Source organism: Paenibacillus qinlingensis (assembly GCF_031455095.1).
GTDB lineage: Bacteria > Bacillota > Bacilli > Paenibacillales > NBRC-103111 > Paenibacillus_E > Paenibacillus_E qinlingensis_A.
The window spans coordinates 1-115,343 of sequence record NZ_JAVDSB010000013.1 but is presented as its reverse complement, the minus strand read 5'-3'; the positions used below and the strand labels follow the sequence as shown (position 1 = coordinate 115,343).

Below are 115,343 nucleotides of genomic sequence, written 5' to 3'. Positions count from 1 at the left end.
TTATCCATATTAAGTCCGTTTCATTCAAACATATAATCAATCAATTATATGTTTGAATAATTATTGCATTTAGTGTCTATAGTTAGAATATTGAAAAATATGGAAATTTCCACGCGAGAAGAAAGGGAAGTTAAGGAGGATTGTTTTGAAGAAGGCTTTAGAAGGAAAAAAATTAAAACTCCGTTCGTTGACATTTGTACATGATCCTGATGCTGCTCAAAAATGGTTCGCACTTTATGTGGAAATTCTTACGGACCGAATCATTGATAAATCAGCAATACTAAAGGCGGACGAACATATAAATGATTTAAATTCTTTTATTGAGGGTGAACCTGTTTGACCTTAACCGTGGCTTATTACCGTAGTTCATCAGAATTACAAGAAGATTCTGTGGGGACACAGCAATTTTATGCCATGCAATACTGTTCCAATAATATGATTCTTATTGATAATGAAGTTCAGGATGAATTCGTCTCTGCCAGTCTGGTTCCGCTCATCAAGCGTAATTTATCAAAAGTTATTGAAGGAATAAAAAAAGGAGAAGTAAACACGCTCATTCTCTATAAACGAGACCGATTAGCTCGCGATGTTGTCGAGTACATGGACATTTACTCTGTGCTAAGAAAATATAATGTCCAAGTTCATTTCACAGCCTCACATGAAGCCCCCATGCGTTACGATGAGATGGGAGAATTCTACGAACTCATCATGGCAGGATTAGGTCAGCATGAAGGGGAGCAGATTAAGCGTCGTATTAGTGAAGCAAGATCCGCTACCTTTCAAAAAGGAAAACATAAAGGCAATTTACCTTACGGTTACGTAGTCAATAAAAAAACAGGGAAAATTGAAGCTTCTTCTTTTGCAAAAAAGGATATTGAACTTATTTTTTCGGAACTTCTAAGTGAGAAATACACATCACTACATAAATTAAGTTTGTTTTTAAAAAATAACAATATTTTAAAATTGCAATTAAAAGAATCAAAAAAATTTAACCCCCATTGGCATGCCAAAGCTATTGAAGATCTCGTTTCAAACCCCATGTATATGGGAATGAGGCAAATGAATTTCAACGGAAAGCTAGAACATTACACCGACAAAGATTATGTAATTATTAATGTTGAAGATTGGCTCCAAGCTCAAGATATATTACAAAAGATGAGAGAAGGCAATTTAAGAACTAAAAGACCAAAGGGATCTTTTTTATTTGATGGGATTATTATTTGTGGCGTGTGTAAAAAGCCGCTTAAAACATTAATGCGCCAACGAGTAGATGTCTGGGTAGGCGTGTATGAATGTAAAGAACATAAGATCAAATTACTCAGTGATGAAACCGATTCAGATATTTTTAATGTTTGCTGTGACTACTTCCCTACAATTCTTACAAAAGATGGCGAAGAACTTTTTAAACGCTATTTCGCCAAACAAACAGATTCAATAAAAAATGAAATTAAGTTATAGGATCAAACGATTGATCGATTAACCAGTCGAATTATTACAGGGGTAAAGCGATTATTAGGAATTGGAAATGTGAAGGAAAGAGCCGAACTAGAGAATAAACTTGTATTATTGGAGCATCATCATAAAGATATTCGTGAAAAAAAAGAACAACTACTCATTCAGACTGAAAAGCTCAAGGAGCTTCCCAACAAAATAAAAACATTTAAAGATAAAACAAAATTTGAGGCTATTTTAAAAAATTTAGAGCCTCATGAGCGACTACTGCTATTAAACGACATCATCATAAGCGCGAGTATAACAAAAGAAGGGATGGATATTAAAATGAAACATCCGTATTTAGATTCTAACGAGGTAAAGAAATGAATTCGATTCATGATGTATTATTACCAGGAAAAAAAGGTGTCTTCTACGGTCGCCACTCAACCGATGAACAAACGATTGAGACACAAATTTATGTTGCTACGAGCTTAGTCCAAGAATTTAATTGTGAAATTATCAAGCAATTCAAAGATGAAAATATTTCCGCGGCGAAGAAGAATATGGCAAAACGCCCCGGACTTGTCGATTTATTAGCTTACATCGAGGCAAATAAGGTTGATTTTGTTGTGATTTATGATCATACTCGCCTTGCAAGAAATGCAATGGAGCACCAAAAAATCAGAGGCTTTATGAATGCCAAAAAAATCCCAGTAGTCCTGAGTTCCACCCGGGACTTATACAATTCTGGTGATCTTCTTGGTCAGCTTCTGAAAGATGGATACAGTAAATATGAAGCTGATGCTATTAGGCAGCGAACTGAAGATAACCATTATAAGTTCATTAAACAAGGTGTCTATCGAGGGGGCAAGCTTCCTTACGGATACGAATTTTCGCAAGATCAATATAAATTCATGGTAATTGAAGATCAAAGAATGATTGTTAAAGAGATTTTCCAAAAATATAGCGAAGGAGAGGGACTCCATTCTATAGCAGTTTCGTTACCTGAAAAAAGTTTCCATGGACGTAACTGGAAAAAGAATGATGTAAAAATGATAATCACAAACCCATTTTATGTTGGTTATTTAACTGCAAAACGTTATCGTCAGGATTATCACAGGCAAGTTACAGATAAAGAACAGTGGATTATGGGGCTTTGTGACAGAATCGAGCCCTTTATTCAACTAGAAGAATGGGAAAATTGTTATGAATTGTATCGATCAAAAAAAGGAGGTAATGTGTCACCAAAAAAATTTAAGACCTCGTTCTTTCTACGCGATATCCTATATTGCATGAAATGTCATAAAGCGCTTAAATGCAAAAATCAAACTTACAAATATCACAACAACAAACACCACGGCAGCTCCATTTACTATTGCGAAAGTGAATCATGCAGCCTAAGGTTAATCAAAAGCGAAGTTCACATGAAATTTATCGAAGAAGAATTAACAGCCATATTTTTAAAGTATAAATCTACGTCAGCTAAGGATCTCCATTTGGAAATTCTAGAAAAACTTCAGCAGAATATTTTAAAGTTAAAAAAGCAAATTGAGTCTCTGGAGCTGCAAGTTGAAAAATATATTCTGCAAATACATCGAGCTGAAGTTGAATTTCAATCCTTAGTTTCTGATGAAAGAAAACCACAGGAATTAAAAAACAGCTTTCTTAGGTTCCGGATTCAACTGAAAGAGAAAATTACCCAGGTTAAACAGCAGATTGATGAAAAGGAGCGCAAGGCCCGTTTTATCGAGAATGTTGAATCCGATTTTAATCTAATGAAGGATACATTTAAAAAATCAATATCTTTCGAATACGATGGAGAAGACGACCCCCGCCTTCGAAGGCTAGCGCTTTATATCTTTGAACGAATTGAGATTGATCATAATTTAAATTATACAATCCAAGCACGGGTTGATTTAGACAATTTCGGACCTGTAACGCTAGGCGGCTATCTATGATAAGCCGTCTTTTTCTTTGCATTTTTATGTACTGACTTCTAGGTAATTGGGATAATCAATAAAAAAATCTAGGTCAGAGGGTAAGGAAAGGGATCCCTTTCCTTACCCTCTGACCTAGACGAAATCCTCAAAAAGGCTTGTACACTGAGGATTTGCAGAATTGTCCTAGAATAAAAAACAGTTGAAAAGCTTGTCTCGGTAATTAGGGTACAAAATAAAACAACTTATCAGGTAATCTAGGTAATTGGGTATTTGTGTAAATATTAACACACAATTACTTATCCTATTGCTGCTTGTCTGCTATAATTAATTATACGAACATATATACTGGGGTGATACTTTATGTTGCTTGATTTGTTCTCAAAAAGGAATAGGAAACCTTCAAAAAGCATTTTCACCTATGATGTGATTCCTCAAGAATTCCGAATTCAAATCATTCATATCTGGAATGACGCAATCGGAGCGTTTTCTTTAAATTATTACGATGCCAGCCCATCAAATGAAGTGTGGAACTTCATCCACAAACAGCTATCCAAAGAATATGGTTTGTTAGAATTAACTGCAAATGGTAATGACCCATTTAAGAAATGTCAAATTTATATTCAAGAAACTTCAACTGAAAGAGTCCTAGATATCGTTGAACTTAGTTTTAAGTACATTGACTTATCTATTCGTAGATGGAATCACTACGTATGTCAAAATGCAGGAATAAGTCAGAAACCTGATGATGCAATATTTGAATTAAACCAACGATTTCGAGAACACGGACTCGGCTACCAATACATTGGTGAACAGATTGTTAGAGTCGATTCCGATTTTATTTATAGAGAAGCAGTCGAACCTGCTCTTAAAGCATTATTTGAGGAAGAATTTCAAGGGGCTTCAGAGGAATTTCTTTCAGCTCACGAACATTTTCGAAAAGGAAGAAATAAAGAAGCCATTACTGATGCACTAAAAGCATTTGAGAGCGTTATGAAGACAATTTGCAAGCGAATGAAGTGGGAAGTTGCAGACAATGCGACGGCCAAACCCTTAATAAACACGCTTCTAAAGAACGAACTTATACCCATGAGTCTTCAAACACAGTTTAGTTCCTTACGAGACACATTGGAAAGCGGACTTCCTACTGTTCGAAACAAAAACAGCGGCCACGGCCAAGGTGATAAAGCGATTGATCTCCCTCCGCATCTGGTTGCTTACGCTCTCCATTTGGCCGCGACAAACATTTTATTCCTAATTGAATCTTACAAGCTTATGAAGCCTAAATAATTCCTGTATTTGGATTCATGCAAAATTCTATTAGGAACTATCTCTCTGTACGAAACAAAACTTATGAATTTGGGGATAAGAACTCGTGAAAATTAAATCAATTCAGATAGAAAACAATAAAATATTAGGCACTATTTTTCTCAACTTTTGCCATGAGAATGGGAAAGTTGCTGATACGGTAATTATTGCTGGAGAAAATGGTTGTGGGAAAAGTACACTGTTAAATATTTTGTTCGATTTCACAATTAATCAAGGTATAAATCCTGTATCACGTTCTGAAAAAAGAGTAATAACAATTGAGTTAAACGAGTCGGAACAATCGATCATAAAAAGTATTAGTCATATTGCTAATTACTGTCCAATTCATAAAAAAATTACCGAAATGGTATTATCGTTCGATTTTTCAATTATTAATGAGTGGGAATATCTCCAATTACATTTGAATTTTGAAGATCAGATTGAGAAAATACCTTCGCATGTGGTTTTTAATGATATGCAAGCGAAGACAATATTCAAATCGATTTTCTCTGATGTGGATATTAACTATAACCCTGGGAATATAAGCTACGTTACTTCAAAGAACATAGATGAAATGGTAAATTCAAGTTTTAGGTCAAACAATAACCTTGCAAACGATATTAAACAATTATTAATTGACGTCCAAGCCCTTGATGATGCAGACCATGGAAATTGGTACCGTGAAAACATCGGAAATACCGTCACAATTGAAAAATCCACATTAAGAATGCAAAGATTTGAAGAAGCTTTTCATTCAATGTTTAAGAACAAAAAATACAAATGTATTAGAAATGTGGATGGTGTTAAAAAGGTATTATTTGAAGAAAACGGCAATGAAATTGCTATCGAAGATCTGAGTTCTGGTGAAAAGCAAATCGTATTTAGAGGCAGCTTTTTATTAAAGGATAAAAAAAGTACAGATGGTGCACTAATATTGATCGATGAGCCAGAGATAAGTTTGCATCCCTCTTGGCAAAAAAGAATTATGGAATTTTACAGGAATTTATTTATAAACGAAATTGGTGAACAAACGTCTCAAATTTTTATTACTACACATTCACCCTTTATTATTCATAACAAAAATAGATTAAATGATAAGGTAATTGTGCTTCAAAGAAATCAAGACGATGTTTTATTAATACCGGATACTCCAACATTTATCGGCTGGTCGTCAGAAGAGGAGATCCAACAAGCATTCAAACTAGACATCTCCTTTGAGCGGACGAAACCATTAATAATAACTGAGGGTAAAACGGATTGGAAGCATTTAAGCAAAGCATTTTCCAAATTAGTTGAATCTAATCATCTTGAAGAATTGAACATCAATTTTCTTGAATATGGCGATGAAATAAAAATGGGATCAGACGAGCTAAAGAAAATGTGTATTCAATATTCAAAAGTCCCGCAAAATAACAAAATTATCTTTATATTTGACAGGGATGAGGATCAAATAATTAGAGACATGTGTAACATTGGTAAAAGCTATAAAAATTGGGGGAATAATGTATATTCATTAGTTATTCCAGTCCCTGCACATAGGACTGATACACCTCAAGTTTGTATCGAGTTGTATTATCACAATTATGATTTATACAAAGTTGATAAAAATGACAGAAGGTTGTTTTTAAGTAATGAGTTTAACCCACTGAGCTCAAGGCACAATGAATTGGACTTGAATTGTACTGATTCAAAAATTCGAGGTACGAAAATTTCTATCATTGACGATAAGGTTTTTGATAACAAGCACTCAAATGTAGCGCTTACAAAGAGTGACTTTTCAGATTGCATTTATAATGACGATACTTATTTTTCAGAGATTGATTTTGAACCATTTTTGGAAATTTACAGTCTAGTCAAGGAAATCATTCAAGATAAATAATGCTTTTCAAAACACATTGCAAATGAGCACTAACTTGAATATTTGTTAAACTATCCTACTCAAAAGTTGAACAGGCTGCCAATTTTGTCGGCAGCCTGTTGTCGTTGTGCTATCGTGTCCGGTTATCTAAATTGCCAAAAAAATTCAAGTTGTTAATTCTCGAAGTATGTCATCGTAATAATGTTCAATTAACTTTTCTTGAAAAGCGGATTTCCGATGTTCAAGCATTACTTGAATAAGTGATTGAAGCTGTGGCTCTTTAATGTTGGTCAGCATTGTTTCGGAATCAAACAACTCATCCGATAAACTCAGCAGATAACTTTCCGTTTCAAATCGCCAGAATTTTACTTTTGATTTCAAACGCTTCGCAAGGCTCTCCGCAATAGATAGACCTTGTGGGTCGTGGTCGCCGGAATAATAAATGACATTACCGCTTTCTGCTATTTTGTCGAGCAACATTAGTGCAGACAGTTTCATTTGACCATGCGTACAAACGATGCTTGGCATGAATGGTTTGTCTTGGAATTCCTCGATAAGACTTGAATAAAGCGATGAATTTTCAACAACGAATACTTTTTGCCTGTAAGTCTCTATTCTCTTAATTCGAAACATGTCACGTAAGAGCAGATTGCAAATCGAGTTTTCCTCAATTGCGCCATCAAGCACTTTGAACGTTTCTCCGTTATCTTTGTACCCACGAATGCCGTAACAGGACACAAAATTGAGCACATCATCACGCCATATGCCGTGACTACTTAATATATCAGTGATTTCCTCTGCATTGACGTTAGTTTTATAAATTCTACCTTCAATTTCGAGCAGAAGCTGCAAAAATGAAATTAGCAACCGACCAGCTTCCGTTTTGATATCAAAATAGTGCGGATTGTTTGTCACATCCGAAGCAAAGAGTGCAAGCCTTTTGGGCTGTTGTAACGGGAGTTTGTTTACAGCTTTAAGAGTGGCGCTTAAAACGGATCTAAGTGCCTTTTTATCTTGTTGGTACAACGCATGAACTTGAAGAGTGCCTGGTGACTTCTCCCTTATTTTTTCTAAAATAAAATCAGCATTTGAGCCGGGATGAGCCTGATGGATTTCAGTTAAGAAACATTCCTTCTCCTGTTCAAAGGTGAGTTGTTTTTCTTTATTCGTTACAATTTTTCTACCGAAATAAGTCTCCAAAAGCGTTAAGAGCGTAATGCCGGCAAATTTTGTACTTTGGAGCTTTTCTTCAAAAAGAAGCAGAGGGACGGACAACCTGTCTCCTTTTCTTTTTAATTTATCTCCGATTACACCTCGGATGGTATTGAACTCTTCATCGGTAACAGGTTCCAGGATGGCGTTGCCTCCTATGCGTTCTAAGCCTTTGTACCGTCTTTCAAACTCAATAAAAAGACGGTCGAAGCCCTTCTTTTCTCTAAAGTATTTCGCAGCCTCGTTGGCAATGCTCATAACGTGTTCCCCACCTAGTTAAAATAATGCAATTTGCGAGTTGAATGATTCGCTGTCGTCTTCCAACAATTCTTGAGATTCATCAACGGGCAGCTTTCGAATGCCGTTCCAGGTATAGGCTGTTGACATGACCACGTTCGCGTTGCCTAAACGGCTTAGAACCGCAATGTAGAGGTCCGGCACTTCTTCGTAGCAAGCCCATATCGCCTGTGAATTAAGCGTGTAGTCAAAATCGTACGATTCAATGACTTTAAATGCTTCTCTGATGTTTTTTTCATCAACGCCGGCAAAGGCTTCATCAAGCGCAAATATGCGCGGTGCATTAGGTCTCGCACTTTGAAGCCTAGCATCAACAGCCGCAAGAAGAGGAGTGTACATTGCCATTGCCCGCTCGCCGCCTGAGAAGGTGTTGAAGTTACTCTTTTTCATTTCTTTGCGCATTTCGCCCGTCTTCGTGTAATAAATGATGAACTGGTACCAATCGCGGTAATCAAGCACCTTCTTGATGTCTTCAATAAATGAAGACGTGCCACTGAGTTCGGATTTGCGTTTTGCCTCATCCACTTTGGAACGGAAGTGCTGTGCCACTTTCTTCCTGTCGGTATCTGATAACAGAATAGGGTCTTTTTCGAGAATACGCATTAAATCCACGGTATCCAATTCCTCTTCGTTCGGGTTGCTCCTTGGCGACCACACCATATCAAACTTCAAACCACTTGAAATTTGAGTGCGTTCCATAATTTCATTAATGTGAAGTACCCATTCTTTCGCGTTGCGAATTTTGCTTTTGATAATTTCCCCGACATGGTTAATAAGAATATCTTCATAAATCTCTTTGTCCTTCTCTGCCATGACATCAGCAAGGATTTTATCTTGTTCTTCGAGCTTGGTTTTTGAATAGTTAGGTGATACTCGGCGAGCCTGATATTCGAGAGTCACCTTATCCCGCTTCGCAACCATCATCAAAATATCCAGCATGCTGCTTTGGTCCGCGCTTAATTCCGGAACGTCAAGTTCAAACTCTACGGGTTCCATACTGAGGTTGTATTCTGGGAGTCCTTTATCGGCATTACCAAAGATGGTGCCCATATCACTTTTGATTTTGATTCTGTCCTTTCTCGGAAGCAAATGACCAAACTTTTGCAAAACTATGGGTGCCAGTGTATCAGGCTCCGCATCCACAGGTAAACCTAACCTTTCACCGAATTCTTTCACGTCTAGCATAAGTGCTTTTTCCCAGCATGCAATAAACCAAGTTAAGAAGCGTTGTTTTTTTTCACCGTGAGGCAGGCTGTCTTTTAACGTTATCAAAGCATTTTTTAATTCTCCGAAGGAACGGTTAATGGCAGAGAGGTCATTAGGCAATTGCTCCAACTTGTTTGAAATCAACTGTGCCAGTTCACGTATCTCATCGGCATCCATCTCTTTCAATGATGATTCATAGCTTTCAATCCTTACTGTTAGAGTTTTCATTTGACCATCGAGCGTAAGTACTGCCCCTCTAGCCTCTCCGATAGAATCTTCAATTTCCTGTATCTTTTCATCTTGGTTTTTTAGCAAAGATTGCTTATTGTCGTAAGAACGGGAGGAAATTTTCAAATTGGTCATGGCAGTTTTAAAATTTCCAAGGTTTTGGCATTCTTGATAAATAGACTGTTCGTTTCTATCGACAGATAAGGACTCGAAATCCGCATTAATTTTAGCAAGCAGTCTGTCGAGCAAGCGTTTTTGTTCCTTGAAGTTTTCGTTCGAACGCGCGAGATCTGGCTCTATAATGTCAGTGATGTAACTAATGATAGTCTCCAGTTTCCGCTTGGCTTCTTTAAGTGTGGAAAATTTGGGGAAACGCTTGAATTCTTCTTCCACTTGAATGATGACGGCTTTGCTTTCTTCAATAGCCGTTTGAAGTGCTATCAATTCGTTATCTAACCCTGCGATTGTTTGAGCCAGCAATGCAATTTTGCGCAACCGTTCTTGCTCTCTCGCGTGTTTACCAATATATTTAGCCACCCCGTAGTGCGGAGCCATACCGGAAATAAAGGAACCTTGGAATGCGCCATTATCCAAAATAAAATGTGCGTCAGCGTCCGAAACCGAAATGCCGCGCAGTACCGCTAGAACATCCGATTCCGACACCTCTTCATCACTCGCAACATCGAAATATTGCGTGAGGTTGTTTGTGGCGGTTGGGTTATTGCTGCTTAAAACGGACTGAGAACGCGCCTCGTCTTGCTGGGAAACGGGTACAATAATCGAGGTTAAAATCCCTACTTCCGTAAGCACAGACTCCAGACGAGCTTTTTGTTCTTCTGTGAGGCTTCCCTTGAACTCAACTGCAGTATAAAAAGGAACAAAAGGAATGCCTTTTGCTTTAAGTTCTGCGATTTGATTTTGTTTAGGTTCAGATAGTTCGGGTTCAATTTCTTGGTTCGTTTCCAATGCCGCCTTTTCTTGCTCCACACGGAACTTTTCTTCCGTTTTAGCTTGTTTTTGCGAAGCTAAAAATGCCTGATTAACCTGAAGAACGGACAACTGCTCATCTCGCTCCCGCAAAATCGGGGAAAGCAACTCTTCCTCGGAAACTGATTCCAAGTAGCCATTCATCATCCGTTTAACTGATGTAGTGCAATTGGAGCTGAGCCTAAGGGCATTGAGTTCCTTTATCCAGTTTTCAACTTCCATGTAGCTATCATTGCATTCTCGGTCGTATTGGTCTGCTTGGTTACTTCTAAGTTGACGCTGTGCATCCAAAACGGTTTGCTTTTCTTCAATTTGCCCACGTAATTCCGTAAGATTTCGTTTCTTTTGCTCATATTCTGACCACTGCTTATAAAGCGCATCAAGTATTTGTAGCCGAATCCGCGTCTGCGACTCCCAAAGAGAGAAATCATAACCAACTTCACTTGTGTGACGCTTGTAATGGTCGATGAAGGTATCATAAATATCCGCAAATGAAGTTTCATAAGCGATTTCTTCTAGGTTTTCTAGGGTGACTTTCATTTCTTTTTCAATTTCCCATAGCTCGTTTTCGATTTTGCGATGGGCATCCTTTTCAGAAGACAAGTTTTGTTTCTTGCTCTCAAGACGCGACGATTTTTCCTTTTTGTCAACCGTAAGTCTTTGGAGTGCATTCTTCGCGGAACTAAGTGCTTCTTCCAAATTGCTCACTTCATCGTACCTAAGCTCTGACCTTGCCTGTTTGAGTCCTTCGATTTCACTTTCAATGGCTTTAATTTGTGAATCAGCTTGGTTAAATGCTTCTGATTTAGCGTTTATTTCCTTAATAACAGCCTCATATTCGACGTTCACGCGTTGCAGTTCTTGCGCATAATCAATGTAGTGTTTTGCTTTATCCGCAAAAACATAAGAAACATAAGCGTCGTATCCTTTATCGAGCTCCTTAACGAACAATAGGTCGGCTTTTGTTTTGTCGATTTCTCGTTGCGTTTGGTCTTGAGCTTGTACGGTTGTGGTCAAAGCCGATAATTCTTGCTCGGTGAGCGCCGGCAAAGAATGATTAAGGGTATCCTTCAAATCATCAGGTCCGCCACCTTTTGTAAGTTTCGGGCTTTTCAGGCGAACAAGCACATCGGTGAACAGTTTGAGTCCGGATTCATCAGGGAAACCAAATAGCTTTTCATTGATGAGTTTGGCATAATGGTTTAAATCCACCACCTGACCGGATTCTCCAATTTCGTTTACAAATTGTTTTCTATCGAACGGAATGTTTTCGAGGGAACCGTCCAGCATCTCGGTTTTATAAAGTGACAGCGAATTTTTCCCTTTTTTAATCCGGCGATTCGGAATAACAAAGCCCCAGGCATCCTCCATCTTCCGGTTTTTTCGTTTGGCATACATGCCGATGCCGGTTGTCATATACTCTTCCTTGTCGCCAAGTTTGTACTCAACAACAACGTAACCAATACGCTCTGTAATGTCTTTGTTGAGCGATTCTTCGCCAAGTAAGATATCATAAAACTTGCGGTCGCTCGATTCAAAAGGGTCCAGGCGTTTAGGGTCCTTGTTGCCGTCTATAAGGAAGGTGAAGACCGAATTCATGGCAATGGACTTTCCTGCACCGTTGTGACCTTTAATCAGGAGTCTGCCATTTTTGAATTTATATTCTTCATTCGGGAAGTACCAATAGTTAAAAAAGATAATGCGATTTGGTTTCCAGCGTTCAATATTTTTCATGTTTACGCTCCATTCGAGTTCACATCTTTCGTTTTTTCAAAAAAACGACCGATAACGTCATAAAGTTTGAGTTCACCTTCCAGAGTAAATTCGGCGAGTTTCCAATCCATTAATGAATTAATAATGCTCTTTTTGATTTCCGTGATACTCATACCCTTCAAGCTACTTGTCCACGTATGGCTATGCTCACCAACCAAGTGTCGGCACATCATATCTATATCCGTTGGTGTCAAAACGACGGTGCCGTCTTTTTGTTCGGCAAGTGCATCGTCATTATCTATGATTTTTAACCGCAGCAAGCTGGCGAACTGGATAACCAAATTAGCTTCCGAGTTGCTTGCAGGGAAAAATTTGTGGAATGTACCAACGCTATCTCTTACCAAGAAGGCACTTGAGTCGTAAACGTCTAGATTCATTTCATAATATGTTTCGGCATGGTCATTCAGATGGCGTCCATACTGCTGAAGGTACTCAAAATCCGCTTGCGGCACCTCGTGTTTATATAGAGCAGGTTCCAAAAACAGTTTGCGGTACAGGACGTGTTTTCTCTCGATGCCAAGTTCACGTTCTTGCATCTCTTGCATCGAAACGACATCTTGAAGGGTCATTTGTGCTTCCAGTCCAAAGTTAATATTACGCATAAAGTATTTCACAAGACCGGTTGAGCGAAGCAAGGCATCTCCCGTTTCTTTGTCTATGAAGTCTTCAATATTTCTATCTACTACCTCGATTAAACACCGGCGAACCGCCTCTTTTAAAGCATGATAAAGCGATAAGCGGTTGCGATACCCCTCTTTACCTTTCCAAGTCAGTGATGGAGAATCGACTATGGCATTATGTATCCCGCTCCGGGGGTAGTAAGAAACAACAGCTTGGCAAACATCCGAAAGCGTAAATTGCTTGGAAGTTTTTCCATCGAGGAACGCAAGCACGCAGTAAAACATAACATAATCTTTTGTTTCTCTAAATTCGGAGATGCCGGTCGAAGCTTGCGGCGTAATTTGGTATTTTTCGAGCTTAGCGAAATCAGCACCCAAAACCATTTTAAAGCGGAAATAATCTTTAAAATAATCACGTAAAATACCTTCGTTTTTCTTTATTTCATAAAACAATTCCGGATTATCTTTTCGTACAATCCAAAAATTATCTAGAAGTTGATGGATGCACTCAAGAAACTCCTGTGAGGGCTTTTTCACGCACATTCACCTCTGTAAATGTTAGTTGGAAATCAGGTAACGAAAGGGTGCCATCAGTGCATTGCATTTCAATATTTTCTTTGCCGAGTATATGGAGCTTAAATTTTACGCCAAGCTCTGTAGAACCTTGATAGATGCCGAAGCCAATTTCGTTAAGCAGAGCCGCATCAATCCAATCGAGTAGTGCCCTGCGAACAAAGGGCTCGACCATATTCATTTCTCTGATTACAAGATAAGGCTGACTGACGAGTTCCAGAAGCACGCTTTCTTCGTAAGCTAAACGTTCTTTCATTAAACGTTGCTCTTCGAGTTGTTCCTGCGTAACTTTGGTTACTTTTAAATTTCGCTTCTTTTGCGTTTCTCCAGTCGGTCTGACCCGGTACGTCACATCCACTTCATCGGGCTCAAAATCCCACACCGTTCCGTCTTTTCTATCCGATGGTTTTTGGGCAACCTTAAAGTGCTGGATGCCTTCAAATCCGAACAGGTAAGAAAAGACTTTGTGTGCTTCGTCTAGTGTTGAAGCATGTGCCATGTCAGCAAGTCGTAAAAACTCGGTCACGCGGCTCTTTTTTACAAACTGGCGCTCCGCATGAAAATGAGCGAGCTTGGACATTTTGCTGATGGCGTCACGAGTACGCACTTCCATTTGATAGGCTTTGCTCGGCTTTGTTCCGTTTGCTATAAACCAGTTGCGGATGCCCGTCCAAACATCAAAGAAGGTCTCAGTATATTCTAGGTCCGATACTACGGCAGTTGTTGGAATGGTTTTTTTGTAACGAATGAGCTGCGTAATAATCGACTCGATTTTTTTCTCCGAGATGCGGGTAATGATATTGATAATAGATGGAGAATTTCGATTGAGTTCAACAATGAAGTCCGTTAAGTAAGAACGGAATTGATTTTTAAACACAATAAAAGCTTCAGTCTCCATTTTGCTGTCGAGTTTATCGCCACTAATGTGATTTAAATAATCGGAGGCATCATTATCCAGTTTCGTGAAACGGTCATACAGTTCGTCCCATGCAGCATAAAGGTCTTCAAGATCCTTGGAATCCAAATCCGTTGCGACAGAAAAACCGTTTACGCGGATAAGGGCATTGTACAAACGTTCTGTTAAATTTTTGTCGAGTGAACCGCCGCGAATTCGATTGAGTTTTTTTTCCAAGAAAATAAGTGTTTTTTCAAACTCGATGGTGTACTCCGTCAATGAATACGTTTTTCTGTTCTTTATGAGTTCTTCAAGTGTCGCAGCGTCTGTATTGTCTTGATTTATAATTAGATTTTTATTGCCTACGAGGACGGATAAATCGCCGTCAAGCTTCTCCATGGTGTAATCCCCAAACTCCGGGATTTGCTGAAGATAGGTAAGGATTTCAACTGGCAGAACATCGTTGTTAAAAACACGGTGCTGTTCATACATGTATCTTAATATTGAGCGATAGTATTTCGTATCATGTGTAGAGAGATAAATAGCCTCGGGCACTTGGCGCATAACTGATATATCCATTACAACTTAGCTCTCCCTTCTTATTTCCCTAATTTAATATTAAGTAATTTAATTTCGATATCGTACATACCATCGAACCCCCATAGTACTTACATACCGTCATTCCAGCAAATACATTCACTTTATTCTGACACCACCACGTTTTCCACCGCCACTCTTTAATCTAATTTTTTGGGCCAATTGAAACGTTTCTTCATCTATAATTGCAATGTGCGTGGCTTGTTCACAAAGAATTTAGGATTTGTCTAATAATAAAAAAAAATCAGTAAAAAACTTATCTCAATAATTAGGGTGAAAAATAACTATAAATCCTGCTATTCGATATTGATTCACGGTATTGAATGGAAAACGGCAACGAATTGAAACTTCCAGATCGTTGCCGTTCAATTATGCTTTTTTATCGTTAGAAGATATTAAGTACTATTCTTGGCCACTATTCTGTCTTCTCAAATTTTGAACGGCCAGAGCAAGATTTTGTTGTTTGGCGGCTTTGCTCCATTCGTCCCAAAATTTTACTGAACCAGAATTAGGCTGATATTCTGGCTTCTGGATTTTTATTCTGCTTGGCAATAAACACGAATCCCCAACAACAATTGCTTCTCCTACTCCAAGTGTCGGAAGCTGATCTTGAATGCCGCCAAGGTTTTCTGGAAGCAAGTTCGCTACTGCACTTTTATCTGCTTGATTTGATAATCGAAGTGCAACGACATTATTACATTGACTCATTACTGTAGTGTTTAGCTCAGAAGGGCGCTGACTAATAATGAGTAAACTTACTCCATACTTACGACCTTCCTTTGCAATCCGCTCAAAATGAGCCAATGCACGTGCTTCAGCTGCATCAGCAGCCATACGGTTCGGCAAATACAAGTGTGCTTCATCGCAGACAAGCGCGATCGGGTGTCTCAAGCTACTAGCTGACCATTGTTGTACTTGAAAGACTAGACGAGCTACTAAACTAAGTACAATTGGCAAAATATCCGATGGAACTTCGCTAAAATCTATTATTTTCACACCAGGAGTACGATCATCATTTGCCTTCATTAATTTTTCAACCAAATAGTCAAGGTAATTCACTGCAAGCTGTTCTTGTTTTAGAGCGAACAAAAAACCGTGTCGCCGATCACTTCGCTTTGATTGAAGCCGCGGTAAAAACCGATTAAACTTTCCATTAAAAGGGCCATTGACTGGTCCAGTTTTACCTTGAACTTTTTGTTCATTTAATTCAGTGATTGCATTCACTACATCATCTAAGCTATATGGTACTGGACTGTCGATGGTAAAGGTATCAAGTTCTTTTACCATACCTTCGTTTTCTAATACAGTTTTTTTAGCGCTTATAACTGCGTTGCTGAATGCCATCGACTGATTTGGAGCATTTTCATCACTTCTATCTAGAATAAGAGCGAGCATATCTTCATAACCCAGCAGCCAGTAAGGAAGAAATAGCACGTCCTCATTCGGATTTTCCAAATCTCCTGGTCCGGCAATTCGATAACGAGTAATATTTGGGTGAGCAGCTAAAGGTTCATATTCCCCGTGCAAATCAAAAACAATCATATTGGAATCGTTTAGACCCGCTACCTGCTCAATGATTCTGGCGACTGTCCATGATTTTCCCGAACCTGTAGAGCCAACGACCATAGCGTGTCTTTGAAAGAATGCGTTGCCGTCCAAAAGAGCATGAGCATTTGCCGCCATTGTATATGTGCCCAATGATAATGGGGTTTTCGATTTGGCAGTTTCATCAGCGATTAAACCAGTAAATAGTGTCAGATACTCGCCATATAACAAAAAGCAATCTGCACCGATTTCTGGGAGGTTCTCAACCGACCGCGTAAATGACGGACTTTCTTTGCCTGATCGAGGTCCTTTGAGCGTACCTAGAGCATTGATGGTTATATCATTGTTGACACCGCTATCGTCTGTGGAAGTAGTCTCATCGCGATCATATTCTAGACGAATTACTCGATCAATACGACCCACCAAACGAGTATTTGGATCGGAGGTGTTCATAATAACATAGCCATTTACATTTACTTTTCGAAGTTGATCATCATTTGAACTTGAAACATTCACGCGGTAGCTATCAACTTTATTGACATATCCGACAAAATGCTCACTGCTAATGTTAAATAGATCTAGGCGTTGCTGCATAGGATTCAGCTCCCCAAGCTTGATTTAAAAGTTCGATAAATGTCCAATGATTCGATTCTTCCAGAATAAATGATTCAAATTTATCGCTGATGATCTCGCTGTAATCGCCTTTTTTTTGAACAGCAATGAAATTCTTAATTGCTGTTCCTTCAATTAACGCTTTCGCAGCATTAGATAGATCCATAGCTAAGATAATTTTCGGAATAGAATCATTTCGTAATAACGGTTCAAAACTGCCCTGAATATGCAAGTCGTTAAACCCAAATCCTAAGAACAATAGAGCTTTGCATCCAGTCAAAACCTGTTTCATTTCTGAAAGCACCGTATAATATGGCTCCATGTGTGTCTCAAGATATTTTCCTGTTCCAGGGGTAACAATGGTCGGCGTTAGTTGAACCCGCTCTAGAAACGATACTAAATGAGTACCGACTCCAGGCACTTTAATTACATCACCATTAGGAATTTTAAACCAACTTAGAGAACCATGTGGTTTATAAATTCGTAAATGAGGATGAGTAATAATATTAAAGCTTTTGGTCTTGCCATTGCCAATTCTTATAGTTCGATTCATTTGTTCATTCAACTTGCTTACTGAAAGTGGATAACCAATTGAACCTTCGTTAAATCCGTCCCAGATTTTCCAACCTGCTTTTGAAGCAGACCATTCGATCAAGTGATCATAATTTGTCGTTACTATGTGAAGGGTTTTCGTACTGGAAGTAATGAATTTTGAAAAGTATCGAACAAAACCTGTTGGATCAATATTAATTGAAATATCTAGAAGCAACTTCTGCTCATCTGTTGAAATGCAACACCAAGAGTGTTGAATGATTTCTTGCAAAAGCGTATTGCTCACAGCCTCTCCCGAATTCTGAAGCACTTCTTCGAGACCCATTCCATTTGTTAATTTAGACTTGATTTCATCCCATATGAGTATTTCATGGGCATCCAATTTTTCCACATTTACATTCTCCGATAAATAAGTTGCTAGTTTCCCCATACCAGAGATTCCAGCGCCCGCAGATATACCGCTTCCAACGATAAGTACAGGGTTTAATTTGAACGTTTGTTCAATAAAATCAGAATATTTATCTCGCATAACTTTTCCCCTTGAGCTTGGCGACAAAAAACACCCGTAATTATTAAGTTCAAAGTTCGACATTTCTCCCGAAAAACCTGCTAAGATTTTACAAACAATAAAATTCTAAAAAATGCTCGTCCAACTAAATCTGAGGCGTTCAACTAACTAGTCATAGATGTATTTCATTGTTCTTCAAAACACATTGCGAACGTCATGCAAAAGCTGAACGTAAAGGGTCGTTCACAAGCGGTTGTAGAACTGATTAAGCTTGGGGAATTAAAGATCTGATTCCGTCAGCGAAGGGATCCATGCAAGCCACCCACCCTCTATTTGAGGGGAATGGGGGCTTTTATGTTTGTTGTAGGCTTACCCACGCAAATTAACTGGATTTTGTACATCTAAATTCACCCAAAACAAGCTGATATTGAAATTAGATGGATTTTATGTAGTTATATTTGCTCATTTCAGTAATATCAAGGTAATTTGGTAAAATTAACTACATTCTTTCCATCTAATTAGAATATCCGGCATAATTCCGTCGAAATAACTGTATAAATCCAGTTAAAATTTAAAAGGAAGTTTGTGGTGGAGAGTTCTGTGTCAGAGGTTGCAAGATAAGGTTGACTGAGTGCTTCGTGCTGCAATTGAGGTTGGCTGAGTGCTTCGCGCTTGGGCTAGGTGGCGGGGGCGGATCTTGGTTCCAATCTTGTTTCGAATCTTGCTTAATTTCTTGCCTCGAATCTTGCTTCGCACCTAGGTTCGGGTTGTAGCACTCGAAAAAAACAAACAACCTAGTTGGCATCCCAACTAGGCCGTTACTATCTAATCAACTCGCTCAACCTTCACCGCACAAATTTTAAACTCCGGCATACGGCTTGTCGGGTCCAACGCATCATTCGTCAACACGTTGATTGAATGCTCGTCGCCCCAATGGAAAGGAACGAAAACGGTACGCGGTTGAATCCCCTCGGTGACCTTGACTTGAAAAACAAGTGAGCCACGCCGGCTGGTGATCCGGATTTTTTGTTCTAAGCTCAGGCCGATTCGTTTGGCCAATGAGGGATGAATTTCGGCAACCGGCACGGGTGCCTTCTTATTCAGTGCTTCGGTTCGGCGCGTCTGAGCACCGCTGAGGTAGTGATTGGCCAGACGGCCCGTTGTCAGCACGAAAGGAAAGTCGGAATCAATGGGCTCTGCTGGCATTTTCGGTTGAATACCGAATAATTTGGCTTTGCCATCCGCATGATGGAAACGATCTTGGAATAAATGCGGTGTACCTGGATGGTCTGCCGATCCGCAGGGCCAGAAGATTCCCTTTTCCTTTCGCAAGCGCTCGTAGGTGATGCCGCTATAATCAGCTTTGCCGCCTGCTGTAGCTGCGGCTAGTTCACGGAACACGTCTTCAATACCCGCATATTGAAAGTAAGCTCCCCGTCCTAGCGCGTCAGCCAGCTCACTGATAATGTGATAATCGAGCTTGCAATTCCCCGGCAGTTCCATTGCCTGCCTCCGATGGAACACGCGCCCCTCGAGATTGGTCATGGTACCTTCTGCTTCCGCAAAGGAGGACGCAGGCAGAATATAATGGGCATACCGTGCAGTTTCGGTCTCGAACATATCGGCGACCACAAGCAACTCTAGCTTTTGCAGGGCACGTTCTACCATTTTATTATTCGGACTTGAAACCAATGGATTGGAGCCGAGCACGATTAATGCCTTAATTTCACCTTCATCAATCTTCTGCAACAGCTCATAGGCAGAAACGCCTTTGCCCGGCAGCTCACTTGGATCGATGCCCCACACTTTGGCGACATGCTCACGAGCTGCAGGATCTTCGATCAAGCGGTAGCCTGGGAGTTGATCGGCTTTTTGTCCGTGCTCGCGGCCTCCTTGACCATTCGCTTGACCGGTCACAGCCCCGTAGCCGCAGCCTGAACGCCCTATTTTACCCGTAAGCAGCGCCAAGTTAATGTAATTAAGTGTGTTCTCTACCCCATTCACTTGCTGCTCCAAACCTCTCGCTGTAAGCACGATCCCCGTCTCCGCCTTGGCGAAGCCACGTGCGATGGTACGAGTCACAGCTTCAAGTACACCTGTTAAATACTCCACACGAGCCGGCGTGAACGATTGGACCGCTTCTTTCACTTGTTCGAAGCCAGATGTCCGTGCATCAATGAACTTCTGATCAAGGAGGTTTTCTGCAATCATCACATGAATGAGCCCATTAATGAAGACAGAGTCGAAGCCTGGTTGAAGCCGCACATGAATATCCGCTGTTTTGGATGTCATGGTATTGCGGGGATCGATGGTTACGATCAAGGCGCCTTTTTTCTTTGCCTCTAATAAATAGGGCATCATCGTAGGTTGGCACTCCGCAATATTCGTGCCTGCTAGAATGATGTATTTCGCATTGGGAATTTCCGATAAGGGCATCGTCATGCCACGATCGATACCAAAAGCTTGATTACTCGCTGCAGCCGCCGATGACATACAATAGCGACCGTTGTAATCGATATATTTGGACCTCAAAGCCACACGCGTAAACTTCCCAAGTAAGTAACTTACTTCGTTCGTTAAAGACCCTCCACCATACACACCAATGGCGTCTCGCCCATGTTCAGCCTGTAGCGCTTTAATTCTCTCCGCAATATCTGCATAGGCATGATTCCAAGACACTGGCTGCCACGATCCTACGCTTGCTGTCTCCCTATGAAGCGGCTCTAGGATACGTTCCGAGTGAACGACGTGATCCAAGGCATTCAAGCCTTTCTGACACAGACGACCTGTTGCAACTGGGAACTTCGCACTCGGTTTTATCGTGAGACCTTCGGTCTTCTCACTAGGTGCTATCTCCAATCCACATTGCATACTGCAAAAGCAACAATGGGAGGAGGGTTGTTCATCTGATAATGTGACCAGTGCTGATTTCACGCACCCCACCCCCGCTGATCAATCTTCTTTATATAGTAGAAAAAGAATTAACTCGCCATTTCCTTCGCATTAGGAAACCCAATATAAACTGTTCCATCATCCACTTTGGTGAGGTACGTTTTCACGCAGCCCGTATCCGGCGCTTGCACGAGTCCCGAGGGCAAATGAATTTTGCGATCATGCATAGGGCAGAACACGTGGTCATCACAGACAATACCTTCGGCAAGAACGCCTTCTTTGTGCGGACAACGATTCTGAATTGCTTGCAGCTTCCCGCTTTTCAATTTGAACAGGGCAACTTCTTCTCCTTGATAACGAATCGTTTTCCCCGTATTAAAGGCTAATTCCTCATAAGAAACGGCTTGCACCCAAATCATTTGCTCATTTTGTGTAATCATATTTCTCTGCTCCTCCCGTTATAGCTCTCTATTTCTACTTCAGTTCAACAACCTCATAGAGATCACGTTGGATTTTCTTGCTATCAATGGCTTGCTTCCAAGGATCCTTGGTCACGGAAAGTGCTAGATCCATACGCTCACACAATTGTTTACGTTCAGCTTCATTCTCAACAACTTCGCGAATATGATCAATGCCAAGTCGGTGTACCCATTCGCTTGTACGCTCGCCGTATTTCCCTGTTTCACGGTAATATTGCAGATAAGCTTCTGTATATTCGATGATTTCAGCTTCGGTCTTAACGGTGCTCATCAAATCACCCACACGAACCTTGACGCCACCATTACCTCCAGCATACAGCTCCCAGCCACCATCGACGGATACGACACCTAAATCTTTAATCCCTGATTCCGCACAATTTCGTGGGCATCCCGATACAGCAAGCTTCACTTTGGCTGGCGTATTCAGACGCTCGAAGCGTTTCTCTAACTCGATTCCGACACCCATCGCATCCCCCGTACCAAAGCGGCAGAAGGTTTCGCCGACACAGGTTTTGACAGTTCGCAGTGCTTTCCCGTAGGCGTACCCGGATGGCATATCCAGCGCTTCCCACATCGCGGTCAGATCTTCTTTTTTCACACCAAGCAAGTCGAGCCGTTGTCCTCCTGTAAATTTCACAGTTGGCACGTTGAATTGTTCAGCAACCTCTGCAATGCGCTTAAGCTCCGTTGGATTCGTAACACCCCCATAGATCCGTGGAACAACCGAGTACGTACCATCCTTTTGAATATTGGCATGCATACGCTCGTTGACGAATCGAGAAGTGCTGTCATCTTTATAGGTTTCAGGACTGATCATGCCCAAATAGTAATTCAATGCTGGACGGCATTTGGAGCAGCCCTCTTCATTTTTCCATTGGAGAACGTTCATCACTTCACGCACATGAGATAAACCTTTTTCTCTGATCGCCGTAACGACTTCATCACGTGTATGTGTGGTACACCCACAGATGGTTTCTTTTGCCGCATTTTTATCATAAGAAGCCCCTAGGGTAAAGGCCAAAAGATCACTAACTAACGGCTTACAGCCACCACAGGAACGCGATGCCGTTGTACAGTTCTTCACTTCATCTACAGTCGTTAAGCCCTGATCCTTAATGGCCGAACAAATTGTCCCTTTCGTTACCCCGTTACAACCGCAGATAATCGCGTCATCCTTCATCTCTGCAACCCCAGAAGCCGCACCACCACCGCCACTGGAACCATCCGTTAGAATCGCCGTTTTCCCCATACCGCTAATATCTGTTTCTTCCCGAATCATTTGCATGAGTCTCGTGCCGTCAGCCGTATCTCCAAAGAGTACTGCACCGATAATTTTGTTGTCTTTAATGACTACTTTCTTATAGACACCGGAGAATTCATCGTGAATACGAATCGCTTTGGTTCCTTCGGCTTCAACGAATTGACCGCCTGAGAACACATCAACACCGGATACTTTGAGCTTCGTGTACAAAATAGAGCCTTCATACGGGCCAGTTTCCACGCCGGCCAAATGCTTCGCCAGTACGGCACCTTGCTCATAGAGCGGTGCCACCAAACCATAGGCGATCCCTCTATGCATCGCACATTCGCCGACAGCGTACACATTCGGAACACTCGTTTGCAAGTAATCATTAACGATAATACCGGGATTGCATTCGATGCCGGATTCTTTCGCAAGCGCTACGTTTGGCCTGATTCCCACAGCCATTACAATAAGGTCGGCTTCAGCAACGGTGCCATCCTTGAATTTGAGTCCTGTCACGCGTTTGCCGCCAATAATTTCTACCGATTGTTTCTCCAACAGGAAGTTGATGCCTTGTTCTTCAAGAGCCCCTTGCAGCATTTTGGAAGCAGTACGATCCAGCTGACGATCCATGATCGTATCCACAATATGAACGACATCCACTTTCATGCCGAGGTTGAGGAATCCGCGTGCCGCTTCCAGACCTAGCAAGCCGCCGCCGATGACAATTGCTTTTTTATACTTTTTTGCCGACTCAATCATGATTTCACAATCACGGATCGTTCTGTAAGCCATGACGCCTTCTTTGTCTGCACCAGGCATAGGAATCATGAACGGATTAGAACCCGTTGCCAATATTAATTTATCGTAGGACACGGTTAATCCCATATCGCTCGTTACGGTTTGTGTCAGTGTATCCACACTCGTAATAGTCTGATTCGTGTATAAGGTAATGTTGTTATTCGCATACCATTCGTAGGGATGAATGACGATATCCTCGACTTTAGATTCACCGGAAAGCACATAGGACAACAAGATTCGGTTGTAATTGGGATGCGGTTCACTGCCAAAAATCGTAACCTCATATTTATCAGGTGTCAGCTTTAGTAAATGTTCAACGACGTTTACGCCCGCCATTCCGTTTCCGACCAGGACTAACTTCTCTTTTTTGACTGTCATTGTGATCATCCTTCCATCCATTTACTAGGGCATTCATTTAATTGTAGGAGTTGTAAAAAGGTGTCATCCAGGAGCTAAGCCCCTAAATGACGAATATGGGATATGGAGCTTAAGCAGTTTGATTAACTGCAAAGACGCTAGTCGTAACGTCTTTGCCCATACAGCCTGATAAGCAGGCTGCATGAGCAAAAACTTTACTGGTAGTGCCGCTGACCAAGTGGAATCAGCGGCATGCCATGCCTGCTTTATGCCTGAACGGTATCCATGTTGGCTGGTGTGACTTTCACTTTCCCGCCTTCACCAATCCATGTACGTTTCCATTGCCCTTGAACAACCGCAATAATCACGATACAGGAAAGAGCAATTCCACTTAAAATCAGAAAACCTGGTGTAAATGAGCCCGTCGATAACTTCAGGTTGCCGAGAATTTTAGGTAAGAAGTATCCGCCTAGTCCTCCTGCGGCTCCTACGATTCCTGTCATCACCCCAATTTCCGTACGGAAACGTTGCGGCACTAGCTGGAATACCGAGCCATTCCCCATCCCGAAGGCCATCATAGCAACGAAAAGCATGACCGTTGTTAATGAAAGTGATGGAAGTGTAGAGATACCCGCCATCATGATGCCAACTACACCGTAGAGTACCATCAACATGCGAATGCCACCGATTTTATCTGCAAGCCAACCACCGACTGGACGGAAGAAGCTGCCTCCAATGACGCATAATGTTGTAAAATCTGCTGCACGTACGGGAGATAGTCCATACTGTGAATTGAAGAAAATAGTCAGATACGAGGCCATCCCTACGAAACCACCGAAAGTGACACTATAGAAGAGACAGAACAACCAAGAATCTCTTTGCTTCAGTACTTTGCCATATTCTTTTAATGTCTTAGGCGCTGGCTTATTGGGACTGTCCTTCGCCAAAACACTGAATATGATTAAGGTTATTAGAATGGGAATTAATGCAATACCGAACACCACATGCCAATCTCCGTAATGCTGAGCTAGACGATTCGCGAATAAGGTAGCAAAGATCGTTCCACTGTTCCCTGCTCCAGCAATCCCCATGGCTAAACCTTGATATTGCGGCGGGTACCAGCTGCTTGCGAGCGGCAACGCAGCGGCAAAGCTTGCACCTGCGATACCTAGCATCAGGGCTACAAAATACATTTCTCCCATTGTATTAGCGAACAACCATCCCCACAGCAAGGGAATTAGGGTTAAGGACAGCCCAATCTGCCCAGTCCGTTTAGGACCGATCTTATCTGTCAGTACGCCGAGCACAAGGCGAAGTACTGCGCCTCCTAACGTCGGCAAGGCAACAAGGTTGGCTTTCTCCGCAGCATTCAGATTGAAATCATTGGAGAGAATGACAGCCAGTGGTCCCAATAAAACCCATACCATGAAGCTCATGTCGAAATACAAGAATGAACTGAACAATGACCCTTTGTGCCCCACTTGCATAAAACTTTTCCGATCAACCATGTATTCCCTCTCCTTTTTCGAGGCTTTTCGCCTTCTTTTATTCCTACCCTACGTTATGACTGTACATGAACAGGAAAGGCCGACAAACATGCCCATCAAGCGTGGGATGTTCATCGGCCTCATTGCCACTGCCGCCACTTCATCGTGATCAGCATGATCAATTAGTTAATTCCTTGCGTAAGAGAGAACATAAAAAGCCTATCCATTTACGTACTTGTAAGGGGATAGGCGCCATTGCCTTCGTTAGGTGGGTGGCACATCATTGTGCCGATTTCTTAAGTTGATTATACGATGCACATGACAATATGTCAATAAACATAACACAAAAAAATTGAAAACAGGAACACGAACAGCATATCGATAAATTTTAGGTGCATATGCTATAGTATTGCCGTATAATAATACCAATCAGCATTTAAACCTAACATGAACTTGTCATGAAAAAGTTATTCAAGATGGAGGTATTCCCATGTTACAATCATTCATATTGGTCGACGAGTTGATGTCAACTCGCTCAGCTGCCTCCTCTGAGCGCGCGCATACAGTTCGAACGGAACCTATTTCTGGAAATGAATTTTTGCCTGCAGAAATTATGAAAGATTTAGGATTTCGCGTTTATTCTACATCTAATATGAAAGAAATTTCCTTTATCCTCCCCAAGGTCGATGCGGTATTATTATCGGTAGAACCTGAACAAGTAACGGATTGGCGTATACGGCTGCTCGCACAGCGGAGCCTTCCATTGTTCTGGTGGTGTGATACTCATACATTTCCTTCTAATGAATGCAAAATGGATGCAGGCATTGATGGCTTAATCGGATCCAGAATGAGCCCACTGGAAATTCATTGTGCATTGATACTAGGTGTGAACCATTATTTCCAACGAACCGAGTGGCAGCAAGAACGCGAACAGCTTCTTTCCAAGCTCGAAGAGCGCAAGTGGGTTGATCAAGCGAAGCGTATCTTATGCGAAATCAAGGGCATCTCTGAGGCTGAAGCTTATGATTTTCTCCGTAAACAAGCTATGAATGAACGTAAGCGTATGGTCGACGTTGCAACCTCCATCGTCAAGGTATATCAGATACTACAGGATCAGAACAAAGGGGGCCGCAAAAGATGATATCTTTATTAAAAGAAGTGGGTCGCGGTAAACGCGGAGCTAGAGACTTATCCTATGAAGAAGCTGCACAAGCAGCCGAACTTATTTTGACCGGTAAAGCCACGCAAGCCCAAATTGGCGCTTTTCTTGTAGCAGAACGAATTAAAATGGAATCTCCTGATGAGATCAAAGCCTTCATTCATGCGCTGCGCCAACGAGTAAGCACATATCCCATAGCAGGAAGTATGGACTGCGCTGGCCCGTATGATGGCCGCTCGCGTACATTCATCGCGACATTGCCAACCGCCTTCGTGCTCGCAGCCTGCGGATTGCCAACAACTTTGCACAGCAGCCCGAGTATGCCGCCCAAATGGGGTATCACCATATCCGATGTGCTTGCAGCCTTGGGTGTCCATGCGCTGGAAGCATCGCGAGAAGCTTTGATCTCCGCTGCAGCGCGGACAGGATTCCTGTTCACCCCTACTGAGAGCTGGTGTCAACCGCTCGGTGAACTGCGCGAGTTGCGCAAAGAACTTGGTTTGAGAACGGTGTTCAATACCGCAGAGAAATTGCTGCGCTTCACAGAAGCTCCTTACATGGCTGTCGGCGTGTTTCATGGTACTGTTTTTGAAAAGATCACGAATTTGCTCATTGAATTGGGTGTTTCTCGTGGTATTGTCGTGCAAGGCATGGAAGGCTCCGAAGACTTGAGCGTTGAAAAACGGACTAGAACTTATCTCATTCAAAATGGGGCTAGCGAGCTATTCATCGTTGACCCTGAAATTTATGAGCTTATGGTTGAAGTGCCAGAAGTAGAATGGACGGCTGAACTTCAAGCAGAGACCACATTATCTGTCCTTCGCGGTGATGCTGCACTTCCTTACTTAAATATGGTGCTGCTCAATAGTGCTGTCCGGTTGTGGGTCTCGCAGAAAGCAGGCTCTATCGAGGAAGGTATCTATATGGCACGTCATGCAATTGAACAAGGAGCTGCACTTCAGAAGTATAACGAATGGACAGAAGCCATCAAACCTGTATCAACGACATAATGTATATACGCCTAGTCGTGTGAGGGTGCTCCAACGCCATGTTTGTGGTGGGGCACCCTCTTTTTATTATCATGGAGCACTCTTTACTCCTTGAGCCAAACTAGAAATTGCAACGAAATGGCATCCTGAAATAGCTGCGGGTCATATCCCGTCAATTCCTTTACTTGCGTCAGCCGGTAAACTAATGAATTGCGATGAATCTCCAGGCGCTCGGCTGTTCTGGCGATGTTCAAGTTGCATTCGAGGAATACGCGCAGCGTCACAAGCAGCTTCTCTGGAAGCTTCGGCAGATGCCGACCCATGAACCTTTCCTTGGACTCCGTCGGCACTTCACTAAGAAGCGCTTGGGTTTCCACCTCGAGATACCCCGTAATCACCCTTCCCTGCTTCAATCCAAGCTTAAGCGCCGCACACGCTTCTTGATAAGCATAGGCGATATCCTCGAATGAGCACACGGAGGAGCTCATGCCAGACTGCGCTTCAATTCCCTGATTGCGTAACAGATCCTGAAGTCGCTCCAAATCTCTCCGCACTCGTGCCTCCGCTCTATCATAAAAGACAATAACCCACGTATGGACATTGAGAAAGCTGCTAACCAGTCTGACATTCCCCATTATGGATTCAGCCATGCGCAGTACAGACTGCGAATATGAGGTTCGATTTGGCAAATAGACGACAGCCAGCTGATACGGCGGTTTCATGGTCATTTTTAACGTATCAAGCCGATGAAGTGCTCCTTGAAGATTTTGGTTTTCCGCACGAATGAGTTCCTCCACTACGATATCCATCGTAATTTGCTGCCATTCGGTTTGAAGCTTCAAATAGTTTTGCTTCAGCATCATTTCCGTCGTCATTTTCACCAATTCCCCATAAGGTAAAATTTCCTCTGGAGCCCCTGTGACGCCGATTACGCCAACCGTTCGGTTCTGGAACATAATGGGGAGATTAACCCCGACATTTGCGCCTCGCCAAAGCCCTTGGTTATCAGGCGATATCACCAGTGTCTGCCCTGTGCGGATGACCTCAGCTGCTGCCTCATGATACGTGTCGAGCCGCACCGCATCCCCGCTTGCGATAATACTGCCGTTTTCATCCATGATGTTTATATTTCGGTCTAAACGTCTCATCGTCTCTTCTACGATTTCTTGCGCCAAATCGCGTGTCAACATACGTGGTCACCTCATTCATTTTTCTGCACAATAACCAAAAACAAAAGGATTTCTTGCCCTCATTTTGTATGCCATCTATAAAGACTTTGCTTTCTAGTGCGAGCTATAATTTAGTTATAAATCAAATGAAAGGAGTCACCTACATGAACATTGTGATTGCGCCGGACTCCTTCAAAGGCAGTCTCACCTCCTTGGAGGCGGGGACTATTATGAAGCAAGCCATTCTACAGGAAGTCCGAGACGCCGTCGTAACTGTCATTCCAATCGCCGACGGTGGCGAAGGCACGGTAGATACGTTGGTGGCTGCCACGGGCGGTACACTTTTCCCCTTAATGGCAACGGGACCGCTGGGAGAAAGCGTCGAAGTCCAATTCGGCCAACTGCCAGGGGGTATGGCCGTGCTGGAAGCAGCAAGCATATGTGGCTTGGTCATGATTACTCCCATTCAGAGGAATCCAATGAGAACCACTTCGCGCGGTATCGGCGAGGTACTTCTGGCAGCTATGGATCAAGGGCACCGAAGCTTCATCCTAGGACTTGGAGGGAGCGCAACGAACGATGGCGGAATTGGAATGCTCCAAGCGCTTGGCGGCCTCTTCCTTGATGCCAACGGGAACCCCGTCGACGGATTTGGCGATTCACTGACAAACATTCGATCAATCGACTTATCAGGACTAGATGCCCGCTTGAAGGACTGCGACATCCAAGTGGCCTGCGATGTCAAGAATCCCCTTTGCGGCGATACTGGAGCGACCCATGTATTTGGTCCGCAGAAGGGGGGGACTCCGGAGCAGCTTCAAACGCTTGAAGCTGCCATGCAAGCCTATGCAGTTAGGGTTGAAGAACAGCTGGGACAATCAGGGCTTAGCCAACTGCCAGGAGCCGGGGCAGCTGGAGGACTTGGCTTCGCTATGCTCGTGCTAGGCGCAAAGTTGACGCCCGGCGCAGAGGTGCTTGCCGCAGCTGTCAAACTGCCAGAGCACATTGCGGCGGCGGACTGGGTCATCACCGGAGAGGGCCGAAGCGATTCTCAAACACTCTACGGCAAGCTTCCGATTCACGTTGCCGCATTGGCCCAAGCTGCCAAGGTCCCCGCGCTGCTCGTCTCAGGCAGTCTTGGCTCTGGAGCGGAACAGCTGCTGGACCATTTTCATGCTACTTTTTCCATCGTTCCTGAGCCTGTGACACTCGACGCTTGTATGGAGAACGCCGGGACGTATTTGTACCAACGGGTACGCAATATTGCCAGATTATTAAAATAGTGATAGGAGGCTGAGACCATGACTAAAGTAGGTTTTATCGGACTAGGCAATATGGGCTTGCCAATGGCAACCAATTTATTCAAAGCTGGCTTCGAGGTATACGGCTTGAATCGAAGTCCTGGAGCGGAGCAGCGTTTCGCCGAAGCCGGAGGCCAGACAGGTCTTTCTTTGCAAACACTCAGTAAGGAAATGGACGTATTGATGACCTGTCTCCCCTTGCCACAAGATGTGGAACATGTGTATCTTGGAGAAAACGGCATCTTATCTAATGGACGTACCGGACTCATTCTTCTCGATTTTAGTACCGTTTCCCCGGAACTAAACAAAAAAATTGCGGCTGCGGCTGAGGCCAAAGGTATGGCGTTTCTAGATGCCCCGGTCAGCGGAGGAACAGCAGGCGCGATCTCGGCTACGCTCAGCATCATGGTCGGCGGCAAGGCAGAAGTGTTCGAGTCCACAAAGCCCCTGCTTGACGCTCTCGGCAAAAATATCTACCATGTCGGCGAGGTAGGCAGCGGTACGGTTGTGAAGCTGATTAACCAGCTCATGGTGGGCATCCACACCCAAGCCGCCAGTGAAGCGTTAGTTCTAGGACAGCAGTTGGGGGCAAACTTGAGTACCCTGGTGCAAATCTTAAGCAACAGCTTTGCCCAAAGCCGAATCCTTGACCGGCACTACAACAGCTTCATCGCCAAAGAACAATTCGAGGCTGGCTTTGCCCTGAAGTTGCTACATAAAGATGTCGCTTTGGTTCAGCAAGTGGCAGACGAGCTCAATTTGGAACTGCCGATGGGAGCCAAAGCACTACAGTTGCTAAGCGAAGTTAAACAGACCGAGCTCGCAGAAAAGGACATGTCCGCGATGTATTTATTTCAACAAAACAAAACGAACGGAGGAAATTATCAATGAAATACTATGCATGCTTTCTACCCATGCTAGATGCACAAAAGAGTCAGACATTCCGCCCCCAACACCTCGACTACCTGGAGCAAAAGCGTAGTGAAGGCAATATCTTTGCTAACGGCCGCTTCGTTGACGGCAGTGGAGGTCTAGTCATTTATATGGCCGAATCCGAGGAAGCAGCCAAATCTCTAGCCGAGAATGATCCATTCGTCATCGAAGGCGCCAGAGGCTATGAAATCCACGAGTGGGATATTGTGATTACTGGGAAGTAAGCAAGCTGTGAAAGCAAGCCTTTGGCGATCTGCCAAGGGCTTGTTTCTACATGAGTGATACGTCGATAACAAGCAATAGGAGGCTCCAGCCGTAGGTCATGCAGGGCCTCCCTTTGGTCCAGCTTACACGCGAATTACAATGGATGCAAAATCCTTCAGCTCCGCTATCCGAAGGGTAACCGACTGATCCGTATTCCTATAGTCAACCTTGGATTTGGTCACCAAATTTTCAGCACTCTGACATTCCCCTAATTCGCGAAGTGAAAGCTCAATCCCGTACACCGGAATCGGCTCGTGATACGTTATGCCATTGAAGCCTGATAGATTAAGCAAATGAAGCAAGTACGTGCCTTGATCAAGCCGATGAAAAAATACCTCCACACAAGAAGGAACATTCGTAGCCAGCTTCCAACACTGATCCGCCGCATGCTCCAGAAGGTCAAGCACCACGTTCTTATGATCAGCAAAGCCATGTTGATAATACAGTGTGCCGGCTTGCCATGGAATGACGATGGCCCTTCCCTTTGAATTCGCTGCAATTAGCGCCCCTGCTGTCTGTTCGATGATGCGGTGTCCGAACGCCCGCTCCGGCGGACCGTAGGTCGAGGGCTCTACTAGCGGAAGCTCACGTAGCGCTCTTGCCCCCGGCTGCAGACGATACAACGGCCCATCTAGGAATACCCAATCCCGCTGAGGAAAACGCGAGAATAGTTGCTTGTCTTCCGTCCATAGGTAGGCCGCCTCCTGCCTGTAATGATGAACCCCCTCCACACTTGCATCGAATACGTGCCGCAGAAACTCCTGCTCCTTCACCCCCTCAGTAAAAGCTCCTCCGGAAGCAAGCAGGCTGACGCCCATCTCATAAGCCCGCTCCAGCACCTCCAGCTCCTCGTCGGTGAAACCCGACGTATCTGGGATGAGGATTACCTTGTAGCCCTTAAGGCGCTCCGCATGGACCGCAAGCGTGCTTTGGTGAATGACATCAAAGAGGATGTGTTCCTCCTTTAGCATTTTGTACAAGCCGAAATATTCCTTCAGATGTTTCTGAACCGGTCTTCCCGGCTTTATCAGTGCTACATCCGCCATCGAGTGAAACTGTCCGTAATAACGCTCATTCTCTTTGTGATAGTTGAAAATCTCAGCTACGGTTGGGAGATTTTCCCTATCTGGGTAATCTTTGAACACACCGATGATGCAGAAGTCTAATCCCGATCCACTGGCCAGCCCTTCCTTCAGACGAATGTTAATTTCATGGTTCGAGACACCTGTAAATCGGTGAACTAGATCAATTGCGTTGATGCTGCAGTTGCTGACGAGTTTATCATCCCAGCTATCCTCCAGCGACTGTACGTTCTCTGAAGCGGAGTACAGCCACACAGGCTGCGGCCGGTGAATGTCCGTATTGGACTCCTTGCGGACGATATCAACCTTGTACTCGTTATAGGTGGAGATGGCGATCTCTCTGCCCTTGCTTTTCACAAGCTCATGAATACGGTCCAGAATTTGTTTCGTCGTCACTTCCTGAAACGTCTTATACTGCCGGTACACTGGATCTTCCAGACTTTCCGTCTCCGGAAGCTCTTGACCGCCGCTGAACTCCCGGAATCCGGCCTGACAGCTGTCACAGAAACAGATGCCATAATGCTTGCCGCTGTAGTCCTTCGTTTGATACCCGAACATATTGAAGAAGATGCCGTCCACCTCATACCGGGTAAGCACCTCATCGATGACCTGGAGAGAATACTCCTGTTGGTAAAAGCTATTCACACAGGTATGTACGATACCGTGATAATTAACCTCCTTACCCTCCTTGGTCCGGTAGAACCATTCCGGCCGCTTATGAAAAATCGATTCGTGTGCCTTGCTGAAATCGAACCGTGCAATAAACCTCATCCCGTTCGCATGCGTTTTCTCCACGGCCTCTTGAAGTAAATCCTTGCTTTGGCCAGCAGCACGGTAATGATACTCAAGCTCTGTCGGATAAAAGGCCACGATCCCACCGGCATTCATCATCAACACGTTCGCTGATAACTCCTTCAACTTCGACACTAAGGAGTCCACATCTAAATTCGCATCGGATTCACGCAAATTATTTTGAATCAAACGCAGTTTATTCGTCGTCCACCAAGCCATGACACTCTCTCCTCTCATTGACAGACGGTTACCAAGGAAGTCCCCTGATAACCGTTGTGGCACAGCTTTATTTATTTTTTGTGAAATTCCTTATACGCTTCAGCGTTTTCCATGAAAGCCTTCTTCATCTCAGGCAAATTGTTCAGCTTCTCGACATAAGCCTTATACTCGTCCATGGAAATTTGGCTAACGATTGCCTTGGTCACCATTGATTTGAACTCGCTCTCATACTTCGGCCAAGTGTTGTTGAAGGTTGAGGAATACACGTAGCGGAACGGATCAACCTTGCCGATCGTGTCGTACTGCTCAACTTCCTTCTTCTTCGCATCGTTGTACGTTTTGTCACCAGAAGCACTCTCAACCTTGCCCCATTTGGCATAAGCGAGCACCCCTGCGCCTTTGCTTGTCGTGTTGACTTCCTTGACGCCTTGATCCGTCAATACCTTTTGTCCTCCAACTACTTTGTGGTGAACTCCCTCTGTACCATAATAGCCAAAGTCAGTCATTTCATCAGAAGCCGTGTAATCAAAATATTTTAGCAGCTGCTTCACCTTGGCCTCCGGCACCTTCTTACTAATGTAATACCCACCAGATACCCCTGTTGAAAGAACGATAGCATTATCCTTAGGTCCCTTTAGAGTGAGGTTGATAATCTTCGGGTTCGGCTGCGTCTTGCTGATCGAATCCTCCCACTCTTTATCCCACCACACGCTTCGTGCATAGGAAGCCGCACGGCCAGTCTTATACAACTCTTCCGCCTGCGTCTTTTTCATAACCGCGAATTCCTTAGGCAGCACACCGTCGGTGTACAATCCACGGAACCATTTGACCATCTCCGTATATTGCGGGGTCAACCGCTTATCCATCATCCCGCCCTCACTATTGTAGGTCGGTTCCAGAGCCCCAAAACCGGCAGCGAATGCATCATCTCCGTCGCTAATAATGACGCCATGTCCAATCAGACCCAACGTATCTTTTTTGCCGTTGCCGTCCGGATCGCTATCGATGATCTTCTTCAAAGCAGCTGCGTACTCATCCAGCGTGGTTGGTACAGGGATATTCAGCTTATCAAGCCAATCTTTACGGATCTTGATACCGTTATCGATTCGGGAACGGGAGCGTGGAACCGCGTAAATCTTGCCGTCAACCGACAAGTACTTCTGCCAATCCGGAGCCATATTTTTCTTCAGGTTCGGATATTGGCTTAGATCCCCGAGGAAAGGAGTAAGATCCCAGAAGGCACCGTTCTTGATCGCACTGCGTAGTGTCGGCCAAGTAGAGTCAGGAGAGGCAACCACTTCGGGAAGGTCTGCGGAGGCGAACAACAGATCCGCCTTTGTCTTCAAGTCTCCGTCTGGCACCCATTCGATGTCGAGCTTGGTGTTTGTGCGCTTCTGCCACTCCGTCCAGTACGCATTGTTCATATCCGGCACTTCATTATATAAGCCAGCGAAAATTTTAATCGTAAGTGGTGCGTTATCGGTCTTAGTCCCACTCGTTGCTCCAGATTTAACGGGTTCATTCGATCCCGAGCAAGCAGCCAATAGCGATATAGCCACGAAACAAGACATGATTGCCGTATATTTCTTTAGTGCTTTCATATTGATACATCCCCCTTAAAGTTGGTTCTGCCTATCCTGCCTAATACAATGCAAAAACTTTCGTTATCCCTGATCATATCACGATTCGCCTGTTTCGATGAGTAAGCACTCCCAAATCTGCAACTCAGGCACTTCCACATGAAGCATCCCCTGACGGACGGAATACGCCAACGGCTCCCCCCCGATCAACTGCCGGACAGTCTTCACACTTCTTCCGTTCAAACGCAGCTTTACCTGGATGTCATAAAGAGGCAGCTCGGTCGAGAGCGGTCGTCTTCCCGCCCCATTAACCAAATGGACAAGCATGTCGGTCCCCTTCTCGAAAGCTGTCACCTGCAGCCCTTGATAGTGAGTCGTCTCTAGCAACTTCTCTTCTCCTAGCGCCAGATCGATTGCATTAGCGAGCAGTTGGTAATGCTCATCTAACTTAAACTCATTAATGAGATGACTCAGTGAGAATGGGAAGTACAGCGCATGGCCTTCGCCGGAGGCAGCACGCAGCGCAAGCGGAATATCGGTATGGCTGACGGCCAATGATGCCCGCTCAGGCGGTGCTCCTACGCTTTCCATCGGAGAGAACGGCGGTACCAGTGTTGCCAAAATCTGAGTCTCCGTATTGGCCGGCCGAGTATAGATGACCCTGCCACGGTGTGCGATGAGCTCCGTTTGCTCCAAGCCCTTTTGCAGCGGATTACGGTCTCCCTCAAATCTCAAATACGATGCCATCAAATATTCACTGCTGTATTGATCTTTTGATATACCAAGCAGGGACTGAAGCTCCATCCGTTCTGGAATTGATCCCTCTACCAGAATTTGGCCCCCTGCATGTACGTAGGATGTAATCGCAGCGAGAAATTCTTCGGTATAATTCATTCCCTCGGGAATCACAAGAGCCTTATACTGCTGTAACCTCTCCAGCTTCGCCTGATCCAGCAGGAGCACATCGAACAAGATTTGCCTTGCAATAAGCCCATCAGCCCAGCCCTCTGCTGTAGGGTCTGCCGTCCACATAAGAGCCACCTGCGCTACGGTTTGTGCATCCTCCATGTAGTTCTCTACTTTGGCTGCGTTCCGATTGAACTCGGACACAATATCCAGAATGCGCTTATCTGTAATGGTTTCCGGAATACCCGTGAGCGAATGCCAGATACTCCCGCCATGAGCCGGAATTTGCGACAGCCAGAAGCGGTACTCCGCTGGAGGCAGTCCCGTATGACGCCAATCCATACCTGGGCTGGAATGCACGATACCGAAAGGTGCTGGTCGCTCTGGCAGCGATCGGCCCAGCTTGATACTCAGTGCGGGCTTCCAGAACTCAGGGATGTGTCGATGCCCAAGCGACAAAATGTCTTGCGGCTCCGTACAGAGCATATCCGTCGTTTGTGCACGATCAAATAAGTTGTCCTTGTACAGATTGTAGTACAAGATCATTGGAACCTCAGGACGAGTCTGTTTAATGAAGGTATACAGATTATCCATGTTGTCTCTCATACACGTCGATGCCCAATCCGCTGCAAACTCCTTGATGTCAAGCGGCAACTCTCTTCCGTATACAGACCGGTACTTCCTCCGGCAGCCCTCGCAATGACAGGCAACATACCCTGGTGCATTAAAGAAAATGCCGTCCACGTCATAGCCTCTTAATATCTCTTCAAGCACAGGGATGGCTACCGCTTCATTGCGGTAAGCGCTGTTAATGCAAGTCGACATCAGCAGCGACCAATTTCCCGGTCTGTTAGCTCCGATAACCAGTGGTTCGCCGTTCAGCTGACGAGCGAACCATTCGGGACGGCTCAGGTAAGCCGAATCCTCTGTCTTGCTGAAATCGAGCCGGGCTATAAAACGGATATCCTGCTTGTGGCATTCCTCGATCACTGCTTGGAGCAAATCAAACGAGGCGGGCAGATGCTCATTCACCGTATGGTATGGCACTTTTGTCGGATACCAGGCATAAATGCCTCCAACATTAAAGACAATCGTATTCGCTCCCATGCTTTTCATCTGCGCTGCGAGCTGCTCCGGGTCGATTAAATCGGTATCCCGTACTTGCAAATTCGGTTGAATGACTCGCAGTGGCCTTTGCCACCATGCTTTGCTTTCTACACTCATAGCTTCCTCCTAAATATGACCCGGTCAGCGTGGCTGATTGAGTCACTGCTGTATTTTAATTTCAACGTAAACTATCCCTTCACCGAGCCTAGCATCACTCCCTTAGCGAAATGCTTTTGCAGAAATGGATACACAATCAGAATTGGACCCATCGCCAGCATAATTGAAGCCATGCGAATGGTCTCTTGCGGCACCAGTCTGTCGTCCCCCCCAGACTGCCCAACGCCAATGGTGTCTGAATCAATGACGAGCGTTTTGATAAGCACCTGCAAGGTCCACTTTTTGGAATCAGAAATATAAATAAGTGCATTGAAGTACGTATTCCAATGGGATACGGCGAAGAATAAAGTGAAAGCCGCAATTGCTGGCAGGGACAACGGAATAACAATACGCAAGAATACCCCGACATCGGAGCAACCATCGATCTTAGCTGCATCCTCCAGCTCGGCAGGAAGCGATTCCATGAAACTCTTAATGACGAGCAAACTCCACGCATTCGTAAGCGCTGGCCAGATCAGAGCCGAATAGGAATTGAGCATGCCCAACTGTTTGATCAATAAGTAGCTCGGCACGATTCCTGCACTGAACACAAGTGTGAAGATGACCCCTATGAGCATCAGTCCGCGTCCCGGCATCTGTTTTTTCGTCAACGCATAGGCAAGAGAGAACGAGACTACAAGGTTCAATACCGTACCTACGATGGTTATAAACGCCGTGCTCTTCAGTGCATTCAAGAAACTGTCAGTCGATAAAATATACTTATAGGCCGACAAGGACCATTTCTCCGGAAAAATATAAAATTCCAGCGGCACATAAGATTCTGGGTCCGTGAAGGAAACACTGAACACGTAGAGAAATGGGAATACGCATATCAGAGAGATCACGGCAAGAAGCGTGTAGTTCACATAATCAAACATTTCTATCTTTTTCTTTCGCGTAACAAAGCTCATATCAGTACCTCCTTGTTAATAGATCCCATCGTGTCCAAGTTTTTTCACGATATAGTTGGAGGTCATGACCAGCACGAAACCGACCACGCCTTTAAACATACCTACCGTAACCCCAGCGCTGATCTGCCCCTTGAGTATCCCCTGGGTGTAGGCATACGTATCGAATACCTCCGCCATGGAGATGACGAGCGGATTGATCATCAACAGGATCTGCTCGAAGCCTACGTCAGCCATCTGACCGAGCCGCAGAATAAGCAGGATCAGGATGGTCGGGCGAATAGCAGGCAGCGTGATGTGCCAAATCTGTCTCCACCGATTCGCTCCGTCGACGACGGCAGCCTCATACCGCTGCGGATCGACTCCTGCCATGGCAGCCAGGAAAATAATTGTCCCCCAACCTGCTTCCTTCCACATATTTTGCGCCGTTATGAGTCCCCAGAAATAGTTAGGGTTCGATAAGAACGCAATGCTCTCGCTTCCGGACCCCGTAATCAGCTTATTTATGATGCCAACATCCGTTGAGAGGATAAAGAACGTCATACTCGCCACGACGACCCAAGACAGAAAATGCGGCAGATACACGATCGACTGGTTAATCCGCTTAAAAGTCTCGTGACGCACCTCATTGAGCATCAGAGCCAAAAGAATAGGAAACGGAAACATAAAGACTAGCCCAAAAATATTGATCGCGAATGTGTTTCTCAACATAATATAGAAATTACTATCGCTGAAGAGCTCGGTGAAATGCTTTAAACCTACCCACTCGCTACCCCAGAAGCCGCTGTACGGATTGTAATCCTTAAAGGCAAGCAGCAGTCCCCACATGGGCACAAACTTGAATAGGATAAAATAAAGAATGCCCGGCAGTGCCAGCATGTAAATATATTTATGCTGCAGCACGCGGTGCCGAAGGCGCGACCAATAGACTTGCTTGGGGACTGTCGCCGTTGTCAGGCGGGGACGGGCTCTGGATGTCTCCATCATTTCAATGCACCTCTTTCGGTTAGTTCGGGATGAACATTATCCCCCTGTGAGCCTATTGTAGGATAGTCGAAAATGGCGGTATAGAGACAATACTTGCTTTGGACAAGCCCAAACTTGCAAGGTCAAATTCTGTCTTGTGCTTGGCAGTCAAAAAAAAAGAGACCCGACTAATGTCAGGCCTCGAAAGTTTGGCAGGATTACCTATAGGCGGAACGGAACATACTCGGTGTCATTTGTACCTTGCGCTGGAAGATACGGGTAAGATTCCGCTCTGAATATCCGATGAGTGCTGAGATCTCACTTATGCTTTGGTCCGTCTCTAGCAGCAGGAACTTGACCTCCTCCACTTTGGATTCAACGACGTAATCAAGGAAATTGATCCCCATTTCCTTTTTGAACAACCGACTGATGTACGACGGACTCATCCCGACAAGCTCAGCACACTGCACCAGCGTGAGATCTTCTCTGCAATGCTCGCGAATATACTGGCAGATCTGCCGGATAGCCGACTGTCCATTATCGTTCAGCGTCTCCTCTGTCAGTCGCTTATTCAATGGGAAAAGTACGCCAGTGAACCAATCGTTGATGTCTCTTGAGGTATGCTTGCTCTCCAACTGTCCGAACAGATTGTGCTCTAGAATATCTAGAATACTGCCGCCTTGTTTTTCCAATGAGGTGATAATAGCGGAAAGCAGAACAGAATAGCTCTGGTGAATAAAATGATACGACTTCGACTGCTGCAGCGCCTTTGTGAATTTCTCAAGTGATTGCTCCGCCAGCTGCGTTTCTCCTTTGGACAGTGCGTCAATAATCGTCCCTTCCAGTTCCCTCGGGTAACGGAATACAGAACGGGTCTTCGTGCTTTCCAAATCCTCGATGTAGAGAATTGAAGCTGTATCCTGATAGATCCGATATTGCAGCGCAACGACAGCTTCTTTGTACGAAACTGGTACATCAGCAATATGTGAGTAGCAGCGCCCGATTCCTACGGATACCTCAAAGGACAAGTAGCTCTGGAGCGAATCACTCACCGCTTGAGCGAAGGCAATCATCCGCTGCGGCAGATTGCCCTGCTCTTCCATATCGTCCCAGCGAATCAGTCCTACGCCTCTTCCTTCATATGGGAATACATAACCCTGTAGATCCGGATTTGCCCCCATCATTTCCTGAATGACATTCGTCAGCGCAAACGCAATAATCGGTTTGTCACTCGGCAGGAATCGAGTTTCTCTAATGGCATTCTCAACCTCCACCACCATGACCCCATACGTCGCCTTCACCGTCAGTCCGTACATATCGCAATCGTGAAGCAGAGAGTCACTGAGAATATAATCGCCATTTACCAGCTGCTGAAGGCATCGTTCCCGCAAGGTCGGCTGTACCTTCTCCATATACTTGCCGAGCCTCTGGGATTCCTTATTCAAATAATCGAGACAGGCCCGAATATATTCCAGTTCATTCTCGCTTCCTTGAATCCGACCAGCTCCAAGAAACCTGCTATGCTTGATCAGTTGATCGATCGGGCTATACACCCGCTTCGTGCTTAAATATGTAAACATCGCAGCAAGTGTGATGATAAAAAACAGAACCGCAATCGTCAGCACCCGGATCCACGCCAATTTGTCGGCAATGATGTCCTCTGGAATTACGGATACGTACGTGCGCCCAAAGGTGCTTTTCATGTAGGAGACATGCGCTTCACTCCCATCCTGCCGGGTCTCATAGAAGCTGCCGATGCTGTCTTGCGCTGCGGCAATGGTTTCGTAACCGGACCATGCTTCCATATGGATGGGCTTCTCCCTGTGTTTCGACTGCCCCAAAGTGCTAAGAAATACCAGTTCCTTACCCATGGGAAACACTTCAGCTTTTTCAGGAAGGAACCGAACTATCTCCCCAATGTCCACTTGCAATCCCAAGATGCCCTGTACATTGTTGCTCCCGCCTACAGGAACCTTTCGGACGAAAGTAATCAAGCCCTCCTGCGAACTCGTTGGCAAGTAGATCCACTTCGCTAGGCTTGTATCGTTCAGGAGCTGCTGAATATCTGCCTTGTATTTATAATTCTCAAGCTCCATGGAGCCATAATTGTTCGTTAGAACGACGCTTTCCAGTGTGCTGTAAAAAAAAATCTCTTTTATAAATTCATTCGCATTCTTGACCAGCGTAATCTTATTGACCAAATCCAGATGCCAGATCAGAGGCATATCCGTAATCCGCCCGGCGAACAAATCTGTCATGATCGGGTCAGCCGCCAGCTGCAGAGAGTCCTTCTCGATTCCTTGGAGCATCCGCTCCGCCCTGTCCTTGGTCAGTACGAGTGTGGAATTGCTCTCGTCAATAATCTGCTCTTTTGTCCGCTCCATTGAAATTTGGTAATACACCAGACCCGCAATCATAATCGGCAGACATACCGATAAACACCCGACCCAAATCAGCCTATTCAGATACGTGCCGCTGCGGTCGTTCCCACCCGGATAAAACCATCGTCTCCAGCTGTTCAACCAGTTCGCCATTGGTCCCCTCCTCTGCCTTCTCCATCTTGTACACGCCAGCCAGCCTTTCTTCATTGTAAAAGAAAATGCGTGATTGCAAAACCGACATTTCTTGTTTTCGGACATGGGAATACGTGAAGGCGACATGCTGCAGGAGTAGTGCAAGAAATGTCTTGTCAGATGCAGGAGATGACAAAAAGTGTCCAGTGCAAAAAAAGTCTCGGCCGGTGACCTGAAGTTCCATTACGGAACATGCAGGCACACAGGCCGAGACTTTTAATTTGCCATTTCTATTTACCAATAAACTGTTGGGTAAACATTTTGCCGCACGGTCCGCCGTCCACAATACCGATGCCAATGTGCGTATAATCTTTGCTCAGAATATTAGCCTTATGTCCTGGAGAGTTCATAAGCGCTTCATGCGCCGCCCCAACTCCTTGGTTGCAAGCAATATTCTCCCCTGCTGCATTATACGTAATTCCGAATTTCTCCATCATATCGAATGGTGAACCATACGTCGGCGAATCATGGGAGAAATATTTGTTATCCACCATATCTTGGCTTTTGAGACGAGCTGTTTTGGTTAGCTCTAGGTCCGCTGTAAGCGCTGAGAGTCCAGCTGCTGCACGTTCTTTATTCACCAGATCCAGCATTTGCTGCTCTTCCACCGTTAAGCCGGATGTCGAAGGAACCTTCGGCGCTGGCGTAGGACTCGGCGTAATCGGCGACGGCGCTGGCGTCGGTGTTGGTGTTGGCGTCACCTTCTTCGGAATCTTCAGATTCCCATATGCCCAGAGAATGGATTGTAAGGTCTGATCGTCAACATTTCCCGTTACCGGCAAACCATATCTGCTTTGAAAAGCTTTAACCCCAGCTTGTGTTTGATTGCCATAATAGCCTGTTATGGGTCCTGAATAGTAACCAAGAGACTTCAGCATCCCTTGAACCGCGTAGACATCAGGGCCTTTCGCTCCTTTGCCATATGCAAATACAGTCGTTGTAGAAGCACTGAACAAGACCACACAGATGAGGGCTATCCAGATCAACCTCTTTTTGCCTTGTAACATGCGTTACGTTCACTTCCTGTCATCTTCAGTATCTTCGCCACACTATGGACGATAAGGGTAGCATTTCCTGTGGAACATCCTTTTATCCAAATGATGAAAGAAGAACTATAGGCCCCCTTATTTACATAGAACCCCCTAAACATGGAATTCTATATTTAAGGGTAATCTCAGACGCTAGAACGAAAGGGAGCGAGACGTGTGACATGGTTTACGAAGTGGGCATTTAGTAACAAAGCAGCTGTAATTTTTTTGGTACTATTAATTTTAGGAACAGGCGTTGGCAGCTACTTTAGATTGCCGATGGAATTTCTGCCAAGTGCAGACTTCCCACAAATTAGTGTTACGGTCGTCGGTCAAGGATATGATGCCAAATCCATGCTGGATAGTGCTACTACACCTATAGAGAAAGCTGTCTCCAGTGTGCCAGGTAAGAAAGAAGTATTCTCTACATCTTCCGATGGCTTTATGAAAATTGATATGACATTTGATTCGGATATTAAAATGAAAGATGCCCAAGCGAGCGTTCAAGAAGCGCTAAACTCGGTTGTTTTGCCAGCAGGAATGTCAAAACCTTTCGTTATCCGTTTGAACACTTCGATGATTCCACTCTCTTGGGTTGCTCTCAATTTCAAAGATGGCTTAACCAAACAAAATATCGAGCTTGCGCAAGAGAAAATTTTGCCTGAGTTTCAGCAGATCAGAGGACTTGCGAGTGTAGTGCTTGGTGGCACATCCGTCTCTCAAGTGATCATTCATCCTGACAAAGATAAATTAGCCCAAGCACAATTGCCAGCACAAGTTCTTATGGGTGTCCTACAAGGACAGAATGTGACCGTCAACGTTGGAGAAAGACCCATAGACGGCAAAACGAGCGCCATCAAGGTTATAGGAAACCTAAGCGATCTAGATACGCTCGGTAATTTATCCGTAGCCCCTGGCGTCAAATTGAAGGATGTTGCTACGGTTGAAGTCGCCGCAAATAAAGACACCTTAACACGCATTAACGGTAAGGATTCGCTAACGTTGGTCGTGACGAAGGATACGAGCTCCAATGCCGTAGATATCAGTAAAGAGGTAGATAAAATCGCAGAAGAAATCGCAACGAAATATCCGAATGCGACGGCTGAAGTGATTTATTCCACCGCTGAATCTGTCGTCACTTCCGTAAACAGTATGATGAGAGAAGTATTGCTTGGCGCGTTATTTGCGACAATTGTGATTCTAATCTTCCTTAGAAATGTTCGTTCCACTTTCATTACGATTGTTTCCATTCCCCTATCACTAGGATTAACGTTGTTCCTGCTTTCCCAATCCGGTGTAACATTGAATATCTTAACGCTAGGCGGGGTCGCCGTTGCCGTAGGACGGCTCGTGGATGATAGTATCGTTGTTATCGAAAATATTTTCCGAAGAACCCAGAAGGCGGAGTTTTCCAAGGAATTAATCCTTGATGCAACGAGAGAAGTTGCCAGAGCGATTACCGCTTCTACCTTAACAACCGTTGCCGTATTCCTGCCGCTTGGACTTTTGAAAGGCTCTTTACAAGCGTTCCTGCTCCCTTTTGCCCTAACCGTCACGTATTCCCTGCTTTCCTCCTTGCTCGTTGCACTCACCGTCGTTCCTCTGATGAGCGCTTGGTTACTGCGCAAGACGAAATTAAAAGAACATAAAGAGTCGAAAGGTCTAAGAAGCATCTTATCCTGGAGCTTGAATCATAAATTCATCTCCATTCTCCTTTCGCTTATCCTGTTTGGCGGTTCCATTGCGCTTTACTTCGTGATGCCAAAAGGTGCAGTAGGCGGCTCCACCGCAAGCCAGTTAAGTGTCACACTGTCCTACACACCTGAAACTCCCATTTCAACTGTGCGGGATAAAGCCATGGAATTAGAGAAATTCATGCTCGAGCAAAGCGAACTTGATCATCTCATTCTGCAACAAGGGAACACCGAAGATAATGCCAAATGGGGTAGCGTAGCGCCTCCAACGATTGCAACCTTCCAAGTCTTCATGAAGAAAGATGTGGATACTCAGCATTTTATAGATGGGGTTCTCACTCAAAAATCCAAATATCCGGACGCTGATTTGCAAGCAGGCGGGGGCGGCTTCGATGGCAGCAGCGGTTCCGCCATTACTGTTGATCTAACAGGCGATTCCGCCAAGAGCTTAGATCAAGCTGCTGCAGATGTCATTGGGGCAATCAAAGGTATTGAAGGCGTCGAGAAAGTAACTAGTAATCAAAATGTAACGAAACCAGGCTACTCGATTACTGTTGATCCTACACGAGCTAAACCTGAAGAAATTGCAGGTACGATCCGCTCCCTCATGAATCCAACACCGATTGGTTCCATGAAGCTGGAAAACAAAGAAATTCCTGTTGTGCTTGATGCTTTAATTAATCCATCGACAGTTTCAGACCTATCGAATATTCAAATCATGACAGCAACGGGTCCAGCGGATTTAACTTCTGTTGCAAAAATCGAAAAAACAAATGAGTCCAACACGATTCTCCATAAGAATAATCAACAATTCTTGCGTGTGACGGCACTCGTAGACTCAACGAAACTGTCCAAAATCAATACTGACATTACGAAAAAGACAAAAGATCTGAAGCTTATAACTGGCGTTGCTTTGACCGTTGGCGGAGCATCGGCTGAGCAATCCAGTGATTTTGCCGACTTGTTCATGACCATGGGTATATCCATTGGTATCGTACTGTTGATCATGGTTATCACATTCAAATCGTTCCGTGCACCGATCGCGAGTATGGTATCCCTTCCTTTCGCGGCCGTTGGAGCGATTGTTGGCATGATGATCACCAAAACATCCTTCGACGTTACGTCAATCTTCGGATTCTTGATGCTGATCGGTATCGTCGTCACGAATGCCATCGTCTTGATTGATCGTGTGAAACAAAACGAAGAGCACATGACCATTCGCGAGTCCTTACTGGAAGCCGCGGCTACACGGATGCGTCCCATCTTGATGACAGCCGTTGCTACTATTTGTGCGATGGTGCCGCTTGTTCTAGCTAAAGCCGAAGAAGGCAGCATCGTTTCCCGAGGCTTAGCGGTCGTCGTTATCGGCGGTCTGACTTCAGCAACGCTCTTCACGCTGATCATGGTGCCAACGGTCTATGAACTACTCCATGCGAGAAAAGCAAGACGTCAGAGAAGACGGTTAGAAAATGCACGTTAAGTAAAAAAGGCTGATCCCGGCAGAATGATCTGCTTGGGGTCAGCCTTTTTTTGTTTCTATCCAATTTCGAACTAATTTGGCGACGTAATAACATTTTTCACTGTGCGTTTATATTCATTGGGGCTCATGCCGGTCATTTTCTTAAATATATTGGAGAAATACGAATAGTGTTGAAAACCAACCTTCTCGGACAATTCGTAATTGCGAAATTTACCTTCCGCTAAATACTGCTTAGCGAGTTCTATTCTTTGCTCCAGCACATAATCAATGACAGACATTCCCGTCTCTTTCTTGAAAATATGGCTAAAATGAGAGGTGCTGAGCCCAGACTCCCCTGCAATCGCATCTACGGTCAACTCGCCTCCCAGATGCTGACGAATGTACAAGATAGCCCGTGCAATTTCAGGACGTACTACGATTGCTTCTGCTACAATTCGATCACACTTCTGCAGCCATGCTAACACGAACTGTATGGCCTCGCTCAAGTTAATGGCAACTTCAAATTGCGGCCATTCTGGTAAATAGGCCGCGTCAGTCATACGCGACGCCAGAGATTGAAACCAATTCAGAACTTCAGCTGGTGATGGATACCATTCCAGTAGATACGCTTTTATTTTGTGTAGTATTCTTACATAAGCCGCATGGGATCTATCTACTTGCAGATTGTCCGCTAACGCATTTAACTCGGATACGTGTTGCATGCTCAGAAGCCCAAATGGACGGAGCCCATAGGTAAAAATCGTCTTAGGCTTCTCCTGATAAAAGCGATAAATGAACAAACCATTGATTTGTTTGTATATAGAACGAAGTTGGTTGAGCCTGCTGAACGGTTCACTAGCGGCCAACTTTATGGAGACATCTAAGTACTTCTCCAAAGGACCCTGAATTGTCTGCTCTAGACGCAAACAGGCGGCCATGCTTCCTTCTTTATCCAAACTCTTGTCATCCGACGCGAGAAGTACAACCACTTTTCCGAACTCCAATGGAAATAACTCACTATGGATAGGAAAAGATTCTTGAAGCGATTCTCGAATCATTTCTAACATGCTGAATTCGATAAGCATCCTATCATTGCTTGAGTAACGTTCCTTTAAACTCACTAGCCCATCAACTTCAACAACCACTAAAACGGTTGTGTCAAACGACAAATTCGCACCGATTTCTTTCCCTTTTTGATTAATCTCACCATCTTCAGCATATAGCCCCATTAGGATCTGTTGAAAATAATGCTTTCTAAGCGGATAACTGTTACTTTGGATCGTCTTATGATTGATGGAGGCAGACATGATCGTCATATCTTTCTCAGATTCTTTTGACGCTTTGTCTAATGCTTCCTTTGTTTCAATTAGGTTGATAGGTGATTTGAGTATATAACCGAGCGCACCATGCTGCATGGCTTGATTAATATAACTGAACTCTCTGTGAGCGGTTAGGATAACGCATTTCGTCTGTGAAAAACGATTATTGATATGTTTCAGGAGCGTCAAGCCGTCCATCACCGGCATCGTAATATCGATCAAAGCAACATCTGGGTTGAGAGCCTCTATCGCTGTTAACGCTTCTATACCGTTCGTTGCTTCACCGACAATGGTATACCCCCACTCCTCCCACGGAAAAGCTTCTTTGATATGCTGTCTGGCAATCTCTTCATCATCAATTAAAAGAAGACGTTTCAACGGATCCAGCCCTTTCCTTAGGAAGTTTTATCCATATTTTCGTTCCAATTTGGGGATGACTGTCAATGGTTAATTGATACTCGGATCCAAACATAAGCTGGAATCGTTCGTGCACGTTCACAATGCCAATATGCTTCACTCGATTGACTACTTTCTCACGCTGTTCCAGCTTATCTACCAATTCTTGTAACGTTTCCTTCTCCATGCCAACCCCATTATCTTCTATCAATATTTCCCAATCACCCTGATTGACCATCGTTCCGATATACACGGTTCCACCTGCGTCCTTAGGAACGATCCCGTGGAAAATGGCATTTTCAACAATTGGCTGCAAAATAAACTTAGGAAGCTTATATTCCAAGGAAAGAGGATCAATATCGAATTCAAACTCGCATTTATTCGGATAACGGATTTTCATAAGTTCTACGTAATTCTCAATCGCGATCAACTCTTCCCTCATTTTTACTGGATCCGGTGAGTTATCGAGTGCATAGTGTAGTTGATTCGATAAGGCAGAAATCAGCGTATCCATCTTCTCCATATCGCCTCGCCGTCCGAGCATGGAGATCGTATTTAACGTATTATATAAAAAATGAGGCTTAATTTGGGCATGCAAAGCACGAAAATCAGAAAGCTTTTTCTGCTCCTCGCTATATTTTAAATCGCTCAGCAACTGCCCTATTTTTTTCGTCATGACATTGAAATGCATAGCTAGGTAGCCGATCTCATCTTCCGTTTTAATGGCGAGTTGAGAATCCAAATCTCCTTCTCCTACTTTTTGCACATATTTAGTCATTCTTTTAATTGGCGAAGAAATGATTACGGTTACGAATAAGGATAAACCTAACGCCAGTAAAAAAGAGATCAGCGCAAGCTGGATCGAGTCGCTTATCGATTGCTTAAGAGGTGCCAGCAGTTCACTTTTGTTCATGATAACGACTAACTGCCATTTAAGAATGGTATTATATCCCCTCGTCATAATAAGACTATCGTCGGCTTGAGGATTCATGAACTCTTTTTGCCCCCAGCTGGAGCGAAGAATGAACGGGTCAAACCCGGTCAAATGATATATTTTTTGAACATAATCATAGTGGATATAAGGCTCTTTCCCAATAACTGGACGTAATTCTTTATCCAAAATAATAAGATTCTCAGATACATCCTGCACTTCATCAGGAAACAATGTGTAGTACAACCTTTCCAAATTCACATCAGCCAGTAAAATACCTCGAGAGCCATTCATCAAATCTACTGGTGTTACATAAGTCAATGTGTATCCTGAAACTGTGGAATGATAAGGCCCAACCCATTTCGAGTCTACAAGTGGACTCGCTAATAATTGTTGAATCACAGGATCGTCAAACAAATCCCAACTGTGCGAAGAAGAACTGGCTAGAACATCTTGATTGGAAATCAGATGGACATTACTCAAATTCGGCGATAAATAGAGCAGGTTCACCGACATCCATGTTTCTAGCTGTTTATAGTCGCCAGTTTTCAACCGGCTATCATTCACGATCGAGCTAAGCGCAGTCCGTATATTTTGCAAATTACTATCTAGGTACCGATTGGATTTCTGAACGGCTTGTCTTGCATAATCCATTTGAGATTTGATCAGTATCTCTGACGAGTGTTGATTAAATGAGTACGCCGTCACTAACGTCAGTAACTCAAAACAAAGGAATGTCAGAAGGAACACTTTTGGCGTTATTCGTAATTTCCTGAACATAGCGGATATGCGATTCATGCGTGCCTAACCCCTTCATGGAAACGTCTACATACAATTATAGAAGGTGATATTTGAATAAACAGTCATTATTACGTTAAAATTATCATTTTTCTACGAAATCGCCAAATAACTAAAGTTTTCACATGATTATTTATATCTTTATAAACCTAAATACTTTATTCTGTTTGCATAATAACCCAAAGGAGTCATCAGAATGAATTCTATTCCTGTGGTCTATGTCAACAATTTCAAAGGTTCCGACGATGCAGCAATGATTCGCGCGGCGATTCAACATGCGATAGAAACACAAGCGGAGTTCGTGATTTTCGAACCGCGACGCTATATGCTGCAAAGTGCAATAACTTTCGATACAGCAGGTTTTGAACATGATGCCGGCAGTTCCGCGCATGACAGCAAAGTATGCCATATCGTCATTCAAGGCTCTCAAAAGCTAACATTATTAGGTGCTGTAGACGAACAAGGGGATCCTGCAACCGTATTCGTTGGAATTAATGATCTTCAGATTCACGGCTACCTGCCCGCGATCCTGTGGTGCGAAGACAACGAGAGGCTTGCACTCAAAAATATCGCTTTTTCCCGTGAGCCGTTCTACGCATCAGCAGGTGTTGTTATTGCAAAAAGTGACTCTCATATCGTCGTCGACGTTTTTGAAGGCAATCCGTGCTACGACGGAATGGGCTGTTATTGTATGAATCGCTTTAATCCGGAGACAGGCGCACTGACAGGTGAAAGTGTTACTTATGGTTCTGGAGCAGGCGTGCTTTGGAAACGAATCGCCCCGAATCAATTGTCCTTAACGAATGCCGAGGTAGCTGCTAAGGTCGCTCTTGGAGAATATGTCTCTTGGCATCAAGGGGCTCAGACCGACTTTCAAACTTACTTCGCACGATGTAACCATTTAAACCTTTCTAATATAAGGACGTATAATTCAAATGGCTTCTGCATGTTAACGGAGGCTTGTAAGCATATAACAGCGGAGCGCGTGATTTTTAAACCCGATGGCAATCGCTTATTTACTGCCCCAAGGGATGCTTGGAAAATTTTCAAATGCAATGGTGATCTCAACATTGACCAGTTGATTATCGAAGGAGTTCGAATGGATGGTCAGAACATGCACAGCAACTGGCTCATTGTAAAAGAAGTGCTAAGCGATGATGAGGCATTGTTCTTTTGCCATCATACCTTTGCAAAGCTGGAGATAGGCAGTGTTATTGAATTAAATCACGAAGAAGACATCTATCGGTTAACCATTGCAGATTGGCATCACGAGGGAAAAGGCGATCGCGGGAATTATTACCGGATTCGCTTGAACGAGAAGCTTCCTGTCATCACACAGAATGGCATGTTAGGAAGCGCCGCTTGTTGGGAGCCTGACAGGTACATTTGTAAAAACTCGGAGTTTACGAACATTGCTGGGGCCGGTCATCTAGTGCGATACGACCATGTAGTGATTCTGAATTGCACCTACAAAAATACGATGAATCCTGGGATCTTACTCGGCGCAGAATTACCCGTTCACGCCGAAGGCGGACATGCAACGGATATACTAATTAAAGATTGTGAGTTCGACAATTGCGGTTTCTTCCCCAGATATGAAGCAGCCGGTTGTATTGGTGTGAAATCCGCTGGATTCAGCGGTAAATTCAATACCAACATTGTGATTTTGAACAATACGATGAAAAACTCCGAAATCGGTGTGCATGCCATTGATGCCCACAACGTTTTCATGATTGGGAATACGTTTGAAGGTATCTCCGTCCCCTTGTTAAGAGACGAAGAAGTGAATGGGACGATTTATGAGCATTTAAATCAATTTTCATAAAAACTAAGGAGCTAAGCGGTCTTTCTCGCTTAGCTCCTGCTTTTCGTGGAAGACGCGCAGCAAAACCTTTTAACACTGGGGTATTCTTCCTAGCTGCCACACGTGTTTAAATGTATAAACTACAGCTAATTTATCCGAATCTGACCTGTTTGCAGGATTAGATGGAAAAACTACAGCTAATTTCTTTGAAATTTGAAGAAACAAGCACATCGGGGAAATTTAACTACAGGAAATACAGTTAACCCTTCAGATTCGCGAAATCCGATTCAAATAGATGGAGAAAATCCAGTTAGATTGTGGGAAGCAGTGGAAGCAGGCTCATTACTCCTAGGTCATTAACGAAGAAGAGGCTGTTACAAAATTTAGACAACCTCTTTTTGCTGTTATCGCACTTAGCTAGTAACCATACCAATAACGAACCCATCATATCCTTTACTTCCAACTGTTTGAATCGCAGTGGCTGTAATTCTATTCTCATCTGCGATAAGATCATAAAATGCTCTAACACCTTGTACACGTGGATCTTCACTGTTTTTATTAATAATTTCACCTTCGCGAATGACATTATCACCTATAATCACAGTTCCCGGATGGGAGAAGTGAAGAGCCCATTTTAAATAATTCGGATTATTCGGCTTGTCAGCATCAATAAATATACAATCAAAAGGCTCGACACCCTCGTTACTCATCTGTGACAATTGCTCTAAAGCATCCCCTACTCGAAGCTCCACCTTATCTTGCACTTCAGCCAGGGAAAGATTAGCCGCTGCTACCTGTGCATGATGAGGATCAAGTTCTAGCGTGACTATTTTCCCTTCAGCAGGCAGCGCTCGTGCCATCCAGATTGTACTGTATCCTCCCAATGTACCGACCTCCAAGATACGTTTCGATCCCTGCATCTGCACAAGCAAGTTTAACAATTTCCCTTGTGAGGGTGAGACATCATAAGCCGGTAATCCGGCCTCTTGATTGGTGGACAACACTGCTTCGAGAATAGCATCATGTGGAATGAGACGCTCCGTTATATACTGATCAACCTTATCCCAGACGTTTATCTGACTCATTAAGATCACTTCTCCTCTACATTTGTTAACTTCTACTAACAGTGTAACTGAGTTATAATCATAAATATAATATATGTTTATAATGGATACATATAAATAATATATGAATTCATGAGTAGGAGAATTCGAAATGAATCTACATGCCTTACGCTTATTTCATATCGTTGCTAGTACCGGAAGTGTAACTCGTGCATCAGAATTACTTAACATCAGCCAACCAGCCATAACTGCACAGATTAAGAAATTTGAAAAAGAACTGCTCCTAACGCTGCTCAAGCCCCAAGGAAGAGGAATTGCGTTAACAGATGCAGGTGAAGAAATTGCCTTACTTGCAAAACGACTTTTTGCTGTGGAACAACAAATTGAACGGTATGCTGAAGATTACCGTAACGGCTCCGTTGGATGTATGCGTATAGCCGCGACGTATTTACCTGCTCATTTCCTGATCCCTACCTGGATAGCCCAATTCAAACAACAATTCGAACAAGTCGAAATGATCATTACAACTACGAATTCCAATGACGCTCTTAAACAACTATTGAATGTCGATGTGGATATAGCTATTTATGGGGGAATACCCGAGGAATATTCGGATATGATTCAGACAGAGGAACTATTTCAGGACGAGTTATGGTTCGTCGTTGCACCTAATCATCGGTATGCGAATCAAAATATTTCATTGACTGACATGATGAAGGAACCCTTCGTTATGCGTGAGGAAGGGAGTTCAACTCGAGAGCGATTGTTATCTTTATGTCGCACCTACAATACTTCGCCCCCTACAATCTCTTTGCAATTCAATGGGTTGCATGAAGCTATCACAGCCGTTGTTGCAGGCTATGGTGCCAATTTTGTTTCTTCGTTGGTTGTACGCGAATATGTAAGGCGTGGTGAGTTATGCCGAGTTTTTGTCGAAGGGATTCACTTAACCAACACAATTGCCATATGCACGCGCAAAAATGAACCCTTATCTGCTCCCGCAATGAACTTTATTAAAATGATTCGTCAAAATCCTGTTAGAAGTTAGAAAAAACTTAAAAAGCTGCCGTTTATTATCGGCAGCTTTTTAAGCTTTTGATCTACAGTATTAGCAACTAGCAAGTTTAAAACTCATGTTCTCCTATTGACAACGAACACTTCCATGCCTTACACTAATTTTAGTACCAGATACTAATACTTGATACTAAAAAGGAGTGTCACTCATGTCGTCCTCTATTTCTTTACAAGCGCGAATTTCAGCCATCGGCACCTATGTGCCTGCTTATATTTTAACCAACGAGGAACTCTCCCAAAGCGTGGATACGAACGATGAATGGATTGTCCAACGCACTGGCATTCGGGAGCGCAGAATAGCTGCAGCACATGAGTTCACCAGTCATTTATGTATAGCAGCTGTGCACAATTTGCTTGATCGATACCCGAATTCTCTTGACGAGGTAGACCTCGTCATCGTGTCCACACATACACCAGACTTATCGTCAACGCCTGTTGCCTGTCAGGTTCAGGCCCACTTCGGCATCCAAAACGCGGGAGCCTATGATCTCAATGCGACGTGCGCAGGCTTCGCCTATGCGCTTCATACTGCTAGTGCCTTAGTGTCTGCAGGCGTCCATCACAAAATTCTCGTGATCGGCGGCGATGCGTTGTCCAAGATCACCGATTACACAGACCGATCCACTTGCATCCTTTTCGGTGATGGTGCTGGTGCCGTGGTCGTTGAGCGTGAAGAAGTTAATCCTGCATTCCTCGCTTATCATATGGGATCAGATGGTACAGGGGCTAAGCATGTGTACCGAACAGGACTGGCTACAGAGCTGAATGGCGACCCGTTGCTAGGGGAAGGTAAGCTTGTCCAGAACGGACGCGAAGTGTACCGATTCGCTGTTTCGACCGTACCGGAGGGCATCGAAATGCTGCTGCAAAAGAGCGGCATGCCTCTCGCGGCGATCGATTGGTTCATCCCTCATAGCGCAAACCTGCGTATGATTGACTCGATCTGTGAGAAGAGCGGTATCCCGATTGACAAAGCGCTGTATAGCCTTGAATACTTCGGCAACACTTCCGCGGCGTCTATTCCGTTAGCTCTAGATTTGGGGATTAAAGAAGGAAAAGTACAAACCGGCAATACCTTGTTACTATACGGATTTGGCGGTGGATTAACACACGCCGGAATCCTTGTTCGCTGGGGTTAAGTCTACAGATGCTTCTTATTTATCCATGGCTTAGCCGGTTTACCAACGTTACCTATAACACGTGTAGGCTTGGACCGATTCGTAACTTTTAACATCAGCGCATGTTGATAGTCGCTAATCGTCTTTAAATTATCGGCGATATGGCCTGCTAACTGCTCTGAACTCTCTACATGATCTGCGACAGATTCTATGATTCGACATAGTGCTCGCTGGCTCCGCGCCAGCGAGATCAATATGTGCAGCTCAACATGCTCGCGATTCACAGCTTTCCATCCTCACCAAACGGAAGTAAACCACCAAAACCCATGGCATCATCGGACTCCAAGCCTAAGCCTAAAGCTGAACCGGATGGATGTTTCCCAAGCATCGCCTTCATCTGGTGATTTAACGCATTCTCCAGCTTCGTTATACCGTCAATAAGGTCAATGACGCTCTCATTAATTTCGCCGGTGACGTTCATCTTATGGTCATGCCCCTCCAAATTCGCCGCATTAATATGCTGACAAATCCAGTGTTGCGACTTCGAAGCTTCCACAACTCTCGCTTCCAGCATCAAACTTATTTCATATTGCAGCTTGGCTGTCGCTTCAAGCATCTGCATATAGAGTTCTGTTCTGTCCATGGCCATTCCCTCTATTCCTCATCAGGTACATGTAATTCCTTTATAACTAATTCCGTTTGCATGGCCATAGCTTCTTCTAATTCAGCGAGGCTATTTAAATAGGCCGTTACATTTTTGGTTAATTGTAAAGCCCTCTTCTGAAGCATCCCTAATCCAGCAAACCCAGGATGAGAATCAGGCAGATCTCCTGTAATTGCCGCCATTTGCTTAGACACATGCCGGTGTGTTTCCAATATTCGCCCCATTTGGCTATGTGAAGCTGCAATCTGAGAAATAATCTTCGTGACCCGCTCCTCCATGGTAACTCACTCCTACAACCTTTTTCACACTACGTTATGCAGCTTGTTAGGAATCGGTGCCTAAATAAACCGAAGGGGATCGACCCCCCACTTGTGCATAAACTTCTTGCGATTGCGTCGCAACAGTTCGCGCTTGGATCGACCCATTTTTTTCCGAAAACTAACACTACCGCGATGATACACGAAACAATCGCCTGCGATGAGAAGTCGATAGCCCGCTAGTCGGGCACGGTACGAGAAATCGTCGTCCTCGTAATATCCGGGAGCAAATCTTTCATCCAGTTCACCAATCTGATCATATAGGCTCCGCTTAAATAACAAACAGAATCCTACCAATCGCTTCGTTTCACGCCATTTTCCAGGATTCACCTGACTGTAAATGTGAACCATATTCGATATCCCCGTGAAGGGGATACGTATTTTTTGCCTACTAAAGACATAATTGGAGACAGGACCTACCATGCCGATATCTTCTCGACTGTTTAAGCAGCTAAGCATCTTCGGCAGCCAATTCGGCGTGACAATCGTATCGTTATTCAAGAGCATTAACGTGTCGCCTTCCGCCAAGCGTAAGCCGTAATTACAGGCAGCTGGAAAACCGAGATTAGCGGGCAGCGCAACGAGTTTTATATGTTCATTTCGACAATATCCCATTGTTCCGTCTTGGGAGCCATTATCAACTACGATAATTTCATAAGGCGCAAAGGTATGCTGACGGATGGAAGTGACACAAGCTTTCAACAAGGCTAGACCATTAAACGTAGGAATAATGATGCTCGTTAATTGCAAGTTCATGCCTCCTCACCAAGGTGCCATTTTCAATACCCATAGCCAAATTCCGAATGGAGGGAAGCAGCTCTTCCGCATTAACAATCTTGTCCTCTTCTATGAAAAGCAAGAAGTCCGACCGCGATATCCTCGCAGCCAGAGCTCTTGCGGCATCTCGTTCCATTCGTACGGGAATATGGATCAGAATAGCTCGTGAATGCCTCTTAACCATCTCTAATGTACCGTCTGCTGAGCCGTGAACGATGACGATAATCTCCCTAAGCGGTAAACGTTTTAATGGCTCCAACACATTTACAATCGATGCTTCTGTATTGGAAGTGATGATGACTGCACCGACAGGATGGACACTTGTCCTCATTCTTCGGCTTAGCACGCGCCTTCGTTTAGTAAATCGGGAGGTCACTTTTTTAGAAAGCTTTCGTTTGCGACTCTTCCTGGAGATGACCTGCCCACTTATTCGTTTCTTTCCCAATCGTTTTTCCAACAGGGCTTCACCTCATAACTCATAACATCACTTTAAGCAATCGTTGGATTCGTAAGCTCCCTTGTGTATCCCTCTGCGAAACCGACACCGTAACCCGCTTTATACGATTCATTGAATGCTCGATCATAGGCTAATTGAGCTCTCCTCGCTCTTGGGCTTAGGATGATACGGCGCGGAGCTTTGCGTCGACGAGCTATCATCCGACTCCCTTTGCGTTTAGGAAATCGAATGAGACGACGGACTAATCTGCGTCTCCCCTTACGCCTTGCTAAGGGTCTTAAGCGACGAATGGCACGCCCTTTTCTCCGAACAAGCGTCCTTTTTTTCAGACCTGTTTTCGGGGTCGTTCCCGCTCGCTTCTTCCGAATTTTTCTACTTACGGTCAGCTTCTTAACCTTTTTTTTCGTGATCACGTGCTACACCTCATCTTTCTAAAATGGTCCACCTACTCAGTCCTTATCTAGGCCCGAAAATGACGGAAAGCATCGTAATCAGCCGATTCGTATAGGTGTGATCGCGCATCGTACGATAGAGACCGCGCATGGCAATAAGCTTACGTTCCTCTTCATGAATTAAATAATGATTCATTTTGTGCAGCATTTCTTCTGGTGACGCATACGTCACAATGTCATAGTCTGGCGTATAGAAATTGACTAAATCATCCCGAACGTCCGTCAATTGAAAGGCACCGCAACCAGAGATTTCAAATGTCCTTGGATTAGGCGAAGCAGCGCTAATACGGCGTGAATTGTTGTTATATGCATGGTCATCGAAGGCTCTATGCAGATTTATAACGATTTTGGCACCATTGTAGAACGTGGCTGTTTGATCTGGCGGCATCCAAGTATTTAATTGTATCTGTGGTGCTAATAGCCGATAGTGTTGCAGCCGTTCCCACCAAATGCCTGAGATGATAACACTTTTCGTCGCTAAATAAGGTGCAATTTGATTAAATACACTTACACGATTCCAGTAGGCTGAACCAATAAAACAAATATCACGGTTCCCCCCTTTGGGCACTGGCAATGGACGAAACATCTCTGGTTGAAAAGCGAGTGGTAAATAATGGACCTGACTAGCCCCCATATCCCGATAGAACTGTACACAATTTACTTCCAAGGTAAAAATATAATCATAGTGCGTCGCATAAGCAGCCGTAATATCCGTGTAATAGGGATCATCCGTTAGCCATACCGCGGTGCGAATGCCCATTTGACGTACACGATCCACGATATTCATAGAGAGATTCATTCCCTCTAAGACGATCATCACGTCAGGACGGTGCCTCGCGGCAATCGTTTCGATGCTGGCTTTGGGGCTGCCGATTCGCGTCACATCATGGACTGTGTTACCTATTATTAATTCGCGAACTAAGGGGCGAAGACTGTTAATAACTGCGATATCTAAGGGCTCGTAAGGGTAACCTTTTCCCGATGTAATAAACAATACGCGTACGTCCCATACAGGACTTGGTTGACGGTCACGAACCGCCTTTTGAATAATAGCTTCACATTGTCCAAGTCTGACGCCATTAGCGTGACCTAATTGATAACCCTCGGCAAGTCCGCGTGCTCGTGCATGCGCTGGATTGTTAAATACCACAAACTTCACTCCCTTCTAGGCAAATACAATGTCTAACAACTTAACTAAACGAGAGGCAAACGTATGTTCCATACGTGTTCTTCTCATGCCATTGATGGCAATACGCATCCGATCTTCCTCGTGTATCAAATAATGACTCATTTTATGAAGAAGCTCTCCCGTATGATGGAAAGTTTCAATTTCATGTCCTGGTCGATAATACTGCTCCAGATCCTGACGGAAATCCGTAATTTGCAATGTCCCGCAACCTGCGATCTCATACGTTCGGGGATTAATCGAAAGTCCCGGTATGTTTCTACTATTCTTATTGAACGTGGTATCGTACGTGAGCCGATGGATGTTCAAAACAATTTTGGCGCCGTTATAATACTTAACGGACTCTTCAATCGGAACGAAGTACGCTTTAATCCCATGACGGAGGAGATGATAGTGGGCAAGCCGATCCCAGAGTCCCCCGGCAATAACCACTTTTTTCCCAAGTAAAAAGGGGGTTATCTCATTAAAGAGGGCAATACGGTTAGGAAAGCCCATACCTATGAAGCAAATATCACTTCGGTACGCGGGACCCACAGGTTCAGGTCTAAATACGGCCGGACTAGCTGCCAAAGGCAAGTAGTGCACTTGCCCGCAGCCGATCCCCTGATAGAACGGTACACATGACATTTCATGGGTGAAGACATAATCATAGTGAGGAGCTAAGGCGACGGTTTGATCAGTAAAATAGGGATCGTCCGCAAACCATATAGCGGTGCGTATCCCCATCTGTCTAACCAGATCGATATGATGAGCATGATCAGCTGGAAATACATGAAGACCATTCATGACGAGCACTAAATTCGGTCTAAGCTCTCTGGCCAAGCGGAGCATATCGGCTGCAACAGCTGCATGCATAACACGAACTGTTTGTTGCAAGCCCTGAATAATACCTTGGTCAATGGCATCAAATCCTTGCACAATAAATAACACACTTGCTTCTCGAAGTGGAATCGGTGGCGGGTAGCATGTGTCGAGGGCGAACTGACATCTGCCCATACGATAGCCACTTTCGCGGCCTGCCTGAAAACCTTGACTGCGCCCTTCCGCTATGCGGTTACGAGTTACCATATATCTGTCACCTTCTTAGCCTTAACAGCAGTCTCGTAGTACTCAACCTGTAGAAAGAAATCAAGGGCAGACTTCCAATCTCGCATACGTGCAAACCCACTGGATTGCATGGCTTTGTGCGCAAATGCCGTATACATCGGTCTTTCAGCCGGCGCTGGCGGAAAAGCGTGGGTAGGCACAGCATTGAGCGAAATATGGGCCATCCCAGCCGCTTCCAGGATATGCTTGGCGAATTCGTATCTGGAACATACGCCTTGATTCGAAGCATGATAAAGACCATAGTGATCTGTTTCAATAAGTGAACGAATGAAAATGGCCAGATCCAAGCAATAGGTAGGGGAGCCAAATTGGTCATCCACGATGGAAAGCGTTGCATTTGTGCGTGCTTTTTCCAATACTTTGGTTACAAAGTTTGTTCCTTTCTGGCCGTATAACCAAGAGGTTCGTACAATAAAGTGCCTTCTGCATGTCATAGCAACGAATTTCTCCCCAAGTAGCTTGGATTGCCCATAGCTATTGAGCGGATTAGGCGTATCCGTCTCATCATAGGGACTTCGCTTCGTGCCATCGAACACATAATCCGTGCTGACATAGACGAGCTTAGCTCCAACAATCAAGCAAGCATTCGCAAGATGAAGGGCACCTAAAGCATTCACATGATAGGCGGCTTCCTTCTCGCTTTCAGCTCTATCTACGTTGGTATACGCAGCAGCATGCACAACAACGTCTGGCCGTTCAGTTACTATGCGCTGCATAACTTCATGTTCTTGACTCACATCCAACTTCGCCTTATCCCAAGCGATTACCTCATGCTTAGGGCTCAGCACGCGTTTAAGGTCATACCCAAGCTGCCCGCCGGCACCCGTAATTATGATTTTCAAGTGGGATCAGCTTCTTTATCTTCACGATACGAACCGTCTGCAATACGGGCGTACCACTCGCTTTCTTCCAAATACCAGTTCAACGTCTTTTGCAAGCCGCTTTCAAATGAATAAGCTGGCGTCCACCCTAAGTCGCGACGTATCTTCGAGCTGTTGATGGCGTATCGCCGATCGTGTCCAAGTCGATCCGTAACATAGTGAATCAACGATTCTGGCTTGCCCAACAGTTTCAAAATACGCTGAACAACCTCCAGATTCGTCCGCTCATTCTGACCGCCAACGTTGTACACTTCACCAGGCACGCCAGATGCAATTACACATGCAATAGCAGAACAATGATCGTCTACATACAACCAGTCTCGTACATTTAAGCCATCCCCATAGAGGGGAATCGTTTCATTGCGCAGGGCACGGGTAATCAAAAGTGGGATTAGTTTTTCGGGAAATTGACGGGGACCATAATTGTTGGAGCAGCGTGTGATGATAGCTGGAAATCCATACGTTTCGTAGTAAGCTCTTACTAGCAAATCAGAGCCCGCTTTACTAGCAGAATACGGAGAATTCGGTGCAATTGGTGTTTCTTCACTGAAGGCTCCCTCAGCTCCAAGTGATCCATACACTTCGTCTGTGGATATATGAATAAACTTCTTAACCCCAGCTTGACGAGCGGCTTCAAGCAAGATTTGAGTCCCAACTACATTTGTCTTTACAAAACTACCGGGGTCATGAATACTCCGATCTACATGTGATTCCGCTGCAAAATGAACAACCACATCGACTCCCCGCATCAGTTTCTTCATGAGCGTCGCATCGCCAATATCACCATGAACAAACCGATAGCCGCCCTGCCCCTCTAACATTCTAGTATTGTCCCTATTTCCTGCATACGTGAGTAAATCGACATTGATGACATGATCCTCAGGGTGATGTTTCTTCCAATAATGAATAAAGTTACTTCCTATAAATCCCATGCCGCCAGTTACTAGCAACGATTGCATTAGTTGAACTCCTTCCTAACTAAAAGAGTGGCTTGAAAGAGCGATTCATGTGTCCCCGCGTCAATCCACCATCCTTTCAGAAACATATGAGAAAGTGCGCCTGAAGCTGCATACACATTGTTAACATCTGTGATTTCCATTTCGCCTCTGGCTGAAGGTGACTGTGACTTTACAATGTCAAAGACAGTAGAGTCATATAAATAAATCCCCGTCACGGCGAAAGGAGAGTTCGGATGCTTCGGCTTCTCCTCAATGTAAGCTATATGCTCGTTCTCCATCATCGCTACACCGTATCTACGAGGATCCTCTACTTCTTTCAACAGCACCATAGCTCCCTCAGCTTGTTGGTTATAGGCATGAATGATGGGCTGCAGCGGGTCTTGGAATAAGTTATCTCCTAGAATAACCACGAACTTTTCATCCTTCTCCACAAAATCCTCTGCCAAAGCCAGGGCTTGCGCAATACCTCCTGCTTGATCTTGAATCTTGTAAGTCAAATTAGCGCCGATACTGTCTCCGCTGCCCAGATAATCTACATATAAGCCAGCAGATTGTTTCCCCGTGATAATGAGAATATCCCGAACACCTGCCTGACTTAGCTTATCAATTGCATACTGAATCATGGGCAGATCCCCAACTGGAAGCAAATGTTTATTAATATATTGCGTCAAAGGGCGTAATCGACTTCCTGTTCCTCCTGCAAGTACAACGCCTTTCACAAGTCATCCCCCTTCACGGTCTGTTCATAAGTTAAATATGGTGCGTAGTCACATCCATTTCTACTATCATATGCTATGGTGATAGACGGAAATTGGACGAACATCTCTAAAACGAAAATTGGTCATCTATCTATCAAATACCAAGACAACAAAAAAAACGGTAGTCTCGCATTGGTTGCGAAACTCCGTTTTTTTCCATACTTAACCATTAGTTAATTAGTCTTACCGATGGCAATCCAATTCACTGTACCTTGTTGATCAGGTGAAAACTTGGCTCGGATAATGGACAATACCGCGCTGCCTGTAGACTTTTGACTAACGATGACATAACAGGCTGGATGATTCGTGATGGCCGTTAACACATAATCCGTATTCGCATACTCCTCATCAAATTGGAGAACCAACTCGATGGTTTCATCCTGGATCTTCATAACGAATGGCTCTAAGCCAAATTGCTGCAACACATTTCTTTGACCGGAAGAGGTCCGCACAACACTATCTGCCAACTTCTTCACGCTGATCGACGCATCTGCCACATGTTGATTCGTGATGGCTCCCACTTGCAGCTTAGCGCCATCAACGCTGCCCGCTGCGAGATGAAAATCAGTTACCGCTCCTTGTGCCAGCTTATAGCTGTCTACACTGCCATCAGCTAACTTAGCTGTAAGGATTGCACCATCACTAATTTTGTCGCTATCCACACTGTTAGCAGCTAGCTTCGATCCTGTCACAGCCTCATCCGCCAGGTGCTGCGTACTCACCGTATCCCATACGAGTTTACTGCCGTCCACACTTTGCAAAGCGAGCTTATCACCAGTAACAGCTTCGTCTTGCAGGTGCACACTTCCAATCGCTTTATCCGTAAGCTTGGAACTGTCTACGCTGCTATTTTGCAGCTTCCCTCCATCAATTGAACCTGGAGCTAGATGGCTGTTGGTCACAGAACCTAAGGATAGTTTTAAGCCATCAATGATAAAATCCGATAAATGCTCTCGTTGAATCGCGCCATATATAATTTTAGAGCTATCAACGCTGCCTGATGCCAGCTTAGAAGTATCTATCGCTTGATCAGCTAAATGTTCACTGTTTACAGCGCCTTCTGCCAACTTCGAACCATCAATGCTGCTCGGCGCCAATTTGGCCCCGTATACGGCGTGATCTGCAATATGATAGTTGTGCACAGAACCTGATATCAGTTTGCTGCTGTCTACCGAGTTTACAGCTAACTTTTCATTGTCAATAACGCCGGCCAGGAGATGTTGGTTACTCACGGAACCATGCGCTAGCTTCGTGCCGTTCACCACGCCTGGCAACAGATGTTCGTCGGTTATTGTACCAGGCAAGATTTTCGAGCCGTCTACACTTCCGTTCGCCAGCTTGGTACCAACGACGGCTCCTTCTGCCAAGTGATCGGTATTGATCGCGCGAAATGCCACCTTCGAACTGATCACTGAGCCATCAGCCAAATGCCGTGCAACAACTGTCCCAACCGCCAGCTTGCTGCCATGCACACTTTCGTTGGCTAATTTCGAAGCTGTGATCGACCCATCGATAATGTGCTCGGAATTTACCGCTTTGTTCGAAATCTTGCTACTAATTACACTGCCATTCGCCAGCTTATCCGAAGTCACCACTTCATTCTCAAGTTTTACGTTCGTTATCGCGCCATCTTCAATGGCCCTTGAAGTCACCGATTCCGTCTGCAGTTGTGAGTTGCCTACTGCACCTCTGGCAATCTTCTCTTCCGTGACTGCAGCGTCGGCTAAAATTTCTGTGGTGATTGCGTTTTCCTGCAGTTTACTCCCCACTAGACTTCGATCCTCGAAGACATCCAGGGTGATGGAGCCTTGTGCCAAGTGTTCGGAAGTTATCGACCCTGGTTTAATATGCGTACCTTCGATAATTTCATCTTGCAAATGGCGGGATTCAATGGACATCGGCGCGATTTTCGCCGTTGTTACAGCTTCCTCAGCAAGCTTACTCGTCGTAATGCTTTCTTCCTGTATATGTCTCGTTGTGATGGCTTCGTCTGCAATATGGTTGCGATGAATCGCGTGCAAGTCGATTTGTTTCTCACCAATGGCTCCTTTCGCAATGTGACCCGCAGATATGATCTCTTCCTGCAAATGAGCGGCGAGAATGGTCCTATAAGCAATTTTGCCTGAGGTGATACTCTCATCCTTTATCTTGGAATTGACGACACTTCCCTCAGCCAATTTATCAGTAATGATCGATCCTGCAGCAATCTTCGAGCTGGATACCACATTGTCATCCAGATGCTCCGTCCGTATCATGTGGGAACCAATATGTTTAGAGATGATGGCACCTTGGACAAGTTTATCCGCAGTAACTGCACCGTCTTGCAATTTGCTGCTGGAAATGATCTGATCCATCAAGTGGGCAGACTCAATAGCTTGCGGGATGATATGTTTGCTCGCTACAATCTTCTCACCTAATTTGGCAACGGTAATCGCGCCATCTTGAATGAGCTTCGAATCTATAGCGCCTTCTCCAATATGTTTAGTCCGAATTGCTTGATCAGCAATATGGTAACTAGTTACCTCTGCACCCTCAATATGAATACCTCTCACCGCGGATTGTGTGAGATGAATCGAGTCTACAGCTTGCGGAGCAAGCTTAGCACCTGTCACAGCTTGATCAGTGAGCTTGTCACTGGTAATGGAGTGAGTCTTTACATGATCTGTTTGAATACTCTCAGCTTGGATATGGATTGAACTGATACTGTCCGTCCCCAGTTTATCTTCTGTCACGGCACCTTCTCTAATTTTTGCAGTGGTGATCGCAGCGTCCATGAGCTTTGCCGTATCAATAATATAATTCGCCAAATGCTTCGTCTGTACAGCTCCGCTAAGAATTTTATCCGATGTGATGGCTTGTTGATCAATCAATTCACTAGTAATCATAAGCTCTGATAAATGTTGCGGCAAAATGGCACCGTCCGCCAATTTCGTGGCGTCTATCGATTTATCTGCAATTTTGGCGGTTGTAATGCTGCTATCGAACAGTTTTCCACCAGACAATGTGTTATCTTGGATTTTATCCCCTGCGATGCTGTTTGGTGCAACATGCTCATCATGGATAGCTTCGTTGGCAATTTTCGGGCGGGTTACGCTAGCCTGAGCTAGCTTGGAATATTCGATGGCACCATCCTTGATCGATCTGACGCCAATGCTGAACGGTTTTATCTTCGTTTCATCTATCGCGCGGCTTGCAATTTTATCCCAAGTTACTGCTTCATCGACAATGTCATCTGTATAAACAACCGGGTCAACGAATTTCCCTGTTTTACGCTCCGTTAATAACAATTCAGGTGTGATCTGCTCAGCCACTTTAGAGACATGCAAAACTTTGCCTGACTCTGTCTTGTCTGTCTTGTCTGTCTTCTCTGTCGTCGATGATGGATTGATTTTCGTTATCAGTTTGGGTTGCTCAACCACTTTGTCTTGCTTTATTGGTGCCTCATCGAGCCATTTTAATTCGTTCATATTGGAGTTCACTTTGTGCACGTTCGCTTTCGGGGTCGTGCTGCTCTTACGCTTATTCATATGACTCCTCTCCATTCGCCAAGATTTATCATTGGTAACATATTCAATCCGACCTTAATAAGTACATTAGCCCCCAAAAATGTGCGCTAACCTAGACAAGAGCCGTTGCCTTTAACATTTGACTGTACAAATCTGACCTTACCTCAGCTGCTCTTTTCCATGTAAACAGGTTATCGACCCTTTTGATGCCGTTTTCTCCCATCTTCCGCTGCAGGCTTTCATCTTTCAATAACTGTAGGATACGCGCTGGAAGTTCCGTTTCAATGGCGTCCTTCTCTACTAGATAGCCGGTTTGACCTTCCTCCACAACCTCTTGGATACCGCCTATTCGAGTTGCAACAACAGGGACACCTGTAGCCATAGCCTCTACATTCACAAGACCGAAAGCTTCGTTTCCAACAGAGGGGACAGCAAAAACATCCGCAATACGGACCCATTTCGGCATATCTTGATGCTTCACATACGGAATAAATAGCACATGTTTAGGCATCATTTTCGCCGTTTTAACTAATTTCCTAACATAGGCTGTTACTTTCTTTGATCCATAAAATGCACTCCCTACGATAACAAGCTTGGCGCTTGGTTCACTCTTTATAATCGTTTTCATCGCTTTCAGCAGATGATGCACACCTTTCTTAGGAATCAACCTACCCACATATAAAATAATTTTCCGATGCTCGCAATCTAGTCCTTTGCGCAATTCATTACGAGATTTGATGCCTTCATCCGACCATTTGGATGTGAATTGCGCAACATCAACACCTAAATAATGCGTAACCATTTTATGAGCAGCATTCGGCACTTTTTTTTGCAAAAATCGTTTAAGAAAATCGCTGTTAACAATAATGACGTCAGCATCACGCAAACAAACCGTTAATGATGATTTCGATATATATGGTTTTGTAATAAATGACGTAGAGTGGAGGACGAGACTTATTAGGGCATGAGGATTTCGTTTACGAAGAAAGGGCAGGAAGCGCGGCCGATTATCCACTTGAATAATGCCAGGACTTAAAGAAGAGATTTTTTTACCTACCTGTTTAATATAGGCGGTTTGCCCCTGATAAGGTACTCGCTGATACGAAACACCATGCCTGATATCCTTCCAAGGTTGATAGGATACTTTTCGTCCAAGTACCACGACAGGCATGCTTTTTACCAATTGCTCCCCTGTTTTCTGAACGACTTGCTCAACCGAGCTGCTTGTTCCTGATGGTATAGGAAAGGATCCTGGTGTGACAATGACGAGACGGTTTGATATAGGCTGCCGTATAGTCTTCAAATTCTAAACCTCCTGGATTCAAGGGCTAGGCTCCGCCCCTTTTCGCTGCTTCTTCTATACATATGCGGATAAAGTGGTAAAGCGTAGGCTACTGTCCCTGTTTGACAAGAAAGTATCAGCGTTTGTACAAACAAGTAGCGTTCTTTTTCCATAAACTATGAGTGATTCCGTCTTCGGCAATAAGCAAGCCCCAATGAGAGAGGGAGTGAAGTCAATGAGTAATCCCTATGTGGGTATTTTAGTAAACGATTCCTTGTACGCAGGTATTCCTCTAGGGAACACACAATACGAAGCCATTCGATTTTACGAGGATGCCTGCAACCTCTATGGCCTTACCCCCTGTTACTTCCGAATTCATGATGTTCATATGAAAACAATGAAGGTACATGCCTATGTAAAGGATGGCCAACATTTCAAAAGAAAATGGTCAGATCTCCCGAAAGTCATTCATAATCGCGCTATTTATTTGGATACTTCATCAGCCAAAATTTTGGAAGCATGGAAACAGCAGGGTGTTACCCTCTTTAATCATTGGAACCGCTATAGCAAGATGCGCATACATGAAATTTTATGGAAAAATGAGAGCATTCGCCCCCATCTGCCCTGCAGTTTTCCCGCCACAATTGGAAATGTGAAGGCCATGATGGATTCGTATGACACACTCATTATTAAACCGACTCATTCCAGCATTGGACGCGGTGTGATGAAATTAGCGCGTCAAGGTAACGTGTGGAAACTGCTCTATCCCCTTAATTTAAAACTTACTAATCGGAGCTGGCGAACACTCAAGTTCCGCCATCACTTGCCAGGCATTCTTCAAAGGCGAATTCGTAAGGGCAAATATATGGTTCAGGAATGCCTGCCGCTTGCCACCGTAGATGGCGCTCCTTTTGACCTTCGTATTTCCGTTCAGCGCGGGACCGATGGCGCTTGGGGCGTGACAGGCATCATTGCCAAAGTGGCCGCCCGTAAGCATTTCCTAACGAATGTCGCCCAAGGCGGGCGCGTGGTATCCTTATCCGAAATTCTGAACAACCACTACCCGCAGCTTGATCCAGACGCTGTCTGCCGACAGATGACGAATTTCGCGCTCCAGGTCGCGCAGCATCTAAGCACAGAATTACCGAATTTGGCTGATCTAGGACTGGACATCGCGATGAGGGATGATGGATTCCCTTTGTTTATCGAATGCAATGGGAAGGATCAACGTTACAGTTTTCGGGAAGCAAATATGCAAGAATGTTGGAGGGCCACCTATTTTAACCCTATGGCCTATGCCAAATTCATCTTAGACGGCGGCACGCCACCGTGCTAAGCACATGAATCACGCAAAAAACACCGTACCCCCGAGCATGGACTTAGGGATACGGTGTTTTTTGGCGTGGTGATGCGTGGTGGGGAGAGGGGAAACTTATGGTGCTACTTCTGAGCAGCACTTCGTGGCCTCTTCCACTATGACTACTTCTGTCGGACACTGCTGGCACTTCCACTATGACTACCTTCTACCCGACACTTGATGGCTCCCACCCTGCCACACAGGCCAAATAGCTGGAAAAAGTACAGTTATTTTCTCCATTTCTCGCAATTTTTGCTAAATAGATGGAAAATCTACAGTTAATATCCATCATTCTCCCGAGTCGAGACGAAATCCGAGAATTTAACTTCATATTTTCCAGTTATTTGATATAAATACTAGAATCGAGTGAAATTAGAAGTACATTTTCCAGTTATTCCAAGATCAAGAGACTTACAGCCCAGCCGCCTTATTTCGCGCTAAGCGGAGCCAGCACACGCTGTACCTCAGCGTTCAGCTGCTTCGGATCCGGCGCTGTCACCGGTATATCCTGAAGCTTGTACTTTTGCTTCAGCTTGTAGACTTGGGCCACACTCTGGTCGATCGTGTCCAATGGAATACGCCCCGCTTGCACAGCGGCACGCAAAGCATCAATAACCGCAATCGCTTTCTGCGGATCGTGACCGACCATTACGACATTGGATCCCGCCAGCACAGATTTCACGGCGGCTTCCCCCATTTCATAATTTTCCGCAATAGCGCCCATTGTCATATCATCGGTCATAATAAGTCCCTGGAAGCCAAGCTCCTTGCGCAAAAGATCCGTCATGATGGTCTTCGACATCGATGCTGGGTATTTCGTATCTATTTTGGGCAGCAAAATATGCGCAACCATAATGGCATCCGCCTGATGCTTAATCGCATCTGCGAAAGGGATCAGCTCAAGCTTTCGCAGACGAGCAAGGTCATTTTGAACAACAGGCAAACCAATATGTGAATCTACAGAAGTATCACCATGCCCCGGGAAATGCTTTACCACTGGAACGACCTTCATCTCTTGTATGCCATTCATCATCGGAATACCGAAGCTGCTGACGAGTGTTGCATTCGCACCAAAAGAGCGATCACCGATGACTGGATTATTAGGATTACTATTTATATCCAAATCAGGTGCAAAATCCATATTAAGCCCATAGGCATTTAGCTCTTTCCCGAGCAATTGACCGATACTCCGGGCCAGTTGCGTTTTGCCGGATTTGCCGATCGTCTGACTAGTCGGTGTTTTCTTAATTTCGTCAGGCAGACGTGTTACTCGGCCACCTTCTTCATCCACTCCAAGCCAGAGCGGGAGCTTGTTGGCCGTATTCGTCTTTTTCAACTCATTGACGAGTCCAACCAGTTGATTGGTATCCTTCACATTCGGTTTATACAAAATAATACCGCCAACATGATAGGTTGTAAGCAAGTTTCTTGCTTCCTCATTCATCGTGTAACCATCGATACCTGCAATAATCATCTGACCCAGCTTTTCCTCCAAAGACATCTTTGGAAAACTTATCGAAGCTGCAGGGGTAGGAGAAGGGGTAGCAGCAATTGTTGGTGTAGGAGAAACAGTTGGATCGACCGACGGTGAGACACTCGCCTGCGGTGTACTGGAAACAGGGGATCCACTTGGCTGAGCTCCATGTTGTGACGTACATCCCGTAATCAAAAGCATAAGTACCCCTACGCTTCCAATTCGACGCATACTATTGAATAACGCTCGTTTCATATCATCGCCTGCCTTTACATTCACAATCAATTCTATAGAGTAGACGCTCTATCCCTAGAATTCGTTGAATCAACGCTTTATTCACTGCGAAGCTCTTGCAAGAAACAATGCCACATCACATAAATGCCATAGGCTCCTAAATAAGCACCAGTAAATAGAAATAGCTTGTTTGTAAAAATAACATGGATATTCGTCATGAAAACTGTATCATCCCGAAGGATCTGGTACACGTTCACAGCGATGATTGAACCCACGACATAAGCGCTCAACACAGCTGCACCTGAGAATACAGGTTTGAAAGATTGCAGTACCCAAGAACTGCACAACATAACTAGTGGAATCAAAATAACAAATAAAACGATTATAATCGACATTGTCGCTTTCACCTCTTCAACAGCATTGACGATTTTGCTGTCGAAAATACAAAAATCTTCCGCGCTTTAGCGATGGATTTGTACAATCGGCAATTGATTCTTTTACCTTTCTGTGGCAAGATTAGCGAAGAACCGCTAATAGGAAACTTTGGGCGAAAATCCAAGTCCCTCCTAACCAACGAATGAACAGGAGTTTATGATCTATGTCTAAACCTTTTTTCCGATTACTGACCGAATTGTCTTCACGCAAATGGGTTTCTCAATTGACAGGTGCCCTTGCCCGTTCCAAAATTAGCCGGCTATTTATCCCGCGGTTTGCCCAAACCTATGGGATTCCTATTGAAGACGCTGAGAAGCATATCAAAGAGTATAAATCCTTGAACGATTTCTTTACTCGCCGATTGAAACCAGGTTTGCGCCCGATCCACGAAGATACGACCCGCGTTGTAAGTCCTGTTGATGCTATGATTACAGGTATTGGTGACATCAAAGAGGGCCTAATCGTCAATGTCAAAGGCCAAGACTATACCATTGATGAGCTGCTTAATCGTTCACCGCGCACCGTCAATTACAATAACGGTTTTTATTTCGTTTTGTACTTGAGCCCAACGGACTATCACCGGATCCATACACCAATTTCAGGTGAGATTCTGGAGAAAGAGCATGTCCTCGGGAAAGTGTATCCCGTGAATGAGTTTGGCTTACGTCATATGAAGCGCGTGCTTAGCCGCAACGAACGATTAATTACCTTCATTCAACATGCAACCGGTGAAGTAGCTGTCGTGAAAGTAGGCGCACTGAATGTAAGCTCTATTCAATATGTAACACCGCTTCCGAATAAACTTGAACGTGGTCAAGAGCTCGCCTATTTCGAGTTCGGCTCTACGGTCGTTTTGCTATTTGAAGATGGCATGTTCGAACCACGTACGGATCTTAAGTTAGGCTCCAAAGTAAAAATGGGCGAAGACATCGGACGTTTTTTAGACACCTAGTCGGGAATCAGAACCTGAGAGGAGATTACCATGGCATCCATTTCAACAACGTCTCCTAGTTCTAGCGCGAAGAGCTTGCAAGGAACAGGAGATATCAAACCTACGGTTTACCGGATTTTACTCGCAATCGGGCTCGTTCATTTGCTGAATGATTCCATTCAATCTGTTATTCCAGCTATTTTCCCCATTTTAAAAAGTGAAATGGGGCTTAGCTACACGCAAGTCGGCTGGGTACAGTTCGCCATTAACTTTACAGCCTCCATTATGCAGCCTGTTGTCGGTCTCTACACGGATCGGAAGCCATCTCCTTACATTTTGCCCATTGGGATGACATCGACCTTAATCGGAATGCTGCTGCTTGCTTTCGCTCATTCGTATTGGGTTGTGCTCTTGTCTGTCTGTTTTGTCGGACTAGGCTCGGCTGCCTTCCATCCAGAAGGATCTCGCGTGTCACACATGGCTGCTGGAAACCGTAAAGGCTTGGCCCAATCGATTTTCCAAGTCGGCGGCAACGCCGGGCAATCCTTGGCTCCGATTATGACCAAATGGATTTTCATTCCGCTGGGATTGTTTGGATCAATCTGGTTTACTGGTGTCGCGGCTATCGCCATTGCCGTACAGTTGTACATAGCGCGTTGGTATAAGGTTGTGCTTCAGGAAGCGCCTGTGAAGGCCAAAACTGTCGTAAAACGTGTGGTTAATCCGCAGCGACGTAAGCAAGTCATGTTTGCTATTAGTGTATTGATTTTCCTTGTGTTTGTTCGTTCTTGGTACGGCGCAGCAATGAGCGGCTACTTCGCTTTCTTTCTACAAGATACGTATGGCATCTCTATTGACCGCGCACAGAATTTCATTTTCTTATTCCTAGCGGCTGGAGCTGTCGGCACGTTCTTTGGCGGACCGATCGCAGATCGCTTCGGTAAGCGTAATGTTATTTTCTTTTCCATGTTAGGATCTGCGCCATTCGCTTTGTTACTGCCGCATGTGTCCGTTGCTTGGGCATACGTGCTGCTGGTTCTTATTGGTGTCATCCTGTTATCTAGCTTCTCGGTTACCGTCATTTATGCCCAAATGCTGTTCCCTGGCAAAGTAGGAACCGTATCCGGCCTAATCACTGGATTAGCCTTCGGCCTTGGCGGTATTGGCAGCGTCGTATTAGGCAACCTGTGTGATGCCATTGGAACCACACGCGTCATGGAGCTATGTGCATTCTTGCCCCTGCTTGGGATCCTTACTTTCCTGCTTCCGACAGACCGTAAGCTGAAAGAATGGACAGAAGAACATGCGTAAAGATTACCACTGATGCGACTCGCAAATTAAAATAAAAAAAGCAGTTCAGGCACCACGCTGGATCAGCGTTGTACCGAACTGCTTTTTTCTATGCATCGTGATGAGCTTCGTGGCCCTCACGTTGACTCCGACGTCGAGCTACACCAGATTCATAAGCCGCTTCCATCACAGCTTCTCTGACTTTCTCAACAACCGCATGGTTGAATACGCTCGGAATGATGTAGTACTCATTGAGCTCGTCCTCACTGACAACATCTGCAATTGCCTTAGCTGCGGCAAGCTTCATTTCTTGCGTAATCTTCGATGCACGGCAGTCCAAAACGCCGCGGAAGATACCTGGGAAACAAAGTACGTTGTTGATTTGATTAGGGTAATCCGAACGTCCTGTCGCCATGACGCGGACATAAGGCTCCGCTTCCTCTGGGGTAATCTCTGGCGTTGGATTCGCCATCGCGAACACAATCGGATCTGCAGCCATACGTTTCACATCTTCTTGTTTAAGCACGCCTGGTCCTGATAGACCGATGAAAATATCGGCACCTGAGATAACATCCGATAACGTTCCACGTTCTTCTTTCGGATTCGTGTTCGCCGCATACCAATCCCAAGCAGAATTCGTATACGTCTCTCCACGCACAATCGCTCCCTGACGATCTACACCAATGACATTCGTAACACCAGCTGAAATCAGCATTTTGGTACATGCAATACCAGCGGCCCCGATACCAGTGACTACAACCTTACAAGATTCCAACTGCTTGCCTACCAGCTTAACCGCATTGAGCAACCCAGCTAGAATGACAACGGCCGTTCCATGCTGATCATCGTGGAAAACAGGGATATCAAGCTCATTAATCAAACGTTCTTCAATTTCAAAACAACGAGGCGAAGAAATATCCTCCAGGTTAATTCCGCCAAAGCCTGGTGCAATTGCTTTTACAGTACGAATAATTTCTTCCGTATCTTGCGTGTCCAAACAAATCGGGAAGGCATCTACGCCTGCCATTTGCTTAAAGAGCATCGCTTTCCCTTCCATGACAGGCATCGCCGCTTCGGGACCAATATTACCAAGGCCAAGAACGGCCGTACCATCCGAAACAACAGCAACCGTATTTCTTTTAATCGTCAAGGAATGTGCTTTACTTGGATCGTCATGAATCGCCATACAAACCCGGGCAACGCCTGGGGTATATACGCGGGACAAGTCGTCCCGATTCTTAATCGGTACTTTAGGGGTCACTTCAATTTTACCGCCCAAATGAAGCAGGAAGGTCTGGTCTGACACGTTGATGATGCGAACACCTGGAATGCCCTTTAGTACTTTTGTAATCGTTTCCGTATGCTCGGGATCACTAACTTTGACTGTAATATCACGTGTTGTCGTCGTTTTGCTAGCTCTCGTGACGTCAATCGCCACGATATCTCCGCCTGCATCGCCAATCGCTGTTGCAATTTTACCAAAGGTTACGAGTTCTTTATGTATTTCCAGACGCACGATGACACTTGTGCCCCCGCCATTTAATCCTGCCATATAAGGATCACTCCTACGAAAAATAGTTTAATTGACCACATGTTGAATGATAACATACAACCTATTGCAATCAAAGCACTCGTCCAAAAGACTTCTTTTGCACACTGATAGAGACTTTTTATGGTTTGTAGATCGATCGGAGCCGGCTAACACCTTGCCTGATCTCGGCTTCCGTCAAATGAGCAAACCCGAAGCAGGCTCCCGCTCTCCCCGCAGGTAGCGCGTAGTTCCCTGCGTCCGTCCAGGTCACGCCGGCCGCGCGGCACGCAGCCGCATACTCGTTGTAGGAGCGCAGGTCTCCGCGCCACCAACCGAACAGATGCAACCCGCTGTCGCTGTCCACCCACTCGAAGAGGGTGGACAGCTGCTCCTGCAGCAGCGCCTGCAGGAGCAAGAACTTGCTCGCGTACACCCGCCGCATGCGGCGCAGGTGTCGCTCGTAGCCGCCGCTCGCCATGAAGGCGGCGAGCGAGCGCTGTTCGAGCAGCCCCGTTGGGTGCGGCTCGTATAGCCGCTTCGCGGCTGCAAATGCGTCGTGCAGCGCCTCCGGCAGCACGACATAGCCGATGCGCAGGTCCAGCAGCATCGTCTTCGAGAAGGTGCCGATGTAGACCACTCGGCCCTCTTGGTCCAGTACCTTGAGCGGCTCGATCGGCCGCCCGCGGTGCCTGAACTCGCTGTCATAATCGTCTTCGACGATGACAGCTCCTTGCTCCGCCGCCCAGCGCAGCAGGAGCTGGCGGCGCTCCAGCCCCAGCACCGCCCCCGTAGGGAATTGGCGGCTGGGGGTCACGAACAGCAGCCGCGCGTCCCACGGCTGCGGGATCAGCCCTTGCTCGTCCACCGCCGCGTGGACGGGCACCCCGCCAGCCGCCAGCACCGCGCGGCTGGCGCCTTGATACCCGGGGCGCTCCAGCACCACGGGATCGCCCGGGTTCACGAGCAGTTGGGTCAGCAAGGCGATCGCCTGCATCGACCCATTGACGATGACGATGCGCTCCGGGAGCGCATCAATCCCTCGCATCCGCCTCAGGTGCAGCGCGATCGCTTCGCGAAGCGCATAGTTCCCCTCGGCGATGTGAACGTCCTCATGCGGCGACTCCGTCATCCGCCGCACTTGCTCGTACAGGCCGCGGTTCCATTGCTCCCGCGGGAACAGGTCCATCTGCGGCCGCGCCACCACGAAAGCGATCTCCGCTTCTGCGAACTGACCCGCACGCTCTTTCGCTTTCCTCGACTCACCGCCTCCACCGATCTCGGCTTCGTTCACCCTAGTGCCCCATGCCGACAATTCAATAGTCTTCCCCGTCTTCGCCACAGGCATCACTTGACCGTCAGCGTAAACGACGAAGGTTCCCCTTCCAATATCTGCCTGCAAATAACCCTCGGCAATGAGCATATCATACACTTGATTAACTGTACCCCTAGAAATGCCAAGTTCATCAGCCAATTCTCGACTAGATGGCAATTTGGTCGACATCTTTAGCTTATTTCCGACGATCTCATCGCGAAGCGCGTGGTACAAAGCTGCATATTTACTTGGGTATCTGGTGAGATACGCTTGAAAAGGTAAATAGATAGCCATCCAACCACCTCTTTTCATCATAATTGGTACATATAAATTAAGTCATATTGGTTCTTTTTATTAATCCAATCATACCGTATGCTAACTAAAAACACATTACATTCATTCGTAAATAAGGAGAAAATGAACAATGAATCTACAGCCACCTATTCTTGAGGGAACACGCGTTACCCTAATTCCCCTGCATGCATCCCATATTCCTGGCCTGACGGAAGCCGCAAATGACCCAGCTATTTGGACGAACATTATGACACCCCTGCTGAGCGCAACGGAAGTCACCACATTTGTTGAACAAGCGCTGAAGGAGCAGGAAGCAGGACAAGGCATCCCTTTCAGCGTGTATGACCGGCTTACCGATACGATTGTCGGCAGTACGCGACTCTTTGATATCTCCGTTCCTCATCGGAATATGGAGATCGGGCATACTTGGTACAATCCTAGTGTTTGGCGCTCACGCGTGAATACCGAATGCAAATATTTGTTGCTTCGCTATTGCTTTGAATCTCTGAACTTGCTTCGTGTTCAAATCAAAACAGACCTTCGCAACGAACGCTCCCAAGCAGCTATTGCCCGTTTAGGAGCCCAGAAAGAAGGTGTCCTCCGGCAACATCGTGTCATGTATGATGGATATGTACGAGACACCGTCATGTACAGTATCCTCGACAAAGAGTGGCCTCAGGTCAAGCAACGATTAGAAGGCTTTTTGGACAATTAAACCGAGGGCAAGTGATGGGCATCTGTTCTTCCCTGGCACTTGCTTCTTCTTTTTTATCATTTCGCAGAAAATTTATGGAGCGCAGTGACGTGCAGGTGCGAAAGTGATATAATAACTGGGAAAAAATGAATCGCTCATTGGAAGGAATGACCCAATCTTATGAATCCTTTGGCAAGTCAGTTAAACGAGACCCTGCAACGTGAAAATTCTCACGTACATGACATGCTTTCCGCATTAGGTAAATCGATTTACTTCCCGAAAGAAGGCATTCTCAGCCAATCGGCTGAAGCGAAGACCAAAGCTAAGAAATTCAATGCAACCATAGGTATTGCAATCGAAAATGGTCAGCCTATGCATCTGAAGGTCATTCAAGATACACTCTCCACTTACAATCCTAAAGATATATATGAATACGCTCCACCAGCTGGTAAGCCTGAGCTCCGTACTGCTTGGCGCAAAAAAATGCTCGAAGAAAACCCAAGCATTGGCAACAAGCTCATCGGCAACCCAATTGTAACGAATGCGCTGACGCATGGTTTAAGTATCGCTGCTGATCTTTTTGCAGACGTTGGTGATGCTGTTATTATTCCTGATAAAAATTGGGAAAATTACGAGCTCACTTTCGAGATTCGCCGCGGCGCCCAAATCGTGAACTACCCGCTCTATAACGAACAAGAGCGCTTTAATTCCCAAGGCTTGCGCGATGCACTTCTCGCTCAAAAATCCAAAGGAAAAGCGATCGTCGTTCTGAACTTCCCGAACAATCCAACAGGCTACACGCCTGACGCACAAGATGGCAATGCCATTGTTGCTGCGATTCAAGAAGCCGCAGAAGCTGGCATCAATGTCGTTGTCCTTACTGACGATGCTTACTTCGGTCTTTTCTTCGAAAATTCGTTGCATGAATCCTTATTCGGTCAATTAGCTGACCTGCATCCTCGTGTGCTTGCAGTCAAAATCGATGGAGCAACCAAAGAAGAATACGTCTGGGGCTTTCGTGTAGGCTTCATTACGTATGCGGGTCAAAGTAACGCGCTTCTTGATGCACTCGAAGAAAAAACAAAGGGAATCATCCGCGCAACCATTTCCAGCGGACCGCATCCTTCCCAAACTTTCGTGCTTCACGCTTTGAATTCACCAGAGTTCAATGCACAGAAGCAAGAGAAATATGAAATCATGAAAGGCCGCGCGAACTGTACAAAATCCATTTTGGACAGCGGTAAGTTCGACGACGCATGGGGTTACTACCCGTTCAACTCTGGATATTTCATGTGCTTGAAGCTCAAAACCGTTGATGCTGAAGCCCTACGCCTACATTTATTGAATCAACATGGTGTAGGTACAATCGCGCTAGGCGAGACAGATCTTCGCGTTGCCTTCTCTTGCATTGAAGAAAGCAACTTGGAAGAGTTATTCAACCTCATTTATCAAAGTGTTAAAGAAATAGAGACGGTTGCCGCGAGCAAATAAGGCGAGCACCACGAAGAGCACCTTATAACCATTTGGTTAGAAGGTGCTCTTTTTTATGCAGAACCTTTCGTAGTTGTATGATATATACAACAAAAAGACGTTCGATGGACTCATCAGAACGTCTTTTCTAGAATGGATTCGCTCATAGATTTATCGAGCATTGCGGAGGTGGTGCGATTACGAAGGTGGAGCTGCTTCGCAAATATCGACAACTCCCTACCTCCACTTCGTTTTCGTCAAACCCAGCAACAAGTCCCCCGCCAATCATTTTGCCATCCAATAAAACCATGATGTATGTTCCAAACAACATCGCGTTCGTAAAATCTGCATCTCGATGAATAATGTCCATAGTCCCCCTCTTGAAATAAAGCTTACATAACTAGTTCTCTTAACTAGTTCTCTTAGCGTGCATCTTTTCCTTTTCTTGGATGCAATTAAATGCTTACTTTGAAGCTACCCTCTGCAGCCTCATCGCTGCGGGCAATATAAGAATTACGACTGCGGCTAACACGCTTAGCGCAACAATCCGGTTGTTCAACAGTAGTTGAACAGCTAAGGAAAGCATGATGCCTCCCAAGTTGCCAAACAACAGCAGTAAGCCTGTAACAGCGCCGACGAACTGCGGATCGGATTTGGCCTCTGCTAGGGACAGCATCACAGGTAAATCAGCAAGCAGCAGAAAACCGCACACAGCCAACAAGCTAATGAATAACCATTGTGGCATGCCAACTGCGAGCCCGACCAGAAGCAACACGCTCGCCACAAGTGAGCAGAGCACAACCGTTCTCGCGCGCTGACCATGCATCGCCCACCGTGGCACCACTGCAGCGCCGGCAATGCCTGCTGCAGTCATAACCCCAATGCCAATGCCCACTTGCTGGGCATTGTAGCCGATCGCGCTGGCCAGCACTTCAAGCCATGTCGCCAGCGTAATGAAAATGCCGAAGCCTGCGAACAGGAGCAGGCTGAATAGCCGCACCCAACGCTGCGACCAAAGGATCGCAACCGCGCGTAAACCCAATGCGCTGCTCGTATCCGCAGCCGCTGCCTCAACCTCAAAGACCGGCGCACGTCGCAGCGCCAACCCCATTGCCACGGCGGCAATTACGCTAATGCCTCCTTGCGTCCACAGAACAGCCGGCATGCCCTGCCATGCCATCACAAAAGGAACAGTAACCGTCGATACCAAGATACCGACGAATAAACTTGCCGTGCCTGCCGCAATGGCATTCGCTCGTTGCTCAGGCCGCACATAGAGCACAGCTAATTTGTTCACTGCATTGAGTACAAGTGGCTGTCCAATAGCAATCACAAGCTGCCCAATGAGTGCAAATTCGTAGCCAGGTACGATGCGAATAAGCGCTCCAACTGCCGTCAACGCACCCCCAATGAGCAACGATCCGCGTAACCACCGGTCAGCGCCCAGACCAAAAGGGATAGACAGCAGCACGTAGACAAGCGGGAATACGAGAGACAACCAGCCTACGGCATCGATAGAAACCTCCCACTCACGGGAAGCAGCCGTCGTTATGGGGGTGAAGGTTACCCACAGCAGCTGAGTTACCGCCGCAAGCAAGGCGTACGCTGCAACAACCGACCAGCGAGAACGAGACGTACTTGAATTCACCATGAGGACACCTCCCATTTGCTTATCAATCTATCCAGTCACACCGAATATCTTTTCTAGATACCCGTTCAGCAGGATGCCATCCGGGTCCAATTCTTCTCGAATACGGCAAAATGGCTGCCATTTGGGATATCTTTCAGACAACTCGGATGAACGCAGCGAATGCATTTTGCCCCAATGTGGCCTGCCGCCGTGTTGCAGGAATATGTCCTCCATCGCTGCAAAATAGTCCTCATGCGACATTCCTTTGTACATATGAATGGCAATGTAGGCAGAATCACGCTCGAACGCTGGGCTGAGCCAGATGTCATCGCCTTTCGCAAACCGGCACTCGATTGGAAAATGAACGTTGTACTTGTTTTTCGTCATCTTCGCACGCATTTCTTCAATGACCGCTGGCATGGCCTCTGCTGGTAGATTATATTCCATCTCGTTAAAACGAACGAGTCTTTGCGTGGCAAACAGTCGATGACTGTAATCGACTTTGCTGCCCACAGGCACTTGCGATGCGGATAGTCGACTCACCGTCTGACTGAGCTTCGGAACCTTACGGCATAATTCGGACAATAGACCGAAGAGGGTATTTTCGAGAAGTACATCACCGATGTAATCACGCACCTTACGGCTCGTCACCGCTTGATCCGTCGGATTCATGAATTTGAGCTGACAGGGGTCCGCATAAGGGAACCAATAGAATTCAAAATGTCGATGCCCGCCCGCTATTTCTGGCAGCTCCTGCAAGCATTGTTTCAGCGGCATTCGCTTACTTTCGTACTTCATTTTATAAATAGGTTGAAGCCTGAGCGTGACTTGCACAATAATACCCAGCGCGCCAATGGAAATCTGCATCGCTTTAAACAAATCTGGGTGCGTCTCAGGTGTGCATGTGATAACATCGCCAGCCCCCGTCACCATCGTCAATCCCACCACTTGCGTGGCAATGTTGCCGAACTGTTGGCCAGTTCCATGGGTCCCCGTACTGATAGCGCCAGCAATCGACTGTACATCGATGTCACCCAGATTCTCCTGTGCCAGCCCTTGGTTGAACAGCAGTTCCCCAAGCAGCTTGAGCTTCGTGCCTGCCCAAACGGTCGCAGTCTTGGCCTCCGTATCTAACGCCACTAGGCCTTGCATTCGGTCTAGCGTAATCAGCACATCATTGGATGCTGCAATTGGCGTAAACGAATGTCCTGTACCGACAACCCGCAGCCTGCGTCCTTCTCGTCTGCATAGCAGCACAGCCTCGGCCACCGCTTCGATGGAATCCGGATAGAGCACCGTCTGCGGCGAAGCCTGAACCATACCTGACCAATTCGTCCATGTCCCTGATTGGCTTCTCATAAAAAACACGCCCCCATACCGCGATACGTTGGATATGTACTTACAATGCTGCCCTGCGAAACGGCATATAGCACGAGGAATCGCTCACATAACTCCCCTGCCTTCGCATGACGGAAAAACACCGGATCGCCCAGCTCCAGCTTAACTTCCCCGCGCACCCGCAGCGGGGTCTGCACTTCACCTGCGCCCTCCAATGCCAATAGCTCCAGACCTTCAGGCAAATACGGCTTTGGTCGTTTATCTGCCCCTGTCGGTCCCGAGGCCGTATAACCGCCGCCCATGCAGGTCACGATGTTCGGCTGTGGACGACGTACAACCTCTACCGCATACCCGGCAGCAGGCTTATAACGAAAGGAGACGTAATTGTCGAACAAGCCTGGCGAGTAAAAGCCTGACCCTGCGGTGATCTCCGTCACCCACGCTTCTTCCCGTGAGCTGTCCATACTTCCTGTCCCACCCGCATTGACGAAACGAAGTTGGACGCCCATCTGACTTAACCTTAGTGTAACTTCTTCTCTCCACTTGGCGGCTTTGCGGATAGAGGATTTCTTCAACCTGCGGATTAGCACATTCTTCACAGCTTGCCCAGGGGCATTATCACCAACACCGGCAATCTGCGCCTCGTACCCCATAATGCCGTCCAGTCGCAGCCAGTTGGCCTTAACGATGGCTTCCGCAATAGGTCGTACATGCTCCCAGTTGGTCAACGGCGAGCGATATACACCAAAATGCAGCCCAGGAAAATCAGTCGACATATCGATGTCGAGACAAACGGGTACAGTTACTTGCAACTTCGCTGCGAGCTGCTCTAAGTGCTCAACATGCTCGATACAATCGACCATGAACGTAATCGTTTTGCCTTCGCCAATAAGTGAAATCACATCGGTCAGCGCCTCAGCCTGCCATTGCGGATAGCCCAGTAAAAGGTCATCAAAACCATCGCGGGCTAAGAAAGCTGCCTCATCCGCGGTGTAGCACATAATCCCCTGATACACATGATCAGCTGCCAAAATACGGCGAAGTACCTCGGGGCAGCGAATCGATTTGCTTGCCACCCGAATCTTTTTCCCCCCTGCTTCCTGCGCAATGTCCCTGATGTTAGCATCCAACAAATCCAAATCTACGAATGCGAATGGCTTCGGTACATCCTTGAAAATCTGTTTATAGTACTCGTAGGATCCTAACATGAGACTTACCTCTTCCTCTTGAGCCGTATTATGGCTTAGTCAGCCTGCGAATGATTTTCAACCCCATTTTACTGGAGGGATAGCGAAAAGGAATGTCAAACATCGTCGTCTGTTTCAATATACTTTTCATATGCGAAAATATGTGAAAACTCATCTCGCCATGATAGCTGCCCATCCCACTCTCGCCTACGCCGCCGACAGGTAAATGTGTGGAACCAAAATGCATCAATGTATCATTGACACAACCGCCGCCGAATGAAATACGCTCAAGCAAGGCATCTTGCACCTTTTTATCCTCCGAAAAAACATATAGGGCTAGCGGCTTCGGCCGAGCTTGGATCAAGCCCACCACTTCATCGAGACTGTCGTAGGTTAGGATTGGAAGAATAGGTCCAAAAATCTCCTCTTGCATAACTGGCATATCCCATGTGACCGCTTCTAGCACAGTTGGTTCAATTTGCAGCGTCTGGTCATTAGCGTCTCCACCGATAACGACCTTCCCGTCCTTCATAAAATGCTGCAATCGCTCATAATGACGGCGTGATATGATTTTGCCATACTCGGGGCTTAGCAGCGGCTTATCACCATAGAAAGATTGGATAGCCTCTTGCAAATAGGCCAGCAGCTTATCTTCCACGCTCCGATGCACGAGCAGATAGTCTGGAGCGACGCAGGTCTGTCCCGCATTTGAGTACTTCCCGAAAGCGATACGCTGTGCGGCCAGCTTCAATTGCGCATCATGATGGACGATGCATGGGCTCTTGCCTCCAAGCTCCAATGTCACACGCGTGAGCCGCTTCGACGCCGCTTCCATCACTATTTTTCCGACCGCAACGCTGCCCGTAAAAAAGATCTTGTCAAACGGCTGCTCCAGCAGCTCACTGCTGGCTTCCACGCCGCCTTCCACAACAGCTATATACTGCGGTTCAAATGTTGCCCGAAGTAGCGAGGTCATCACCGCTGACACCGCTGGTGCCAGCTCGGATGGCTTCAATACTACCGTATTTCCTGCAGCAATGGCTCCTACTAGTGGATCAAATGCCAGCATAAACGGATAATTCCACGGTGCAATGATAAGTGCCGCGCCCAGTGGTTCTGGGATCATGTAGCTGCGACTCCCCGAATGCGTCATCGGAGTTTTCACTTTCTTCGGCTTCATCCAACGTTTCAGATGCTTGATGACATGTGCAATCTCTTGATAGACAATACTTATTTCAAACGCGTACGCTTCCTTCTCACTTTTATTCAAGTCGGTGCGAAGTGCTTGGATAATCTCAGATTCCCGATCAACAATCGCTTGTTTCAGCTTTCGGAGCTGTGCAAGCCGGAAATCCAGTCCACGCGTGGCACCGGTGTGATAATACTTTTTTTGCTGCTCCATCAATTCACGTATCGCCATTAGCTCTCCCCTCTCGGACATTGATATCTCATCTGTCTATAATTATGTCGTTATTTGTAAACGCTTACAATTATCCATTTTATAATAATGCTTAATCTCATTATTTTAACACCCCTATCCCTACAGTGACAATATCACGATACCCGCTATTTTGCTCTCCATCCCATTTCCAATAGGAAGAAACGCGGCTGCTCCGCCTTCGGAAAGGCAGAATCTAAAAAAGATGCGAATACGCATCCTTTTCCAGCCAATTCCTCCTTTTTATAGAGTTTCGGTAAAAAAAGATGTATTTTCCCAGCAATTCTGCAATAAACGGTCCATTCTCCTTAAAAAGGATGTATTTTTGCAGTTCTCTGCTCCTATCGAGATGTGCAAAAAGCCCTGATTGCTCAAGGCTCTTCGCAATTGACTATTTCACTTACTGAAGCGTTGCTTCTTCTGCCAAAGCCGCCGTATCGTTCGTGTTATCCCACATGTAAGCTTTCAGGTAGTGACCACTCACAGAAGCAGGTGTAGATAACGTTGTAGTAAATGTTTTGTTATCGTATTTATTCACAACGGCTTCTTGAATCGTGTAAGACACGAGTCCCGTTGGTGAATATAAGGCGAGAATTAATGTCGCGCTGATCTGCTTCTCCGAGGAATTGATCACTCTAGACGAAGCCGTAATGGCACTGTTCGCTGAGATCGATGTTATCGTCTGACCCGCTGTATTCGTAAATGTTGGCACATCTACCGTCAATCTCGGTCCAACAATAACTTCAGCTGCATTACTCACTAGCGTATTGCCGCCAAACGTAAAGTTCGCGTGGAATTGCGTTGCACCGCTCGCATTACCGGTGATTATTCCACTGCTTAAACCGGCAATCGACGGATTATCCACGGTGTAGGTAAGCGCAGCACCATCTGCGACGAGATCCAACGATTGCCCCAGGTTATCCATTCCTGTGACTGTGTACGTGGTAGTTTCCGCTAAACGCAGTTGCAGCTTTTTCGTCGTTAACTGGACACTCACGATATCATCTAAGCCAAACGTGCTCTCATAGACGAATTTTAGGGCATCCGCTGCCACTTCGCCGTTGCCCGTATCATTCAATTGCACATAACCTGTTGTGCCTGCGCTGAAGCGATGAATACCGAGGGGAACCCAAGCGCCGCCTTTTACGCGTTGATCGACCGAGTACGCTTTGGAGCCGCCGGCTCCGCTGACCGTATAGTTTGCATTACCAGCCCGCGAAGTCGTTCCGTCCGGCAGGAAGTAGTACACTGTATAATATCCCGTAGTCGGGATCGTCGGTGTCCATTTGACCGTACTCGATCCTGAACCTGCTGCGATACGATGGTAATCGTTATTATAAGCATTACCACCCGTAGCCGCCGTCCAGCTTCCTGTCCGAACAGCTTGCGCATTATCAACCGTTACGGCCACCTTCGTTGTTGCGGATACGGTAGCGCTAGCTGCAGAAGCATTCCAGTTTCTATCTTTCGCCTTGATATAGAAACTGTAGGCCGTTCCCGGTGTCAAACCTGTCACTGTAGCCGTATTAGCAGCGATGACCGAAGTCAGTACCTGATTGTTTGCTGCATTATAAATGTCGGCATCCAATGGAACACCACTTTCAACGGATGTCCAGGACAAGGATACCGTCGTATCGCTTTTGCCAGTAACGGTTACTACTGTTGGAGCGCTCGGCGCCACCACATCTGTGATTGTACTTGTTGGATGTTCGAAAGCCCCAATATCTGGTAACCCTGTGTAAATCGGATTGTTCCAGAAATCGCGAACTCCGTGATCTGCGACCACTCTTCCGGCACCGATGAGCGGGGAACTGGCATTCAATTTATACCCATCCACCGTAGTCATGCCGTCTGCACCTGTCCCTGGATTCACGAAACCAGGGTTTCCAACGAGATTGCTTAGACCTTGAGCAGGCGCAGGCTGACCATAGAACGCATTATTAATAAACCTTGGCAATGCCGCATACGTCTCCGTGGACCCTGTGACATAGAAAATATTGTTGATAAACGTGGCGTTGGCACTGTTTTTCATTTGGAAGCCAATTCCAAGGCTGTTATAGAACACATTATTGTAGAAAATAGTAGGGTCCGCACTGTTGATCGTGAAGCTATGCCAGCCATTTCGCTTATCATTCTGGCTGATGTTATATCGAAGGATGTTCCGCCCATTTTTCAACTGGTTCATATCCATGAAGAATCCGCCTTCATTCTCATGGCTATAATTATATTGGAAAATATGATCACCCTGCGCTTGAATGTCCGTGTCGAAAGCCGTTGAATCGGAATCATTTTTAATCTCCGCATTCACTCTTCCCACTTCATTAAACTGCACGAGCGCTTGATTCGTTCGCCATACCCAGATGCCAGCAATCCATTTAATACCAGGTGCATAGGCACCTACATCCAAGGTGACATTATGCTCGATAAGTGGATTGTTGGTTACCGCGATAATAATGCCATCCGCACCGTTATTCATAATCGTATTGTTTCGCACCGTGATATTCCTATTAAAATACGTCGTATCACTGGAGTGCCCCGCCATGTTAATCCCGATCGTTACCAGATCATGAATGTAGTTATTCTCAATCGTTAGCCCATCGTAATAAGCCTTCGGCTGAGTAGGTTCCCACTCCCAACCATCGATTTGAATACCGGCGTTGGAATTTTTGTTCACCCCTTTATCCTTGCCATCTGTCGTCGTCGTTGTCGTCTCGCCGGTCAAATTCATGCCCGTCACATCATGGATATCCATGTTGCGGATCGTGATGCCCCGCATTGGACCGTTATGAAAAGCTTTAATCCATATCCCGTTCCGGCGATAGAAGCCGGTCAAGTAATCGTCGGGATCAGCCGCTTTAAAGTTCGTTAACTCCAGATCCTGCAACGTAAAATACTGAATATTCTCCAATTCAATCGCAGCATAGGCGGCATTGCCATTGATGATGGGTTTGACTTCCCCGCCGTATTTACCCACAATAATGGGATTTCCCGAAGCACCCGAGTTTCTAAGCTTTAGCGAGCCTGTGTACGACGTGCCCGATTTGAACAAGATTTGATCACCAGGCAAATAGTTGGTCTTCGCGTTAACTTTAGTTAACGTTCTCCAAGCCGTTGTCGTACTTGTGCCGTTATTACTGTCGTTTCCATTCACAGCATCGACGTAATACGCCGTATTGTCAGCATAAGCATGTTCCCCTGGTGCGACTGCCACCCATGCTGTCATCAGCACGGCAGCTGAAAGCATAATCGAAAATATCCGCCCTACGATCCCTTTAAGCTTCATGGTTTCCCTCCTTATGAACTGCCGATTAGTTAATAACAACCGTCGTCACTCGCGGAATGCGTACGCCGTCTCCGCCAACCTTTACCGTGTAGGTGCCAGGGGAAGCTTCAAGTGCGCTTAGGTTGTGACTAAACGTGAAGTTTCCGGAGGCATTGCTTAGCGTTTGTTCAAAGTACACCGTGCCGCCTGCCGCATTTTTGACCGTCAATGTCATTAAGCGCGAATTCACTTGGGTCGTTTGCCCCGTAACTGTAAGGAGGTTCGAGCTATTGTTATAGCTGGCGGATAAACTCATTTCTGCTGTTGGTGCAGCAGCCTGTTCAAATGTAACTGTTCCGAATTGTCCTCTTGCCCGCTTGGCTGATTCGCCATTGGTCGTCCAACCCCATTGTCCACGACTCGCATAGCTGCCATCACTGAGCGCCGCGTTCAGAAGAAGCGCTTTCCCTTCCCAGGGATTCGTGATGCCAAGCGCATAAAGCGGTATGGCTGCTTCCATGGTATATCCTCTGCCATCGGCATCTCTCACGATTTCCATGAAAACGAGCGGTTTCGAATTAGCTCCTTGCGTATTCATATACCACTGGTAACCATTCTCAATACCGCTGCCTAGAACAAGTTGACGATCGCTTGGCAGCATCGTTCCAACTGCTTCCGGATGTTGTGTGAAATCCATATCCTCATCACCAAGGAAGAGTTCCAGCGCATCACCGTTCCAAATGCCTGTTCCAGTTCGGGTATTGTTCATCGGGGTCGGATCTTTGATTTTCGCTCCGAGGTAAAGCTTTTTATCATCATATTTCAGAAAAACATCTGCCCGATGTTGATCGCCGTTGTTATCCGTCAATCCTTGGATGCGTATCAACTCGCTGCCCGCCCATTCGCCGCTCGGATTGCCGTTTGCATCAGCCGACACGACACCATCCAGCGTGATTTCGGAAGCTGTCTTTTTGATCGTTACATCGTAATCCGCTGGGACCACAGGAATTTCTGCACCATAGCCGAAGGCAAGCTTCGTCATGTAAGGGAAACCGTTCGCAATATTGCCGGCCAACCTGACCCTGACATACTTCACTCCATTGGGCAAATAATTGGCATGCAAGGTGTCGGGAATACTATTATTGGCTGAGGACCCGAAGGCAGGATGCTTATAAATGCCAGACAAGTTATACAGCGTGAAATCTGTGCCGTTCGTCGAAGTCCAGAGCTCAAAGGCAGGCGTACTCGGTAGATTGGCGAAATAGTAGCCCTCGAGATAGGCAGATTTGAAATCTTTGCCGGATGGCGCTGCAAAAGTCATAGCTGTTGTAGCTACTGTTGGGCTAATTCGTTTTACATAAGACGTCGTATTGAACGTGCGAATCAGCGTAGACGTTGTCAACGGAACCACTTGTAAATTGCTCGTATCAACGCCGCTCACATACTTCGAGAAATCGACCATCGTATCTTCCACATAGCCGTCAATGCGAGCGAACGTTGAAAGTGAACCTTCAAAAGCCACTTGATCGACCTTGAAATCTGTCGCCGTTCCACTGTTAAATGCGGCTGTCGGCATTTTTACACGAAGGAACTTGGTGCCAGCCGTAATCGGTGATGCAGCGACATACGTGGCTTTCACATTTTGAACGTCGGACATGAGCTCAGGATGAAGCTTGCGTACCAGCGTCACTTTATTACCTTCGACGATTGTTCCTGTCTGGCTGTCGTAGCTCGCTTCATAGACGGATAAATCATCTAGTGGCGTAAAATTCATTGTCCATTTGTTATACGTCACATCAATGCCGAACGATTTGAAATCTTGCGCACCAGAATAATAAGTGAAATTGCCGGCAATTCCTGAAACACTTCCACTGCTTAAGGTAACACCGCTCTGGCTGTACACGAGATTAAGCTGATTGAGCGCATCCGTGATACGTCCTGTAGCATCAAAGGTAAGGACATTGCCTGGATAACGCACATAGACAGATGGGCTCAGCACAGGTGTACCCGTGAGCGTGCCTGCTGTTGCAACAGGCGTTACTTCAAAGAACAGATAGCGGTTCACATCAGCTGCCCCAGCCGTATAGGAAAGCGAGGTAGCGCCACTGATCACAGATTTACCCGTGCCGTCTGCGTTCGTCCCCCGATACCATTTGAACGTAGATGTGCCTTGCGGATTCGATTCTGCATCCCCATACGTATAACTGCCCGTTAACACTTGGCCGCTAAGCGGTGTGCCGTTCACCGTCACGCCAGTTGCGGTAGGCGCCTGGTTAGGTGGATCTGCCACAAATTTGCTCACCGTAATATTATCCAACTGAATCGTGCCTGATTGATAGCGATAGGAGGAGAACGTATAATCCGTCACTTCACTCGCTGCTTTATACAGCGCAACATTCGTTGCGGACGACATAGGCAAGCCGTCGATGGACACGCTGTATTGTTTCGTTGTCATATTCACGTCAACATGAATGTTATACCATTCATTAGCTACGATGCCTGACAGTACGGTCGATTTTAAATTACTACCATACCTGCGCGCAATCGTGCTTCCATTGAACAGCAGCTCCAACACTTTATCGCCAACGGCATCCTTAAGTAAAAGGAAGTAACCCTCGAAGCTCGAGCCCGTCTGCTTCGTCATGACCTGCATATCGACTGAGAAATCCGTCGTAATTGGCGCTGCAAACGTATACGTCGCCGTATTCGCCACGGAATTATTCGTTTCTGTCGTCGACAAATAGCCATTGCCAGCCGTATCTTGTGCAACAGAAACGAGATTTGCACCTGTCGTCGCCGTCCACCCTGCCGGTACTTGCCCGACTGTTGTACTCTCGAAGTCTTCTGACAACACATTGACTATCGCCGCATCTGCTTTAGGGATAACGAAAGGACAAATGCTGAATAGAAGCGTAACAATAAGAAGCATGGTTATTCTTTTCCTCATTTACGCACCTCATCTTTTAAGATAAATTTCAAGACTCTCCCCGCAGCACCTTATCTGCCACGGACTTCAGCATGGAATCATTCACAACTAACTGTGCCTGATCGGCTTGATCCTTTACGAATTGTTCAAACATAAGATCACTTAAATGGGCAGCTATGCGATCTTTCACTTCAGTGAGCGGAATGATCGCGTCACCCTCGTTCGTGCTAGAGGGCTTAGATGGGGATGATTTAGTATCCGATGACGGTTGCGTGTTTGGGAAAATATTCGCTCTGTTCACTTCTGTCCGCCTGAAATCATTCCGGTGTTCCTCATAGAAGGCTGAAATGTCTTGATCGCTAATCGCTGTTTCACTCGCTTTTTTCTTTTTTAAGTCCTCAAGTAATTGAGTCTGTCGCATCTCATGAAATACTTTCTCTGTGATTTGCTTTGGGCCATACACGGGTCTACCGCCCTCTACTTCCTTCTTTCTGCGCTCATTTTCGATCCGCAGCTCTTCCAGAAAAGTGGAATAGCTCGTATCTTTCAGCAGCCCGTATTGTACACCTAACGCTTGCTGAATCTTCCGTTTTACCAGTTGCTTTAGCACAGTCTGTGTTATTTTTTCCATGGGAATTTCGCCATTGTACGAATGATTCCAAAATTCCTTACTGTCTTCCGCTCCATACTTATCTTGAAAATACGCATAAGTCTTGGAGCGCTCAGCACCAAGCAAGGCGGAAAATTCTCTTGCTTCAACGGCTTCACCATTCACGGAGGCAACTTGAGCAGCATCCGAATATGGACGCTCACTGCGCATCATAAACCCTGACAATGTGCTTGCCAGAATAAGAATGAAACACCCTAAGCCGAATGCCAACATGCTGTTCCTCACTTTTTTCATCTACAAATGTCACCCCCTTTTTGATGAAAACGATTACAATACTATCTCATCCTAACAGTCTCCAATCTGCTCCTGCTATAGGGTTACATGACATGACTATCGAAATTGTCACCTTTTTAAGCTAGTATCTTACGTTTCACCTACATTTTTAATTGACAGTGGTTGAACTATAGTTATAGGGTATAAATTAAAGACATGGCTTTTGGGAGGGCGATCACATTGTCCGTAGAAATCAACGACTTCTTAGTACCTGATATCGGTTACTTAATATATAGAAAGTGCACACCAACCTGGGAAATTGCCAAAAATGAAATCTCATTTTGTGACATCACTTATGTCATAGAAGGAAGGGGCATCTATACGATTAATGGCATACAATACGAGGTGAAACGCGGTGATCTCCTTTGCATTCCACGTGGGAGTATTCGTATGGCCCACTGCATTGTCGATGACCTTATGAACGTGTACTCCGCTAACTTCAACATCTATGACATGAACGGACAACAGGCCGACCTGCCTCTTCCTTTACTGACGCACATTGGGATTAAGAGTGACCTCGTCGGACTCTTTCGCGAGCTATCCAATGCCTGGGTGCGTAAAGAAACCGGCTATCGAACAAAAACCAGAGGCCAGTTGCTCGTCATTATGCACCGATTGTATGAGTTGATTCTCTTTAAAAAAGACCCCACAAGATCCGACTATCGGGTGAAAAAGGCAATCAATTATATATCCGAAAACTACGCAAGCAATGTGACTGTCAAAGAGCTAGCTAATCTGGCAGGACTCAATACGGTATACTTTGGGGCACTATTTAAAAATGAAACGGGCATGCTGGTCAATCAATATTTGACACAAACAAGAATTAATCATGCAGAGGACATGCTGCAAAATGGCGAATGCAACGTAACCGAAGCTGCCGAGCGTTGCGGATATAGCGATCTGTCCCACTTTCGGAAGCAATTTAAGTTAATCAAAGGCTATTCGCCATCACAATGTCTCAGACATCAACCAGACTAGCATTTGCTAGTCTATTTTTTTTGCAAATAATATCTTTAATTAGGCCTAGTTAACTATAGTCAGACTATTGTTGAAAGGATTCATTCAATGCTAAATTCTTAATTAAGAAAACGCTTTAATTAACTAATAGAGGTGCTTCATGGATCACACACAACGAAAATATTCCGAATACAAGGCTTGGTTGCAGCCGAAATCCAGTCTAACACCTAAAGCTTTGCGAATCCGAGCAGACTTCGATTTAGATTTTATCCATCAAGAATGTCGCCTAGGTCTCAATCGCCTATGGGGGGAAATTAAAGAAAGTGCTGCGTACACGCTGCAATTAAAAATTGACGATGGCGCGCATGAGGCGTATTCGCTCACCCCACTGGCTAGTGGATTTGAAATCGCAGGCGGCAGTAAGAGGGGTCTCTTATATGGTGTGTATCGCTTCCTTAACCGTCTTGCCACTGGAGAAAGCATTGACCAGATTCATGAACGCTCCGCTCCCCAAGTGGACTATCGCATTATTAATCATTGGGACAACATGGATGGCCACATTGAACGCGGATATGCCGGTCAGTCTTTCTTTTTCGCTCATAATCAATTTGACTACGATGCAGAACGAATTACGGACTATGCCCGGCTCATGGCTTCTATCGGAATAAACGGAATTTGCATTAACAATGTGAACGTGAACAAAGTAAGCGCTGGTCTAATTGCTGAACCGCTGCTTTCTGACTTGGCTGATCTAGCTGCCCTGTTCCGACCTTTTGGTATTCGGTTAATGGTATCCGTACATTTTGACGCACCGATGATCGTTGGCGGGCTTACAACCTCTGATCCGCTGGATGCGGGAGTAAAGGAATTTTGGAGGGCGCAATCTGCGGTTGTGTACGATAAAATCCCTGACTTTTTAGGTTATGTGGTAAAAGCGGACTCCGAATTTAGGGGCGGCCCGGAGGCTTTCGGACGAACGCAAGCAGACGGTGCCAATACGATCGCCGCAGCGGTTGCGCCATTTGGTGGATTAGTCTTTTGGCGCTGCTTTGTGTATAACTGCCAGCAGGACTGGCGAGATGCGCAAACCGATCGCCCCATGGCGGCATACAAGCACTTTCAGCCACTGGATGGCGCTTTTGATCAGAACGTCATTCTTCAAATCAAAAATGGCCCTGTCGATTTTCAAACAAGAGAGCCCGTATCTCCTCTTTTTTCAAGTCTTACCAACACTCACGAGGCTATTGAGTTTCAAATTGCACAGGAGTACACAGGCCAGCAAATCGATCTGTTCAGCCTAGCTGTTCAGTGGGAAGAAATTTTGACAACGGAAGTTAACAAAGGGAAGCAACTGAGAGGCTTGTTTGGTCATGAAATCACAGCTGTGACAGCGGTTACAAACACAGGTAATAACATGAACTGGACAGGGAACACCCTTGCACAGTGCAATCTGTACGCTTTTGGGAGAATAGCGTGGAATCCTGATCTTACTGCGAAAGAGCTGATTCGTGAATGGATTCGGATTACGTTTGAAACCGATGAGCATGGAAGCCAAACGATCGAGGCTATGCTGCTGCAATCACGAGACATTTACGAGAACTACACAGCCCCTCTTGGCATTGGTTTTATGGTAAATCCAAGTAATCACTACGGGCCTAATGTAGATGGCTATGAGTTTTCACATTGGGGAACGTATCACAGAGCAGACTTTGAGGCCATTGGCGTCGATCGTACGTCCAAAGGAACGGGATTTACAACGCAGTATCCAGAGTCCCTGCAAAACATGTATGACCATATAGCAACGTGTCCGGAGGAACTATTACTATTTTTCCATCGCGTTCGGTACGACTACCAAATGAAGGACGGACGAACATTACTTCAATATATATATGACAGTCACTTTGAGGGTGCTCAGCAAGCGGAAGCCTTATTACAATCCTGGGAGACGCTGGAGAACCGCGTTCCACAGGAAGCCTTTTACTCGGTGAAAGAGCGGCTTAAACGTCAACTTCGCAATGCTCGTGAGTGGCGAGATCAAGTGAATACGTATTTCTATCGAAAATCAGGCATTGACGATGAAAAGGGAAGACAAATTTATAGGTAAGGCGGTGTAGATATGGTAATTACAAGTAAAAGTCAATCGTTCAAGTATATGAAACGTTATTGGATACTTTATGCGATGTTGATACTTCCGATGGCTTTCTTTATCGTGTTCCGTTACATCCCCATGGGTTACATTCAAATCGCATTCAAAAATTATAGCATCGTAAAAAGCCCGTCAGAGATGGCGTGGGCAGGCAACAATGGGTTTGAATATTTTATTAAAGCCTTTTCTAATCGTGACTTTCTTTATTCACTTCGAAACACCATCGGTCTTAACTTTCTAGACTTGCTGTTTGGCTTCCCTGCACCAATTATTCTCGCCATTCTCTTAAATGAACTCGCTTTTAAACGTTTTAAGCGGTTCACCCAAACCATCGTGTACATGCCGCACTTTTTATCATGGATTATCATTTCCGGTATGGCACTTCAGCTTTTAGCGCCGACTACAGGGCTTGTCAACATCCTGCTTAATAAGATTGGCTTTTCATCCATTCCGTTTCTGAATGAACCCGGTTATTGGGTCGTTACCTACATTTTGTTGGGCATATGGCAAAGCTGCGGTTGGAATACCATCATCTATTTGGCAGCTATTACTGGGATCAATCCCGAACTGTACGAGGCCTCATCGGTGGATGGCGCAAGCCGGTTACGCAATATTTGGCACATTACGCTGCCAGGACTTCGCCCTACGATCATTGTTATGCTGATTCTAAACCTTGGACGCATTTTAGGCAGTGATTTTGACAGACCTTACGCACTTAGCAATAAGCTTGTCACTGAAGTTTCTAACGTTATATCCATCTTTGTCTATAACAACGGTATTCGTGGCTTGCAATTTTCTCTCACCACTGCCGTTGGTCTATTCCAATCTGTCGTGTGCGTCATCTTTTTGTTTGCAGCCAACGCTCTGGCCAAAAAATTTGGCGACCGTGGCATCTGGTAGGAGGCAGTAACATGATTAAATCAAAAGGTACTAGAGTCGGGGACTGGATAATTGCTTGTATTTGCTTCTTGTGTATTTTAGTCTGTCTCCTGCCGTTGTTAAATATCTTGGCACGATCCTTGAGTTCGGCGAATTCCTTGGTGAAAAATGAAGTTTTACTTCTGCCTGTAGGACTGAATTTTGATGCTTACGTAACGGTACTTGGCGATTCCAAATACACATGGGCGTTGTTGTTTACAGCCATTCTAACCGTGGTGTCCACGCTCTGGTCGATGTTCATGACGATACTGTGTGCATATCCGCTCACCTATGACAATCTGAAAGGGAAAAAGATTATCGTAGCACTCGTTATCTTTACCATGTACTTTAGTGCAGGTACAATCCCGTTCTATTTACTTTTAAAAGAGCTGCACTTGCTCAATAATCCGTTGGTACTGATTCTGCCCAACTGTATTAGTGTATTTAATGTCATCATCATGCGCAGCTTCTTCTTCGGGATTCCAGAGAGCCTTAGGGAATCTGCCGAGATCGATGGTGCAGGACCTCTTAGGGTACTCATCAGCATCTATTTACCGCTATCTACTCCTGTGCTAGCAACACTGGCTCTATTCTATGCCGTAGGCCGCTGGAACGGGTTCTCGGATGCCCTGATGTTTATGTCTAATCGCACCTACTTCCCCATACAATTGCTGCTTTACAACATCCTAAATAGTGTCAGCAGTATTGAGGTGGCTACGCAGGAAGGCTTTTCAAGCCCAGGCCTGTCTGAAACGATTAAATCAGCAACCGTTATGTTTGCAACCGTACCGATACTGCTTATTTATCCGTGGCTGCAGAGATACTTTATCTCCGGCGTCACGATCGGAGCGGTAAAAGGTTAATTTTAACGCAGGATAGGAATTGGCTACGTCAATTTTTATAAAGAAATCCAAATACGAATGAGGAGGAACAAAAATGAAATTTCCCAAAGCATTGTCCGTTCTAGCGGTTAGTACCATTTTTGCTGGCGTACTTTCAGGATGTACCACCAGCGACGAACCAACTTCATCAACTTCAGCGGCTCCATCAGCTTCAACGTCTGCATCTACTACTCCTAACAGCAACGCTGCACTAGAAAAGCTAGGTCTCGATGCTTCTCTCAAATTCAAGGATACGCGTAAAATCAAAGTAGAGATTTATGACCGTGGTAATCCAGGGGGAACCAAGCCAGAAAACAACGTCTATACAAAATATATCAAAGACGGCATGCTTCGTGACCACAACGTAGACGTTACTTTTGTCCCTGTTCCACGTTGGACAGAGGGTGAAGCCATTAACAATCTTTTGGCTGGGAATCAGGCGCCGGACATCAGTCTCACCTATTCTTATCCAACGATCCAAACATACGCGAATATGGGTGGTGTCCTTGACCTTGGCCCCCTTCTCAAAGATAACAAAGACCTTCTGCCAGACATGTGGAAGTATTTAACCGAAGCCAATATATATTGGGACAAAGATCCTAGCAAAGGAACCTTGTGGGCCATCGAATCTCGTTTGAACACCCTGAACCGCACGAATACCTTTGTGCGCGAGGATTGGTTAAAAAAGCTCAATCTTCAAGCGCCAAAAACGTTAACAGAATTTGAAAGCATGCTCCAAGCATTTAAAGACAATGCTTCCACGCTTTTAGGAAAAGATGCCGCTAAAATGATTCCTTTTTCAACGAGCTTTGACGTCGGCTGGCGTACAGATCATTTGACTGCGGCCTACGTGCCCAATAATATAACGGACAAGGACGTGTACACACACGACTTTGACGATCGACGTTTCCTCTATCCGAATTACAAAGAAGGCATAAAAACGGTGAACAAGTGGTACAACCAAGGTCTGGTTTGGAAAGATTTCGCACTGTATCCTGCCGGAGATAAAACCGAAGATAATCTCATGAAAGCGGGCTATGTGGGTGCATTTATGCACAACTGGGATTACCCTTATCGTAACGGCGCCGACAGCATTCAGTCAGGTCTTCAGAAGCTTGTTAGCCCAGATGCAGCCTATATAGCTGTTGAACCTTTTGCCAATGATGCTGGTGTTTATAAGAAATTTTTATCAGGTCCTGTTGACCGTAAAATCTTCTTCCCAGCTACTAACAAAGAACCTATTGCTTCTTTACTCTACTTGAATTGGATTTCTAAACTTGATAATCGCGTATTCCTGCAATTTGGAGAAGAAGGCGTGACTCGCCAAACGTTGCCTGACGGTTCCGTGAAGACACTTGCAGTAACTGGCGAGAAAATTATGAACTCTCCAGCAAACATCGACTACACAATTACAAGCAATGGTCTTGACCTTGGCGATCCTGCTAAGACAGTCAAGTCCATTGCTAACGGATATGCGGGTATTGACGCCAAATATATCGAGGCAGCGAATCAAATTACAACGCATGACGGACGAGTAGGTAAAAATGCCAATGTGGGTGCGATCAAGGCAGAAGACGGCCAAGGTCAAGCACTGAAAGAGAAACGTGATACACTCTTGAACAAAGCTGTTGTAGCACCTGTGGATAAATTCGACGCTGTCTATGACGCAGGCATGAAGGATTACCTAAATTCAGGCGGTCAAGCGATTATCGACGAGCGGACAGCTGCATGGGAGAAAGCTTTCGGAAAAGAAACAAAGCTGAAATAGCATGCTAAAGATTGAAGCCAGAGGCTTGCGCAAGCAAGCCTCTAGGCTGTTATGGAGGCATCAAATTCGTATGAAGCTACTAAATGATGGTTGGCAGTTTGCAAAAGGTGAACCCAAGGAGTTTGTGCCCGTCAGCGTTCCTCACGACTGGTTAATTGCTGATACCAACAATTTGTACAAAGATGACATTGGCTGGTACAAGCGTGAGTTAGACGTAAATAACGTAAAAGACGGACAGCGCCTGTTTATCCGTTTTGATGGCGTGTATATGGACAGTACCTTGTATGTAAACGACCAAGAGGTGGGTCAGTGGAAGTATGGGTACACCGCTTTTGAATTTGATCTGACAGATTATATTAGCAAAAACAGCATAAATACCATTTTGCTCAAGGTCGTTCATCAAGCGCCAAACTCCCGATGGTATACGGGGGCGGGTATCTATCGGGATGTGTTTTTGATTGTAAAAAACGCCTATCATTTCGTATCTGACGGCATCTATATAACGACCCGTAAAGTGGACGGCAAGTGGAGTTACGAAGTAGATGCGGAAATAGAAACCGAAGGAAGACCTTTTGAGGTTCGCCACACGCTTTTAGAAAAAGATGACGAAATCGTCGAATGGGACGTTGAACATCCAATGCTCTATACCCTGCAAAGCGAACTCTTGATTGACGGTGAGCTGGCAGATACCGTGGATACCCGCTTTGGCTTTCGTACGATCGCGTTTACGACAGATCAGGGATTTTTCCTAAACGGCAGGCATGTCAAGTTAAATGGCGTCTGCCTCCATCACGATCTCGGCGGATTGGGTGCGGCTGTTTACCCGGACGCCATTCGCAGGCAACTTGCGATATTCCGTAAAATGGGCGTCAATGCAATCCGTGTATCGCACAACCCTCCCGCTAGCATTTTTAACGATATTGCCGATGAAATGGGCTTTCTTGTCATGAGCGAAATCTTCGACGTATGGAAGCGACCAAAAACGAAGCATGACTATGCGCGTTTCTTTGACGAATGGGCAGAAAAGGATGTGGCCTCTTGGATTCGCCGGGATCGCAATCACCCTTCTATTATCATGTGGAGTGTTGGCAACGAAGTTTATGATACGCATGCAGATGCAGAGACTGGAATAGCTACGATGACGTACCTCATGGAATTGGTGAAAAAACATGATCCCCATGTCCATGCGCCTGTTACCTTATGCTCCAACTACATGCCTTGGGAAAATACGCAGAAGTGTGCCGACGTTATTAAATTAATCGGCTATAACTACGCTGAATCCTTATACGACAAGCATCATGCTGCACATCCAGACTGGATCATCTATGGCAGTGAGACTTGTTCCACGGTACAAAGCCGGGGCATTTACCATTTTCCACTGTCCAAATCAATCTTAGCTGACGATGACCTGCAATGTTCGGCTCTTGGCAACAGCGCCACTAGCTGGGGAGCCAAAAGCGTGGAATGGTGTATCCAAGCAGACGCAGACACTCCTTTCTCACTTGGACAGTTTATTTGGGCAGGCCAGGACTACCTTGGCGAGCCAACACCTTACCACACCAAGAATACTTATCTTGGACATGTAGATACAGCAGGCTTCCCCAAAGACTCGTATTACTTGTTTAAAGCTGCATGGACCGACTATCGAGAAGAGCCCTTTGTCCATCTGTATCCGTACTGGGATTTTTCGGAAGGTCAGCCCATCGACGTAAGAGTCTGCTCCAACGCGCCTCAAGTCGAATTGTTTGTTAATGAGGAGAGTCAAGGTATTGTCTCGTTGGATCATGATAAAATCGTTGCTGATTGGCAAATCAACTATCGGACTGGAACACTTCGCGCCGTGGCTTACGATGGCGATGGCATACAGGTTGCACAGCAGAGCAGAACATCTTTTGGTGATGCTGTAAAGTTGCAGCTAGAGAACGAAATCATAGGTGGGCTTGTATTCACAACGATTACAGCTTTGGATTCACAAAGCAATCCCGTTGATAACGCCAACTGTCGTGTCCAGGTCTCCGTCCAGAACGGAACACTGCTTGCACTGGATAACGGTGATGCTACGGACTATGACCAGTACCAGACGGACTCGAGGCGACTCTTCAGTGGGAAACTATTGGCCATTGTACAACGGATTGATCATAGCGTGCCTGTCGTTCATGCACAATTCGTGCAGAATGAAGTGCCTATTCGCAAAATCGAATTGACCGTGGATGGTTACCAGGTAAAGGCAACCACTTTTCCAACACATGCAACGTATAGCGACTTATACTGGCGGGTTACGGATGCTGCGGGTATTGATAGCCAATTAGCTACGATTGTGGTAGCTGCAGATGGGCAAAGCGCAACCATTAAGCCTAGAGGAGACGGCGAAGTATATGTCCGTTGTTCCCCTAAGAACGGCGGCAATCATTTTGCTTTTATTTCGATGATTACACTGCAAATTGAAGGCTTAGGGAAGCCTTTTATGAATCCTTATGAGTTTGTATCTGGTGGACTGTACAATGAGAGTAACGTAGAGCTAACCAATGGCAACGAGCGTGGCGTAGCTACGTTAAGAGATGGCGAGAGTCATGTCGCTTTTCAAAACTTGGACTTTGGAGATTACGGGTCGGATGAGATTACGTTGCCTCTATTCCCTTTAAGTAAAGATCCTTTTACTTTTGAAATTTGGGAAGGGATGCCTTTAGAAGGTGGCGAGCTTCTCAGCACTATCCACTACGACAAGGGTTCCATTTGGAATACTTACCAAGATGTGGTCTGTAAGCTCCCGCGTAGGCTGATCGGTGTGACCACTTTATGCCTAGTGTTTAGACAAAAGGTACACATCAAAGGCTTTACCTTTTCCCAGTATCAAAAAGCGTTCCAACAATTGAAGGCCACTGAAGCCACAACGGTGTATGGCGATTGCTTTACCGTTCGTGAGGATACAATTGAACAAATAGGGAATAACGTGTCTCTCGTGTATGAAAATATGGATTTCGGTGAATTAGGCGCAAGTCAGATTGAAATTTGCTGGCGTTCACACATCGCACAAAATTCGATACAGCTCGTGTTCACTGATGACCAACGTGAAATTAGACAAATGATTGAGGTGGCAAGCCGTGAGAATTACACCAGTGCCGTGTTTAATCTAGACGAAACGATTACCGGCACAAATAAGGTATCGCTCATTTTTCTTCCTGGCTGTAACATCGACATCGGCTGGCTTCAATTTTTCAAATAAGCCTGGGAACACAACGAAGAGGATGCCCGTCAGCCACAGTTATGGCTTAGGGGGCATCCTCCTCTTTCTTAATTATTCATACCGCAAGAATAGCACGCCATCAGCTGGCAAAGTGACTTCCAATATACCGTCTTTTATGGCAAACGGGACGTCATTCCAGATATCGGTTAAGCCGGTTCCATCCCTATGCCGCTCGGTCAATCCTAACCGAGTAATCGGAAGTCGTAACTCCTTGCGTTTTTCCATACGGTTGAAAATCCCCAACCACCCTGCGCCGTTTAGATCTTTGTGCGGTGTCATCCAAATATCGATCCCGTTCTCCCGATAAATCAAACTGCCCATGATCCCATTCTGATTGCAGTCAATCATGTCCCGATTCGTAATCAACTCGAACGAAAACTCATCCGAGGTTGGCAGATCTCCCCCCATAAATAATGGGGAAGTGGCCAGCGCCCGTATTGTGATAAAGGTGTATTTCTGATCCCGAGTCAAACCTGACATCCGCTCGAATCCTTTTCCGCTAAGCTCTTCATTTCCATCGTCAGCTTCTGCACTCCGGTTGCTGCGCGGATTCCATAATTGAAGATGTCCGAACGGAATCATATCTAAATCCAACCAAAATCCGGACACACGCACGCTGTCATATTTCTCCCAAGCTACGAATGCTTGCTCCAGATCATGCCGATTATCCCAGACGTCACGCGTCGTACGAACCAGGTTAGCTCCTTGGTACACATCCATATTCTCAATAACCGTCTGTCCTCCCGGGGACAGGCTGAGCAGCATCGGTCTACCGCAACGTTCAATTGCAAGCAGCAAAGCTTCGATTTCATGAGGATAACCTGTGATATCGTCAGCTTTGATAAAATCGACACCCCATTCGGCAAACTGATCGACGACGGACTGATAGAACTCCTGCGCTCCCGGCTTCTTTGTATCGACGCCATAGTTATAGTGGCACCACTTGCACGTATCGGATGTATTGGCAATATCACGCGCTCGGTAAGAAGTACCCTTAATTGGCGTATTCAGTTCTACCGCTTTGCGGGAAATGCCTCTCATGAAATGAATGCCGAATTTAAGCCCCAGCTCATGCGTACGGTCAATAATCGACTGAAGTCCGTTTGGAAAATAGCAAGCGGACGGGATATATCTTCCGTATTCGTCCAATCGGGTGTCCATAGCGTGCTTGACGCGTGGATACATCTGCCCTGGTTCCAACTCGTATTCCGCAAACCATCCATTATCTACAACGAAATACTCGTAACCGAACGGCTTTAACCGCTGGGCCATCATTTCAAGATTTGGCAGCAGGGTCCGCTCAGATGCGGAGCAGCCGTAGCTGTCATAACTGTTCCAGCCCATAGGAGGGGCAGCCGTGCGCTGTGCCAATTTCTTATCGGAAAGAATCATCCTATATTCTCCTTCTATTGTCGATCTCTACATTACTGTGATACGACAACATCGTTAAAATAAGTCTTCTGGAACTCTACGTACAGACCAGGATAACCGCTAGTCAAACTGCTGTCTGTCCCGCTGGCAACCAAAGCGCCGTTCAGATAAGCGTTAATTGTACTGCCGTTGACTTCAAGTGTAAACGTATGATACACCCCGGTCGAAAGTGCTGATACCAAAGCCGAATCAAGGGTCGTATTCACACCGCTTACTCGTTTTCTAATGATGACATTATTATTCGCCTTGTTGTAAAACAAGATATAGCTGTTGCTATTATCGATATATCTCGCCATCAATCCCACCTTGGAATTCGTTGAATCCCAAGCACTAACCTTAACCTTGGCTGAGACGGAATAATTCGCCCACGTACTTGTACCCGCATAGGACCGGCTGGTAGCACTGCTGTCGGAATTATAGTAAGCCTTTGTACTGCTGTCCGTTACAACACTCCAGGTGCCTCCGTTCACCGACCAGCCATTTGCATTGCCATCCTCGAAATCATCACTTAGTAAAATCGTCAGCGATGAGGTGGTTGCACTTGCTGTATTACTTGCTGAAGACAAATTGCCTGTCGGATCGAATGCTTTGACGGTGTAAGTATAGGTGGTTCCTGCCGCCAACCCCATATCGCTATAAGACGTATTTATTGTCGTACCGACTTCCGTACCGTTCCTGTAAACCTTATAACCGGCTACGCCAACATTATCGGTGGATGCCGTCCAAGTTAAATTAATTTGGCTAGTCGATACAGCTGTTGCCGATAGACTCGCCGGTGTGCTTGGAGCTGTTGTATCAATCACTTTTCCAACGACAATCCCTTGCCCGAAGGTAGCCACATAAATATAGCCGTCTGGCGCTACGGAAATATCAAGCGGGAAGCCCCCGTTTGCTCGGTAATACGTATCTGAAATTTCGGTAAGCGTCGTGCCTTGATTCGTCGACTTATACAAGCGACCAGCCCCACTCCCACCAGTAATGCTCGTGACGTACAGACCTCCACTCGCATCGAGAGTAATCGCTGCCGGGTCCGTTACAGACAAAGTAGTCTTGCTAATCTGTCCGCCTTCAACGGATCCCGTATTGGCGTTATCGAGACGGTACAATCCATCATACGCAGAAACATAAATACGAGACGGTAACGATGGGTCTGCTGCGACAAAGCCTCTCATATCCTCAACCGTTGTGGCTGTTTTGGCCCAAATCTTCGTCCAAGTGACACCTGAATCGTTAGAGCGCCATACGCCCGTATGACGGTCATACAAATAGACCAAGCTTGATCCATTCACCCATGTAAGTGTAGCTGTCTTGGTCGTTTGTGCACCCATCACGGAGGAAGGTGAAGCCACCTGCGTCCATGTACCTGATGCTTTCCGCCAGATGCCGCCCTCTTGCACAGCTGCTATAATGACCGGCGCTCCGCTAACACGGTTCACGGCAATGGCCAGCGGTCGCTTGCCCCCAGTCTGCGCAAGCAATCCTTGGGCTGTCCAGACATTCGAGGAATTGGTAGGATCGGGATTCGAGTAGATCTCACCGTCTGCGTTGGTTTGCTGGTCACCAATGGACGTGTAGACAACGGAAGGAGAGGTCGCTGTATCCAAGGCAATCGCCAGCCCATTGTCGACAGCCGCCTTATTCATATTCACATGACTCATTCGATCGGCGGAATAGACGAATGTCCAATCCGCATCGGTCGAGTAAACTCTTCCTGATCCATTCGGATCTGCAGCAATGGCCCGATTAAAGGTAACGTTCAGATTACGACTGTATGGATACCAATTAACTCCGCCATTGTCCGACTTCCATACCCCTTGCACCCCTGCTGTGTAAATCACATTGGTATGGCTCGGGTCGATCGCAAGTCCGGATACTTTGCTCCGCTTCGTCCCCAGCATGGTCATCACTTCGCTGCTATGCTGGCTTAACCACCAAGTCGATCCTCCTGCACCGCCAACATGATAATCGATATTACCTGATGTCGTGGTGACAGGCGTAAACGTAAGACCGCTGTCCGTTGATTTCAGTACACTTTGGTACATGGTGGTGTCGACAGTGTCCTGCGAGGGTTCCCAGACAGCCCCGATATAGATAACATCTTCCGTGGAGGCTCTGTACCCGTCGATCGCATGATAGACGGCTTCTCCGGCAGCGGACCAGCGCTGTACCCATGCCCCTGAAATCAACTTATAGAACGTCGCTGCGGTCCCGGCGTTGTTAGTCCCAACGGCGTACAGCGTGCCCCCGATAAATTTCAGTTCTTCAATCCTTTGCGGAGTCGGATTGCTATCTCCGCTGGCTACCAGGCTCCAGGTCGGAGTCGTGCTTTTGGCATTCGTAGACTTATACACGCCTTCTCCATAAACTGCCGCATAGAGGGTATTTACATTGGCAGGATCGAGCGCGACGCTTCGTATATATTTGCCTGAAAGCCCAATTGTTGTCCAAGTCAGTCCATCGTCATTGGACCTCTTAACGCCTTGGTCGAAAGTCCCAGCATACACATACTGGGCTCCAGTCGTTTCATCCAGCGCAATTAAAGTTCCAGTGGATCGAGGATGCGGTACGGGGAGACTGCCTATATCTTTGTTGTTTCCGCCAGCAAACATGGGCGAGCTGGATCCCCCGCGCAAACTCCAGTTCTGCCCGCCGTCTGTCGAGACATACAAGGCTCCTTCCGGTAAGCTTCCGCTCTTGCCTACGCCGATATACACCTTATTGGGAGTAACTTTTGAAAATACGATCGATGCAATAACCAAGTGTGATTTATTCGTCAAGCCAGCGTTGGAGGGACTCCATGTCGAACCTGAATCGGTAGAGCGCTGAATGCCTCCGGCATCTGCCCCAGCCAGCACCAAGCCGCTGCCGAAAGGATCGACAGCAATCACATTATGGAATCCCCCTCCATCATAACCACTGGGACCAAATGAATTGGCAGCATGTGCGGTTGCGACTCCAGCGATAAAAACCACCATCGCGCAAAACACCCCGATCACCCAGCGAAACTGCTTTCTCCATGTGAAAGACATCATCTGCAGTGAAAATACCCGATCATCCATCAGTTATTCCCCCAATATTCAATTTAAGTTACCCATTCAAATTTCTACTTCTTCGGACAACACCCGACGCTGACCGCTTCCTTTCGTAACCGCAGGTACAATCTCAGCTTCGTCTTCCCCAGCCTCAACCATCCTTGTAAGCAATCGCTTGCGCATCCGCTCCGCTACCGCACGATGCGACTCAAATTCGATCAAGTTGGTCAGCTCATACGGGTCGGATTCCAAATCATACAGAAACTCCTCGATGTACCTGTCTGATCCCGGGACTTCCGTGCCATCTTGACCCGGCGCGCTGACTGCATACTTCCAACGCTGGGTACGAATTGCTCTACCAAGCTGAACGCCGCTAATTTGAACATAGAGGTCATCTGGCCACTTGATCTGCTCCCTGCGCAGCAGCGGCATCAGCGACCGCCCTTGCATGTGCTCGGGAACTTGAATCCCCGCCGCATCCAGCAACGTTGGCGGCAGATCAATCAGGCTTATCAACTCCGGCAGTCGGCCACCCCGTTCAAAGCCTGGACCGCCAAGCGCCATGGGCACACGAATAGAGCTTTCGTGGCCTGACTGCTTATAGAGCGCATTCCTCGTTTTGAAGTGGCAAGCATGGTCAGAAGTGAACAGAACAATTGTGTTTTTGTGGATATTCAGACTCTTCAACACATCTAGGAGCCGTCCGAAGTTCTCATCCAGCCGTTTCACCATGCCGTAATAACCTCCGAGATGCTGATGGGCGGTCCCTCCGAGCGCTGCCAAATCCGGGGGCACATACCGCGATTGAAAACGTTCGCGATAACCGTCTGGCGCCACATAATCATCGACTCGGTTTTGATGATGCGGCTCAAGGAACGAAAGGAATAGGAAGAAGGGATCATCCTGATGCTCATTGACGAATCGCACGGCTGCATCGGTCAAGGCATCCACGCGATAGCCTGGCAGCTTGACGCGTTGGTTCTCATTATCCCAAAGTATCGCGTTATAGGGCTCTGAGCTCAATTCCAGCGCATTCGCGCCTAGCCAATACTGATATCCGCCACGTTTCGATGCAGGGACCGGATTCTCATCAGCCAAATGCCATTTGCCGATGTAACCGGTCTTATAGCCTGCATCGTTAAAATAATGAGCCATCGTTCTCACATCAGGGGGCAGCGGATTTTTGTTCCGGTAACATCCAGTCTCTGTAGGATACAATCCAGTCTGCAAGGCAGAGCGGGCTGGCCCACATAATGGCTGGCAAGTGAAGGCATTTTCCAAGTGGGTGCCGCTTTGAGCGAATCGGTCTAAATTCGGCGTTAGCCCAAGCGGATTTCCGTGAATGCCTGTCGTATCCCAGCGCTGTTGATCTGTAAAAAACACGATGACATTCGGTTGATTACTAGGTTGCCGTTCCAATGGCACACCTCCCTCTTCTTAACATCAATTCAATTCATTTCAAGTCAATTTCCAAAAAGTCCTGGACCATACTCAGCCGTAGCTACGGTGACATATTGATTGAAGATCGTATCTTCACTCTCATAGGCATGCTTCCACATCTTGCCGTACATTTGCTTGACAACGTCCTGCATATTCGGCTGATCGATCACATTATGAAGCTCATGCGGATCTACGTTCAGATCGTACAATTCGTTGATATCCGTTGCATGATAAACGAATTTATAATCATTCGTCCGAACCATCCGACTCGTATAGTACACTTCAACACCATTGCATTGTGCATATTGGCTATCGCGCCAATCGTCCGGCTGCGTATTGGAGAGAAAAGGCAGCAAGCTGCGACCCGCGCATTTATTCAACACCGGTGCTCCGGCGGCTTCCAGAAGGGTTGGAGCGATGTCCATTAGCGTCACAAATTCGTCCACTTGGCAGCCTGGATTTGGATTGTTGCCCGGCCAGCTGACGACAAGCGGTACCCGATAACCCTCATCAAACATACTGATTCCCTTGCAGTATAAGCCATGCGCACCGGCATGCTCTCCATGATCGGAGAGAAATACAACCAGGGTATCCTCCTTTTGACCATTTCGTTCCAAAGCTTGCAGCACTTCACCGAACATATCGTCCATCATCGTGCAATAGCCCCAATAATGCGCGATCGATTCCTTGACCTCGTCTTCGCTAAGCTGATCGAAAACGTTGCGCATCTTTCGATACACGCCTGGTTTATCCTTCAGATCATCATGATAATTAGGCGGGAGTGGAATGTCCTTAGGGTCGTACATGCTAGCATAAGGCTCTGGTATGATGAACGGATCATGCGGCCCATTCACCCCAATGTAAACACACCAAGGCTCTTGGCTGTCCTTTAGCTGATCTAGCTGCTCGATGCCGCTGCGAACGACTTGATAATCCTTCAGTTCCTGATAGGCCTTTTCCGTCGTGCCGTACAGCTGCTTGTTTCCCCAACCAGGACGAAGGAGCTCGCCCCGACCACGTTCCACCTTACTTTCAGCTAAATACTTCTCATGGTCTGCTTGAAATCGGTCACGACTGATCCCCATATAAGTGCCTACCCCAGCGCTAACCTGAAGCTCCTTCCAACCTCGGTCCTTCGGGTTCTCCGTGGCAGATACATGCCATTTCCCGCTATAAAATAAGTCGTATCCCGACTCCTTCAATTTCTCGGAGAACGTCTCCACCCCTGGATTGAGTGAGCGCCGGATCGCTTGGTCGTTCATATTATTGTTGTATATCCCGTGCTGTGAAGGGTATAACCCCGTCATAAATGACGCTCGCGCTGGACAACAATGTGCCATAGGGGGATACGCTTGCGTAAACTGAACGCCTTCCGCAGCGAGTCGATCCAGGTGGGGCGTTCGGCATGGATGCCCAGGCATAGCTACCTGCGCCTGCTCCTGATCTGTCATAAAGATCAGGATGTTGGGTCTTGCTTTTTTCACGATATCTACCTCCCGGAATCTAGCTACCCTTTTACTGAACCGAGCAGCATACCTTTGTTAAAATATTTTTGCAGGAACGGATAGATAATGAGTAAGGGAAATGCTGTCAGCAGAATAGCTGACATTTTCGCCGCAGGCGTGTAATTGACGCTTTGTTCGATTGAAGCCGCAGTGGCCGATGCATCATCGATCAGCATTTGGCGCAAGTATACCTGCAGCGGCCATTTCGTTGCATCGTTCAGATAAAGAATCGCATTGAAATACGTATTCCAGTTGTGAACGAGATAAAACAGCGTAAAGGTCGCAATTGCCGGAAGCGACAGGGGCAGCACGATACTCCATAGTGTTCGCCATTCCCCACAGCCATCCATATTGGAAGACTCCAACACTTCGTCCGGAACGGAACGAAAGAAGCTGCGCATAACGATTAAATGGAACGGTGCGATCGCACTTGTCAGCCATAGCGACCAGTAACTGTCAAGCAGCCCAAGCCCTTTGACCACCATATAGGTTGGGATCATTCCACCAGTGAATAGCATGGTGAATAACACCATAAAGCTAATGAGCGACCGTTCTTTCAGCCACACCTTGGACAATCCATAGGCCATCAGTGTTGTCAGTACAATATTTATAAGCGTACCGAAGATGCTAATGATCAAAGCGCTTTTAAAGGCATTGATAAAACCCGGATTCGTAAGCAAGTACTGATATCCTTCCCATGTCCACTTGTGGGGGAAAAGAAAGAAGCCGCGAGTTAGATACTCTTCTTCCGGTGCAAACGAAGCGGTGACCACATAGAGAAGTGGAAGAAGTATCGCAGCCGTTACGAGGATCAACAAAGCATATATGATCACATCCACATATCGCTCCGACTTGGAGATCGTTCGATTCATCTGTCAATACACCCCTTCCTGTCCCATTTTTTTGGCAATTGTATTCGCTCCTATGACCATCACAAGGCCAACAATCGACTTGAAGAGCCCAACAGCCGCCGAATAACTAAATTCTCCCTTCGCGATCCCGTTACGATACACATAGGTATCAAACACGTCCGACACGCTAAGATTGAGCGGATTTTGCAGCAAATAAATATGCTCGAATCCGATATCCATAAAGTTGCCTAAACGAATGATGAATACGATGACAATGACATTGCGAAGTGCGGGTAGCGTAATATGCCAGATTTGCCGTAAACGACCAGCCCCATCAACCACTGCAGCCTCATATAGCGAAGGATTAACAGCCGCAAGCGCCGCCAAAAATATAATCGCACTCCAGCCAACACCGTGCCAAATATTTTGAAGAACCCATACCAAGCGAAAGTAGACCGGATCCGTCATCAATTCAATCCGCTCAAAACCCCAAGCAGCAAGCTGCTGATTGATGCTGCCCTTCTGTGTGGCAAACAAGAGCACCGTCATGCCTACAATCACTACCCATGACAGAAAGTGTGGAGCATACACGATGGTCTGCACCGATTTTTTGAACCACTTAAGTTGAACTTCGTTCAGCAAGACTGCAAATAGGATCGGGGCGGGAAAAAAGACGAAAATGTCGAGCAAATTGAGAAGCAGCGTATTTTTAAGCAGTAAGAGAAACTGCTGCTCTTCAAACAGCCTTTGAAAATGCTCGATTCCCACCCAATCACTCTTCCAAAAGCCTTGAAATGGATTGTATTCCTGAAAAGCGATCGAAATGCCGAACATCGGCACATACTTGAAGATCACAAAGAATAGAACGCCTGGCAGCAGCATGAAATAGATCGGTAATGCTCTTCGAAAGTAGCGTAAGGAATATTCTGTCTTGTACATATCGGCTACACCTTTCTGCTTCCTATTTCCCGCTCTTGTTAGCTGAATATGCCTCGTTCACTTCTTTGACGATTTGGTCGCCACCGTTCTTTTTCCAATCTTCTACTGCCTTCTCGATACTCTCTACCGGCTCACGTCCCATGATAATTTTCAACATGGCTTCCTTAAACTTGGCATCCAGATCCGTTGATTTCTTCATATAGGTCGCAGACAAATTGGTAAATCCAACAGACGGATCGGCTTTCGCTGCATACATCGCGTTCTCAGTCTGGAATTTAACCAACGCTTCTGGCTTCTTCTGATCGTCCCATTCGCGGGTTTCATATTTCATGGATGAATTGCGGAAGAACCAGTTGTTCAAAATGTTGACACTATCTTGTTCCTTCTTGCCTCGCTCCGTCAGCTCAACTTTACCGTCGGCGCTTTTCGTGTAGAAGATTCCTTCCGGACCGCTCTTGATGATTTTCGTACCTTCCTCAGTCGCCCACCAATCGAGAAGGCTCAAGATGCGCTGACGCTTCTTCTCATCCAGTTTCGCGTTCAGCACGATTTTCGTCGTTCCACCAACACGAGTCGGATTTCCGCGAAGACCGCTTGGAGCTTTTGGAGGTGGAAGCTGGATGATCTCCGCGTTTGGCGCGATCTTCTTCAATTGTGCGACGCTTCGCTCAACAAGCTGATGTTGGGCCACAGCAAGGCCCAGCTGATTGCCGCCTATTTTATCGTTCACTATCGTGCCGGAATTGGTCATGAAATCGCGATCAAGCACGCCTTCTTCGTAAGCTTTACGCATAAAAGCAAGGTACTGCTTCAGTTCGTTCGTCTGTACGTGACGAGGAATTAATTTTCCGTTCTCTTCTTTCCATAGATCGGCCAGTCCGAAGGCAATTTCCAACGGCTGAGCTCCGTTTAGCAAGCTAATTCCCGGATCGCTTCCCGATGCTGTAAATCCTACCGTGTCAGCCTTACCATTACCATCCGGATCGTTCTTAGCGAACGCTTTGGCAATTTCATAAAATTGGTCCAAAGTAAACGTATCTGGATTAGGTACAGGGATGTTTAGTTTAGTCAGCCAATCCTTCCGAACGACGACCGACAACTGATTGGCCGGCTGGAATTTGCCCAGACCGTACAACTTGCCCGGCGGATTAAGCACCTCCATCATCTCCTGAGGGATCGCTTTAGCTAGATTCGGATACTGCTTCAAGTATGGCGTCAGTTCAACGAATACACCTTGTGACTGCCATCTGAGATATTCAAGCTCATTGACAACAAAGAGATCAGGCAATTGACCAGATGCTGCCATCACGTTTAACTTCTCGTCATAGTTAGCTCCCGGCACCCATTGCATGTTAAAATCAACATTAAACTTCTCGTTGATGTGCTGGATAATCGGATGATTGTTATCCGGCCAACCGCCTCCCTTAAAGGAACCAGCCATAGAATTGATTGTTATTTTCTCTTTGCCACTATCCGTAGCTTTCGGCGTATTCGTTGTAGTCGGCGTATCCCCCTGAGTCGTCTTCTTTTCATTCGAGCATCCTGCGGTAATAACTGTTGACAAGCTGGCGATCATAGCAATAGCGATCCATTTTTTCATGTGTATCCTCCTCGGAGCTTCTAATCACTGATTGCTTTCATTATATCGCTAGGAATGCCCTTAAAAATTTCACGATTCCACGATTATTTATCCGATTTGGTGAAGTTAGTATCCGGAACATCCTTAATCTGGAATGGAATCCTTATCGATACAACCGTACCCCGCCCCGGAAAAGATGCAACGGATAACCCATATTTATTTCCATACTGTAAAACAAGACGGGTATGTACATTCGCAATGCCAAGAGACTGCTGTTCAGCAAACCGATCGTCCGCCCCCTCACTAATCGCATCCAGCCTTTCTTGCAGTTCCTTAAGCTTGATTGCGGGAATACCAGGCCCGTTATCGGCGATTTCAATAATGAGGTCGTCATGCTCCTGAAACGCATTCACCAGAACGGCTGCTTTCCCGTATTTCGGCTCTACGGCGAATTTCACAGCATTCTCCACCATCGGCTGCAGACACAACTTGACGATCATACAATCCATATATTTTTGATGGATATAAATTTCGCTTTGAAAATGCTTAGAAAACCGCACATGAATAATGTCCAAATAATTTCTTAAATGTTCGATTTCATCGGACAACGGAACTTCCAATTCCGCCATTCTCGCCGTATACCGATAGACACTGCCTAAATTGCCAGCCATGGTAGCGATCCTTGGATTATCCTCCAAAAAGGCGATGCTCTTAATAATATCCAGTGTATTGTAGAGCAAATGAGGATTAATTTGATTTTGAAGGGCTTGAATGGTTGCCTCCTTCTGTTTCAACTGAAGCTTGACTTCCTTCAATTTCAAGCCATATATCGTTTCCCGCGATTCCTTCAGCCGATATGTCATTCGATTGAATCTACGATTCAATTGCTGAATTTCATCGTTCCCGGGATAAACATCTGCCTGAACGGATAGGTCATCATTTTCAACGCGCAGCATCAAATCTTTCAGCTTCGAGATCGGGCGGGTTAACCAGCCAGACAACCATGGCACAGTAATTAATATAAAAATAGAGACCAAAACCATGACAATAATCATGGATTTGCGAACGATGGTTAAACCACTGGCCATTTCGTTCAGTGGGACTAGCGCCACCACATTCCAGTTCGTAAATTCAGAATGGTTATAGGATACGAGATAGTCCTTTCCTTCCCATGTTTGAACATCATTCGGCTTGTCCAGGTGCAGCCAACTTAACTCCGTCTCTGCCATAGGCAAGCCTGCCAATCCTGTATTCGGATCATATACGATGGTTCCATCCGAGGCGACGATAAAAAAATACCCTGTTTCGCCAAGTGTAGAACGGCCCAGGATTTTCCCAACTTCGTTCAGCGCAACATCAATCACCAGATTTCCAATCAATTTCACCGTATTTGTACTAAAAATGGGGACGCTTACGGCCACTACTGGATAGCCAACCGAATTCCTGTACTCGGAAAGATAGGTTGGAAATATTTTTGCTGTGTCCGCTAAGGGACTTTGATACCAGGGCTCAGTCATGAGCCTGCTTTCGTCAGGGGCCAAATTGTCTTCTGTGGAAATAATGCGTTTGTCCGAAGAAACGAGAAACATGTCTACGATCTCCGAATAGTTAAGCGCTATCGTTTGATTTAACGAATTCTCGATCCAAAATAAATTTTCTCGAGTTACAGACAGTTCCCCCTGCAGCCAGTCCTGTATTAAGCTGGTGTCATTCCGGGTAACGAGCGGATTCCGCGATGGCAGCGGTCCCGCTATCGTCGCATGGGTGGATTGAATTAGCTGGGTGAAATATAAATCTGTCTGATGATTAATGCGGGAGACGGCTTGCTGAGCGATTTCGAAGAAATCGTGTTTCGCCGATTTGGCGTAATAGTAATTGGCGAAGCCCACCATGATGAACAAGGAAAAGAAGCTGACCCCGAGGAAAGCTGCTACCATTTTGGTTCTAATTGAAAATCGGTACTGCCATTGCCACCAGTTCATAGGCCCATACTCTTTCTATATTCAGATGGCGTTAATCCGACAATCGCCTTGAATACTCTAGTAAAGTAAGGCAGTGACCCAAATCCGACCAACTCGGCAATCCGATACGCCTTATCATCGGTTTCCAAAAGCAGCTTTTTAGACTCCGCAATCCGAATTTCATTGATATATTGAATCATCGTGCAACCTGTCTGCTGCTTGAACAAAAAGCCGAAGTGCGAAATGCTCAAATTAGCCATGTCAGCCAACTCTGACAACGTGAAATCGTCACGATAATGCGTACGAATATGCTCGCACGCCTTTTGAACGACAAATTTCAGATTTTGGCTCACCTGAGCCGGACGATGGATAATCCATTGATCAAGAATAGATTGAAAATATTGACGGATTTCGGAGTCGTCACCCCAACCAGCACTATTGTTCCTTTTGACTTTCAGTTGTACCTGATGCGTTTCTTCTAAAAGGGACTTTAGCTTCCCTTCATATACAGCCAATAACGACTGATGTGCACTCGGGTTCAAATATTTCATACTGAGGATGGTTTCAAGGAGATCCCTATGCTTTCGGAGAAGTGTCTTCGATTCCATGGAATAGCCCTGCTCGATGAGTTCTTGCATACGCATCAAATACGCGTTCAATTCCTTGATCGTTGCCAGCTTATCCACCGACTTATGTAAGGCCGTTGATATATGCTCGAATTGAACAGGCTTGAGTAAATATTCGGTTACACCATAGCTCATAGCCTGCCTGGCGTATTCAAAATTGTCATATCCACTAATAACCACCGGAATCATCGGGATTCTGCTCTCCGTCAATCGGCGAATTAGCTCGAGGCCGTCCATTTCCGGCATACAAATATCCGTTAGAAGAATTGTCGGCCACAGTTCATATATCAATGCAAGCGCTTCCTCTCCATTGTTGGCTTCCCCAACGACCTCGAATTCCTCCCCGGCCCTCTCCACCATTTCCACAATACAATCCCGAATCCACGGCTCATTCTCGGCAACCAGTACACGATACATCGATAGTCTCCCCTTCAGTTTCATGCGCTTTATTGTTCGTAATCTATCATCGCATTATGATACCAAAAAAACTAGCCCCTGCTATTGCTAATACCGATGCGATTCCAATAGGAATAAGCCCTTGATCAAATAATTATGATCAGGGCTCGAGCTTGCAAAATACATTTACAGAAACATAACGCAGAGTTCATCTAATCCGAAAAGTCCTTTTATATACTTAAATTGACTGATATAACGAATCATAAGAGCTAGGTGGTAGATAACATGTTAAAAAAGCGTGATTTGCACGATTGCCATTCCCTGTTTAACTTAATGACGGATCCTTCAGTTTTTCCTTACGTTCGTAATAAATGCCAGTGTTATGAAGAGTATTTGTTCATTACCAAACAATTGATCGTAGAAGAAGAAAAGGAAACATGTATTTCTAGAACAATTTTAAATGAAATGGGACATCCTATAGGTACTATTGAACTTTATAATATAGTTAATCGAACAGGCTTCTTGGCAACATGGATTGGAGCCCCTTACTTTGGTAAGGGTTATAACCAACAAGCGAAAGAAACCTTTTTCACTGAATTATTTCTTGAGAATAAGATAGATACCATATTTTTAAAAATTCGAAAACAAAATATTCGATCAAAGAAGGCCGTAGAAAAACTACCGTATGCCCTATTAGCAAATGATACAAATCCTCACATCTATCAATCAATTAATCATAATCAAGCCATCTATGATTTGTACAAAGTGGAACGGTTATGCTATTTAGAAAGCAGTAAAGTCATGCAACATGAAGTCGCTACGTGATATCTTCAGTCTAAGACAAAAAGAAAAACCCTTGATAATCAAGGGTTTTTCTTGGGATGCGGTCGGAGGGATTTGAACCCTCACGCCTTGTGAGCGCCACCCCCTCAAGATGGTGTGTCTGCCGTTCCACCACGACCGCTTAAGAAAGTATACTGGGGATCTAGGATTTGAACCTAGGCATGACGGAGTCAAAGTCCGTTGCCTTACCGCTTGGCTAATCCCCATTAGTTAAGGGAAAAGGGCGACCGATGGGACTTGAACCCACGAATGCCGGATCCACAAACCGGTGCGTTAACCCCTTCGCCACGATCGCCACAGTAGGAATATTATTCCTTGAAAACTAGATACGAAACTTCAACGTAAGTTTTACTTTTAGGTTTCCAGCAGAGAGACTTTAATCTACGATTAAAGATCCCTATATATGGTTAAGCCCTCGACCGATTAGTATTCGTCAGCTGCATACGTTACCGCACTTCCACCTCGAACCTATCAACCTCGTCGTCTACAAGGGGTCTTACATACTGGGAAATCTCATCTTGAGGGGGGCTTCGCGCTTAGATGC

The 115,343-nt window shown here is 45.7% G+C and carries 83 protein-coding genes, 3 tRNA genes, 1 rRNA gene and 1 pseudogene; 28 read left to right on the top strand and 60 right to left on the bottom strand.

Annotated features, from left to right (window positions below; all coding sequences use genetic code 11):
- Positions 1-145 precede the first annotated feature (145 nt).
- The 6 genes from J2736_RS25575 to J2736_RS25550 all read left to right on the top strand — a co-directional run bounded on the left by J2736_RS25575 (position 146) and on the right by J2736_RS25550 (position 6,558).
- A complete protein-coding gene (locus tag J2736_RS25575; RefSeq protein ID WP_310501423.1) occupies positions 146-340 on the top strand; it encodes a hypothetical protein in 195 nt (64 codons plus the stop codon).
- Positions 337-1,458, top strand: a complete 1,122-nt coding sequence (locus J2736_RS25570; RefSeq protein ID WP_310501422.1) for a recombinase family protein — start codon at positions 337-339, stop codon at positions 1,456-1,458. Before J2736_RS25575 ends, J2736_RS25570 begins: the two co-directional genes overlap by 4 nt.
- Before the next feature lie 69 nt (positions 1,459-1,527).
- Positions 1,528-1,821 carry a hypothetical protein gene (locus J2736_RS25565; RefSeq protein WP_310501421.1) on the top strand — a complete coding sequence of 98 codons (294 nt, stop codon included), beginning with the start codon at positions 1,528-1,530 and terminating at the stop codon, positions 1,819-1,821.
- On the top strand, positions 1,818-3,392 hold the full coding sequence (locus J2736_RS25560; protein WP_310501420.1) for a recombinase family protein: 1,575 nt from the start codon (positions 1,818-1,820) through the stop codon (positions 3,390-3,392). Before J2736_RS25565 ends, J2736_RS25560 begins: the two co-directional genes overlap by 4 nt.
- Positions 3,393-3,734: 342 nt before the next feature.
- Positions 3,735-4,661 (top strand): STM4504/CBY_0614 family protein, encoded by a 927-nt coding sequence (locus tag J2736_RS25555; protein WP_310501419.1) that lies wholly within the window; start codon positions 3,735-3,737, stop codon positions 4,659-4,661.
- Between the two features lie 85 nt (positions 4,662-4,746).
- The gene (locus J2736_RS25550) at positions 4,747-6,558 is read left to right on the top strand and encodes an AAA family ATPase (RefSeq protein ID WP_310501418.1); all 1,812 of its coding nucleotides are present in this window, start codon (positions 4,747-4,749) and stop codon (positions 6,556-6,558) included.
- 144 nt (positions 6,559-6,702) lie between these two features.
- Here the strand turns inward: J2736_RS25550 and J2736_RS25545 are convergent, their stop codons facing one another.
- From J2736_RS25545 to J2736_RS25520, 6 genes are all read right to left on the bottom strand, one after another.
- Entirely contained in the window at positions 6,703-8,007 is a 1,305-nt protein-coding gene (locus J2736_RS25545) for a TIGR02679 domain-containing protein (RefSeq protein ID WP_310501417.1), read from the bottom strand.
- A gap of 18 nt (positions 8,008-8,025) precedes the next feature.
- Positions 8,026-12,201 carry a TIGR02680 family protein gene (locus J2736_RS25540; protein ID WP_310501416.1) on the bottom strand — a complete coding sequence of 1,392 codons (4,176 nt, stop codon included), beginning with the start codon at positions 12,199-12,201 and terminating at the stop codon, positions 8,026-8,028.
- Positions 12,202-12,203: 2 nt separating this feature from the next.
- Positions 12,204-13,397 carry a TIGR02678 family protein gene (locus J2736_RS25535; RefSeq protein ID WP_310501415.1) on the bottom strand — a complete coding sequence of 398 codons (1,194 nt, stop codon included), beginning with the start codon at positions 13,395-13,397 and terminating at the stop codon, positions 12,204-12,206.
- A complete protein-coding gene (locus tag J2736_RS25530) occupies positions 13,369-14,907 on the bottom strand; it encodes a TIGR02677 family protein (protein WP_310501414.1) in 1,539 nt (512 codons plus the stop codon). Before J2736_RS25530 ends, J2736_RS25535 begins: the two co-directional genes overlap by 29 nt.
- 420 nt (positions 14,908-15,327) lie before the next feature.
- Complete coding sequence (locus J2736_RS25525) at positions 15,328-17,064, bottom strand: ATP-binding protein (protein ID WP_310501413.1); 1,737 nt, start codon at positions 17,062-17,064, stop codon at positions 15,328-15,330.
- Positions 17,039-18,163 carry an SIR2 family protein gene (locus tag J2736_RS25520; protein ID WP_310501412.1) on the bottom strand — a complete coding sequence of 375 codons (1,125 nt, stop codon included), beginning with the start codon at positions 18,161-18,163 and terminating at the stop codon, positions 17,039-17,041. The genes J2736_RS25525 and J2736_RS25520 overlap by 26 nt, the downstream gene beginning before the upstream one ends.
- Positions 18,164-18,343: 180 nt before the next feature.
- Here J2736_RS25520 and J2736_RS25515 point away from each other — a divergent pair.
- Positions 18,344-18,433: pseudogene (locus tag J2736_RS25515) on the top strand (helix-turn-helix domain-containing protein); the annotation flags it as partial.
- Between the two features lie 534 nt (positions 18,434-18,967).
- Here the strand turns inward: J2736_RS25515 and J2736_RS25510 are convergent.
- The 4 genes from J2736_RS25510 to J2736_RS25495 form a co-directional block, all read right to left on the bottom strand.
- Positions 18,968-21,076 (bottom strand): molybdopterin oxidoreductase family protein, encoded by a 2,109-nt coding sequence (locus tag J2736_RS25510; protein WP_310501411.1) that lies wholly within the window; start codon positions 21,074-21,076, stop codon positions 18,968-18,970.
- Positions 21,077-21,123: 47 nt separating this feature from the next.
- Entirely contained in the window at positions 21,124-21,474 is a 351-nt protein-coding gene (gene nirD / locus J2736_RS25505; RefSeq protein WP_310501410.1) for a nitrite reductase small subunit NirD, read from the bottom strand.
- Positions 21,475-21,508: 34 nt separating this feature from the next.
- On the bottom strand, positions 21,509-23,935 hold the full coding sequence (gene nirB, locus J2736_RS25500) for a nitrite reductase large subunit NirB (RefSeq protein WP_310501409.1): 2,427 nt from the start codon (positions 23,933-23,935) through the stop codon (positions 21,509-21,511).
- A 245-nt stretch (positions 23,936-24,180) separates the two neighbouring features.
- Positions 24,181-25,422: a nitrate/nitrite transporter gene (locus J2736_RS25495; protein WP_310501408.1), complete on the bottom strand. Its 1,242-nt coding sequence runs from the start codon at positions 25,420-25,422 to the stop codon at positions 24,181-24,183.
- A 469-nt stretch (positions 25,423-25,891) separates the two neighbouring features.
- On the opposite strand from J2736_RS25495, the gene J2736_RS25490 reads away from it, so the two are divergent.
- Complete coding sequence (locus J2736_RS25490) at positions 25,892-26,542, top strand: ANTAR domain-containing response regulator (protein WP_310501407.1); 651 nt, start codon at positions 25,892-25,894, stop codon at positions 26,540-26,542.
- Positions 26,539-27,570 carry an anthranilate phosphoribosyltransferase gene (locus J2736_RS25485; RefSeq protein WP_310501406.1) on the top strand — a complete coding sequence of 344 codons (1,032 nt, stop codon included), beginning with the start codon at positions 26,539-26,541 and terminating at the stop codon, positions 27,568-27,570. The genes J2736_RS25490 and J2736_RS25485 overlap by 4 nt, the downstream gene beginning before the upstream one ends.
- An 83-nt stretch (positions 27,571-27,653) precedes the next feature.
- On the opposite strand, the gene J2736_RS25480 is transcribed toward J2736_RS25485, so the two are convergent.
- Positions 27,654-28,739, bottom strand: coding sequence for a CdaR family transcriptional regulator (locus J2736_RS25480; RefSeq protein WP_310501405.1), 1,086 nt, complete (start codon positions 28,737-28,739; stop codon positions 27,654-27,656).
- Positions 28,740-28,882: 143 nt separating this feature from the next.
- Here J2736_RS25480 and J2736_RS25475 point away from each other — a divergent pair, with 143 nt between their 5' ends.
- The 3 genes from J2736_RS25475 to J2736_RS25465 are packed head-to-tail and all read left to right on the top strand — an operon-like array spanning position 28,883 to position 31,176.
- Positions 28,883-30,001: a glycerate kinase family protein gene (locus J2736_RS25475; RefSeq protein WP_310501404.1), complete on the top strand. Its 1,119-nt coding sequence runs from the start codon at positions 28,883-28,885 to the stop codon at positions 29,999-30,001.
- Positions 30,002-30,019: 18 nt separating this feature from the next.
- Positions 30,020-30,910 carry an NAD(P)-dependent oxidoreductase gene (locus J2736_RS25470; protein WP_310501403.1) on the top strand — a complete coding sequence of 297 codons (891 nt, stop codon included), beginning with the start codon at positions 30,020-30,022 and terminating at the stop codon, positions 30,908-30,910.
- Positions 30,907-31,176, top strand: coding sequence for a YciI family protein (locus J2736_RS25465; RefSeq protein WP_310501402.1), 270 nt, complete (start codon positions 30,907-30,909; stop codon positions 31,174-31,176). The genes J2736_RS25470 and J2736_RS25465 overlap by 4 nt, the downstream gene beginning before the upstream one ends.
- 123 nt (positions 31,177-31,299) lie before the next feature.
- Here J2736_RS25465 and J2736_RS25460 read toward each other — a convergent pair whose 3' ends face one another.
- The 8 genes from J2736_RS25460 to J2736_RS25425 form a co-directional block, all read right to left on the bottom strand.
- Entirely contained in the window at positions 31,300-33,309 is a 2,010-nt protein-coding gene (locus J2736_RS25460) for an alpha-amylase family protein (protein WP_310501401.1), read from the bottom strand.
- Positions 33,310-33,380: 71 nt separating this feature from the next.
- A complete protein-coding gene (locus J2736_RS25455) occupies positions 33,381-34,910 on the bottom strand; it encodes a type 2 periplasmic-binding domain-containing protein (RefSeq protein ID WP_310501400.1) in 1,530 nt (509 codons plus the stop codon).
- Positions 34,911-34,988: 78 nt separating this feature from the next.
- Complete coding sequence (locus tag J2736_RS25450; RefSeq protein WP_310501399.1) at positions 34,989-37,019, bottom strand: alpha-amylase family protein; 2,031 nt, start codon at positions 37,017-37,019, stop codon at positions 34,989-34,991.
- 71 nt (positions 37,020-37,090) lie between these two features.
- A complete protein-coding gene (locus tag J2736_RS25445) occupies positions 37,091-37,969 on the bottom strand; it encodes a carbohydrate ABC transporter permease (protein ID WP_310501398.1) in 879 nt (292 codons plus the stop codon).
- A gap of 15 nt (positions 37,970-37,984) precedes the next feature.
- On the bottom strand, positions 37,985-38,950 hold the full coding sequence (locus J2736_RS25440) for an ABC transporter permease (RefSeq protein ID WP_310501493.1): 966 nt from the start codon (positions 38,948-38,950) through the stop codon (positions 37,985-37,987).
- A 200-nt stretch (positions 38,951-39,150) separates the two neighbouring features.
- Positions 39,151-41,466: a helix-turn-helix domain-containing protein gene (locus J2736_RS25435; protein WP_310501397.1), complete on the bottom strand. Its 2,316-nt coding sequence runs from the start codon at positions 41,464-41,466 to the stop codon at positions 39,151-39,153.
- Positions 41,390-41,641, bottom strand: a complete 252-nt coding sequence (locus J2736_RS25430) for a hypothetical protein (RefSeq protein WP_310501396.1) — start codon at positions 41,639-41,641, stop codon at positions 41,390-41,392. Before J2736_RS25430 ends, J2736_RS25435 begins: the two co-directional genes overlap by 77 nt.
- A 94-nt stretch (positions 41,642-41,735) precedes the next feature.
- Positions 41,736-42,512, bottom strand: a complete 777-nt coding sequence (locus J2736_RS25425; RefSeq protein WP_310501395.1) for a peptidoglycan-binding protein — start codon at positions 42,510-42,512, stop codon at positions 41,736-41,738.
- 198 nt (positions 42,513-42,710) lie between these two features.
- Between J2736_RS25425 and J2736_RS25420 the strand changes: the two genes are divergently transcribed.
- Positions 42,711-45,707, top strand: a complete 2,997-nt coding sequence (locus J2736_RS25420) for an efflux RND transporter permease subunit (protein ID WP_310501394.1) — start codon at positions 42,711-42,713, stop codon at positions 45,705-45,707.
- A gap of 71 nt (positions 45,708-45,778) precedes the next feature.
- Here the strand turns inward: J2736_RS25420 and J2736_RS25415 are convergent, their stop codons facing one another.
- On the bottom strand, positions 45,779-47,383 hold the full coding sequence (locus J2736_RS25415) for a response regulator transcription factor (RefSeq protein ID WP_310501393.1): 1,605 nt from the start codon (positions 47,381-47,383) through the stop codon (positions 45,779-45,781).
- On the bottom strand, positions 47,361-49,130 hold the full coding sequence (locus J2736_RS25410) for a sensor histidine kinase (RefSeq protein WP_310501392.1): 1,770 nt from the start codon (positions 49,128-49,130) through the stop codon (positions 47,361-47,363). Before J2736_RS25410 ends, J2736_RS25415 begins: the two co-directional genes overlap by 23 nt.
- A gap of 196 nt (positions 49,131-49,326) precedes the next feature.
- On the opposite strand from J2736_RS25410, the gene J2736_RS25405 reads away from it, so the two are divergent.
- Positions 49,327-50,955 carry a right-handed parallel beta-helix repeat-containing protein gene (locus J2736_RS25405; protein WP_310501391.1) on the top strand — a complete coding sequence of 543 codons (1,629 nt, stop codon included), beginning with the start codon at positions 49,327-49,329 and terminating at the stop codon, positions 50,953-50,955.
- A 392-nt stretch (positions 50,956-51,347) separates the two neighbouring features.
- Here J2736_RS25405 and J2736_RS25400 read toward each other — a convergent pair whose 3' ends face one another.
- The gene (locus J2736_RS25400) at positions 51,348-52,019 is read right to left on the bottom strand and encodes an O-methyltransferase (protein ID WP_310501390.1); all 672 of its coding nucleotides are present in this window, start codon (positions 52,017-52,019) and stop codon (positions 51,348-51,350) included.
- Between the two features lie 130 nt (positions 52,020-52,149).
- On the opposite strand from J2736_RS25400, the gene J2736_RS25395 reads away from it, so the two are divergent.
- A complete protein-coding gene (locus tag J2736_RS25395) occupies positions 52,150-53,046 on the top strand; it encodes a LysR family transcriptional regulator (protein WP_310501389.1) in 897 nt (298 codons plus the stop codon).
- A gap of 175 nt (positions 53,047-53,221) precedes the next feature.
- The gene (locus J2736_RS25390; protein WP_310501388.1) at positions 53,222-54,211 is read left to right on the top strand and encodes a ketoacyl-ACP synthase III; all 990 of its coding nucleotides are present in this window, start codon (positions 53,222-53,224) and stop codon (positions 54,209-54,211) included.
- 2 nt (positions 54,212-54,213) lie between these two features.
- On the opposite strand, the gene J2736_RS25385 is transcribed toward J2736_RS25390, so the two are convergent.
- The 13 genes from J2736_RS25385 to J2736_RS25325 all read right to left on the bottom strand — a co-directional run bounded on the left by J2736_RS25385 (position 54,214) and on the right by J2736_RS25325 (position 66,557).
- Positions 54,214-54,474, bottom strand: a complete 261-nt coding sequence (locus J2736_RS25385) for a hypothetical protein (RefSeq protein WP_310501387.1) — start codon at positions 54,472-54,474, stop codon at positions 54,214-54,216.
- Positions 54,471-54,833, bottom strand: a complete 363-nt coding sequence (locus J2736_RS25380; RefSeq protein ID WP_310501386.1) for a restriction endonuclease subunit S — start codon at positions 54,831-54,833, stop codon at positions 54,471-54,473. The genes J2736_RS25385 and J2736_RS25380 overlap by 4 nt, the downstream gene beginning before the upstream one ends.
- Before the next feature lie 11 nt (positions 54,834-54,844).
- Positions 54,845-55,132 (bottom strand): nucleoside-diphosphate sugar epimerase, encoded by a 288-nt coding sequence (locus tag J2736_RS25375; protein ID WP_310501385.1) that lies wholly within the window; start codon positions 55,130-55,132, stop codon positions 54,845-54,847.
- A gap of 60 nt (positions 55,133-55,192) precedes the next feature.
- Complete coding sequence (locus tag J2736_RS25370) at positions 55,193-55,927, bottom strand: glycosyltransferase family 2 protein (protein WP_310501384.1); 735 nt, start codon at positions 55,925-55,927, stop codon at positions 55,193-55,195.
- Positions 55,887-56,279, bottom strand: coding sequence for a glycosyltransferase (locus tag J2736_RS25365; RefSeq protein WP_310501383.1), 393 nt, complete (start codon positions 56,277-56,279; stop codon positions 55,887-55,889). Before J2736_RS25365 ends, J2736_RS25370 begins: the two co-directional genes overlap by 41 nt.
- Before the next feature lie 158 nt (positions 56,280-56,437).
- Positions 56,438-56,818, bottom strand: coding sequence for a hypothetical protein (locus J2736_RS25360; RefSeq protein WP_310501382.1), 381 nt, complete (start codon positions 56,816-56,818; stop codon positions 56,438-56,440).
- Between the two features lie 43 nt (positions 56,819-56,861).
- Positions 56,862-58,007 (bottom strand): CgeB family protein, encoded by a 1,146-nt coding sequence (locus J2736_RS25355; RefSeq protein WP_310501381.1) that lies wholly within the window; start codon positions 58,005-58,007, stop codon positions 56,862-56,864.
- 15 nt (positions 58,008-58,022) lie between these two features.
- Positions 58,023-59,111, bottom strand: coding sequence for a CgeB family protein (locus tag J2736_RS25350; protein WP_310501380.1), 1,089 nt, complete (start codon positions 59,109-59,111; stop codon positions 58,023-58,025).
- Complete coding sequence (gene rfbD, locus J2736_RS25345; protein WP_310501379.1) at positions 59,105-59,992, bottom strand: dTDP-4-dehydrorhamnose reductase; 888 nt, start codon at positions 59,990-59,992, stop codon at positions 59,105-59,107. Before rfbD ends, J2736_RS25350 begins: the two co-directional genes overlap by 7 nt.
- Positions 59,989-60,990 carry a dTDP-glucose 4,6-dehydratase gene (gene rfbB, locus J2736_RS25340; RefSeq protein WP_310501378.1) on the bottom strand — a complete coding sequence of 334 codons (1,002 nt, stop codon included), beginning with the start codon at positions 60,988-60,990 and terminating at the stop codon, positions 59,989-59,991. The genes rfbD and rfbB overlap by 4 nt, the downstream gene beginning before the upstream one ends.
- Positions 60,990-61,709, bottom strand: coding sequence for a sugar phosphate nucleotidyltransferase (locus J2736_RS25335; RefSeq protein WP_310501377.1), 720 nt, complete (start codon positions 61,707-61,709; stop codon positions 60,990-60,992). The genes rfbB and J2736_RS25335 overlap by 1 nt, the downstream gene beginning before the upstream one ends.
- A gap of 212 nt (positions 61,710-61,921) precedes the next feature.
- A complete protein-coding gene (locus tag J2736_RS25330) occupies positions 61,922-65,275 on the bottom strand; it encodes a WIAG-tail domain (protein WP_310501376.1) in 3,354 nt (1,117 codons plus the stop codon).
- Between the two features lie 91 nt (positions 65,276-65,366).
- Complete coding sequence (locus tag J2736_RS25325; RefSeq protein ID WP_310501375.1) at positions 65,367-66,557, bottom strand: glycosyltransferase family 4 protein; 1,191 nt, start codon at positions 66,555-66,557, stop codon at positions 65,367-65,369.
- Positions 66,558-66,771: 214 nt separating this feature from the next.
- Here J2736_RS25325 and J2736_RS25320 point away from each other — a divergent pair, with 214 nt between their 5' ends.
- A complete protein-coding gene (locus tag J2736_RS25320; protein WP_310501374.1) occupies positions 66,772-67,872 on the top strand; it encodes a YheC/YheD family endospore coat-associated protein in 1,101 nt (366 codons plus the stop codon).
- A 448-nt stretch (positions 67,873-68,320) separates the two neighbouring features.
- On the opposite strand, the gene nagZ is transcribed toward J2736_RS25320, so the two are convergent.
- Complete coding sequence (nagZ, locus tag J2736_RS25315; RefSeq protein WP_310501373.1) at positions 68,321-69,622, bottom strand: beta-N-acetylhexosaminidase; 1,302 nt, start codon at positions 69,620-69,622, stop codon at positions 68,321-68,323.
- 77 nt (positions 69,623-69,699) lie between these two features.
- A complete protein-coding gene (locus J2736_RS25310; RefSeq protein ID WP_310501372.1) occupies positions 69,700-69,996 on the bottom strand; it encodes a transposase in 297 nt (98 codons plus the stop codon).
- Positions 69,997-70,199: 203 nt separating this feature from the next.
- On the opposite strand from J2736_RS25310, the gene asd reads away from it, so the two are divergent.
- Together asd and J2736_RS25300 are read left to right on the top strand one after the other, a co-directional pair.
- Complete coding sequence (asd, locus tag J2736_RS25305; protein WP_310501371.1) at positions 70,200-70,988, top strand: archaetidylserine decarboxylase; 789 nt, start codon at positions 70,200-70,202, stop codon at positions 70,986-70,988.
- 30 nt (positions 70,989-71,018) lie between these two features.
- Entirely contained in the window at positions 71,019-72,278 is a 1,260-nt protein-coding gene (locus J2736_RS25300) for an MFS transporter (protein ID WP_310501370.1), read from the top strand.
- An 88-nt stretch (positions 72,279-72,366) separates the two neighbouring features.
- Here the strand turns inward: J2736_RS25300 and J2736_RS25295 are convergent, their stop codons facing one another.
- Together J2736_RS25295 and pdxR are read right to left on the bottom strand one after the other, a co-directional pair.
- Positions 72,367-73,809 (bottom strand): NAD-dependent malic enzyme, encoded by a 1,443-nt coding sequence (locus J2736_RS25295; RefSeq protein WP_310501369.1) that lies wholly within the window; start codon positions 73,807-73,809, stop codon positions 72,367-72,369.
- A gap of 118 nt (positions 73,810-73,927) precedes the next feature.
- Entirely contained in the window at positions 73,928-75,394 is a 1,467-nt protein-coding gene (pdxR, locus tag J2736_RS25290) for a MocR-like pyridoxine biosynthesis transcription factor PdxR (RefSeq protein ID WP_310501368.1), read from the bottom strand.
- 130 nt (positions 75,395-75,524) lie between these two features.
- On the opposite strand from pdxR, the gene J2736_RS25285 reads away from it, so the two are divergent.
- Positions 75,525-76,109 (top strand): GNAT family N-acetyltransferase, encoded by a 585-nt coding sequence (locus J2736_RS25285; RefSeq protein WP_310501367.1) that lies wholly within the window; start codon positions 75,525-75,527, stop codon positions 76,107-76,109.
- Between the two features lie 159 nt (positions 76,110-76,268).
- Positions 76,269-77,579 (top strand): aminotransferase class I/II-fold pyridoxal phosphate-dependent enzyme, encoded by a 1,311-nt coding sequence (locus tag J2736_RS25280; RefSeq protein WP_310501366.1) that lies wholly within the window; start codon positions 76,269-76,271, stop codon positions 77,577-77,579.
- 142 nt (positions 77,580-77,721) lie between these two features.
- Here J2736_RS25280 and J2736_RS25275 read toward each other — a convergent pair whose 3' ends face one another.
- From J2736_RS25275 to J2736_RS25240, 8 genes are all read right to left on the bottom strand, one after another.
- Positions 77,722-77,928 carry a hypothetical protein gene (locus tag J2736_RS25275; protein ID WP_310501365.1) on the bottom strand — a complete coding sequence of 69 codons (207 nt, stop codon included), beginning with the start codon at positions 77,926-77,928 and terminating at the stop codon, positions 77,722-77,724.
- A 93-nt stretch (positions 77,929-78,021) separates the two neighbouring features.
- Positions 78,022-79,209 (bottom strand): MFS transporter, encoded by a 1,188-nt coding sequence (locus J2736_RS25270; protein ID WP_310501364.1) that lies wholly within the window; start codon positions 79,207-79,209, stop codon positions 78,022-78,024.
- A 27-nt stretch (positions 79,210-79,236) separates the two neighbouring features.
- A complete protein-coding gene (locus J2736_RS25265) occupies positions 79,237-80,547 on the bottom strand; it encodes a D-arabinono-1,4-lactone oxidase (protein WP_310501363.1) in 1,311 nt (436 codons plus the stop codon).
- Positions 80,544-81,734 carry an amino acid deaminase/aldolase gene (locus J2736_RS25260; protein ID WP_310501362.1) on the bottom strand — a complete coding sequence of 397 codons (1,191 nt, stop codon included), beginning with the start codon at positions 81,732-81,734 and terminating at the stop codon, positions 80,544-80,546. The genes J2736_RS25265 and J2736_RS25260 overlap by 4 nt, the downstream gene beginning before the upstream one ends.
- 28 nt (positions 81,735-81,762) lie before the next feature.
- A complete protein-coding gene (locus tag J2736_RS25255; RefSeq protein WP_310501361.1) occupies positions 81,763-83,154 on the bottom strand; it encodes an aldehyde dehydrogenase in 1,392 nt (463 codons plus the stop codon).
- Positions 83,155-83,551: 397 nt separating this feature from the next.
- Positions 83,552-86,434: a golvesin C-terminal-like domain-containing protein gene (locus J2736_RS25250; RefSeq protein WP_310501360.1), complete on the bottom strand. Its 2,883-nt coding sequence runs from the start codon at positions 86,432-86,434 to the stop codon at positions 83,552-83,554.
- Positions 86,435-86,459: 25 nt separating this feature from the next.
- Positions 86,460-89,360 carry a sugar-binding protein gene (locus tag J2736_RS25245; RefSeq protein WP_310501359.1) on the bottom strand — a complete coding sequence of 967 codons (2,901 nt, stop codon included), beginning with the start codon at positions 89,358-89,360 and terminating at the stop codon, positions 86,460-86,462.
- Positions 89,361-89,388: 28 nt separating this feature from the next.
- Positions 89,389-90,243, bottom strand: coding sequence for a hypothetical protein (locus tag J2736_RS25240; RefSeq protein WP_310501358.1), 855 nt, complete (start codon positions 90,241-90,243; stop codon positions 89,389-89,391).
- A gap of 219 nt (positions 90,244-90,462) precedes the next feature.
- Here J2736_RS25240 and J2736_RS25235 point away from each other — a divergent pair, with 219 nt between their 5' ends.
- From J2736_RS25235 to J2736_RS25210, 6 genes are all read left to right on the top strand, one after another.
- The gene (locus tag J2736_RS25235) at positions 90,463-91,260 is read left to right on the top strand and encodes an AraC family transcriptional regulator (RefSeq protein WP_310501357.1); all 798 of its coding nucleotides are present in this window, start codon (positions 90,463-90,465) and stop codon (positions 91,258-91,260) included.
- Between the two features lie 139 nt (positions 91,261-91,399).
- The gene (locus tag J2736_RS25230) at positions 91,400-93,343 is read left to right on the top strand and encodes an alpha-glucuronidase (RefSeq protein WP_310501356.1); all 1,944 of its coding nucleotides are present in this window, start codon (positions 91,400-91,402) and stop codon (positions 93,341-93,343) included.
- A 12-nt stretch (positions 93,344-93,355) separates the two neighbouring features.
- Entirely contained in the window at positions 93,356-94,285 is a 930-nt protein-coding gene (locus J2736_RS25225; protein WP_310501355.1) for an ABC transporter permease, read from the top strand.
- Positions 94,286-94,296: 11 nt separating this feature from the next.
- Positions 94,297-95,166, top strand: a complete 870-nt coding sequence (locus J2736_RS25220) for a carbohydrate ABC transporter permease (protein WP_310501354.1) — start codon at positions 94,297-94,299, stop codon at positions 95,164-95,166.
- Positions 95,167-95,239: 73 nt separating this feature from the next.
- Complete coding sequence (locus J2736_RS25215) at positions 95,240-96,952, top strand: type 2 periplasmic-binding domain-containing protein (protein ID WP_310501353.1); 1,713 nt, start codon at positions 95,240-95,242, stop codon at positions 96,950-96,952.
- Between the two features lies 1 nt (position 96,953).
- Positions 96,954-100,175, top strand: a complete 3,222-nt coding sequence (locus tag J2736_RS25210) for a glycoside hydrolase family 2 TIM barrel-domain containing protein (RefSeq protein ID WP_310501352.1) — start codon at positions 96,954-96,956, stop codon at positions 100,173-100,175.
- Positions 100,176-100,247: 72 nt separating this feature from the next.
- Here J2736_RS25210 and J2736_RS25205 read toward each other — a convergent pair whose 3' ends face one another.
- From J2736_RS25205 to J2736_RS25165, 9 genes are all read right to left on the bottom strand, one after another.
- Entirely contained in the window at positions 100,248-101,588 is a 1,341-nt protein-coding gene (locus tag J2736_RS25205; RefSeq protein ID WP_310501351.1) for a glycoside hydrolase family 27 protein, read from the bottom strand.
- Positions 101,589-101,620: 32 nt separating this feature from the next.
- Entirely contained in the window at positions 101,621-104,686 is a 3,066-nt protein-coding gene (locus J2736_RS25200) for a fibronectin type III domain-containing protein (RefSeq protein ID WP_310501350.1), read from the bottom strand.
- 36 nt (positions 104,687-104,722) lie between these two features.
- Positions 104,723-106,078, bottom strand: coding sequence for a sulfatase-like hydrolase/transferase (locus J2736_RS25195; RefSeq protein ID WP_310501349.1), 1,356 nt, complete (start codon positions 106,076-106,078; stop codon positions 104,723-104,725).
- Between the two features lie 44 nt (positions 106,079-106,122).
- Positions 106,123-107,583 (bottom strand): sulfatase-like hydrolase/transferase, encoded by a 1,461-nt coding sequence (locus J2736_RS25190; protein WP_310501348.1) that lies wholly within the window; start codon positions 107,581-107,583, stop codon positions 106,123-106,125.
- Between the two features lie 23 nt (positions 107,584-107,606).
- Complete coding sequence (locus tag J2736_RS25185; RefSeq protein ID WP_310501347.1) at positions 107,607-108,476, bottom strand: carbohydrate ABC transporter permease; 870 nt, start codon at positions 108,474-108,476, stop codon at positions 107,607-107,609.
- Positions 108,477-108,479: 3 nt separating this feature from the next.
- On the bottom strand, positions 108,480-109,394 hold the full coding sequence (locus tag J2736_RS25180; protein ID WP_310501346.1) for an ABC transporter permease: 915 nt from the start codon (positions 109,392-109,394) through the stop codon (positions 108,480-108,482).
- Positions 109,395-109,416: 22 nt separating this feature from the next.
- Positions 109,417-110,994 carry an extracellular solute-binding protein gene (locus tag J2736_RS25175; protein ID WP_310501345.1) on the bottom strand — a complete coding sequence of 526 codons (1,578 nt, stop codon included), beginning with the start codon at positions 110,992-110,994 and terminating at the stop codon, positions 109,417-109,419.
- A gap of 83 nt (positions 110,995-111,077) precedes the next feature.
- Positions 111,078-112,955, bottom strand: a complete 1,878-nt coding sequence (locus J2736_RS25170; RefSeq protein ID WP_310501344.1) for a cache domain-containing sensor histidine kinase — start codon at positions 112,953-112,955, stop codon at positions 111,078-111,080.
- Positions 112,952-113,977: a helix-turn-helix domain-containing protein gene (locus tag J2736_RS25165; RefSeq protein WP_310501343.1), complete on the bottom strand. Its 1,026-nt coding sequence runs from the start codon at positions 113,975-113,977 to the stop codon at positions 112,952-112,954. Before J2736_RS25165 ends, J2736_RS25170 begins: the two co-directional genes overlap by 4 nt.
- Before the next feature lie 264 nt (positions 113,978-114,241).
- On the opposite strand from J2736_RS25165, the gene J2736_RS25160 reads away from it, so the two are divergent.
- Positions 114,242-114,781, top strand: coding sequence for a GNAT family N-acetyltransferase (locus J2736_RS25160; RefSeq protein WP_310501342.1), 540 nt, complete (start codon positions 114,242-114,244; stop codon positions 114,779-114,781).
- 57 nt (positions 114,782-114,838) lie between these two features.
- On the opposite strand, the gene J2736_RS25155 is transcribed toward J2736_RS25160, so the two are convergent.
- The 4 genes from J2736_RS25155 to J2736_RS25140 all read right to left on the bottom strand — a co-directional run.
- Positions 114,839-114,920 (bottom strand) — tRNA-Leu (locus tag J2736_RS25155).
- Positions 114,921-114,933: 13 nt separating this feature from the next.
- Positions 114,934-115,005: transfer RNA gene (locus J2736_RS25150), tRNA-Gln, on the bottom strand.
- Positions 115,006-115,021: 16 nt separating this feature from the next.
- Positions 115,022-115,094, bottom strand: a tRNA-His gene (locus tag J2736_RS25145).
- A gap of 108 nt (positions 115,095-115,202) precedes the next feature.
- A 23S ribosomal RNA gene (locus tag J2736_RS25140) occupies positions 115,203-115,343 on the bottom strand; the annotation flags it as partial.

Bases quoted from the DNA above. Each gene is read 5' to 3' on its own strand.
- J2736_RS25560 (WP_310501420.1), top strand. From the start codon at position 1,818: ATGAATTCGATTCATGATGTATTATTACCAGGAAAAAAAGGTGTCTTC.
- J2736_RS25555 (WP_310501419.1), top strand. From the start codon at position 3,735: ATGTTGCTTGATTTGTTCTCAAAAAGGAATAGGAAACCTTCAAAAAGC.
- J2736_RS25545 (WP_310501417.1), bottom strand. From the start codon at position 8,007: ATGAGCATTGCCAACGAGGCTGCGAAATACTTTAGAGAAAAGAAGGGC.
- J2736_RS25540 (WP_310501416.1), bottom strand. From the start codon at position 12,201: ATGAAAAATATTGAACGCTGGAAACCAAATCGCATTATCTTTTTTAAC.
- J2736_RS25530 (WP_310501414.1), bottom strand. From the start codon at position 14,907: ATGGATATATCAGTTATGCGCCAAGTGCCCGAGGCTATTTATCTCTCT.
- J2736_RS25525 (WP_310501413.1), bottom strand. From the start codon at position 17,064: ATGCAGCAACGCCTAGATCTATTTAACATTAGCAGTGAGCATTTTGTC.
- J2736_RS25520 (WP_310501412.1), bottom strand. From the start codon at position 18,163: ATGCGAGATAAATATTCTGATTTTATTGAACAAACGTTCAAATTAAAC.
- nirD (WP_310501410.1), bottom strand. From the start codon at position 21,474: ATGATTACACAAAATGAGCAAATGATTTGGGTGCAAGCCGTTTCTTAT.
- nirB (WP_310501409.1), bottom strand. From the start codon at position 23,935: ATGACAGTCAAAAAAGAGAAGTTAGTCCTGGTCGGAAACGGAATGGCG.
- J2736_RS25495 (WP_310501408.1), bottom strand. From the start codon at position 25,422: ATGGTTGATCGGAAAAGTTTTATGCAAGTGGGGCACAAAGGGTCATTG.
- J2736_RS25490 (WP_310501407.1), top strand. From the start codon at position 25,892: ATGTTACAATCATTCATATTGGTCGACGAGTTGATGTCAACTCGCTCA.
- J2736_RS25485 (WP_310501406.1), top strand. From the start codon at position 26,539: ATGATATCTTTATTAAAAGAAGTGGGTCGCGGTAAACGCGGAGCTAGA.
- J2736_RS25480 (WP_310501405.1), bottom strand. From the start codon at position 28,739: ATGTTGACACGCGATTTGGCGCAAGAAATCGTAGAAGAGACGATGAGA.
- J2736_RS25475 (WP_310501404.1), top strand. From the start codon at position 28,883: ATGAACATTGTGATTGCGCCGGACTCCTTCAAAGGCAGTCTCACCTCC.
- J2736_RS25470 (WP_310501403.1), top strand. From the start codon at position 30,020: ATGACTAAAGTAGGTTTTATCGGACTAGGCAATATGGGCTTGCCAATG.
- J2736_RS25465 (WP_310501402.1), top strand. From the start codon at position 30,907: ATGAAATACTATGCATGCTTTCTACCCATGCTAGATGCACAAAAGAGT.
- J2736_RS25460 (WP_310501401.1), bottom strand. From the start codon at position 33,309: ATGGCTTGGTGGACGACGAATAAACTGCGTTTGATTCAAAATAATTTG.
- J2736_RS25455 (WP_310501400.1), bottom strand. From the start codon at position 34,910: ATGAAAGCACTAAAGAAATATACGGCAATCATGTCTTGTTTCGTGGCT.
- J2736_RS25450 (WP_310501399.1), bottom strand. From the start codon at position 37,019: ATGAGTGTAGAAAGCAAAGCATGGTGGCAAAGGCCACTGCGAGTCATT.
- J2736_RS25445 (WP_310501398.1), bottom strand. From the start codon at position 37,969: ATGAGCTTTGTTACGCGAAAGAAAAAGATAGAAATGTTTGATTATGTG.
- J2736_RS25440 (WP_310501493.1), bottom strand. From the start codon at position 38,950: ATGGAGACATCCAGAGCCCGTCCCCGCCTGACAACGGCGACAGTCCCC.
- J2736_RS25435 (WP_310501397.1), bottom strand. From the start codon at position 41,466: ATGGCGAACTGGTTGAACAGCTGGAGACGATGGTTTTATCCGGGTGGG.
- J2736_RS25425 (WP_310501395.1), bottom strand. From the start codon at position 42,512: ATGTTACAAGGCAAAAAGAGGTTGATCTGGATAGCCCTCATCTGTGTG.
- J2736_RS25410 (WP_310501392.1), bottom strand. From the start codon at position 49,130: ATGAATCGCATATCCGCTATGTTCAGGAAATTACGAATAACGCCAAAA.
- J2736_RS25405 (WP_310501391.1), top strand. From the start codon at position 49,327: ATGAATTCTATTCCTGTGGTCTATGTCAACAATTTCAAAGGTTCCGAC.
- J2736_RS25400 (WP_310501390.1), bottom strand. From the start codon at position 52,019: ATGAGTCAGATAAACGTCTGGGATAAGGTTGATCAGTATATAACGGAG.
- J2736_RS25395 (WP_310501389.1), top strand. From the start codon at position 52,150: ATGAATCTACATGCCTTACGCTTATTTCATATCGTTGCTAGTACCGGA.
- J2736_RS25390 (WP_310501388.1), top strand. From the start codon at position 53,222: ATGTCGTCCTCTATTTCTTTACAAGCGCGAATTTCAGCCATCGGCACC.
- J2736_RS25380 (WP_310501386.1), bottom strand. From the start codon at position 54,833: ATGGACAGAACAGAACTCTATATGCAGATGCTTGAAGCGACAGCCAAG.
- J2736_RS25375 (WP_310501385.1), bottom strand. From the start codon at position 55,132: ATGGAGGAGCGGGTCACGAAGATTATTTCTCAGATTGCAGCTTCACAT.
- J2736_RS25370 (WP_310501384.1), bottom strand. From the start codon at position 55,927: ATGAACTTGCAATTAACGAGCATCATTATTCCTACGTTTAATGGTCTA.
- J2736_RS25365 (WP_310501383.1), bottom strand. From the start codon at position 56,279: ATGAGGACAAGTGTCCATCCTGTCGGTGCAGTCATCATCACTTCCAAT.
- J2736_RS25350 (WP_310501380.1), bottom strand. From the start codon at position 59,111: ATGGTAACTCGTAACCGCATAGCGGAAGGGCGCAGTCAAGGTTTTCAG.
- rfbB (WP_310501378.1), bottom strand. From the start codon at position 60,990: ATGCAATCGTTGCTAGTAACTGGCGGCATGGGATTTATAGGAAGTAAC.
- J2736_RS25330 (WP_310501376.1), bottom strand. From the start codon at position 65,275: ATGAATAAGCGTAAGAGCAGCACGACCCCGAAAGCGAACGTGCACAAA.
- J2736_RS25320 (WP_310501374.1), top strand. From the start codon at position 66,772: ATGAGTAATCCCTATGTGGGTATTTTAGTAAACGATTCCTTGTACGCA.
- nagZ (WP_310501373.1), bottom strand. From the start codon at position 69,622: ATGAAACGAGCGTTATTCAATAGTATGCGTCGAATTGGAAGCGTAGGG.
- J2736_RS25310 (WP_310501372.1), bottom strand. From the start codon at position 69,996: ATGTCGATTATAATCGTTTTATTTGTTATTTTGATTCCACTAGTTATG.
- asd (WP_310501371.1), top strand. From the start codon at position 70,200: ATGTCTAAACCTTTTTTCCGATTACTGACCGAATTGTCTTCACGCAAA.
- J2736_RS25300 (WP_310501370.1), top strand. From the start codon at position 71,019: ATGGCATCCATTTCAACAACGTCTCCTAGTTCTAGCGCGAAGAGCTTG.
- J2736_RS25295 (WP_310501369.1), bottom strand. From the start codon at position 73,809: ATGGCAGGATTAAATGGCGGGGGCACAAGTGTCATCGTGCGTCTGGAA.
- pdxR (WP_310501368.1), bottom strand. From the start codon at position 75,394: ATGGCTATCTATTTACCTTTTCAAGCGTATCTCACCAGATACCCAAGT.
- J2736_RS25285 (WP_310501367.1), top strand. From the start codon at position 75,525: ATGAATCTACAGCCACCTATTCTTGAGGGAACACGCGTTACCCTAATT.
- J2736_RS25280 (WP_310501366.1), top strand. From the start codon at position 76,269: ATGAATCCTTTGGCAAGTCAGTTAAACGAGACCCTGCAACGTGAAAAT.
- J2736_RS25275 (WP_310501365.1), bottom strand. From the start codon at position 77,928: ATGGACATTATTCATCGAGATGCAGATTTTACGAACGCGATGTTGTTT.
- J2736_RS25270 (WP_310501364.1), bottom strand. From the start codon at position 79,209: ATGGTGAATTCAAGTACGTCTCGTTCTCGCTGGTCGGTTGTTGCAGCG.
- J2736_RS25265 (WP_310501363.1), bottom strand. From the start codon at position 80,547: ATGAGAAGCCAATCAGGGACATGGACGAATTGGTCAGGTATGGTTCAG.
- J2736_RS25260 (WP_310501362.1), bottom strand. From the start codon at position 81,734: ATGTTAGGATCCTACGAGTACTATAAACAGATTTTCAAGGATGTACCG.
- J2736_RS25255 (WP_310501361.1), bottom strand. From the start codon at position 83,154: ATGTCCGAGAGGGGAGAGCTAATGGCGATACGTGAATTGATGGAGCAG.
- J2736_RS25250 (WP_310501360.1), bottom strand. From the start codon at position 86,434: ATGAAGCTTAAAGGGATCGTAGGGCGGATATTTTCGATTATGCTTTCA.
- J2736_RS25245 (WP_310501359.1), bottom strand. From the start codon at position 89,360: ATGAGGAAAAGAATAACCATGCTTCTTATTGTTACGCTTCTATTCAGC.
- J2736_RS25240 (WP_310501358.1), bottom strand. From the start codon at position 90,243: ATGAAAAAAGTGAGGAACAGCATGTTGGCATTCGGCTTAGGGTGTTTC.
- J2736_RS25230 (WP_310501356.1), top strand. From the start codon at position 91,400: ATGGATCACACACAACGAAAATATTCCGAATACAAGGCTTGGTTGCAG.
- J2736_RS25225 (WP_310501355.1), top strand. From the start codon at position 93,356: ATGGTAATTACAAGTAAAAGTCAATCGTTCAAGTATATGAAACGTTAT.
- J2736_RS25220 (WP_310501354.1), top strand. From the start codon at position 94,297: ATGATTAAATCAAAAGGTACTAGAGTCGGGGACTGGATAATTGCTTGT.
- J2736_RS25215 (WP_310501353.1), top strand. From the start codon at position 95,240: ATGAAATTTCCCAAAGCATTGTCCGTTCTAGCGGTTAGTACCATTTTT.
- J2736_RS25210 (WP_310501352.1), top strand. From the start codon at position 96,954: ATGCTAAAGATTGAAGCCAGAGGCTTGCGCAAGCAAGCCTCTAGGCTG.
- J2736_RS25205 (WP_310501351.1), bottom strand. From the start codon at position 101,588: ATGATTCTTTCCGATAAGAAATTGGCACAGCGCACGGCTGCCCCTCCT.
- J2736_RS25200 (WP_310501350.1), bottom strand. From the start codon at position 104,686: ATGGATGATCGGGTATTTTCACTGCAGATGATGTCTTTCACATGGAGA.
- J2736_RS25185 (WP_310501347.1), bottom strand. From the start codon at position 108,476: ATGAATCGAACGATCTCCAAGTCGGAGCGATATGTGGATGTGATCATA.
- J2736_RS25180 (WP_310501346.1), bottom strand. From the start codon at position 109,394: ATGTACAAGACAGAATATTCCTTACGCTACTTTCGAAGAGCATTACCG.
- J2736_RS25175 (WP_310501345.1), bottom strand. From the start codon at position 110,994: ATGAAAAAATGGATCGCTATTGCTATGATCGCCAGCTTGTCAACAGTT.
- J2736_RS25170 (WP_310501344.1), bottom strand. From the start codon at position 112,955: ATGAACTGGTGGCAATGGCAGTACCGATTTTCAATTAGAACCAAAATG.
- J2736_RS25165 (WP_310501343.1), bottom strand. From the start codon at position 113,977: ATGTATCGTGTACTGGTTGCCGAGAATGAGCCGTGGATTCGGGATTGT.
- J2736_RS25160 (WP_310501342.1), top strand. From the start codon at position 114,242: ATGTTAAAAAAGCGTGATTTGCACGATTGCCATTCCCTGTTTAACTTA.